At 66.2% G+C, this 94,115-nt stretch carries 84 protein-coding genes, 1 other RNA gene and 1 pseudogene (1 of these 86 cut by a window edge); 37 read left to right on the top strand and 49 right to left on the bottom strand.

What is annotated here, in order from left to right:
• Positions 1 to 895: 895 nt before the first annotated feature.
• The 20 genes and pseudogenes from LVJ94_47580 to ffs form a co-directional block, all read right to left on the bottom strand.
• On the bottom strand, positions 896 to 1,588 hold the full coding sequence (locus LVJ94_47580; GenBank protein WXB04549.1) for a hypothetical protein: 693 nt from the start codon (positions 1,586 to 1,588) through the stop codon (positions 896 to 898).
• Between the two features lie 7 nt (positions 1,589 to 1,595).
• A complete protein-coding gene (locus tag LVJ94_47575) occupies positions 1,596 to 1,772 on the bottom strand; it encodes a hypothetical protein (protein ID WXB04548.1) in 177 nt (58 codons plus the stop codon).
• Positions 1,773 to 1,799: 27 nt separating this feature from the next.
• Positions 1,800 to 2,525: a hypothetical protein gene (locus tag LVJ94_47570; protein WXB04547.1), complete on the bottom strand. Its 726-nt coding sequence runs from the start codon at positions 2,523 to 2,525 to the stop codon at positions 1,800 to 1,802.
• A gap of 10 nt (positions 2,526 to 2,535) precedes the next feature.
• Entirely contained in the window at positions 2,536 to 3,408 is an 873-nt protein-coding gene (gene ttcA, locus LVJ94_47565) for a tRNA 2-thiocytidine(32) synthetase TtcA (GenBank protein ID WXB04546.1), read from the bottom strand.
• A gap of 24 nt (positions 3,409 to 3,432) precedes the next feature.
• On the bottom strand, positions 3,433 to 4,929 hold the full coding sequence (locus LVJ94_47560; protein WXB04545.1) for a leucyl aminopeptidase: 1,497 nt from the start codon (positions 4,927 to 4,929) through the stop codon (positions 3,433 to 3,435).
• A gap of 73 nt (positions 4,930 to 5,002) precedes the next feature.
• Positions 5,003 to 6,310 carry a SidA/IucD/PvdA family monooxygenase gene (locus tag LVJ94_47555; protein ID WXB04544.1) on the bottom strand — a complete coding sequence of 436 codons (1,308 nt, stop codon included), beginning with the start codon at positions 6,308 to 6,310 and terminating at the stop codon, positions 5,003 to 5,005.
• On the bottom strand, positions 6,297 to 6,914 hold the full coding sequence (locus tag LVJ94_47550) for an acetyltransferase (GenBank protein ID WXB04543.1): 618 nt from the start codon (positions 6,912 to 6,914) through the stop codon (positions 6,297 to 6,299). The genes LVJ94_47555 and LVJ94_47550 overlap by 14 nt, the downstream gene beginning before the upstream one ends.
• Positions 6,914 to 8,497: an aminotransferase class V-fold PLP-dependent enzyme gene (locus LVJ94_47545; protein ID WXB04542.1), complete on the bottom strand. Its 1,584-nt coding sequence runs from the start codon at positions 8,495 to 8,497 to the stop codon at positions 6,914 to 6,916. The genes LVJ94_47550 and LVJ94_47545 overlap by 1 nt, the downstream gene beginning before the upstream one ends.
• 96 nt (positions 8,498 to 8,593) lie before the next feature.
• Entirely contained in the window at positions 8,594 to 9,793 is a 1,200-nt protein-coding gene (locus tag LVJ94_47540; protein ID WXB04541.1) for a hypothetical protein, read from the bottom strand.
• 25 nt (positions 9,794 to 9,818) lie between these two features.
• Positions 9,819 to 12,317, bottom strand: a complete 2,499-nt coding sequence (mxcH, locus tag LVJ94_47535) for a TonB-dependent siderophore myxochelin receptor MxcH (GenBank protein ID WXB04540.1) — start codon at positions 12,315 to 12,317, stop codon at positions 9,819 to 9,821.
• Between the two features lie 3 nt (positions 12,318 to 12,320).
• Complete coding sequence (locus LVJ94_47530; protein ID WXB04539.1) at positions 12,321 to 12,497, bottom strand: hypothetical protein; 177 nt, start codon at positions 12,495 to 12,497, stop codon at positions 12,321 to 12,323.
• Positions 12,494 to 13,636 carry a PepSY domain-containing protein gene (locus LVJ94_47525; GenBank protein WXB04538.1) on the bottom strand — a complete coding sequence of 381 codons (1,143 nt, stop codon included), beginning with the start codon at positions 13,634 to 13,636 and terminating at the stop codon, positions 12,494 to 12,496. The genes LVJ94_47530 and LVJ94_47525 overlap by 4 nt, the downstream gene beginning before the upstream one ends.
• Before the next feature lie 18 nt (positions 13,637 to 13,654).
• Positions 13,655 to 15,460: an IucA/IucC family siderophore biosynthesis protein gene (locus tag LVJ94_47520; GenBank protein ID WXB10814.1), complete on the bottom strand. Its 1,806-nt coding sequence runs from the start codon at positions 15,458 to 15,460 to the stop codon at positions 13,655 to 13,657.
• A gap of 153 nt (positions 15,461 to 15,613) precedes the next feature.
• A pseudogene (locus tag LVJ94_47515) lies at positions 15,614 to 15,973 on the bottom strand (acetyltransferase).
• A gap of 71 nt (positions 15,974 to 16,044) precedes the next feature.
• A complete protein-coding gene (locus tag LVJ94_47510; GenBank protein WXB04537.1) occupies positions 16,045 to 17,202 on the bottom strand; it encodes a hypothetical protein in 1,158 nt (385 codons plus the stop codon).
• Positions 17,203 to 17,343: 141 nt separating this feature from the next.
• Positions 17,344 to 18,657 (bottom strand): cation:proton antiporter, encoded by a 1,314-nt coding sequence (locus LVJ94_47505; protein ID WXB04536.1) that lies wholly within the window; start codon positions 18,655 to 18,657, stop codon positions 17,344 to 17,346.
• Positions 18,654 to 20,024 (bottom strand): hypothetical protein, encoded by a 1,371-nt coding sequence (locus LVJ94_47500; protein ID WXB04535.1) that lies wholly within the window; start codon positions 20,022 to 20,024, stop codon positions 18,654 to 18,656. The genes LVJ94_47505 and LVJ94_47500 overlap by 4 nt, the downstream gene beginning before the upstream one ends.
• A 41-nt stretch (positions 20,025 to 20,065) precedes the next feature.
• Entirely contained in the window at positions 20,066 to 21,154 is a 1,089-nt protein-coding gene (locus LVJ94_47495; protein WXB04534.1) for an ABC transporter ATP-binding protein, read from the bottom strand.
• Positions 21,154 to 21,993 carry an ABC transporter permease gene (locus tag LVJ94_47490; protein WXB04533.1) on the bottom strand — a complete coding sequence of 280 codons (840 nt, stop codon included), beginning with the start codon at positions 21,991 to 21,993 and terminating at the stop codon, positions 21,154 to 21,156. Before LVJ94_47490 ends, LVJ94_47495 begins: the two co-directional genes overlap by 1 nt.
• Before the next feature lie 47 nt (positions 21,994 to 22,040).
• Positions 22,041 to 22,127, bottom strand: an RNA gene (ffs, locus tag LVJ94_47485) — signal recognition particle sRNA small type.
• A gap of 416 nt (positions 22,128 to 22,543) precedes the next feature.
• On the opposite strand from ffs, the gene LVJ94_47480 reads away from it, so the two are divergent.
• The 5 genes from LVJ94_47480 to LVJ94_47460 all read left to right on the top strand — a co-directional run bounded on the left by LVJ94_47480 (position 22,544) and on the right by LVJ94_47460 (position 28,404).
• On the top strand, positions 22,544 to 24,955 hold the full coding sequence (locus tag LVJ94_47480; GenBank protein ID WXB04532.1) for an Rne/Rng family ribonuclease: 2,412 nt from the start codon (positions 22,544 to 22,546) through the stop codon (positions 24,953 to 24,955).
• A 1-nt stretch (position 24,956) separates the two neighbouring features.
• On the top strand, positions 24,957 to 25,277 hold the full coding sequence (locus LVJ94_47475; GenBank protein ID WXB04531.1) for a PilZ domain-containing protein: 321 nt from the start codon (positions 24,957 to 24,959) through the stop codon (positions 25,275 to 25,277).
• Positions 25,278 to 25,422: 145 nt separating this feature from the next.
• Positions 25,423 to 26,334: a hypothetical protein gene (locus LVJ94_47470; GenBank protein ID WXB04530.1), complete on the top strand. Its 912-nt coding sequence runs from the start codon at positions 25,423 to 25,425 to the stop codon at positions 26,332 to 26,334.
• 419 nt (positions 26,335 to 26,753) lie between these two features.
• Positions 26,754 to 27,578 carry a hypothetical protein gene (locus LVJ94_47465; GenBank protein WXB04529.1) on the top strand — a complete coding sequence of 275 codons (825 nt, stop codon included), beginning with the start codon at positions 26,754 to 26,756 and terminating at the stop codon, positions 27,576 to 27,578.
• A 229-nt stretch (positions 27,579 to 27,807) separates the two neighbouring features.
• Positions 27,808 to 28,404, top strand: coding sequence for a Fe-Mn family superoxide dismutase (locus LVJ94_47460; GenBank protein WXB04528.1), 597 nt, complete (start codon positions 27,808 to 27,810; stop codon positions 28,402 to 28,404).
• A gap of 93 nt (positions 28,405 to 28,497) precedes the next feature.
• Here the strand turns inward: LVJ94_47460 and LVJ94_47455 are convergent, their stop codons facing one another.
• Complete coding sequence (locus LVJ94_47455; GenBank protein ID WXB04527.1) at positions 28,498 to 29,154, bottom strand: TetR/AcrR family transcriptional regulator; 657 nt, start codon at positions 29,152 to 29,154, stop codon at positions 28,498 to 28,500.
• Between the two features lie 78 nt (positions 29,155 to 29,232).
• On the opposite strand from LVJ94_47455, the gene LVJ94_47450 reads away from it, so the two are divergent.
• On the top strand, positions 29,233 to 30,657 hold the full coding sequence (locus LVJ94_47450; GenBank protein WXB04526.1) for a cytochrome P450: 1,425 nt from the start codon (positions 29,233 to 29,235) through the stop codon (positions 30,655 to 30,657).
• Here the strand turns inward: LVJ94_47450 and LVJ94_47445 are convergent.
• The 3 genes from LVJ94_47445 to LVJ94_47435 are packed head-to-tail and all read right to left on the bottom strand — an operon-like array spanning position 30,588 to position 33,629.
• Positions 30,588 to 32,030 carry a hypothetical protein gene (locus LVJ94_47445; protein ID WXB04525.1) on the bottom strand — a complete coding sequence of 481 codons (1,443 nt, stop codon included), beginning with the start codon at positions 32,028 to 32,030 and terminating at the stop codon, positions 30,588 to 30,590. The genes LVJ94_47450 and LVJ94_47445 overlap by 70 nt on opposite strands.
• A 35-nt stretch (positions 32,031 to 32,065) precedes the next feature.
• On the bottom strand, positions 32,066 to 32,704 hold the full coding sequence (locus tag LVJ94_47440; GenBank protein ID WXB04524.1) for an NUDIX hydrolase: 639 nt from the start codon (positions 32,702 to 32,704) through the stop codon (positions 32,066 to 32,068).
• Positions 32,705 to 32,711: 7 nt separating this feature from the next.
• Entirely contained in the window at positions 32,712 to 33,629 is a 918-nt protein-coding gene (locus LVJ94_47435) for an ArsA family ATPase (protein ID WXB04523.1), read from the bottom strand.
• Between the two features lie 79 nt (positions 33,630 to 33,708).
• Here LVJ94_47435 and LVJ94_47430 point away from each other — a divergent pair, with 79 nt between their 5' ends.
• Together LVJ94_47430 and LVJ94_47425 are read left to right on the top strand one after the other, a co-directional pair.
• Positions 33,709 to 35,370, top strand: a complete 1,662-nt coding sequence (locus LVJ94_47430) for a ribonuclease J (protein ID WXB04522.1) — start codon at positions 33,709 to 33,711, stop codon at positions 35,368 to 35,370.
• Positions 35,367 to 36,287 carry a CHAD domain-containing protein gene (locus LVJ94_47425; GenBank protein WXB04521.1) on the top strand — a complete coding sequence of 307 codons (921 nt, stop codon included), beginning with the start codon at positions 35,367 to 35,369 and terminating at the stop codon, positions 36,285 to 36,287. Before LVJ94_47430 ends, LVJ94_47425 begins: the two co-directional genes overlap by 4 nt.
• 4 nt (positions 36,288 to 36,291) lie before the next feature.
• Here LVJ94_47425 and LVJ94_47420 read toward each other — a convergent pair whose 3' ends face one another.
• A complete protein-coding gene (locus LVJ94_47420) occupies positions 36,292 to 36,876 on the bottom strand; it encodes a peptidylprolyl isomerase (GenBank protein ID WXB04520.1) in 585 nt (194 codons plus the stop codon).
• A gap of 104 nt (positions 36,877 to 36,980) precedes the next feature.
• On the opposite strand from LVJ94_47420, the gene LVJ94_47415 reads away from it, so the two are divergent.
• From LVJ94_47415 to LVJ94_47405, 3 genes are all read left to right on the top strand, one after another.
• Positions 36,981 to 38,087 carry an FHA domain-containing protein gene (locus LVJ94_47415; GenBank protein ID WXB04519.1) on the top strand — a complete coding sequence of 369 codons (1,107 nt, stop codon included), beginning with the start codon at positions 36,981 to 36,983 and terminating at the stop codon, positions 38,085 to 38,087.
• Positions 38,088 to 38,097: 10 nt separating this feature from the next.
• The gene (locus LVJ94_47410) at positions 38,098 to 38,499 is read left to right on the top strand and encodes a (deoxy)nucleoside triphosphate pyrophosphohydrolase (protein ID WXB04518.1); all 402 of its coding nucleotides are present in this window, start codon (positions 38,098 to 38,100) and stop codon (positions 38,497 to 38,499) included.
• 209 nt (positions 38,500 to 38,708) lie between these two features.
• Positions 38,709 to 39,200: a hypothetical protein gene (locus tag LVJ94_47405; protein ID WXB04517.1), complete on the top strand. Its 492-nt coding sequence runs from the start codon at positions 38,709 to 38,711 to the stop codon at positions 39,198 to 39,200.
• A 2-nt stretch (positions 39,201 to 39,202) separates the two neighbouring features.
• Here the strand turns inward: LVJ94_47405 and LVJ94_47400 are convergent, their stop codons facing one another.
• On the bottom strand, positions 39,203 to 39,856 hold the full coding sequence (locus tag LVJ94_47400) for a hypothetical protein (protein WXB04516.1): 654 nt from the start codon (positions 39,854 to 39,856) through the stop codon (positions 39,203 to 39,205).
• Positions 39,857 to 39,890: 34 nt separating this feature from the next.
• Positions 39,891 to 41,609, bottom strand: a complete 1,719-nt coding sequence (gene sppA, locus LVJ94_47395; GenBank protein WXB04515.1) for a signal peptide peptidase SppA — start codon at positions 41,607 to 41,609, stop codon at positions 39,891 to 39,893.
• A 40-nt stretch (positions 41,610 to 41,649) separates the two neighbouring features.
• Here sppA and LVJ94_47390 point away from each other — a divergent pair, with 40 nt between their 5' ends.
• Complete coding sequence (locus tag LVJ94_47390; GenBank protein WXB04514.1) at positions 41,650 to 42,120, top strand: DUF4920 domain-containing protein; 471 nt, start codon at positions 41,650 to 41,652, stop codon at positions 42,118 to 42,120.
• A gap of 12 nt (positions 42,121 to 42,132) precedes the next feature.
• Here the strand turns inward: LVJ94_47390 and LVJ94_47385 are convergent, their stop codons facing one another.
• The 3 genes from LVJ94_47385 to LVJ94_47375 are packed head-to-tail and all read right to left on the bottom strand — an operon-like array spanning position 42,133 to position 44,238.
• Positions 42,133 to 43,047, bottom strand: a complete 915-nt coding sequence (locus tag LVJ94_47385; protein ID WXB04513.1) for a tetratricopeptide repeat protein — start codon at positions 43,045 to 43,047, stop codon at positions 42,133 to 42,135.
• 10 nt (positions 43,048 to 43,057) lie between these two features.
• On the bottom strand, positions 43,058 to 43,666 hold the full coding sequence (locus LVJ94_47380; protein ID WXB04512.1) for a hypothetical protein: 609 nt from the start codon (positions 43,664 to 43,666) through the stop codon (positions 43,058 to 43,060).
• A 26-nt stretch (positions 43,667 to 43,692) separates the two neighbouring features.
• Positions 43,693 to 44,238 (bottom strand): cytochrome c maturation protein CcmE, encoded by a 546-nt coding sequence (locus tag LVJ94_47375; protein ID WXB04511.1) that lies wholly within the window; start codon positions 44,236 to 44,238, stop codon positions 43,693 to 43,695.
• Between the two features lie 83 nt (positions 44,239 to 44,321).
• On the opposite strand from LVJ94_47375, the gene LVJ94_47370 reads away from it, so the two are divergent.
• Complete coding sequence (locus LVJ94_47370; GenBank protein ID WXB10813.1) at positions 44,322 to 44,897, top strand: HNH endonuclease; 576 nt, start codon at positions 44,322 to 44,324, stop codon at positions 44,895 to 44,897.
• Here LVJ94_47370 and LVJ94_47365 read toward each other — a convergent pair.
• Together LVJ94_47365 and LVJ94_47360 are read right to left on the bottom strand one after the other, a co-directional pair.
• Complete coding sequence (locus LVJ94_47365) at positions 44,884 to 45,390, bottom strand: hypothetical protein (GenBank protein WXB04510.1); 507 nt, start codon at positions 45,388 to 45,390, stop codon at positions 44,884 to 44,886. The two genes, LVJ94_47370 and LVJ94_47365, sit on opposite strands and share 14 nt — an antisense overlap.
• Positions 45,387 to 46,901 (bottom strand): serine/threonine protein kinase, encoded by a 1,515-nt coding sequence (locus LVJ94_47360; GenBank protein ID WXB04509.1) that lies wholly within the window; start codon positions 46,899 to 46,901, stop codon positions 45,387 to 45,389. Before LVJ94_47360 ends, LVJ94_47365 begins: the two co-directional genes overlap by 4 nt.
• A gap of 182 nt (positions 46,902 to 47,083) precedes the next feature.
• Between LVJ94_47360 and LVJ94_47355 the strand changes: the two genes are divergently transcribed.
• Positions 47,084 to 47,689: an AgmX/PglI C-terminal domain-containing protein gene (locus tag LVJ94_47355; GenBank protein WXB04508.1), complete on the top strand. Its 606-nt coding sequence runs from the start codon at positions 47,084 to 47,086 to the stop codon at positions 47,687 to 47,689.
• Positions 47,690 to 47,716: 27 nt separating this feature from the next.
• Here the strand turns inward: LVJ94_47355 and LVJ94_47350 are convergent, their stop codons facing one another.
• The 3 genes from LVJ94_47350 to LVJ94_47340 are packed head-to-tail and all read right to left on the bottom strand — an operon-like array spanning position 47,717 to position 49,684.
• Positions 47,717 to 48,511 (bottom strand): DNA-binding domain-containing protein, encoded by a 795-nt coding sequence (locus LVJ94_47350; protein ID WXB04507.1) that lies wholly within the window; start codon positions 48,509 to 48,511, stop codon positions 47,717 to 47,719.
• Positions 48,508 to 49,362 carry a DUF692 domain-containing protein gene (locus LVJ94_47345; protein ID WXB04506.1) on the bottom strand — a complete coding sequence of 285 codons (855 nt, stop codon included), beginning with the start codon at positions 49,360 to 49,362 and terminating at the stop codon, positions 48,508 to 48,510. Before LVJ94_47345 ends, LVJ94_47350 begins: the two co-directional genes overlap by 4 nt.
• Before the next feature lie 13 nt (positions 49,363 to 49,375).
• Positions 49,376 to 49,684 carry a hypothetical protein gene (locus tag LVJ94_47340; GenBank protein WXB04505.1) on the bottom strand — a complete coding sequence of 103 codons (309 nt, stop codon included), beginning with the start codon at positions 49,682 to 49,684 and terminating at the stop codon, positions 49,376 to 49,378.
• A 235-nt stretch (positions 49,685 to 49,919) separates the two neighbouring features.
• Here LVJ94_47340 and LVJ94_47335 point away from each other — a divergent pair, with 235 nt between their 5' ends.
• Positions 49,920 to 51,530, top strand: a complete 1,611-nt coding sequence (locus LVJ94_47335) for a hypothetical protein (protein ID WXB04504.1) — start codon at positions 49,920 to 49,922, stop codon at positions 51,528 to 51,530.
• A gap of 163 nt (positions 51,531 to 51,693) precedes the next feature.
• Here the strand turns inward: LVJ94_47335 and LVJ94_47330 are convergent, their stop codons facing one another.
• On the bottom strand, positions 51,694 to 52,062 hold the full coding sequence (locus LVJ94_47330) for a hypothetical protein (GenBank protein WXB04503.1): 369 nt from the start codon (positions 52,060 to 52,062) through the stop codon (positions 51,694 to 51,696).
• 459 nt (positions 52,063 to 52,521) lie between these two features.
• Between LVJ94_47330 and LVJ94_47325 the strand changes: the two genes are divergently transcribed.
• The 3 genes from LVJ94_47325 to LVJ94_47315 all read left to right on the top strand — a co-directional run bounded on the left by LVJ94_47325 (position 52,522) and on the right by LVJ94_47315 (position 55,380).
• Positions 52,522 to 53,370 carry an OmpA family protein gene (locus tag LVJ94_47325; protein ID WXB10812.1) on the top strand — a complete coding sequence of 283 codons (849 nt, stop codon included), beginning with the start codon at positions 52,522 to 52,524 and terminating at the stop codon, positions 53,368 to 53,370.
• Between the two features lie 67 nt (positions 53,371 to 53,437).
• On the top strand, positions 53,438 to 54,409 hold the full coding sequence (locus LVJ94_47320; protein WXB04502.1) for a Ppx/GppA family phosphatase: 972 nt from the start codon (positions 53,438 to 53,440) through the stop codon (positions 54,407 to 54,409).
• 464 nt (positions 54,410 to 54,873) lie between these two features.
• Positions 54,874 to 55,380 (top strand): CarD family transcriptional regulator, encoded by a 507-nt coding sequence (locus LVJ94_47315; protein ID WXB04501.1) that lies wholly within the window; start codon positions 54,874 to 54,876, stop codon positions 55,378 to 55,380.
• Positions 55,381 to 55,393: 13 nt separating this feature from the next.
• Here LVJ94_47315 and LVJ94_47310 read toward each other — a convergent pair whose 3' ends face one another.
• Positions 55,394 to 55,660: a hypothetical protein gene (locus tag LVJ94_47310; GenBank protein WXB04500.1), complete on the bottom strand. Its 267-nt coding sequence runs from the start codon at positions 55,658 to 55,660 to the stop codon at positions 55,394 to 55,396.
• A gap of 305 nt (positions 55,661 to 55,965) precedes the next feature.
• Between LVJ94_47310 and LVJ94_47305 the strand changes: the two genes are divergently transcribed.
• On the top strand, positions 55,966 to 56,274 hold the full coding sequence (locus tag LVJ94_47305; protein ID WXB04499.1) for a hypothetical protein: 309 nt from the start codon (positions 55,966 to 55,968) through the stop codon (positions 56,272 to 56,274).
• Complete coding sequence (locus tag LVJ94_47300; protein WXB04498.1) at positions 56,271 to 56,573, top strand: hypothetical protein; 303 nt, start codon at positions 56,271 to 56,273, stop codon at positions 56,571 to 56,573. The genes LVJ94_47305 and LVJ94_47300 overlap by 4 nt, the downstream gene beginning before the upstream one ends.
• Positions 56,574 to 56,579: 6 nt before the next feature.
• On the opposite strand, the gene LVJ94_47295 is transcribed toward LVJ94_47300, so the two are convergent.
• Together LVJ94_47295 and LVJ94_47290 are read right to left on the bottom strand one after the other, a co-directional pair.
• A complete protein-coding gene (locus LVJ94_47295) occupies positions 56,580 to 57,077 on the bottom strand; it encodes a cyclic nucleotide-binding domain-containing protein (protein ID WXB04497.1) in 498 nt (165 codons plus the stop codon).
• Complete coding sequence (locus LVJ94_47290) at positions 57,070 to 57,606, bottom strand: GNAT family N-acetyltransferase (protein WXB04496.1); 537 nt, start codon at positions 57,604 to 57,606, stop codon at positions 57,070 to 57,072. The genes LVJ94_47295 and LVJ94_47290 overlap by 8 nt, the downstream gene beginning before the upstream one ends.
• A gap of 63 nt (positions 57,607 to 57,669) precedes the next feature.
• Here LVJ94_47290 and rpe point away from each other — a divergent pair, with 63 nt between their 5' ends.
• From rpe to LVJ94_47275, 3 genes are all read left to right on the top strand, one after another.
• Positions 57,670 to 58,353: a ribulose-phosphate 3-epimerase gene (gene rpe / locus LVJ94_47285; protein WXB04495.1), complete on the top strand. Its 684-nt coding sequence runs from the start codon at positions 57,670 to 57,672 to the stop codon at positions 58,351 to 58,353.
• A 16-nt stretch (positions 58,354 to 58,369) separates the two neighbouring features.
• Positions 58,370 to 59,815 (top strand): hypothetical protein, encoded by a 1,446-nt coding sequence (locus LVJ94_47280; GenBank protein WXB04494.1) that lies wholly within the window; start codon positions 58,370 to 58,372, stop codon positions 59,813 to 59,815.
• Between the two features lie 62 nt (positions 59,816 to 59,877).
• Entirely contained in the window at positions 59,878 to 61,845 is a 1,968-nt protein-coding gene (locus LVJ94_47275; GenBank protein WXB04493.1) for a hypothetical protein, read from the top strand.
• On the opposite strand, the gene LVJ94_47270 is transcribed toward LVJ94_47275, so the two are convergent.
• From LVJ94_47270 to LVJ94_47260, 3 genes are read right to left on the bottom strand one after another with little or no spacing between them, the layout of a single operon-like run.
• The gene (locus LVJ94_47270; protein WXB04492.1) at positions 61,832 to 63,070 is read right to left on the bottom strand and encodes a competence/damage-inducible protein A; all 1,239 of its coding nucleotides are present in this window, start codon (positions 63,068 to 63,070) and stop codon (positions 61,832 to 61,834) included. The two genes, LVJ94_47275 and LVJ94_47270, sit on opposite strands and share 14 nt — an antisense overlap.
• Complete coding sequence (locus tag LVJ94_47265) at positions 63,067 to 63,936, bottom strand: formylglycine-generating enzyme family protein (protein ID WXB04491.1); 870 nt, start codon at positions 63,934 to 63,936, stop codon at positions 63,067 to 63,069. Before LVJ94_47265 ends, LVJ94_47270 begins: the two co-directional genes overlap by 4 nt.
• An 11-nt stretch (positions 63,937 to 63,947) precedes the next feature.
• Positions 63,948 to 64,739 (bottom strand): fumarylacetoacetate hydrolase family protein, encoded by a 792-nt coding sequence (locus tag LVJ94_47260; GenBank protein WXB04490.1) that lies wholly within the window; start codon positions 64,737 to 64,739, stop codon positions 63,948 to 63,950.
• 26 nt (positions 64,740 to 64,765) lie between these two features.
• On the opposite strand from LVJ94_47260, the gene LVJ94_47255 reads away from it, so the two are divergent.
• Together LVJ94_47255 and LVJ94_47250 are read left to right on the top strand one after the other, a co-directional pair.
• The gene (locus tag LVJ94_47255) at positions 64,766 to 65,617 is read left to right on the top strand and encodes a hypothetical protein (GenBank protein ID WXB04489.1); all 852 of its coding nucleotides are present in this window, start codon (positions 64,766 to 64,768) and stop codon (positions 65,615 to 65,617) included.
• A 33-nt stretch (positions 65,618 to 65,650) separates the two neighbouring features.
• Positions 65,651 to 66,442 carry a metallophosphoesterase gene (locus LVJ94_47250; protein ID WXB04488.1) on the top strand — a complete coding sequence of 264 codons (792 nt, stop codon included), beginning with the start codon at positions 65,651 to 65,653 and terminating at the stop codon, positions 66,440 to 66,442.
• 5 nt (positions 66,443 to 66,447) lie between these two features.
• Here the strand turns inward: LVJ94_47250 and LVJ94_47245 are convergent, their stop codons facing one another.
• From LVJ94_47245 to LVJ94_47235, 3 genes are read right to left on the bottom strand one after another with little or no spacing between them, the layout of a single operon-like run.
• Complete coding sequence (locus tag LVJ94_47245; protein ID WXB04487.1) at positions 66,448 to 67,821, bottom strand: glycoside hydrolase family 76 protein; 1,374 nt, start codon at positions 67,819 to 67,821, stop codon at positions 66,448 to 66,450.
• A 33-nt stretch (positions 67,822 to 67,854) separates the two neighbouring features.
• Entirely contained in the window at positions 67,855 to 69,894 is a 2,040-nt protein-coding gene (locus LVJ94_47240) for a prolyl oligopeptidase family serine peptidase (GenBank protein ID WXB04486.1), read from the bottom strand.
• A gap of 30 nt (positions 69,895 to 69,924) precedes the next feature.
• The gene (locus LVJ94_47235) at positions 69,925 to 71,076 is read right to left on the bottom strand and encodes a hypothetical protein (protein WXB04485.1); all 1,152 of its coding nucleotides are present in this window, start codon (positions 71,074 to 71,076) and stop codon (positions 69,925 to 69,927) included.
• A 120-nt stretch (positions 71,077 to 71,196) separates the two neighbouring features.
• Between LVJ94_47235 and LVJ94_47230 the strand changes: the two genes are divergently transcribed.
• A complete protein-coding gene (locus LVJ94_47230) occupies positions 71,197 to 72,078 on the top strand; it encodes a helical backbone metal receptor (protein WXB04484.1) in 882 nt (293 codons plus the stop codon).
• Between the two features lie 235 nt (positions 72,079 to 72,313).
• Here LVJ94_47230 and LVJ94_47225 read toward each other — a convergent pair whose 3' ends face one another.
• Positions 72,314 to 73,753, bottom strand: coding sequence for a hypothetical protein (locus tag LVJ94_47225; protein ID WXB04483.1), 1,440 nt, complete (start codon positions 73,751 to 73,753; stop codon positions 72,314 to 72,316).
• 145 nt (positions 73,754 to 73,898) lie between these two features.
• On the bottom strand, positions 73,899 to 74,705 hold the full coding sequence (locus LVJ94_47220) for a rhomboid family intramembrane serine protease (protein WXB04482.1): 807 nt from the start codon (positions 74,703 to 74,705) through the stop codon (positions 73,899 to 73,901).
• A gap of 22 nt (positions 74,706 to 74,727) precedes the next feature.
• Between LVJ94_47220 and LVJ94_47215 the strand changes: the two genes are divergently transcribed.
• Both LVJ94_47215 and LVJ94_47210 read left to right on the top strand, forming a co-directional pair.
• Entirely contained in the window at positions 74,728 to 75,513 is a 786-nt protein-coding gene (locus LVJ94_47215; protein ID WXB04481.1) for a TlyA family RNA methyltransferase, read from the top strand.
• 19 nt (positions 75,514 to 75,532) lie between these two features.
• Positions 75,533 to 76,780 carry an MFS transporter gene (locus tag LVJ94_47210; protein ID WXB04480.1) on the top strand — a complete coding sequence of 416 codons (1,248 nt, stop codon included), beginning with the start codon at positions 75,533 to 75,535 and terminating at the stop codon, positions 76,778 to 76,780.
• Here LVJ94_47210 and LVJ94_47205 read toward each other — a convergent pair.
• Together LVJ94_47205 and LVJ94_47200 are read right to left on the bottom strand one after the other, a co-directional pair.
• Positions 76,753 to 77,520, bottom strand: a complete 768-nt coding sequence (locus LVJ94_47205) for a CPBP family glutamic-type intramembrane protease (GenBank protein ID WXB04479.1) — start codon at positions 77,518 to 77,520, stop codon at positions 76,753 to 76,755. The genes LVJ94_47210 and LVJ94_47205 overlap by 28 nt on opposite strands.
• 3 nt (positions 77,521 to 77,523) lie before the next feature.
• Positions 77,524 to 78,444, bottom strand: coding sequence for a UbiA prenyltransferase family protein (locus LVJ94_47200; GenBank protein ID WXB04478.1), 921 nt, complete (start codon positions 78,442 to 78,444; stop codon positions 77,524 to 77,526).
• A gap of 63 nt (positions 78,445 to 78,507) precedes the next feature.
• On the opposite strand from LVJ94_47200, the gene LVJ94_47195 reads away from it, so the two are divergent.
• The 9 genes in view from LVJ94_47195 to LVJ94_47155 are tightly spaced (at most 54 nt apart) and all read left to right on the top strand, a layout consistent with a single transcriptional unit that may run on beyond the window.
• Entirely contained in the window at positions 78,508 to 82,254 is a 3,747-nt protein-coding gene (locus LVJ94_47195) for a DUF3857 domain-containing protein (protein ID WXB04477.1), read from the top strand.
• A 17-nt stretch (positions 82,255 to 82,271) separates the two neighbouring features.
• Positions 82,272 to 86,054, top strand: coding sequence for a tetratricopeptide repeat protein (locus LVJ94_47190; GenBank protein ID WXB04476.1), 3,783 nt, complete (start codon positions 82,272 to 82,274; stop codon positions 86,052 to 86,054).
• A complete protein-coding gene (locus tag LVJ94_47185) occupies positions 86,051 to 87,112 on the top strand; it encodes a FliM/FliN family flagellar motor switch protein (GenBank protein ID WXB04475.1) in 1,062 nt (353 codons plus the stop codon). The genes LVJ94_47190 and LVJ94_47185 overlap by 4 nt, the downstream gene beginning before the upstream one ends.
• Positions 87,112 to 87,642, top strand: a complete 531-nt coding sequence (locus LVJ94_47180) for a hypothetical protein (GenBank protein WXB04474.1) — start codon at positions 87,112 to 87,114, stop codon at positions 87,640 to 87,642. Before LVJ94_47185 ends, LVJ94_47180 begins: the two co-directional genes overlap by 1 nt.
• A gap of 5 nt (positions 87,643 to 87,647) precedes the next feature.
• A complete protein-coding gene (locus LVJ94_47175) occupies positions 87,648 to 88,727 on the top strand; it encodes a pyridoxal phosphate-dependent aminotransferase (protein ID WXB04473.1) in 1,080 nt (359 codons plus the stop codon).
• 51 nt (positions 88,728 to 88,778) lie between these two features.
• A complete protein-coding gene (ccsA, locus tag LVJ94_47170; protein ID WXB04472.1) occupies positions 88,779 to 91,625 on the top strand; it encodes a cytochrome c biogenesis protein CcsA in 2,847 nt (948 codons plus the stop codon).
• Positions 91,618 to 92,376 carry a zinc ribbon domain-containing protein gene (locus LVJ94_47165; protein ID WXB04471.1) on the top strand — a complete coding sequence of 253 codons (759 nt, stop codon included), beginning with the start codon at positions 91,618 to 91,620 and terminating at the stop codon, positions 92,374 to 92,376. The genes ccsA and LVJ94_47165 overlap by 8 nt, the downstream gene beginning before the upstream one ends.
• Positions 92,363 to 93,766: a hypothetical protein gene (locus tag LVJ94_47160; GenBank protein ID WXB04470.1), complete on the top strand. Its 1,404-nt coding sequence runs from the start codon at positions 92,363 to 92,365 to the stop codon at positions 93,764 to 93,766. Before LVJ94_47165 ends, LVJ94_47160 begins: the two co-directional genes overlap by 14 nt.
• Positions 93,767 to 93,820: 54 nt before the next feature.
• Positions 93,821 to 94,115, top strand: the start of a protein-coding gene (locus LVJ94_47155; protein WXB04469.1) for a hypothetical protein. 629 nt of this gene lie beyond the right edge of the window; 295 of the gene's 924 nt are visible here — the first part of the coding sequence; the start codon lies at positions 93,821 to 93,823; its stop codon lies beyond the right edge, outside the window.

Genomic DNA, 94,115 nt, shown 5'->3' with positions numbered 1-94,115 from the left:
GATCTGACTTTTGGTCAGAAACGAACCCGGTTTTACCCGGATTCTGAGAGTCACTTCGGTCGACGGTGCATCGAGATGATGCGAACCGGACCTCGTGCTCTCGGGAGCCCGCTTTCTTTATTCAAAAGCGAGCGTACGATTCAGTTTTCAAGGACCGAGGGAGCACTGCTGCTCCGACACTTTGGGGCTGCGAACCTTAGTTTCAGCGTTTCGGTTCGTCAACCAAAATCTTTTCGTCTGCTCTCTTTTCGAGGAGCTCTCGGACGTTACGGTGTCCGAAGAACTCGAGAGCCAACCGACCCGCAGTAGCGTCACCGAAGTGACTTTCCGGAGTCGATTCGAGGAGGCGGCCTTTTAGTTCAGCCGTTTCTCCTTGTCGAGGACTTTTTGCTTCGGGACCGAGAAGCTTTTCTCGGTGGCGAGGCTGCTTCTCCTCGAGAGAAGCGGGACGGTCACTCTACCTCAGGGCTTTTTTCCGTCAAGATTCTTTCGAAACTTTTTGGAAACTCTTTGTCGGCTCGACCAACCGAACTTCAGAGATGCACCTCCGTGGAAGTGCGTCGCCTGTGGCATTGACCCCTCAACGGGTTTGGCACCCGAAACCGGCGGACCGGCAGGTGAACCGTTGGGGAGGCGCTCTTCTAGGACCCTTCGTGGGGAACCGCAAGCATTTCGTTTGCGATTTCTTTTCCACAGATTGTCCCAATGATCTCCGCAGCCTACTGCACAAACGCTGCGGAGTTTCTTCAGGGGGAACGCCACCGGAAGGACGGCGGAATCTACTCAGCCGGACTTTGAAGTCACGAGGAATCTTTTACGGGTGCGTCGATTCTTCGCAATTCCGGGAAATGTGGGCCGATTTTCGAGAAGTAGGCCGATCTCGTGGCAAACGCGGTCAGCCGAACCGCTCTTCTGCGTACCAGTGGCCCGTCGCCTCACGGACCACGGTGATTTCCGGGCCGGACGCCAGGCGGATGCGAAAGCCCCGCTCGCGGCGCGTGAGTCGCGACTGGGTTCCCGAGAGGATCCCGAGCACTTCCACGGGTTCGGCCAAGCCGCCGTAGACGATGCGGATGGGCCGGTTGCGCGTGTCGCAGTCGACGGTGACGGGAAACCAAGGGGCGATTTCGCTGGTGAGTTGCCAGCCGGCTTCATTCGCCAAGGCGTACGCGCAGGCCGAAAATGCGCGCGCGGTCCCCGCGAGTCCGACCCGGGGACGCATGAGCACGACGAGGGCGTACCCGTCGGGCAGCGCATAGAGCGAAATCGTCTGCGAGGTGGTCCGAATGGAGATGAAGCCCGCCTTGCCGATGCCGCGGACCGCTTCGAGATGCGCCAGCGTGATGCGCCATGACGCGGCGGCGATTTTGATGTCGAACGGCGGGATGCTGCCGGCGTAGTCGACCGACTCCCCTTCCTGGTCGACGAGGGCGGCCGCGTACGCACCGTGGATGCGCTCGATGAGCTCCTCCAAAATGATGGAGAAGGGGCTCTTCTCCTGATCGCGCCTGGGGCGCGGCGGCGGTGGGTTGGCGCTCGGCGCTCGGCCGGGACGCACGTAGATGATGCGAACCTCGTCGGACATCATGGCTGCATCATCCGCGCACGCCCGAGCGCGCGATCTGGACCGAGGCGCGCATGGTGGTGAGGCCCGCGACCATCCAGTACAGCGCGGTGAGATCTTCGGCGCGCGCGAGGGCCGTACCGCCTAGGACGAAGGCGATGGCGCCGAGCACCAGGAGCACGACCGCGAGGACGTCGTAAAGATGCATCCTCGCGCAGAATACAACGGGGCGCCGCTACCGTGTGAGGCGATAGACGAAGCCGACCACGGCAAAGAGGAAGATCGCCAAAACCCACGGGATGACGATGCGCAACCGGTGGCGCGACGCGGCCTTCATGCGCGTCTGGTGCCGGGCCAGCGCAATTTGCGTTGCGGACCCGATGAGTCCCAAACCGAGGGCCAAGCATGCGAGTCGGACCAGGACGCCGCGCTCCGGGGAAGACGTGGTCTGCCATCCGATGAATTGCAGCGCGGTCGCCAGCACGGTGCCGATGACGATGAAGACGCTCCCGCCGCGCGGAACACGGCCGCGCGGTTTCAGGGGGGCGGCATTTTCGACCCCGGACGGCGTGCTGCGGATCACCGCGGGGGCGGCGGATGCGTAGGCAAACAGGCCCCAGCCGATCATGCCGGTGATGCCGCGCGCGGTGTCGAACCGCACGGAGCCAAAGGTTCCCAGTGCCGTGGGGCACAAAGCCCAGACGATGACGCTGGTGGAGGCGAGTCCCCAGACCGAGGCGATGCGCGCGCCCCTCGGCCAGCGCGGTTCGAGCACCGCGGGGACGATGAGAAACACGAGACCGGCGAGGGCGAACACTTTCGCCAGGGGGGGTGCGCCGCGCGACCAGGCCGTCGGCGCGACGGTGACGAACCACGCGTAAATTCCGGGGACGCTGGCCTGCGCGACGGACCCGAGCTCGAACAACCGCGGCCGCTTTTGATCCCCCGTGAGCATGCGCACCCTGCCCGAGCTAGCCGGTGTTCCGCACGAGGCGCGTCGGGGCAATCACGCCGGAGGACTCCCCGCCGCCCATACCGCCCATGCCAGAAGAAGCGCCGGCCTCGGGCAGATCGCGCGCGGCTTCGAGCCCCAGTTTGGCCCAGAGTTCTTTGTCGAGGAGCTGGCTGGGGCGCACGTTTTGAAGCGCCGCGAGAAAGCTCGCCTTCATGCCGGGGCGCTCGCGCTCCATCTGGTCGATCATGCGGCCCACGACCTTGCGCTGCAGGTTGTCTTGCGAGCCGCAGAGATCGCACGGCAAAATGGGAAACTGCTTGGCCTCGGCGAAGGCCGCGATGTCGTCTTCGGCGCAGTACAAAAGGGGGCGCAGCACGATGTGGCCGGAGCTGGCGACCAGCTTGGGCGGCATCGCGGCGAGCTGGCCGGCGAACATCAGGTTGAGAAAGAAGGTCTGGATGACGTCGTCGCGGTGGTGGCCCAGCGCGATCTTGTTGCAGCGAAGTTCGGTGGCGACCCGGTAAAGGATGCCGCGCCGCAACCGCGAACAGAGCGAGCAGAACGTCTTGTTGGCGGGGATCTTCTCGGTGACGATCGAGTAGGTGTCCTCCTCGATCATGGTGAAGCGGTAGTTTTCCCGCTTCATGTAGTCGTGCAGGACATCGGCCGGGTAGCCGGGGTGGCCCTGATCGATGTTCACCACCTCGAGCTCGAAGTTCACCGGCGCCTTCTCCGCCAACTGACGGAGAAGGTGCAGCATCGTGTAGCTGTCTTTGCCGCCGCTGACGGCCACCAGGATGCGATCGCCCTCGGCGATCATGTTGAAATCGCCCACGGCGCGCCCCACGGCGCGCGAGAGCTTCTTTTCCAATGTGACGACGTCGACCACGGCTACTCCAATACTACGGAAAGACTACTTCGCCGCGTGCTCGATGAGGGACACGAAGGTGAGAACGCCGTGGCCGGTCGCCCCCTTGGGGTTCCAGCCGCTGGCGCGATCCGAGGTGGCCGGGCCTGCGATGTCGGCGTGGACCCAGTTCTTCGTCTTGCCGATGAACTCGCGAAGGAAGAGCGCCGCGGTGATGGAGCCGCCCGAGCGATCGCCCATGTGCTTCAGATCGGCGCTGTCGCTCTTCAATTGATCGCGCAGGTCCTCGATGAGGGGCATGCGCCACATTTGCTCGCCGGAAGCCTTGAGCGCCCCAGAGAATTCATGCGCGGCGTCCTCGCTGTTGGCGAACCAGCCCGAGTAGGTGTTGCCGAGCGCCACGATGCACGCACCGGTGAGGGTGGCATTGTCGACGAGCAGATCGGGCTCGAGCTTGGCGGCATAGGCGAGGGCGTCGGCAAGAACGAGGCGGCCTTCGGCGTCGGTGTTGATGATCTCGACGCTCTTGCCGTCGAGGGAGGGCCACACGTCGCCGGGGCGGTAGGCATTGCCGTCGGGCATGTTTTCCGCGCAGGCCAGCAGGGCGTGGACTTCCACGTTCGGCTTGATGGCCGCGACGGCCGCCATGAGGCCCACCATGTTGGCGGCTCCGGACATGTCGTGCTTCATCTCGCCCATGCCCGCGGCGGGTTTGATGCTGATGCCGCCGGTGTCGAAGGTGATGCCCTTGCCGACGAAGACGAGCTTCTTCTTCGCCTTCTTGCTGGGCGTGTACGAGATGTGCACGAAACGCGGTTCGTTGGCGCTGCCGCGGCCGACAGCGTCGAGCAGGTGCATGCCGCGCTTCTGGATTTCCTTGTAGTCGAACACCTCGATCTTGAGGCCGTTCGCCTTGGCCACCTTTTGCGCCTCGGCGGCGAGGGCGGCGGGGGTGAGGATGTTCGAAGGCTCGTTGCTCAGGTCGCGCGTGAGGTTGACGGCCTGGCCGATCTTCTGACCGAGCGCGATTTCCTTCTTGGCGTCGGCCGGGGCTTTTTTGCCCGCGACGAAGGTGACGGTCTCCAGGGATTCCTTGGGCCGGCGGTCGCCGGTCAGGTACTTGGTGAATCGGTAGGTGCCGAGCTCGATGCCCTCGCCCACGGCGCGGAGGTATTTCTCGAGGCCGTCGGGGAGGACGACCACGAGGGACTTCGCCTTGTCGGCCACCGCTGCGCGGCCCGCCTTGGCGGCAAAGGTCCGGGTGGCGGGATCTTTGACGTTGGCGCGCTCGCCGAGCCCGAGAAAGACGATGCGACCCGTGGGAACCCGGCCCAAGGCGGGCACGGACAGGCTTTGGTCCGGCTTGCCTGAGAATTCCTCCTTCTTGAGGAGTGCCAGGAGCCCCCCACCCAGGGCTTCGTCGACATCCTTGATGGCGTCGGGGAGTTTTTTGGACGGATCAAACGCCCAAACACCGAAAACGGTGAGGTCCGTCTCCAGTTCCAAAGGTTGCGCCGAGCGGATCGATAGGGACAGGGGCATGGCTTTCCCAAATACAGCGCTTTGCCTTGGTAGCAAAAGCGTTTCGCCGTTCGGGGCTCCCCTGCCCCCTTCGTTAAGGCTCGAAGGTCGTGTACGCGGTATGCTTCGGAAGGCGGTACAGGGGACGACCTGCGATCGCGTTCAGGATGGTGGCGTTTCGATAGGCCCCGATGCCCAAATCCGGGGCGGCCGCGCCATGGCTGTGCAGATCGGCGTTGGCTACGAAAATGCGGCCAGTAACGGACGGGGCCAGCTCCACCGCGTGATCGAGCCCGACGATGTAACGCTTCTTCGCATCGCGCCGGATCACGGATTCGAGGGGCTCGAGGAAGGCGGGGCGGCGGGGCGTGTAGCCGGTGGCCGCGACCACCATATCGGTGCGGTGCTCGAAGAGGCGGTCCGTATCGCGCTGGCGGCAGGTCAGGACGACTTGGCCATCGTCGGCCACGGAGGAAGCCTCGATGGAAATGCCGCAGCGGAGCTCCACATCGGCCAGGCCGGTCTCGAATTCGCGACGGTAGAGGGCATCGTGAATGAGCTCCAAGGTGGCGGTGGAGATGCCTTTGTAATGGCGCCACTGCTCGGCGAGGAGCTCGTCGCGTTTGGCCTGCGGGAGGCTATGGAAGTAGCCCACGTACGCGGGCGTGGTCATTTCCAGGACGAGCTTCGTGTAGTCGAGCGGGGCAAAGGAAATGGTGCGCGTGAGCCAGCTGACGGCGGGGCCGCCGGTGAGGTTCTTGCGCAGCAGATCGAGCGCCGCCTCCGCCCCCGACTGGCCCGAGCCCACCACGGTCACGCGTTTGGCGCGTGCCATGTCCGCCTCGCGGCGGAGGAAATCGGCTGTGTGCAGGAGCTTGTCCTTCGGCAGATGCCGCAGCGACGGCGGAAGCGACGGCTCCGTGCCGACGCCGAGCACCAGGTGGCGCGTGCGAAAGACCACGCGCTCGCCCCCCTCGCGCACAGCGTGCACGACGAAGCGTTCGCTCTCGGGATCCCATGCCGCCTTGTCGACGTGGTGGGAGAAGCGAATCGACGACAGCTTCGCCGCCGCCCAGCGGAGGTAGTGCTCGTATTCCTTGCGGGTCGAGTGAAACTGCTGCCGAATGTAGAAGGGGTAGAGCCGGTCCGTGTCCCGCAGGTGCGCCAAGAAGGAGAGCGGGTGCGAGGGCTCCACGAGGGTCACCAGGTCGGCCATGAAATTGACCTGGAGCATGGCGTCGTCGAACATCATGCCCGAGTGCCAGCGCAGATCGGCCTGCGCCTCGAGCACGGTGAGCTTCACGCCGTCGACGGTGGACGCGAGGGCGGCGAGGCCCAAGTTGAAGGGGCCGCAGCCGATGGCGATGACGTCGAAATCGTTTTCGGGGTTATTCGGGTTCACGGGACACGTCTTCCTGACGTCGCGAAATCGTGAGCAGCAACGCCGTTTTGTTGGGCAAAGTGATTTCGCCGCGCGGCGAAAAGCCGCTGGCCATGAAGGTGCGGATCGCGGCGGCGTTGCCGACGTCCGGCTCGACGAGGATGCACGTGCACCGCGGATCGGCGCGCCAGAGGGCCTCGATGATCCGCGGAAGCACGGCGCGCGCGATCCCCATGCCGATCAGCGAGCGGTCGCCGATGGCGAGGTGCAAGCCGAGATCGTGCGGGCGCGCCGGGTAGCAGGCGGCCACGGGATCGTGCGCCGCACGGTAGATCTCGAGGTACATGATGGGCTGCGTGTCGCGACGGAGCAGGCACGGGAGCTCGTGCGCACCCTGCAACTGGCGCGTGAGCTCCTCGCGCCACTGATCGCGCGACCACGGCTGGCGCAGGAACTTGGCGACGTGCTCGGCGCGCATCCACGCGTGCACCAAGTCCAAGTCGGCGCCCCGTGGATCGACGGGGCGCAGGTTCCACGGAGGATCGAGCCGCGGCACCGGCGGCGGCGGAACCGCTTCGACGGTGCGCAGGCCCGGCAAGGTGGGCGACGATCCTCCGAGATCCATCACGCGCCCCCGATCTCCCCGCGGATGCGAAACGCGGTTTCACGCTGCTGGCCGCAGGCGACGACGGCGTCGATGAGGCCATCGATGTCCGCGGGGGTGCTGTTCGGGTTGAGCAAGGTGAACTTGAGGCACGTGCTCGATGCGGCGTCGCGCCCCTCGAGGCACACGCTGGTGCGGCCGATGAGCGCCGTGCCGGAGGTGAGCAGGGTGCGGCGCAGGTCGGCGTTCAGATCGTCGAGCGCCCACGGGGCGGTGTTGCCTCGGTAGCGGAAGACGACGGTGGTGAGGTTCGCCGGCGAGACCAGCTCGAGCTGCGGGTGCGAGGCGATGCTCTGCTCCGCGTAGCGCGCGAGATCGTGGCACGCATCCACCATGGCGCCCAAGCCTTGGCGGCCGTATGCGAGCAAGGTGGTGGCGACCTTCACGGCGTCCGCGCGCCGCGTGGTCTGCAGCGAACGGCCGAGCAGCCCGTCGTAGCCGGCCCTCGCGTCGTCGGGCGGATTGAGGTAGTCGACGGAGCGCTCCAGCGGGAGAAACAGGTTGGCGTCGCGCACGAGAAGCATGCTCGCGGCCGCGGGTTGCCAGCCGATCTTGTGCATGTCCACGGTGATGGAGTGCGCGAGCTCGATGCCCGCGAGCTTGCCCGCGAGACGCTCGGAGAAGAGGGCGCCGAAGCCGTAGGCGGCATCGACGTGGAACCATGCGCCGTGCCGGTGCGCGATTTTGGCGAGCACCGGGAGCGGGTCGATGCTGCCGAAGTCCGTGGTGCCCGCGGTGGCGAAGATGCACACCGGCGTGGCACTGGGACCGAGCTCGCGCAAAATCGGGGCGAGCGCGTCGGGGTGCATGCGGTGCTGTTCGTCGGCGGGCACCCCGATGACCGAGGCTTCGCCGAGGCCAAGGGTGGCGCACGCGCGATGCACCGAGAAGTGCGCGAGCTCCGAGCAGAGGATCACCGGCCGCGGGAGGCCGGCGACGCCGTCCTTGCGCACATTGATGCCGTGTTTCGCGGCCGCGGCATCGCGTGCGAGGAGCAGCGCCATCATGTTGGAGAGCGAGCCGCCAGGGGTGAAGACGCCGGTGGCGTGCTCGCCCAAGCCAGCCAACTTGGCGAGGGCCGAGACGACCCAGCGCTCGACGGCGATGCCGGCGGGGCCGGAGTCGTAGGTGTCCTGCGAGCCGTTTTCGGCGCTGACCAAGACGTCGGCCGCAACCGCAACGGCAAGGGGCGGCGGCTGCAAGTGCGCCGCCGCGTGGGGGTGTGCGAGATGGATGCCATGCTCGAGAAGCAACTGCGCCACGTGCTGAAGTGCGGCGTCAGTGCCGATGCCGTGCTCGCGCAGGGTCGCGGGACCGAGCATCTCCGCGGCCTTGGCCAGCACGTCGGCCGGTGCTCCAATGGGGAGCGGACCACGCACGCCGCGTGCGGCGAGCGCCCCACCAATGGTCCGCGAGAGGACGCCTGCCGCGTCAACGAGGCCATCGCCGGTACCGGCGAGCGGAAAGGCGCTTCGGGACTGTCGCGATTGAGAGACTCGAAGCGCCTTGGACGATCCCGCCGGCGACTCGTTGACGGTGCTCATGACGAACCCTCCTCTGGTTTGCCACTGAAATAGAAAGTGATTTTCATTTTCAGTACGTGTTTAGCTACACGCGCCAATGCAATGTGTCAAGGCGCGCTACCGAACCTTGAAGAGGCGCATATTGTATCCCGTGACGTCGAAGAGCCGTGTGGCCTTGTCGGTGCTGGGAATTCCAAGATTGTAAACCGTGCTCGACGTATATCCGGTGGCCGGCATGAGCGCGAGGTCGACACCGTCGATTTTGAACCAGTACGCCGCGCCGCTGTTCCAATCGACGCTTTGCATTTCGGTCGCCGTCTTCGTCTGCGGGTCGTAGTTCCAGACATGCCAATTCAGACCGCCAATGATGCCGAAGGGCTCTTTGGCATTCGCGAGATCGACCTTTTCGTGGTGAAAGGCCGTGAACACGAATTTGCCATTTCCGACATAGTGGAAGTCGGAGCCCTCACGGCCACCGGCCACGTCGGCGAATTTGAACGCGACGGTGGCGGTCGCCGTGGCCGTGTCCACGTCGACGACGCACGTGGGGGCGGTGTGGAGAACGAGGGCCGTACCCGCGCCGCCGGTCCACGGGCTGAAATAGATATGGCCGGAATCGTCTTTGGTGCCAACGTCGAGGCCCGGGCAGGGCGCTGCGATATTTTGGACGAACTTGTCGGCGTTCACGTCGAAGACGAGCACGAGGGAATCATCCGTACGGTGCGCCCATTGCTCGTCGTACCAGGCCACCGTTTGGTAAAGGCGCCCATCGTGGACGATGGTGGAGCGATCGGCGGAGCCCGCACGCGGGATCAACCCATTGCGGTTTTCGATTTTGGGTAGATCGACCGTGTTGGTGATTTCCATCGTGGTGGGGTTCCACACGATGTACTGGGCAAGGCCATTGAGCATGTAGGCCTTGGTCGCGCTGATGAACGTGTTGTTCCAGAACGCCGCATCGGTAAGGCCGCGCGCGGAGAAGTTGAGCACCTTCGGGTCGACGAGCTTTCCGTCGTCGGTGAGGGTGAACTTGGTGACGGTCGGCGTTTCGCCGCCGGAGACATAGACGGAGCCTTCGTAAACCCAGATATCCGAGGGACCCGAGAACTCGCGCGCAGAGGAGAGACCCACGGTGGGTCGCTGTACGAGCGAGTCGAGGATGGTGACGTAACCATCCTGCCCATCGGGAGAGGTGACGATGCTGTGCACGGCATATCGAGACGTCCCCGTGAGCCCCGAGGAGCTGCCACCGTTGGAATCGTCGCTTCCGCAACCCGCAACGGTCACCAGGGCCGCCAAGAGTGTAAGCCTTCTCATGGGATATTCTCCTTCTTTTGGGAAATCAGAAATCGAGCGTCGTTTTGAAATAGAAAGCGCGACCCGGCCTTTGAACGCCGAAGAAGTCGTAGGCGCGCTCGTCGGTGAGGTTTTGCAATTCACCGGTGAAGGACATCGCCACCGGATCGCCGTGCACGAGGTAGGTCAATGCCACCGAGTGAATGAGTTGGGAGTCGACCGTGGGCTTGTACTCGCGAACGCCGGCGCTTTCCCAACTGCGATAGAACTCGTGCACGTACCGCGTGAACCACGTGAGCGAGAGCTCATCGTCGGGGCGGCGCACCCGCCGGAATTGAAGACGCGCCGAGGCGTTGGCAAAGAGATACGGCCGATTGGGAATACGATCTCCTTCGAAGGTGCCAAATGAGCCGTCGGACGAGACGTTACGAAAGTCTTGATAGGTGACGTTGCCGTCGAGAACGACATATTCGCCGGGCGAAGTCCAGCCGGCGGCTGCCTCGACGCCAACGGAGCGGGCTGAAAAGACGTTCTGGTAGCTGAAATATTTGTCATTACTGAGCAGCGTGATGAGCTGATCCGCTGCACGGAGGAATCCATTGATGTCGGCACGAACGGCACCGACGGGAGTGGTGCGCAGGTCGACGGTCAGCCCAAGATTGACGTTATGGCTCGTCTCGGGCTGAAGATTCAAGTTGGGGAGAACGAGTATACCGTTGCCATAGAGTTCGTCCGGGCTTGGAAGACGCGTGGCCCATTCGTAGGAGGCCTTGGCGTACAACCCCTCGACGAAGCGATAGCGCAGGGCATCTCCCACGCCAAAACGGTGGGTGCTGCGATCGCGATCGACGCGGGCCCCGCCTACGAGTTGGTCCTCCGAGCGCTGGGATTGAAAATAGCTCTTTACGAAAAAGATATTCTCGAGGCGACGTCCGAATAAGTCGGCTTGGTATTCGAGACCGCTCACCGTGGTCAAAAGGTCGCGTTTCGCGCCCAGTGGATCGGGAAGCACATCGCTTTGCCGCTGGCGTTCTTCGCCGCTGCGGGTGGAGTATGTCGGTGAAAGCGATAGTCGAAGAGCGTGACCCGAACGGATTTGCCAGCTGGCGTTCGCCCGGGCAAAGCCACTATGCACTCGAACGACTTGGTTAAATGGGCCGTGGCTGGAGTCGATTTCGCCCACGACGCGATCGGTGCAGTTACGTTCACCGTTCCACAAATAGGTACACTTCGAAACGTCTCGAAGGAAAGTACGACCGTACGTGTAGCCGCCAAGCACATCGACGGAGACGCGACCGGCTCGTGTGGCAAAGGCATTCTCGTAGCGAACCGTGGCGCCGGTGGTGAATTTGCCGAATTCGGCCTCACCGTACGGCACGGTCATCACGACGTTGTTCTGGAGCTCCTTGCTGTGATCCGCAGCGAAGACGCGTAGGCGAAGATTCTTGGCCCAGGAGCGATCGATGAAGCCGGTTTCCAAATTGGCGCCGCCGGCTCGATACCCGTCGTGAAATCGGGTGGCGCGAATGAGCGTCTGTTGACCTGCTAGATTGGCCAACCCAACGTCGTCGACGGTGTAATCGTTCTTCGCGTAGTCGAAAAAGCCGGACGCGCGCGCGAAGAAGCCACTGTCCACGTCGAGGTGGCGAAGGGCCAAGGTCGCGCGATGCGTCTCGAAGGAGCCCACTTGGTACGACGCCGAACCGTGCGTTCCCGGGGTGATCTTCTCCGTGACGAGATTGACCGCACCGCCGAGGGCATCGGCGCCGAATCGGACGGGGACGACGCCGCGGTACACTTCGGCGCGTTCGACGAGGTTCACCGGCACGTTGGCCAGGCCGAATGGGTAGCCCGCGAGGTCGAGGGGAACGCCGTCGAGGAAGAAGCGGATTTGGTCGTCGGTGAGACCATTGAGCGAAAAGCGCGTCCCCGAGCCGAGACCGCCCTCGCGGCGCACGCTCACGCCTTGCGTTCGCGCCATGACCTCGCCGAAGTCCGCGGTCTGCCGCTTCGCCTGCTCCGTCTCGATGACCGTCACGGCCTGCGCCGATTCGCGCAATCGATCCGCCTCGGATTTTCCGCGAACGGTCACGTCGGCCGGAGCTGGACTCCCCCTCCCCGGCCCTCCCGCCACTCCTGTCCCTCCCGCCCCGGGAGCCGTAACGTCCGTACCTCGTGCTGCGGTGGTTTCGGCCGGCAAACGGAACTCGTACGGATACAAGACCCGCGCACGCACCGCCGTGCCCCCGCGCTGCGCCGGCGAAAACCGGAATTGCAACGCCGCCGCGCGCGCCGATTCGTCGAAGCCGTGCCCCGCCGATTCCACCACGTCGGCCGCACTCACGCGGCCATCCGCCTCGATCGTCAGACGCAACACCACGCGTCCCTCGAGGCGCGCCGCCTTGGCCTCCGCCGGATAATCGGCCGGCACCTCTTGCACCACCGCCGGCGGCGTCACCGCCTCTTGGGCGCGAGCGCTACCGCCTCGAATGCACATCCCCTCGGCCGCCAAAACGGCGGCGATCATCCATCGTCGTAAACGCACGACCTAACTCCGCCGGCCCCAATACCAAATCGAGACGACCACCGGCACACCCAACGCCACCCACGAAGCAGCATCCCCAATGCCGTCCGCGAGCAATGCCGCAAGCAGCCCCACGAGGCTCAGCGCCCCCAGCGCAATGGGCGCTCCCCATATTTGCGTTTTGGTCAGCGGAGCGCTCATGCAGCCACCTCTTTGTCTCCCTGCATCGAGCGCAGCCACGCTTCGAACGAGACATTGCGCCGGCGCGCCCAGAGATACACACCGCTTCCCAGCACCACGATGGCCAGTGCGTCCAGCAAGCCCCAAAGCACCTTGAGCGGCATTCCCCCGTAGTCGCCAAAGTGCAGCGGCTGCGAAACGAGCAGCGTGCTCACGTACCAAGGCAGATCCCGGGAGTCGGTCACCATCAAGGTTTGCGCATCGACCAATACGGGCTTGAGCAACTTCGATGTCCAGGGCGTCGTACCCTTCATGAAAATGGCGTAATGGTGCGGGCTCGCGAAATCGTTGCCCGGAAAGGCCATGAAGCCGAGCTCCATCCCCGGTGCCGCAGCGTGCGCGGCGTCGAGCGCCTTTTGCACCGAGCCCATTTCCGTGAGGGGCGGCTTGCCGCGGTACGGAGCGGTCATCTCCGCAAGCTGCGTCGCCTGCCACTGACCGAACACCGGAACGGCCAACGTGTTCACCACGCCCGTGAAGCCGACGACGAGAAACCACACCAACGTGGCGATCCCGAGCAGATTGTGCAAATCGAGCCACTTGAGGCGAGGCGATCGATCCCGTCGCACCGTGCCGAAATTCAGCTTCTGCATGTATGGCCCATAGAGCACCGTGCCGGATACCAGCGAGGCCACCAGCAGGAGGCCCATCAGGCCCAGAAAGAGCGTCCCCGGCAACCCCGCGAACATGTCGACGTGAAGCCTCAAGAGGAAGTTCGTCACGCCTTTGTTCAGCGGATATTCGTTGAGATATGCCCCGGTGCGGCCGTCGTACGTATAAAAGGCCGACGCATCTTCCGAGTTGGCCTTTTCGCCGAGCCGCACCAGCCAGAGGCGCGGATCTTCGGCATCCCTGAACACGAATTGCATGGCGTCGCCGGGGCGGCGTGCTTTCGCCGCCGCGACGATGTCATCCAAGTTCGCGCGCGGTGCGGGCTCGGGCATGTCGGGCGCCTCGGCGCTGTAGCCCAATGCATGATCGATCTCCTCGTGGAAGATGAGCGGGAGACCCGTCACGCAGAGCAACAGCAGGAACAACGTGCTGATCAAACTCGTCCACTTGTGCACGAGGTACCAAGACTTCACCGAGGCGGACTTCACGGATCGACTCCTAGTACGTCAGGCTTTGAAGGCAGCGATCGGATTTTTCAACGTCCCGGCGAATTTGAGATTCTTCGCCGGATCGGCCAAATCGATCATCTGTTGGTTGTTGCCGAGCTGCAATCGATTCAGGCACGACCGGGTGAACTCGGGTGCGAAGAGGTCATACCGCTCGAACTTCTCGGTCAAATCCGGCCGTGCGCGATGGTAGTCGTGGACGCATTCGGCCACCAACTTCCAGAAGCGCTCTTCCGGAATGCCGTGCTCCACCAAAACGTGCCCCACGTAACGGAAGATGCAATCGAAGACGTCGGTGAAGATCGATAGGACCTTCAACTCCTCGGGCACCGACACGGCCAGGCGTTTCACCTTCTCCGGAAGAACCGCGTCCTTGTTCATGACCGCCACCTCCTCGGCCACGTCCTTCATCAGCGCGCGCACCGGCACGTTGTTCTGCAGCACGAGAATGAGATTCTCCCCGTGCGGCATGAAGACCATGTCGTACGCGTAGAAGCAGTGCAGCAGCGGGCTCAAATACGCCTTCAAGTAGCTCCGGAGCCACGTGTCCGCCCCCACGCCCGACGACGCGATGAGCTCCATGAGAACCGAGCCGCCCTCGCGATCGCGGTGGAGCAGCGAAGCCATGGTCATCAAGCGCTGGCCCTCGGTCAGCGGCGGAATGGGGCTTTCGCGCCAGAGCGCCGCCAGCATCTTCTTGTACGGGCTGTCGCCCGGGATGGCCGCCTCGTAATACGTATTGCGGTAGCCGACCGTGGCCACCTCGCGCAAAATGCTGAATCCATTTTCGCGAAGGTAGGCATCCTTGCCGATGGTCTCGTGAACCCATTGGTTGATGGCCGGCGTGCCGATCATGTAGTACGGCGAAAGCCCGCGCATGAACCCCATGTTCAAGATGGAGAGCGAGGTCTTCACGTAGCGCTTGTGCGGGTTCGTCGTATTGAAGAACGTGCGAATGCTCTGCTGCGCGAAATACCGATCTTCGCTGCTCCCCAGGTACACGAGGCGGTGCGCGGCAATGTCCGGCGCGAAGATGCTGGCCAATTTGTTGAACCACTGCCACGGGTGCACCGGCATGAACAGGTACGACTCGGGGTTCAGCCCCTTGCCGCGCAGGATGCCGTGGAACGAGTCGAGCACGGTGGTGCCCAGCTCTTCGTGGATCATGTCGCCGTACGTCAGGCCGTCGATCGATGAAAACGCCGCGCGGCTCTCGTGGACGGCAATCCAGATCAGCGACACCGGCGACGCCGCCTCGGGCGCATAGGCGCGGTAGTCGAGGGCGTCGAATCCGATGCGCCCGTTGTTGGCCACGAACGAGGGGTGCCCCTCGGTCATCGACGTCTCCACCTCTTGGAACGACGCGCGCGTGAGCTCCGCCGCGGTCAACCGCTGGGTTTCGTATTTGTACGCCGCGCCATAGAGCGTACTCGTGATTTCCTCCATGTACGTGGGAAGCATCGCGGGGGCGATGCCCAACGTCGTGTGGAGCTCGAGGATCAGCGCGAGCGAATCCAGGGGCGTGCGTGCGCCGTCGACGAACCGCTCGATGGATTCGGTGTCGATGTGCCAATGATCGAGCTGGAGAATGCGCGCGCGAAAGCGGTATTCCACGTTGGCCTGATCGGTCGCGAGCCGGTAATGGCCCCAGCCGTCGACCGTACCTTCGAGCTCGGGGGTGACGAGCAACTCGTGGGCGAACTCGCCGATGATCTTGCGAACGTGCTGCCGATTGACGATGGCCCAGGTGCGCGGATCGAGGTGCGCGACGGCCGCGCCGGGGGAGGACGAAATGGAAGTCTTCATGGGTGCGGTTCTCACGGTGGACGCTGCCGCGTATTGCTGACGCGTGCAGAAGGACAACAGGGCTTTCTTGGCCGGCTGCACGGAGGTTGCCGGCAGATCGACGGTGCGCACGACTTCGAACCCCGCGCGGCGATTCAGCGCGTGGATCTTCTCGTTGCGGGCGTCCGGCTCCACGACGACGCGTGTCACCGTCTGGTCACTGAACAGGAAGTCCATGATGACGGCGAACACGTGCCAGGTGAAATCGGGAATGCGCTTTTCCGCCGGGGCGACCAGGACGTGCATCCCGCGATCGCTCGGCAGCGCATCGTAATAGCGGCCGATGGCGTCGTGCATCGAGTGGTAGCACTCGACGAGGAACGCCGGTTTTCCGTCGTGAAGTCCGATGTACGCGTGGACGTGCTCGGGGCTTACGATGTCGCGGTACGCCGCCGCGACCTCGTCGACGGATTTACCCTGCAGACCCCAATATTTGGCGTACTCCTGGGTCACCCACCCGTGCACGAGGGGCATATCCTCGGGAATGCGCAGCGGGCGCAATGCGAAGATGCCCGCCTGGGGCACGTACTTCTCGAAGCAGGTACTCATGATATGGCCATGGCTCCCTTGTCGGCCGTCTTCGGCTTCTCCGAAGTCAGCAGGCGGCCGTACGAGACGAGGGTGAGAACGAATCCAACGGCCGCCGCGAAAAAGGGAATGCGCTGGCCGTGCGACACGACGAGCGTGCCGGCGGTGAAGGAAGAGACCAGCACGCCGAGCTGCTGGCAGATGTTGATCTTGCCGAAGTCGGTCGCGTACGACTCGGGGGTGCTCAGCTCGAAGAGCAAGACATCCAATTTGACGATGCCGTGGAACAAGGCCCAGCCAAAGACGCAGCGCCCGACGAGCACGACGACCCCAAACGGCGCAGCCTGAAGCAACAGGCCCACGGTTCCCAGCGCGAGGGCCAAGGGGATCGGCGTGTTGCCCTTGCGCAGCCAAAGTGCCACCAGGGCCACCCATCCGGGGATGGCAAAGACGAACCCCGATACGACGGGGCTACGCACCGACGATATCGATTCCCAATAGGTCGCGAAGAACGGGCGCACCAAAAAGGCGCTGAAATAAAAGACGAACATCACGAGCCCGAGGCGATGGACCATGCCTTTGCGGGCCGAGGCGGGCGCGGCGTCGGGGGCGTCGTTCGTCGATGCCGCGGCCGCGCTGCCAGACGAAAAGAGGCAGACGCCCATTTGGATGAAGTCGCCGGCGGCCATGACGATGAAGGCGTGGCGCGGCTCGAAGGCTTGCAGGACCGCGCCCCCGAGAAGCGCACCGGCAATCCCGCCGAGGTGCACGATCACGGAGAGCAGTCCGATGGTGGCCCCGTGATTCGCCTTGTCCTCCAGGCTCATCACGTACGGGTAGATGAGCAGGTAGCTCGCTTTGAACACCAGCATGGCGAGCGATACGAGCCAGAACGCGACGACGTTCGTGCACGCGTAGCACCCAATGCTCAAAAGCCCCGCGGCGAGCTGTGTGAAGAGCAGGACCCTCAGCGTGGGGACCTTCTTGGCCAAACGTGCCCAACCCGGGAAGGCGAGCATGACGGTGAAGCACGTCGCGGCGAGGTAGATGCCAATGTGCCGCGGATCCGTTACGCCAAAGGCGTCGGCGAAAAACTTCGGATAAAACGGAATCAACATGGAATCCGAGACCACCGCGATGGCGGTCGTCGAGACCAAGAAGGATTTCAGTTTCATCCCAGAACGCCTTTCCCGACCTCCCCCCCGTCAAGAAAACAAAAGTGATATTCACTTTCAACAACGCCTCGTACGGGACTTTGGACGCCGCGTCAAGAGGCGCCATGTACCGTCACGAAATGCTTACACTCCGAGCCGAACTCAGTGGGCGCCAGCGACCGCTTGGCGACGGCCGGCCTCGCCACTCCTCATGAGCGCATTGCGGAACAACACGGGCCCGATCAACTCGTTGATCATCACAGCCCCGAGCAGACAGGTCGCGGCCTGCTCGCCCCAACCTGCAAAGTGCTTCGCAAGGAGGATGCAGAGGCCGATGGCCACGCCGGACTGTGAGATCGTCCCGTATGGAATGATTTTGCGGTGAAACGCGGGCACCTTGCCGAGGGCCATGCCGATGTGCGACCCCACGACGAGCGCGATGGCGCGCACGACGGCCAGGATGACCGCGACCACGAGCACGCGCTTCAGGATATCCCAGTGCAATCCCGCACCGGCGACGGCGAAGAAGACCGCAAAGACCGGCATCGATGCGGACTCGATGTCGTGTACGAGCTTCGCGCCCTCGATGGATGTGGCGTTCTCTAGGAATAGACCGGCCACGAGGCACATGAGAAGCGGATCGAGATGCAACCGCGTGCCGGCTTCGGCGCAGAGAAAACAGATACCAAAGACGAAGAGCGCGACGCGCTGGGCGATCTTCTTCAAGTAAAACGCGAGGACCAAACCGAGCACGGAGCCCACGCCGATGGACCCGAAGATGTGGATCATCAGCTCGACGAATCCGCCTCCCGAGCCGCCGCCGACGGCCCCGAAGACCGCGTTGGCGAGCGCGTTCGCCCCGGCGAAGGTGAAGACGATGGCCAGGTCGGCCATGATCACGATGCCGAGGATGGTTTCGCTGATCGGACCCGAGGAGCCGGTCTCCGCGACGATGGCCAAGGTGACCGCGGGCGAGAGCGCCGAGAGGACGACCCCCATGGTCAGCGACACCACGAAGCGGTGGAAGGTGCTCATGCCGTCCATGAAGGGCAGTCGGCTGCTCAGCAGGAAGCACGCGCTCGAGATGCACAGGATCGCGATGACGATGGACACCGCGCCCACGGACAGAATGGCGCGGAAGCGCGGACGCAACCGGCGAAAGCTCAGCTCCCCGCCGGCCGACAGCGCGATGAGGCCAATGGCCACGCCGTTCACCAGCTTGAGATCGTGCACCATGCCCTCGGTGACGAAGTTGAAGCAGCTCGGGCCGGCGATGAAGCCGCACATCAAGTAACCGGTGAGGCGCGGCAGCCGCAGCGACGCGAAAATGGTGCCCGATTGCAGGGCCGCCAACAGCACGAAGCCAAACGCGAGCGCCGCACCCGAGCCCACGAGCGAGGTCTCCTGCGGCAGGAACGACCGGGCCGCGGCGATGAGGATCACCACGATGGCCAGGAGCATGATGGCGCGGATCACGAGTGCTCTCCTTCTTCTCCCTGCGTCAACGCGGGGGGCGGAATGGTCACCAGCGACGGGCTGCGGAAATCGATGCGCAGTCCGCCGCGCATCCGCACCGTGGCCTGCACGATGAGCTCCGTGAGGACCGCGCCCGCGATGCAGGCGGTCATGAGCCATCCGAGCGACGCCGACTCCGTCGCGTGCGGTTTGTACACCGTGGCGTAGCTCACGATGGTCGCAATGGCTGCGGGCGATTGCGGCGCCAGCGCCAAGCCCAAGGTCGTCGCATCGGGCAGCCCCTCGGGGCCGGTGACCTTGGCCACGTGCGCGCCGATCAACTTGCCCCCGACGCGCGATGCGACGAACACCGGCGCGAGCAGCCACCCTTGCCATGCGGTCACGTCCCACATCGCGCCGGCCACGAGGAGGAAGATGAGGTACAGCGGCCGCTCGACCTGGAGCATCGTCTCTTTGAGCTGGTCGAAGTTCTTGTGCGGCAGGTTCGTGAGCAGCGCCCCGGCAATGGCGCACGTGACCAGCGGCGAGATGGCCAAATAGCCGCTCATGCCCGCGGAGAGCGCAATCGCCCCCAGCAGGTAGGCGAATTCCTCGTTCGAATTCTTCGCGCTGCGCAAGAGCGCGTACGTCAGAATGCCGAACACGCCGCCCATGCCCAAGGTGACGAAGATCCACGCAATGTGCGGAAGCTTCCACGCCGCCACGGCGTCCGTCGGGCGGAAGGCCGCGCAAATGAGCCCCAGCACGAGCACGCCCGCCACGTCATCGAGCTGCGTGACATAGGACAAGAGCTTCGCCGCCACCGATCCCGAGCCGCGCGCAATCGCCACCGCGGCCACCGGCGCCGCCTGCGCCGCGCACGCGCCCAGGGCCAGCGCATCACGCAGCGGCGCATGGTGCACCGCCGCGCGCAAGGTCGCTCGCCACGTACTATGGTCGGACAGCGACCACGCCGGATCGAGCGTGGCCAAGAAGATGGCGCACGCAAGCGCCGTCAGAATGAACGGGATCACCGTCTCCGCGACCACGACGGCGCCGGTCTTGGGCGGCACCAAATCGAGATCGCGAACGTCGAACTGCATGCCCACGACGAAGCCGAGCCACCCGATGCCGAACTCCAGGGCCGGACGCAGATCGGCCACCACCTCGTTCGTGAGGATGCCCACGCTGGGCAGACGGAAGATGACCCCCATCGCAATGAAGGGGATGCCGCTCGACAAGAGCACGGTGAGCCCCAGCCGACGCTCGATGCGGCGCACCAGCGGATGCGCCGCGACGATGGCGAGCCCGAAGGCCAGCGCAAGGCCTAGAACGACGCGCAAGAGCTCGGTCTGGTGCGCCGGCGGCGCGGGCGGAGCTCCTGTCATTCGGATCGAGTGTACCCGAAGTACCCGAAGCGCCGGGAGCCTCAGTCTTCTTCGTCGGTGAGATCCATCACGCGCCGTTCGAGGCCGCGGCCCTTGATCACACCACTGATGCGCACTTGCTCCTGCAAGAGCGCCCACAGAACGTGGCCAATCACCATCTCGGCATCGACCTCGCCGCTGCGTTCGAAGTACACGACGAGTTCACTTTTCTCGTCATCGTATTCCACGCGTTTGACCACGGGCAGATCGCGCACGCGCTGGATGCCGCGGGAGACGATGCTGTCGGCCGATGTGGCGCGGTAGGCAGACGCGTCCATTCCGCGCGGCGGCCGCCCGATCTTGACGTGCACCTCCTCGGACGCGCCGGTCAACTGCGCGATGGTGCCGGAGGCGACCAACTTGCCGCGATCGAGGATCGCCGCGCCGTCGCAGATTTCCTCGAGCTCCTGCAGATTGTGGCTCGAGACGATGAGCGTGCAGCGCCCTTTGCGCCCTTTGATGAGTTGGCGCACCTCGTAGGCGCTGCGCGGATCGAGACCACCGGTGGGCTCGTCGAGCAACACCACGTCGGGCTCGCCCAAGAGCGCCTGCGCGAGCTGCACGCGCTTGGCCATACCGTGCGACAGGCTCGCGCAGCGCTGGTTCCACCAGTCGCGCCCCTCCACCTCGTCGAGCACCGCACGGGCCATGGACTCGGCCCGATCGCGCGAGGTGCCCTGAAGGCGGGCCATGTGCATGAGAAACTCGCCCACCTTGTCGAGCGGCGGCAAAATCGCGTCTTGTGGGAGCACGCCCACGCGCGACTTCAACTCGGAGACTTGGTGCGGGCTGAAGCCCAGCACCTCGATGCTGCCGTCCGTCGGTTGAAGGTAGCCGGCCAGCATCGAGAACGTCGTGGTCTTGCCCGCACCGTTCGGCCCAATGAGGCCGTACACGCGGCCCGCCCGAATTTCGAGCGACAAATCGTCGACGGCGAGCTTCGAACCGAAGCGCTTCGTCACGTGCTTCATGCGCACGGCGGCTTCGGCCACCTTCTTCTTTTTGGGCTTTTCCTGGGCGGTCGTGGTCGTGCTTGCGGTCGCGTCGTCGATCTTCTCTTGCTCGCGCGCCAATGACGTTTCCGGCGACATCAGACGTCCCTCCGCACGAACACGATCGTGCCCACTGCCGTGGCCAGCGCGCAAATGCCGAAGCAGATGGCCGCCCCCAACGCCACCTTGTTCAAATGCGGCGACAGAAGAAGCCCGTCGTACGAATTGGGGTACAGGTACGTGAGCGGTTTGACCTGCGCCACGCGGCCGATGATGTTGACGATCCAAAGGCCGCCGAACGCCGCGCTGATCACGAAAAGGGTGAAAATCGGATTACGGAATTGCGCGGAAATCAGGATCACCAATCCGCACCATGCCGCGCTGATCGGAAGTGTCACCAGGTAAAACTGGAAGCCCCATCCCACGGTGGCCGAGACGGGCGCCGTCCCCGCCCCGCCCACGATGAGGGTCACGACCCAAATGAAGACGTGCATCACCAGGGTGAGCGCCGCGACCACGCCCCAGAGACCCAGCACTTTGCCGGCGAAGTACGAGGCCCGCCGCGCGCGCACGGTCCAATACCGCACCGTGCGGTGTTGAAGTTCGCCCGACACCGCGTCGAAGCCGAGAACGCCCGCAATCAGCGGGCTGAGCCAAATGGTGATGGCCAGCAGCGCCAAGAGCACCGCAGGCGCCTCCGCGAGGTACTTGCCCATCTGCGGATCGTCGTAGGCCTGGGAGAGCACCATCTCCTGCCCGGCCCGCAGTTCCTCGGCCCCGAAGCGCCCCTCCTGCAGCTTGTGCCCCTTATTAATGAGAAACGCGACGGCGATCGCCCCGAGCAGGGACAGGATGACCAGCGCGAGTCCTTTCAGGCTCCGCAGATTCTTCCGCATCTCACGGGACGCGATGAGGCCAACTTCGTTCAGTGCGGTCACTCCGTGCTCCTCCGTTTGGGCGAACGCGGGGGATGCTAGCCCAAAATGGTAAAGGCCCCACCACACTCTTCCGCGCTACCGTTGCTCCCTCTCGGGCCTGGCGGGGTTCACGCTTCCAAGTCGGTGAGGCCACAATCGGCCAACCGGCACGGATTGAAACTGCCCCGCGTCTCTAGCAGGTCTTTTTTTGGAACGCGAGAGTCTTTCTTCCAGACGGAGCTCGACCGGTCCTTTCGGTAGCGGGCTCGGGGACGATACGATCGAGAAATCTGTGGCCCCGAACGGGAAGCTCTGGTACTGCCCCTCTTAGGGGTCACGTGATTTTCACTCCCCGCAGGTTTTAGTTTACGCGCCGCGCAGTACGAACCACGAACCACCAAAAAATGTTCACGTTCGGTGCGCCAGCAAAAATGCGCTCAGAGCTTTATTTCCGCGACGACGAGGACCGAGTACGCCACCCCCATCCCCACCTTACGGGGCTAGGGCCGTGGCACGGCGGGCTCGTGCGCGGGCGGAGACGAGGCGGGAGCGGGAAAGTCTTCAGCGCTTCATGTCGAAGAACATCCTTGTTATCAGCGTCGATATTCGAGAAACACGCGTAGCCCTCATCGAGGGGGGCATCATCGCCGAGCTGCACATCGAGCGGCGCGGCAAGAGTGCCTACACCGTAGGGAATGTGTACCTGGGGAAGGTCACCCGCGTGTTGCCGGGCCTCCAGGCCGCCTTCGTCGACATCGGGCAGGAGCGCGCCGCGTTCCTCCACGTCGAAGACCTCATCCGACCGGACGATTTCGAGACCTACCTCGCTGGTGGCGCCAAGCGCGTCAAAGAGGGCACCGCCCTGCCCGAGGTGACCGGCGACGAGGAGCTCGACGCCGAGGCGGAAGAAATCCTGGAGACCGCCCCGCCGCCGACGGCCAAGTCGGTGGAAAATGTCGCGGCCAGCCTGGAGCCGGAGGCCGACCCGGCCCACCAGAATGGCGCTGCGCTCGATCACGACGTCGTCCAAATCGATGACAGGATCGAGGACTCGCGCGTCAGCCTGCCCGCGTTGGCGGTGGCCATCGACGATGAAGACGACGACGAGCCCGAGGAGCAGGACGAGCAAGACGAAGAAGAAGAGGGCCCGTCGAGCGAAGACTCCATCGACGAGGACGAACCTTCCCGACTCGATCTCGCCGACGAGGCTTCCCGACTCGATCTCACCGATGAAGAACCGTCGCGCGTCGACCTCGCTGACGAGGCGGCCCCGTCGCTCGATTCCATCGACGACGAGGACGACGACGAAGAGGGCACCCGCCCGACGAACCCGGAAATCGAGGCCGCCGCACCGGTGGCTTCGTCCCCGGAGCTGCCCGTCGCCGCCGCGGAGGCCGAAGATGCCCCCGCGCTCGAAGCCCGCGACGACGCGGAAGACGCCGCCTGGGACGCGCCGCCGGATTTCCCTGCGGCTCCCCGCGCGACGTTGGAGCCGCTTCCCGATTTCCCGGGGATGCCTGGCTTCACCATCACCGATCCCAACGCGCCCGTTCCCCGCGCACCGAGCCCGCCGCGCGCCAACAACGAGCGCAACGCCCGCGGGACGCGCGGCCAATCGAACAAGCGATCGCGCCATCGTCGTGGACGCGATCGCGATCAGGATCGCGAGCGACGTGGAGGACGGGGCGACAACCGGGATCGCGACGGGCGCGAGGGACGCGACGGGCGTTCACGCGGCGATCGCAGCAGCATGCCCAATCGCATCTCCAAGACGACCCCGATTCGAGACGTCGTGCGCGAGGGGCAGGAGATCATCGTCCAGGTCACCAAAGACCCGATTGGCACCAAGGGCGCGCGTTGTTCGAGCCACGTCTCGTTGCCTGGCCGTTACGTCGTGTACCTGCCGACGGTCGAACATATCGGCATTTCCAAGCGAATCGGCTCGGAGAAAGAGCGTCACCGCCTGCGCGAAGCCATCGAGACGGTGAAGCCCCCGAGCGGCGGTCTCATCGTGCGCACCGTCGCCGAAGGCCTCACGAAGAAGCAATTGAAGCAAGACGTCGGTTATCTCGTTCGATTGTGGGGCGAGATTGCCAAAAAGAAGGAAGAGGGTGCCAGGTCGCCGGCGGTCCTCATGAGCGAGCTCGATCTCGTACTCAAGACGGCGCGCGATCTCTTCACCGACGAAGTGCACCAGATCGTCATCGACGATCGCCATCAATACGAGCGTCTTTGCCGCTTCGTGGAGATGTTTGCTCCGGATCGTCTGAAGGACATCGTCTACTACTCGGGAGACGAACCCATCTTCGATGCCTATGGAATCGAAGACGAAATCGGCCGAGCGCTTTCGCGCAAAGTGCCGCTCCCGTCAGGTGGATATCTCATTATCGATCAGGCCGAGGCCCTCACCGCCATCGACGTGAACACCGGTCGATTCGTGGGCAAAGGCTCCAAGGACATGGAGGAAACCATCCTCAAGACCAACTTGGAGGCCGTGCACGAGATCGCCTATCAGCTCCGATTCCGCAACATCGGCGGCCTCATCATCCTCGACCTGATTGACATGGAGCGGCACCAAAATCGCGAGAAAGTGCGCCGCTCGCTCGAGGAGCTCCTTCAAAAGGACAAGGCGAAGACCACGCTCAATCGCATATCCGATCTCGGCCTCATCGAGATGACCCGGAAACGCACTCGAGAGAGCCTCGGTCGTTTGCTCCACGAGCCCTGCTTTTATTGCGATGGCACCGGGCAGCTCCAATCGAAGGAGACCATCGCGTACGAAATTCTGCGCGAAATCCGCCGGAAACGCGGGGATCTACCGGGCTACACCGTGCTCGTGAATGCCCACCCCGCCGTGGCCGACGTGCTTGCCAACAAGGAAAAGGAAGCGGTCGCCGACGCGGAGAACCGCTACATGCGCAAGATCACCGTCATTCCGCGCAAAGAGTACCACCTCGAACAATTCGACCTTCAGGGGAAGTGACATGGACGAAGGCAAGAAGCGCATTGCCGAACGCGTCACGATCAACAAGGAATTCGAGTCGTTCGACGCGTTCATTCAAGAGTACGTGACCAACATTTCGGCGAGCGGCGTCTTCATCAAATCGACGAGCGTGCTTCCCGTGGGCACCCGCGTGAATCTCCGATTCACCGTGATCATGGACGACATCGAGACGATCGAGGGCATTGGCGAGGTGGTGCGCGTGGAGAAGGATCCGCCCGGTATGGGCGTGGTTTTCCGCGAATTGTCCGCCTACTCGAAGGACTTGATCGAGAAGCTATTGACCCATCGATCGACGCTCTGATCGCTCTGATTGGTTAGAGCCGTCGACAAACGCATTTCCTAGTTCGGAGTCTGAAACCGGACCGTAAGTGCGGCGCATCCTATCCCGTAGACGCGGCGCCAACGTAATCGAACGTAGGAGCCGCGTGTAGTGGGGGGATTACATCATGATCAGTTCGAGGGGGTTCAAGACCGGCCTGTTGGGAATCGTGTTCACAGCGGTCGGTATGGTCGGGTGCGCCTCGGGGGATTCCACGGGGCAGCAAGACGGAAATTTGACGGGTGATGCCGTGCAGCCGGCTTGCCCGGGAGCCATGGCGCCTCAGGGAAGCGCGAAGACGTATTCGGCTCGCGGCGTCGTCGTCGCCGTTCGTGTGGATCTCAAGAATCCGTCGACCACGGCATGGGATGGCATCGCCAACGTGACGGATACGAAGGCACTGCCCGCGTCGGGGGGCAACATCATCAAGAGCGCGGCGACGGCCAATGCGGGCGCCGTGGCGCAGGCCGCGACAACGAGTTCCCAGGCGAAGGGATCGGGCGGCACCGCCGAGGCCATCACGGCAGCCACGAATGCTTCGTTGTTCCACACCGCGCCGGACGGCTTCCTCAAAGACGTCCTCGGTGAGGACGGAAGCGGGGGCACCGTCGCGATCAACTTGCAGAAGGTGCTCGAGGACCTCGGCATCAACGACGATCTCCTCGCCGTGATCTTCACCGGCCCGCTCAAGGGCGGCATTCAGGCGGACGTCGTTCAGGAAAGCGCGAAGTCCTACTGCGACGCCGGGGGCAAGGCACACTCGGAGGCCACCGGCAAAGTGGTGGGCCTCGTGATCGGCGGCACGCCGGTCGATATCACGCTGGGACCGAACCAGAAGATTCTCGATCTGCCCGGGTTGGTGACCATCACCATCAACGAGCAGATCACCACGTCCGAAGACCCGACCAAGAGCAGCATGGATGCCACGGGCCTCCACGTGAATCTGCTCGACGGACGAATCGATGTGAAAGTTGCGCGCGCACAGGCTGGCGTCGAGTGCGCGGGTTCCGACGGGGGCGGCGGCTGCGGCGCCCACTGATCCACTGAGAGACGGCTCGCCTCGGCGGCGCTCGCTTCTTCTCAGGGATGAACTGATGAGGTGAGTGACGCCGAGGCGAGCACGGCGTACAGACGAAACCCCGACGAATCTGGATTCTGCTCGCGAAAATCTCGCAGCAAATCCAGTTTCGTCGTTTGTAGACCCAGGCCCACGTGCGGGCCGTTCTCATAGAAGAAGGAAGTACCTACCGGACCCAAGAATCTGAGCGGAGCGAGCTCGGCCTACCTATCCCAAATTTCCCTACCTCGATGTGCATTGTGCGCAGCCCCTTTGTCGCACCTCGCATCAGAATGCCCAAGGACGGGCGCTTACGAGGATGTAGGCGGTCGTCGGGGGGGGAAACAATGATTACATCGAAACTCGCACGTTTGGGTATCGTCGGATTTTTTGCTGCGTCCATGGGCGTACTCGGATGCGCTTCCGGGGACTCCGGCACTTCGTCCAGCGATCAACTGATGGGCGATCCGGCTGCCCAGCAGCCGCAGGGTGGCAAGCCGAAGGCCATCTCGGGCCGCGCGGTCGCGGTCAGGGTCAACACCGGCAAGCCGTTCGGCCCGGACAGCTTCGCCAACATCCTGCCGGACAAGGTTTCTTCGGACACGGGTGATCTCGGTGCAGACGGCGCTCTTCGGGCGCGCACCGTGGCACGCGTGAACGCGGGCAACCTGACCCGTGACGCTGCAGCCAATGCGTCGACGCAGGGCACGTCGAGCGGTGCGAAGTCGGCCGCCTCGGTTGCCGCCGGCACCGTTCTCAACGCACCGGCCGAAGGCGTCCTCGCGGACGTCCTCAGCGACGACGCAGAAGTGGGCGTGATCGACCTCGACCTGCGCAAGCTCCTCGAGAACCTCGGCGTGTCGGATCTCTTGGACGGTCTCTTCGGGGACGACGGGGCGCTCAAGCTGGGCATCTCGTACAGTGCGGCCGACGCATCCGCGAGCGCCTCGTGCGACAAGAGCGGCAAGGCGTCGACGGAAGCTTCCAGCAACATCGCGGAAGTGAAGATCAACGGCAAGCCGATCACCGTTGCGTTTGGCCCGAACGCCACCATCGACCTGACTGACGTGGCCGGCCTCAACGTGGGCAAGGTCATCATCAACTACCAGTCGAGCGACGGCGGGAGCATCAACGCGGCGGCTCTGTACGTCGAACTGTTGAACAGCATCGAAGTCGAGATCGCGCAAGTTCACGCGGACGTCACCTGCGGCCGCGGCGACCACTGAGATCTCGTCACTCGTTCCCAATCATCATCTGATGGCGGAGAAGCTACGGCGTGACCTGAAGGGAGGCCACGCCGTAGGGTAAGCAGTAGCCTTTCGGGCTGCGTGAGAGCGTCCTCGTTCGCGAGGGCGCTCTTTTTTTGTCCCGGCCCTGCCTCTTTTCACATCGCCAGCCGGTGCCTAGACTCCCGGTTCCCGAGAAAAACGGAACCGTTCGACCCAAGGAGGAGCCATGGCGATCGACGCGAAGAATTTCCCGCTGGAAGGCAAAGTGGAGGGCTTTCTCTCCAACAAAGCCCTGACCGAGCACCGCGACGTGCTCTACAAGGGATACGTCACGCAGTACAACAACATCCAGGCTGCGCTGGAGAAGGCCGACGTCACGAAGGCCAACCCGCACTTCTCGGAGTGGGGTGAGTTGAAGCGCCGCGAGACGTGGGCGCACAACGGCGTCATCCTGCACGAGTGGTACTTCGAGAACATCGGCGGCAAGGGCACCTCACCCGGCAAGAAGACGGTGGAGCTCATCAACCGCGACTTCGGCAGCCTCGATAACTTCAAGGCGCAGCTGCTCGGTGGCGGCAAGGTCGCGCCGGTGGGCTGGGCCGTCTGGGCGCATTCGCTGCTCGACAACAAGACCCACGTCTACGTGGTGGAGCAGCACCAGAACCACACGCCGTGGGGCGCCATCCCGCTGCTCATCCTCGACGAGTTCGAGCACGCGTACTTCCTCGATTATCAAACCAAGCGTCCCGACTATTTGAATAAGTTCTGGGAAAGCATCCATTGGGATGTCGTGGAAACGCGCGCCAACCAGTGGATTAAATAGAACTCTCTCCCCGTAAACGTGCCCGTGCCCTTTGCCCGTTCCCGTTCTTCGCCACCGGGCAGGGGCACGGGCACGGGCACGTTTGCGGGACCGCTACGTGCGGCTCTTTTTCTTGCTCTTCTTGCCTTCGGGCGCGCCGAGGTACGGCTGCAAATAACGGCGTAAGAGAACTTTGGTTTCCTCGAGCACGGCCTCGCCCAACGCGTCGTTGCGGCGCACGTTGACGATCATCATCGCGGAGATGTGCTCGACGACCATCGTGGCGATGACCAGCAGCTTGTCCGCGGAAAGATCTTTGGCCCGATCGGCGAAGAGATCCACCGCACGGCGCGCGAATTCGCGGTTCAGCGCTTCGCCGGCGAGCAGAAACTCGGGCGAGAGCGCCAAATTGAGCCACACCGCGCGAATGACCACGCTGGACCTGTCGAAGGCCGCGAAGGCATCGATGGCGCGATCGAGCATCTCGTCCCATCGCTCGATGGCGGCGAAGCTCGCGAACAGCTGCTCGAACTGCTCGCGCGAAAGCTCGATGTAGCGCTGCGCCATGGCGTCGAAAATGGCGCGCTTGTTCGGGAAGAATTGATACACGGAGCCGATCGACGTCTGCGCACGCTCGGCGATGTTTTCCATCGTCGTCGACTCGTAGCCGCGCTCGACGAAAAGAGATGCCGCCCTCTCGAGTATGCGCTCGAGCCGCTCGCGGCTGCGTTGCTGCAAGGGGATACGTCGCGCTCCCGACGCCTGGGTCACTTGACAATTTTGAGGACAAGCGCACAGTTCTGTCAAACGTGAGGCTTTCCTCACGTTTCAAGGAGGGAGCCGGTGCCCATGAAACGTGAGACGAACGCGCAGCCCCCGAGCCCGTCCGGGGGCTTGCCCTATTTCGGGCACACCTTCGAAGCGGGGCGCGATCCGCTCGGCTTCTTCGGCAAGGCCGCGCGCGATCACGGCGACATCGTCCAGTTCGACTTCGGCCCGTACCGCTACGTGCTGGCGAACGAGCCCGAATCCATCAAGCGCGTGCTCGTCGACAACGCGAAGAACTACATCAAGGGCTACAGCTACCGCGGGCTCCGGTTGATCCTGGGCCAGGGCCTCGTGACGAGCGAGGGCGACTTCTGGCGGCGCCAGCGCAAATTGGCCCAGCCCGCATTTCACCGCGAAAAGCTCGCCGATCTCGCACAGCGCATGACCGACGCGGCGAGCGACATGCTCGCGCGCTGGTACCGGCATCCCTCGGGAACCACGCTGGACGTGCACGCGGAGATGATGCGGGTCACGCTCGACGTCGTCGGGCGCACCTTGCTCAGCCAGAGCCTGGACGAGCGGGCCGAAGGGATCGGCGACGCCATGGCGGTCACCGTGCGCATCGCATCGGACTACGCCGCAACGCCTTTTCCGCTGCCCATGTGGGTGCCGACGCCGAAAAATCTCCGCTTCAAACGCGCCAAGCGCACCTTGGACGCGCTGGTGCTGGACATCATCGCCGAGCGGCGGAAAACCTCCGACGTGGGGCGGCGCGATCTCTTGTCGATGCTGATGGCCGCGCGCGACGAAGAGACCAACGAGGCGATGACCGATCAGCAGCTGAAAGACGAGGTGATGACCATCGTCACCGCGGGGCACGAAACGACGGCCAACGCGATGTCCTGGACGCTGTACCTGCTCTCGCGCCACCCCGACGTGGCGCGTCGGGTCGAGGCGGAGGCCGATGCCGTCCTCGGCACGCGGCTGCCCGCGCTGGAGGATCTACCCCGCATGCCGTACGCGCGGGCGGTCATCGAGGAGTCGATGCGGCTCTATCCGCCGGTATGGGCCGTCGAGCGCGAGGCGCTCGCGGACGACGTGCTCGGCGGCTACCACATCCCCAAAGGAACGATGGTGGCCATTCTGCCGTACGTGCTGCACCGTCACCCGGCGTATTGGGACAACCCCGAGGGGTTCGACCCCGACCGATTCACCGCCGGCACCGAGCGCCCGCGCTACGCGTACCTGCCCTTCGGCGGCGGGCCGCGCATCTGCATCGGCAACGCCTTCGCGATGATGGAGGCGCAGATCCTCCTCGCGATGATCGCGACGCGCTACCGCCTGCAGCTTCCCGCCGGGGCGCGCGTCGAGCTGGAGCCGGTCGTCACGTTGCGGCCGCTGCACGGCATGCCCATGACCCTGGTGTGGCGGACCCCTCAGCCGGAGCCGCGGCCGAGCATCTCTTGCTTGATGGCCGCGAGCGCAGGCGTCGTTCCAACGGGGTAGAGCGCAGGACCGCGCAGCCTTCGGTAGCGCTCGGGCAGCGCGACCAGGCTGCGCGTGGTGCGATCGCGCAAGGCGCGGGCGGCCTCGGGCGAGGAGACGCGCTTGCCTGCGCGCATCACGTTGGTGAGCAGGGGCGCGCCGGAAGCGGCGGACAAGCGCGCCGGAAAGCCGGTGGCGCGATCGACGAATTCCACGTCGCGTGCATTTTGCACGCGTTCGTTCGTGGCATGCGCCACGTCGGCGAGCCATTGGCCCTCGGCATCGGCGTAGCGCACGACGACCTTGCGCCCGGGATCGCCGCTGTCGGCGACGGTGGCGCCACGCCGCATGCGCGGCGACCATTGGCCGTGCGACTCGATGGCCGTCAAATCGTAGCGCGCCGGCCACGTGCCATCGTCCACGTCGAACGACGGCACGATGTATGCGGAAATGGGCGCCTCGCGCAGCCGCAGGGTCGCGATGGCATGCTCGTCGAGATCCCCCGACGCGACGATGACCGGCTCGCCGAGGCGCGCCTTGTCGAAGGCGGCGATGAGCATTTGCGCGGCCTCGGCGTGATCGCCGCCGGCGATTTCCACGGCGATGTCGCCCTGGTGCCAGGACGGCTGCGACGCGCGGCTCCTCACCGCCTCGACGATGCCCGGGATGGCCGTCTCGGCCTCGCTCGCCTCGAAGCGCAGGATGGCTTTGTCCTGCGAGGCGCGCAGCCACGACTCGAACATCTGGCGCGGGTTCGCATCGCCCAGCGCAAACTGCCGCGGGAGCGATGCGCGCACCGGCAGCCGGTAGCGACGCGCCGCCAGGGCACACGTGGTCGCGCTGGCGCCACCGATGTACGCGGCGCGCGCGCCCAAAGGATTGCCGCCGAGGCGGTGCGCGGTGGTGGCGCTTCCCTCGATGACCTCCGCACCATCGGCGGCCAGGTAACAACGGGCCGCACGCGTCGCCGTCAACGTCGACGACGTGAGGCCACCGCGCACGAGCGCGCTCACGAGCTGCGCCTGCCAAAAGGGCCCTTCGACGGTGAGCACCGGCTCGCCCGGAAAGACGACCGTGCCCTCGAGCGCCGCATCGACGTCGCACGAGAAGCGCATGTCCACGAGCTTTCGCCGCGCGGCCTCGTCGATCGCACCGAGGCCTTCGAGCCAGGTCAGCTCGTCGTTCTTCAGTTTGAACCGCTCGAGCGCATCGAGCAGCGGCTCGAGGCCGGCCAGAACGAGAAAGCCCGCATCGCGCAGCGGCGGCAGGACGCACTCGAAGGTGGTGCGCGCTTCGGCGAAGCCGGCGTGGATCGACGCGGTGACGGCCACGTACGCTTCGAGCTCGACGGAGAGCGCACTGACGGGGAGGAACGCGGGAGGAGCAGGCGGCATGGACCGGTGGGACGGTAGCCTAAGGCATGTCGGGCTCAGGCCCAGCGGTAGAGTTGGTGGCGTCCAGTCTTGCGTGCGTCAAGTGCGACAACCGCCTTCGACTGGAGGAGACGTGCGCGGAAGTTCCGCGCATCGAGTGTGCGGCCGAAAACGGCCTCGTACACGCGCTGAAGTTGGGTGAGCGTGAAATGTTGGGGCACGAGCCGAAATGCCGTGCCCAATGTCGGCGTATGCAGCTTCTCCTGAAGCCGCACGCGCGCAGCTGCAATGATGCGCCCATGGTCGAACGCGAGCGGCAGCTTGCGCAGGGAACGAAGCCCGTGCCACGCAGCGTCGGCCGCATCGTCGCCGGCCGAGGGGCGCGTCTCCGACAGGACGAAAGTGTAGTAGACCGCGCTGACCGTATGCCCGCGCGGATCGCGACCCGGATCGCCGAAGGCCCCGAGCTGCTCGAGGCTCACGCCGGAGATCCCCGTCTCCTCGTGGAGCTCGCGCCGGGCGGCCACTTCGAGCGGTTCGTTCTCGTCGACGAAGCCACCGGGTAGCGCCCACGCATCTTGAAAGGGAGCCTTCTTGCGGCGGATCAAGAGCACCGCGAGATCGGTCGCACGAAGCGCGAAGACGACGGTGTCGACGGTGAGGGACGGGCGCGGGTAGGGGTACGTGAACGGCACGGTGCGATCAGACGCGTTTGGCGAGCTCGTGGATCGCATGGGGGGTCGAGGCATTGTCGAACAGGAGCGGGAGGAAGGCGGGCTTCACCGGCAGCTCGCGCGAAAGGCGCGCGAGGCTCTCGGCCTGCACGCGCTCGCGGATGGCCCGATCGCGCCCGGCGGCGAGGGCACCGTCGCCGGCATTGCGAATTTCCGGCAGGGAGAAGGCCTCCAGCGTGGCACGCTCGTCGCGAGAAAACAGCGGCGGCAGGACGCCATTGACCACGATCTGCCCGATGGGCATGGCCAGCTCGCCGGTGAGCGCCGCGGCCAGCTCGATGGTCTCGCTGGTGGGCATTTCCTCGGGCAACGTGACGAGAATGACAGCGCAAAACTTCGGATCGCGGAAAAGCTGGATGGCGCGCTCGGCATCACGCCGCAGGAGCCCCGGCGGCGTCACGTCGACGATGACCTTGGGCACACGCAGCATGTCGAGCCCGTGGCCGGTGGCAGGCGCGTCCAAGATGACCACGTCGAAGCGCGGCGAACCGTCCGCCCGGACCTCGGTCGTGTGCCACCAGGCTTTGCCGAGCATGGACCATTCGCTCATGCCGGGAACCGCACGAAAAAAGCTACGGGCGTACTTATTGTCGAAGAGCAGATTGTAGAGCACCCTCGACTTGAGGGTCATCAGGCCGTATTCCTCGAGGGCTCGCTCGGGGTTCATGTTGACGGCCCAAATGTTTTTCGCGACTTCCGAAACGTCCTCGCCAATGAGGTCCGACCCGAGCATGGCCGACAGGCGCTCTTTGGCGTTGCACATCGCCACGAGCACGCGCTTGCCTTTCGCCGCCAAGGAAACGGCGGTGGCCGCGGCGACGGTCGTTTTTCCAACGCCGCCTTTGCCCGTCACGATGAGAAACCGTTTGTCTTCGAGAGCCGACACCTCCCAACTTCTACCCTACTCGGCGAGAACACGTAACCAGCCGCAGGCAAGAACGGCCGGGCCTGGGGCGAGGGCCTAGATGCTGCGCGTCTTTCCGCTTGGCGGGCTCGGCGAAATTGGCATGAATTGCCTGGCCTTGGAGCAACGGGGCCAGGTGTTGCTCATCGACTGCGGCATCACCTTCGACGACCGCGGCCTCGGCATCGACGTGGTGCACCCCGACTTCACGGCCCTCGATGCGTACCGCGATCGCATTGCCGGCGTGTTCATCACCCACGGCCACGAAGATCACATCGGCGCCCTGCCCTACCTGCTCAAGCGCTACGACGTGCCCGTGTGGGGTCCCCGCTACGCGCTGGGGCTGGTGCGCGAACGGCTCGGCGAGCACGAGGTGCTTGCGCACGCGCGGCTCATCGAAACGAAGGCGCGCACGCGCGTGACGGTGGGCTCGTTCGAGGTGGAGCCGGTGCGGGTCACGCACTCCATCGCGGATGCCACGGCGCTGGCCATCCGCACCGATGCCGGCTTGGTCGTGCACACCGGCGATTTCAAGTTCGACGAGAACCCGCCCGATGGAGAAGCCTTCGACGAGGAGCGCCTGCGCGAGCTCGGCGACGAGGGCACCGCGCTGCTCTTTTCCGATTCGACCAACGTCGACTCCGAGGGAGGCTCGGGGAGCGAGCAAACCGTGGGCGACGCGCTGGAGACCATCGTGGCGCAGGCCTCGAGCGCGGTGGTGGTGGCGCTGTTTGCCTCGAACGTGCACCGCCTGCGCATGCTGGGCGACATTGCCCGGCGCACCGGCCGGCGCATCGTGCCGCTCGGGCGAAGCATCCTCACGCACACGCGGGTGGCCCACGACACGGGCTATCTGGCCTGGCCGAGCGATCTGCTGTTCCCGCAAGAGCGGGTGAACGAGCTGCCGCGCAACACGATTTTGGGCTTGGCCACGGGCACGCAAGCCGAGGGGCGCGCGGCGCTGGCGCGGCTGGCCCGCGGCGAGCACCCGTATTTGAAGCTGGAGCCCGGCGACGTGGTGGCGCTCTCGAGCCGCATCATCCCGGGCAACGAGCCGGAGGTGTACGCCGTGATGGGCGACCTGCTCCGGCGCGGTGTGGTGGTGCGCACGCGCGGCACGGATCGGAACATCCACGTGAGCGGGCATGCCCACCGCGGCGAGCAGCGACGCATGCTCGAACTGGTGCGCCCGAAGACGTTCATCCCCGTGCACGGGACGATTCATCACTTGATGCGCCACGGGGAGCTGGCCCGCGAATGCGGCGTGCCCGACGTGTGCGTCATCGAAAACGGGGACGTGGTGGAGCTCGCGCGGGACGCGGATCGCCCGTACCTGACCCGACGCGAGCGCGTGCCGGTGGGCCGTGTGGCCACGTTCGCCGGGCGCCCGCTGGCCGCACAGGCCCTCCGCGAGCGGGCATGGCTCGCCGAGTCGGGTTGCGCCTTCGTGGTGGTGTCGCTCACCGCCCGTGGCACCTTGCGCGCGGTGAAGATCCTGACCCGCGGCGTGGTGGACGAGGCGCTCGACCGCAACGTGATCGTGCGGGCCGAGCGCGATGCCGCGGCCGCCGTGGACGAGGAGCTGGCGCGCCTGGCCAAGCTGGGCGGCGCCGACGACAACGCCATCCTCGAGGCCGCGCGCCTCGGCACCCGAAAAAGCTTCTACAAGGCCCTGGGCTTCAAACCCCTCACCACCGTATCCGTCCACCGCGAGTCGCCGTGAATTTCGTCTCCGTACCTGCCATCCACCCCGCCTCCGCGCACGTCGGCGCCAAGTTCCGCACGCTCGACGAGGAGATCCGGCAAGGCGCCACCCGCATCGTCGCTGGAAACGACGCCGAGGCGGTCCACGACTTCCGCGTGAGCATCCGCCAGCTGCGCACCCTGCTCAAGCTTTCGCGGCCGCTCTACGGGCGCTTCCACGCCGATGCCGTGCGCGGCTCGTTCACGGCCATGCATCGCGCCACCGGCGAACTGCGCGACGAAGAGGCCCTCGAGGAAACGGTGGCCGCGCTCTCCATCCAACATGGGGCCTTCGAGGCGTGGCAAAGGCGCCGCGCGGCGCGGGCGCGGGGCCTACGGCGGGCGGTGGCGGCACGCGTATCGTCGAGCGATCTGGCGCACGCCCACGACATGCTGCAGGCCATCCTGATCCTGCCCGTGCACCCCAAACGCGAACGCGATCTCATGGCGTTCGCCCAGCGCCAGGTGGAGACCGCCCTGGCCGAGGCCGAGCGCCTCTCGCGGCGGCAGACCGACGACTCCGAGGAGCTGCACCAGCTGCGCATCGCCTGCAAGCAACTGCGCTACACCGTGGAGTTCTTCGAGGACGTGCTCCCCGAACACCTGCGCGCCTTGCGCAAGCCCGCGGTGAAGCTTCAAAAGGTCCTGGGCGACGTGCACGACCTGGACGTGGCGCACGTGGTCATGCAGCGCCAGCACGGTCTTCCGCTGACGCTGCGCAACCGCATCGCGCGCGCGATTTTCGCCCGCCGCGCGGAAAAATTGGCCACGTTCGAGAGCCTGCGAGCCCCCGAACCCGCCCCCGGCCCCCCCCCAGGGGGGGCAAGCGACGAGAACGCTGCCAAGCGCGTGGGGGGGAGCTCCCAAGGAAGCTCCCAGGTTTCCGCCAGGCCGTAGTCCGCTACGCCGTAGGCTCGGTCTCGCTGCGGAAGATCTCGACCTTCTGAACGACGATGTCCGTATTCGGACGGTCGTTCCTTCCGCGCGGGCTGTTGGTGATCTTCTTGACCAACTCCAAGCCAGCCACCGTGTGGCCAAACACCGAGTGCCGTCCATTGAGGTGCGGCGTCGGCCCCTCGGTAATGAAGAACTGCGAGCCGTTGGTGCCGGGGCCTGCGTTGGCCATCGAGAGAACGCCCGGGCGGTCATGTTTGAGCTCGGGGTGGAACTCGTCGGCGAAATCGTAGCCGGGACCGCCGGTGCCCTCTCCCTTGGGATCGCCGCCCTGGATCATGAAGCCCGGGATCACACGGTGGAAAATGGTGCCATCGTAGAGCGGCACGCCCTTGCGGACGGCGCCTTTGGCTTCACGGCGCGGATCCGTCCATTCCTGGGTGCCGGTGGCGAGACCGACGAAGTTTTTCACCGTATTCGGGGCCTTGGTCTCGGCCAGCTCGAGGACGATGTTGCCCACGCTGGTAACGAAACGAGCGTAGAGCTTTCCGGTTCCGGGGACCGCGATATCGGGAAATTGGGCTTTGGGCATGCCCCGGGTGCTATCACGGGGCTCCCAGGACCGAAAGTCGTCACGCGCTTGACCGCCTTCGCCCGGCCGCGGGATACTCAATGACAGCATAACCGGAGGCCCTTGTGATCGTTTGCCCGAAATGCAGCAAGGAGAATCAGGACCACTACAAGTTCTGTCTCGGCTGCGGCGCGGAACTTCCCCGCGAAGCGGCACCCCGCGCGTTCTCGGCGTCGACGCCTCCGCACGGCGTGAAGGCCGCTTCGGCCGCGCGCGTGCCCGCCGCAAGCGAGGCCCCGCCTCCCGGGTACACGCCCGGCGATCTGGCCGCGGTGGCGCCGTCGATGCCATCGCATCAGCCAACGCAGGCGCCGCCGCAGGTCGTGCCCAGCGTTCCGCAGGTGCCGGCGGCGAGCCCAGTTCCATCGGGGGCCACCCCGTCGGCTGCGCCCGTCACCGCGGCCCCGCCGCCCGGCGGGATGAACTGCCCGCAGTGCGGCCACATGAACGCGGCCAACAACGTGTTCTGCGGCTCGTGCGGATTTCGCCTCGGCGCGGCCCCGGCCGCGCGTTCCGTGGCCCCACCGGCCGCCGCAGCCTCGGGCACCATCGTCCTCACGGCGCTTCGCGCGGATGGGAGCGAGGCGGGGAACTACACCCTGCCCTCGACGACCATGACGGTGGGCCGGGACACGGGCGGCATCTTCGCCGGAGACAGCTACCTGTCCCCACGCCACGCCACCTTCCGCCAGGCAAACGCGCGCCTGCACGTAAAGGACGAGGGCTCGCTCAACGGCGTCTACCGCAAGCTCTTCCGTGATTCACCGGTCGAACTTCAGGCGAACGACATCTTCCGCATCGGCCAGGAGATCATTCGGTTCGAGCCCCTGGCACCGCTGCCGGCCTCGCCGGACGGTGTCGAGCGCCTCGGTGCCCCCTCCAAAGGCTACGTGGGTCGAATCGCCCTGATCATTGGACGAGACACGACCGGCAACGCGTTTCCCGTACCGGAAGCGGGCGTGCACCTCGGGCGCGAGCGCGGGGACATTCTCTTTCCGGAAGACGGCTACGTTTCCGGGTTACATTGCCATCTGGCTTACGCGGGGGGAAAGTTGACGCTCACGGATCTCGGTAGCTCGAACGGCACCTTCCTCCGCCTACGCGAGGAGGTCGAAGTGCAAAACGGCGACGTACTCCTGATGGGTCAACAGCTTTTCCGGATCACCATGTGAGAGTAGCCCCATGACCGTGCAGCGCACCATTCGGGTCGTGGCCGCCGTGCTCGAGCAAGATGGCCGATACCTCATCACGCAACGGCGCGCGACGGCAGTTCTTCCCCTGATGTGGGAGTTTCCCGGCGGCCGTGTCGAACCCGGCGAGACCGACGCGCAAGCTCTCCGCCGCGAGGTGATGCACCGCCTCGGGGCCGAGATCGAATGTGGCAAGCTCATCTCCTTCGTGAGCCACCCGTACGAGCACTACGTGGTGGATCTTTTTCTCTACGAGTGTGCACTGCTGTCGAACTCGCTCGAGGCACGCGCGGTGAACGGCTTCAAATGGGTGCTGAGCGCCGAGTTCGATCAGTACCCGTTCACGCCCGCCGACGAAGCCTCGATGGATGCGCTGCTCGGCGTCACGCCGTAAAACGACGCCTGCGACGATAAACCGCAAAACATTGTCGGCATGCGGACCGAAAGTCTCTGCGTGGAGGCACGCGTGTCGTCGAGGATCGTACCGGGTGTACCGGCCAGCTCCGGTGCGGTGGACCAGCTTTGGTACACCCCGCTACCATCCGGGGTAAGCAGTGTCCGTCATTTCTGCAACTTCGCGCCACGCCCCTGGAAACGGGGCCGATGGCATTCGACATGCTGAGGGGCGAGCGAAAGATCATGTGCGACGCCGCTGCCCCGCCGAGCCAAATCGTCACCATGGCCGCCCCCGCTTCGTCGAAGCGGCCCGTCTCACGCGCGCTCGCGACGTTTCCTGAGCCGATGCATGCGTCGGTCATGGTGCTCTACGAATACTCGCGCATGCCGTGGGAATGGGTGAAACGCGCCGGCGAGCTCGCCTGGCCCGAGACCACCGCGCGCTGCATCGCGCGCAAAGTCGGCGGCGATCATGGCGTGCGCGCCATGGCCATCTTTGCCCTGGCCGCCTCTCGCTGGGACGACCAGCGCGAAACCCAGACCGACGACGTGATGGCCCGCCTCCTCGAGGGGCTCGCTTGCCTCGACGGTGTGACGCCCCTCTCGCGGGAGGTGCTTCACGAGCTGGCCGACTACTATGCGCCCCTGCCCCTCACCGCCCCGCTGGAGCAGCGCGCCGGTGGCTATCCGTTGGCCTGAAGCTAGCCCAGCATCCGCATCGCCAAGGGCGCGCCCCAGCTCGCGCCGACCACCAGCGAGATCACGCCGGTCACGGCCAGCATGATCGGCATGCCGAGCGGCGAGCGCACGATGCGCGCGAGCGGGACGCCGGCGATTCCGGCGAGAAGGGCCATGCCAAGCATGGCGCCAAATCCGTAGAGGGCCATGAAGCCGAGGCCCGCCACCGGCGAGCCAATCTGGCCGAGCACCAAGGCGGTCAGCGCGCCGCTTCCCGCGAGGCCGTGCATCAAGCCGACGATCAGGGGACGGCCGACGTGGGTGTGCGCCGGCAGGCCATCGTGCCGGTGGTGATGGTGGAGCAACTGGCCGCGGTACGCTCGGACGGCGTGGAGCAGACCGCGCACGCCGAGCCCCACGAGCATGAAGGAGACGCCGAGCTCGAAGATGTCGGCCAGGGCCGGCGGCATCTCACGGCCGAGGAGCATCAGCGCGCCGCCCACGAGGAGCAGCATGATCGCGTGCCCGAAGCCCCATGCCGCGGCAAACGTGACCGTGGCGCGCGGCGTGCGTTGTTCGGCGACGAACGTCGACACGGCGGCCAGGTGGTCCGGCTCCATGGCATGACGCAATCCGCTGGCAATCCCAAGGATGGCGCCGGTCACCGCGACCCACATGGCCTCGACCGTAGCACGAACTTCTACGATCGTGTTACTCGATTTGGGAGAAGCGCTCGCCCAGTTCGGACCAGAGAAACAGGCGCTCCTTGCGCGCCGACCCGAAGAGCAACGCACTGGGCCCGAGCCCCAGCAGCGCGAGCAAGCGCAGCGCGGCCACGCGGGCCACGCGCTTTTCGCGGTGCTCGGGCGAGAGCGGCGGCAGCGGAGAGCGCGGCGGACGCAAAACCTTGGGTGCGAGCTTCCTCCCCTGGCTCTCGTCTCGTGCTCCGCCCCGCTCACGCGCCAGCCGAAGCGCCGTCGCGAAGCCACCGAGTTCGTCCACCAACCCCCGCGCACGGGCATCGCGCCCGACCCACACGCGCCCCTGCGCCACGGCGTGCACCTCGTCGTAGCTCTTTTTTCGGCCATCGGAGACGACCTGGACGAAGCCGCGGTAGACGCCGTCGAGCTCTTTCTCGATCGCACCTCGCTCGCCGTCGCTGAGGGGGCCGGCGGGATTGAGCAACCCCGCGTGTTCCCCACGGCGCAGGCTGCTCGTGGTGATGCCGAGCCGCGAAAGCAGCGGCTCCGGCGTGAAACGCGCCGCGACCACGCCGATGGAGCCGGTCACCGTGGTGGGCTCGGCCACGATGACGTGCGCCGGCGCCGCGACGTAATAGCCACCGCTTGCCGCCACGTTGGCCATGCACGCGATGAGCGGCTTCTCGGCGGCAAGGCGAACCAGCTCGTGGTGGATGCGGTCCGACGCGAGCGCACTGCCGCCGGGTGAGTCGATGTGGAGGATCACCGCGCGCACCTTCGGATCCCGCCGGGCGCGGCGCACGACCTGGATGAGCGGCTCGTCCGTCGCAAAGGGAAGGTGCATCGCGTTGTCCGTCGCAATCGGACCGTGGACGCGCACCACGCCGATGAAGGGCTCCGGCCGCAGCGGCCCGATGCGTCCGCCGGCACGCGCGGCCAGGTACGCCGCCGCGGGAACGAGCTTCGCGTCCTCCAGCTTGTGCGCGACCTCGTCGTCGTAGGCTTCGCCGTCGGCCATGCCGGCGGTCACCGCATCGGCCGCGCGGTACGGCGCCGCATCGATGCGCGCCCGTGCCGTTTCCACGTCGAGGTGCCGGCCCTCGGCCACGGCGTCGACCAGCTCGTCGTAAAAGGTCGCGAGCAGCGCTTCCATCTGTTCGCGCTGGGCGTCGCTCATCGAATCGCGCACCAGGGTCTCCCCGGCGCTCTTGTACGTACCGCGCGCGAACACCTCGGGGGTGAGCCCCGCCTTTTCCAACGCCCCGCGCAGGTAGCGCGCATTCACGGCGAACCCGAGCGGCGCCACCGTCGTCTGCGGCCCCACGAAGATGCGCGCCGCGGCCGTGGCCACGTAGTACTCGCGCGTGTCGCCGCCCAGCGGGAGAAAGACCACCACGTCCCGCCCCGCATCCCGAAGCCGCGAAAGCTGCGCGCGCAGCGACGTGGCGGTGGCCATGCCGGCGTGGAGCGACTTGAGCGTGACCAACAGGCCGCGGGGCTTGGGGTCGTCGAGGATCGCATCCACGAGCTCCGCGATGCCGTGCACGGTGACCGCGCGCTTGCGCACCCACGCATCCCACGGCCGCGCCGGCGCCGCGACGTCGGTCACGGCTCCGTCGATTTCGAGGTGCACGTACGCCCCATCCGGCGCCGCCTTGGCCCGCCGCAACCGGGACAAAGGCCAGAGGAGCAAACGGAAAAATTGCAGCACCAATCGAAGGACGAGCATGTAGGTCTCTCTCTTTTTGCGCCGTGCTACAAACGTAGCCATGCGATTCCACTCGTGGCTCGTGATTTTTCTGACCCTCGCCGCCGGCTGCAAGATGAGCGATCCCGCCGCGGAAGATCCCTCAAAGGCAACCGCGGCTCCGGCATCGCAGCCCGCGCAGCAGGCCAAGGCCGACCCCATCAAGCTGGGCGAGCCCGTCACCGCGGACCGCGTGGCCCTGGCCGATGTGGCGAAGAATCCGTCGGCCTTCAAGGGCAAGACCATCGCCACGACGGGCACCGTGCGCGCCGTCTGCCAAGAGCGCGGCTGTTGGATGGAAATCGTGGACACCGAGAGCCACGCCAACGTGCGCATGCACGGCCACGCCTTTTTCGTTCCCAAGTCGTCGAGCGGCAAGCAGGCAAAGGTTCAGGGCACCGTCGTCCTCGTGAAGGACGGCAAGGAGTGCGACGAGATGTCCGCCACCGGCGCTCAGCTCGAGTTCGACGCCACCGGCGTCGAGCTGCTCTAGCTGGTTTCGCCGCTAGAACGCGCCACCCAGCGACAACCCCGCATAGCCCGGGCCGACGTCCGGGCGCGCGTGCACCTTGCGCGACCGCGCCAGCGATGGCTCGACGAAGTGCCAGACGAGCCCGCCCGCAATCGCGGCCGCGCCCACGCCCACGAGAACCACGCCCAGGGTCTTCTTCGTGGTGCCGCTGTCGTTCTTGTCCTGGAACGGCTTCACGTTGACCCCATCCGGGCAGCTCGTCCCGCTGCATCCGGCGGCGGACGCGTCGTCCTTCGATTGACTCACTTGGCCATTGCCAATGGCCCAAAGCGAGACGCCCACGATGGCGACCACGGCACCGCCACCCGCGACGATCCACGGATAGATCGTGTGCACCGGCGCGGGCCGGTCACCTTCGTGCGGCGCGGGCGCCGTCGTGGTGGTGGTCGACGAGGTGGTGGACGGCGTCACCTGCGAAGGTGCGGACCCGGAACCACCCGCCGGCGGCGGCGCCATTTGGGCTTTCAGCGCGGCGATGCGGCGCTGCACATCGGCATTTCCCGGGTTGGTGGCGGGTGCGCGGCGCAAGTAGGTCTCGAGCGCGTGGATCGCCTCGGGCGGCTCGCCTTTGGCCTCGAAGGCGCGGGCGAGGGCATTGAGCAATTCGTACTTCGTGCAATCGCGCCGGTAGGCGTCTTTGAAATACGTGATGGCCGTCGTGTAGTCGGCCTCGTCGAACGAACCTTTGCCGGCGAGGTAGGCGCCGTGGGCCGCTTCGCTCTCGGCCTCCGTCGGCATCGTTTTGCATTCAGGATAGACGGTCAACCCGGACGATGGCGCCTCGGCAGGCTTGGAAGCCGGTGCCGACGGTGATTGAGCAAAGGCCGGCGCCGCGACGAGACTCGTAAGGAAGATCGTCAACGCCATCGGGTGACGCAAGACGGACATGGGGCGTAGCTTACCCCGACGCGCGGTGCTTCGTCGCCTTCTCACCGAAAAGTTCGAGCGAGCGCACCAACCAGGAGAGCCCCTGAACATCGGGTGTCAAGGCAACGGGCACGAGGACGAATCCGCCTTTTCGCAATTCGAAGTGCAATGGAATGCGCCACCCCAACACGAGTTTGCGCAGACTCGGGGTAATAGCCCGCGCGAGGCTCTCCGGCGTGGGCGAAAAAGCGGCAAAAACGGCGTCGAATGCCGAATCGCCGGTGCGGCGTCGCGGCATGGTGACCAAATCCAGCGTCTCGGAGAACGTGCGCCCCGGATCGCTCGTAGCCGCCGCGACGGCATCGATGCGCACATCTTGCACAATCGCAATCCACGTCCCCGATTCACGGCTATGGCGAACACCGGCGACCTCGTAATCGAAGGACATGACCATGCGGGCCACGGTCAACGATCCCGTTTCGCCGGTCGCCTGCAGCGCGTGCTCGTAACGGTAGGGAACCTTCAGCGTCGCGTAAGGCTCCCACGCGCGCAGCCACCGCTCGTCGGCGTCGGGCTCGTAGCGAAGTCCCTGTCGTGCGGCATAGTCGACCATCCAGCCGACGGGCACGGTATGGGTCACGGTGGCGGCTTCCGTCCGAATCTCGTTTAGGTCCCGTCGACCTGCGCGTGCGGCATTTGCTCGCCCTTCGTGGCGCGCTCCTTCATCTCGTATTTGCTCGGGCACTTGGCCAGCACGTTGGTGGCCTCGAAGCTGTTGTCGGCGCGAAGCTCGCCCTCGACGGTGACGCCGACGTCCATCCCCGCGACGTCGCGGAACGTGTCGGGCACCACACATTGTGCGAAGCGCACGGGCACGTCGACACCGTTCTTGGTGATGGTGAAGCGGTATTCGCAGGGCTGGTCGCGCTTCACCAAGGTGCCGTGGACCAGGTTTCCCTCGGCGCGCACCGGCCGCCCTGCAAATTTGGTCTTTTGGGCGACAAGCTCATCCACGGGCTTCGAATAGACGGCGCTGTCCTTCATCTGCGTGAGGAAGACACCCGCCAAAAGCCCGCCGAGCCCGACCATGCCCACGACGATCAAAACACCGCGTTTGCGGGCCTGTTCGTCCTGTTTTGCGGGGCCGCGCCGCCGGATGGGCACCGCGATGCCGTCGTCCTTCTCCCCTTCGACCACTTCGTCTTGTGCCATCGTTCCGCGAATTCTTAGCTGCCCGTGTGCGCCCGTCAACGGGCGGCCCGCGCCAACGGTGCTACATTGAGCATCACTTGGATATGGGCGACGTGCTCACGATTCCGGTACTGGTGTTAAACCGACATTTCGAGGCTGTTCAGCTCACCACGGCACGCCGCGCGTTCGTTCTCCTTTACGGGGGTGCGGCGCAGGCCCTGGACGATGACGGTGAGCCCCATGCCTTCGAAACGTGGCGTTATCTGCCCGTGCGCGACCAGGACGATGCGGTGGCCATCGTGGGCGGGCATTTGCGTGTCCCGCGAATCTTGCACCTACATCGGTACGATCGGACACCCCGCCTCACGGTGCGATTGACCCGTCGCAACCTGATGTTTCGCGATGCGCACCAATGCCAATACTGCGGCAAGCGCCCGCCCCTTCGGGAGCTGAACATCGATCACGTGCTTCCGCGTTCGCGCGGCGGGGTCGATTCTTGGGAAAATCTGGTGACCGCCTGCCGGGTGTGCAATCTGCGCAAGGGCTGGAAGACGCCGGACGAAGCGAACATGCGGCTGGCCCGACGCCCCTTCCGGCCCAAGTGGTCCACCTGCGCGCAGCTGCTGCTCGGTGCCAGCTCGCGTTACAAAGAGTGGGACCCGTTCCTCAAGGCGAGCTGAGCCCGGATTTTGAGAGCGACCCCCAAAGCGGGGCCTGGGGCGGGCACGTCCCCCAAAATTCCCACCCGCGGTTGCGGCAAACGAACAGGTCCTCGCAGCCACAGCATCCGTTCGGGCAGGACGCGGCCAAGCCCAGGGGGCAATCGGGCGGTTCGAGGTCGGCGCAACCGGGACCGCCGTTGGAACCTGGGACGTCGAGCCAACTGGCGTCGCTGGGCGGGGCGGCGTCCGCATCGTCGTTGCCCGCGTCGAAACGCGGGCCCGCCTCGCGCGTGGGGCACGTGGCGATGCGGGTCCATGCGCCCTCGGTGCACGTGTAGACCGCGTCGCAGGTGACGTCGGCGCACGTGTCGCCGCGCCGCGGGCAGCCACCGGCGGGGATCTCGCCGCAGGGCGCGAGGGTGATGAGCGAGTCTTCGCACCCGGCGGCCACCGCGGCCAACGTGAGCAGCGCGGCGCCGGCGCCAAGAAGCAGGGCCCAGCGAAATCTCATTTCAGCTTGGTAAACCCATTTCGGGTCGTGCCCACATCCGATTCGTGCGGCGCCCGCGATTTTCCGGCGTCGCGCATGGAGGGTTTCGCCTCCGTCGGCGGGGGCGAGGCTTGCGGGACGAGCTCCGCGTGCGAGGGCTCCTCGGCGCTCGGCGTCCCATACCAAGCCGCACCCATGGTTTTGCGCGGATCGACCGACGGTGGGCTCTCCGCGGATTCGCTGGACGTGGCCGGGCGCGCCGGCTCGAGAGGCGCCGCAGGATGCGCGGGTGCGGCACCGTACACCGCGGAGAAGAGCATGAGGGCCGCCGTGCCGCCCAGAAGGCCGCCCGCCGCGATGGCCGCGACCGTCCTCCACCGGCCCGAGAGCCCGCGCGACGGGATGAGATCGCGCACGTTGCCGTAGGCGTAACGCTCGCTCGGGGCGGGAGGCGCCACCGCCGCGTAGAGCGCGGGCGTCGACAGCGGCATGTTCGGCGTGGGCGGTGGACGCGGCGTGATGCCCGTCGCCTTGAGCAGGTGCTCCGCGGCCTCTTCGCCCACCGCGCTGCGGACCTCTTGATGCCGATGGCGAAGGCTCGCCCCGAACACGGCGGCAATGACCCGCGCCACATCGGCGGCGGTGCCGACGTTGGCTGGGCCTGCCCCCCGCTCGATGGCTTGCCCGAACTCGGCCGCGCTCGCATAGCGCACGGACAAATCGCGCGAGAGGCCGCGCGCCACCGCCTCGTCGAGCGCCGCCGGAATGTCCGCGCCGAGCTGGCGAAGGCGCGGGATGGGGGCCTCCATCACCTCGTGCAACGTGTCGAGGGCCTCGTCCCCGCGAAAGAGGCGCCGGCCGGCGAGGCACTCCCAGAGCACGACGGCCATGGAGAAAATGTCGCTCTGCTTGGTGCAGATGCGCCGCTTGTCGATGCGCTCGGGCGCGAGGTAGGCGAGCTTGCCTTTCACCTCGTGGGTGCGCGTCTCCTGCATGCGATCCTCGGCCTTGGCGATGCCGAAGTCCGTGAGGCGCACCCGCCCGTCGGAGCCGATGAGAACGTTGTGCGGCGACACATCGCGGTGAATGATCCCGAGCGAGCGGCCCTTGTCGTCGGTGAGATCGTGCGCGGCGTGCAAGCCGGCCAGCGCATCGAGCACCACGCGCACGGCCACGCGGGTATCGACGGCCCTCTCGGCCGCCGCCAGCTCCTTGCGAAGCTCGGAGAGCGATGCGCCCTCGACGTAGTCGAGCACGATGAAGGGCTCCGCTTGCTCGAAGCCCAGCTCACGCACCTTGACCACGTTGGGGTGGTCGATGGCCGAAGCGAGGCGCGCCTCATCGAGCAGCATCGAGAGGAACGCTTTATCTTTCGCCAGGTGGCGGTGCGGCCTCTTGATGGCCACGAGCGGCGCATCGCCCTCATCGTCATCGTGCGAGCGCGCCAGGTAAACGGTGGCCATGCCGCCACTCGCCAGCTCGAGCAAAAGGTCGTAGGTGCCCGCGCGCGCCACCTCCGTTGGACGTACCACGGGTGGCGTGGATGGAGGTGGGCCTGCCGCGTGAAGCGGCGGAGGATGCGAGTGACCGCCAGCGGGCGGAATGGAAGGAATCTTTCGCACCGTCCCGACACGTTGGATGATGCGGCAGCGCGCCCGTGGCGTCTAGCATCGTGATAACATTGTACCCGTCTGACATTGTCGGAGGTTTTCCCATGCGCGCTCCGCTTTTTGCCACCGTGGCAGTGGTCACTTCCCTTCTTGGCGTTGCCGCATGCGGCGGATCCGGAGGCTCGTCCGAGCCGCCGAAGACGCCCGAGCCTGCGTCGGCGGAAACGACGAGCCCTCCGCCCGCACAGGCGGTCGATGCCGGCCCGCCCACCACGACGACCTCCACCCTGAGCGGCAACGGCGATCTGCAAGGCGCCAAGCTCACGACGTCGTCGACGACCACCGTGGAGACGAAGGGCCAAGGCGGTCCGCGCCCGAGCGGAGATGGGGAAATCGGGCGCCGACGCGAGGACGTGCAGACCATCGTCGGCTCGCGCCGCGACGAAGCGCGCAAGTGCTACGACGACGCGGTGAAGCGCAATCCAAGCCTCGAAGGCGACATCGACATCAAGTGGACGATCGACCCCAAGGGCATCGTGACCGACATCGCCGTGGACGACTCGAAGAGCCAGATCCACGACGAGGGCCTGGGCAAGTGCATCATCGCGATCATCAAGAACGTCAAGTTCGCCGAGAGCCCCAAGGGCTTCGAGTCGCGCATGCACTACCCGTTCAACTTCCACCCGCGCGGCAACCAGCGGGGCAAGTAGAGAAGGGGGGCGGGGCGAAGTAGCCGTCTATACGCGCACGTCGGCGAGCCAGCCCAAGGCCACCCAGTTCTGGAACCATGCCCCGATGCTCGACTCCACGGAGTCGTCCATCGCCGCGATCTCCTCGCCCGCGGGGCCAAGTGGCATCCCGCGCGCGAGGCGTTCGAGCAGGGCGAACGCCATCGGCTCGACGACCTCGACGCGGAGGACGTCGTTGGCGCGGTACACGACGAGGTGCGTTCGCTGCGGGGCGGGACGCTCCGGCGTTTCGCCGCGGCGAATGGCTTCGCGGAAGGTTTGCGCGGGGTGGGCGAGCGAAAGAACCTGCAAGGACGGGTGAAAGAGGATGACCGCTCGCTCCCACGCGTCCTCCTCGGTGGTGGCCAGCACCGAGGCATCGAACGGCGGCGCATCGGCTGCGTCGAACGCTTCGATGAAGGCCCACTCGACCTGCGCACAGTCGGCCAGCAGCCCATCGTCGCGGTAGGGGTCCGTGTGCGCGAGAAAGCTCGGCATCTTGGCGGCGAGATCGCGCAAGGAAGGGCAGTCCGGCGGGTGCACCTCCAGGTAACGGCGGCAGAGGGCATCGAACCCCTCGTCGCCCAGCAAATGCTGCAACGTCTGGTAGTCCTCCAGAAGCGAGCCCCGGTGGCGCAGCCAGAACTGCTCGCGGTAGATGTCCACCTGCTCGGCGGGCGAAAGGCGCGCGCTGCCGGTGGCCACGAGCTCCGCCTCGGCGGCCAGCGGCGCATCCTCCGGGATGGGCCGTGGGCACGTGGCCGCCCGCGCGAGGAACGCTTGCAACTCGGCCAGGCTCGTCACGAGGCCACCTCTTCGCGGATGCGGCGGGCACGCTCGGCCTCGGCCACCAACACGTCGAACGTGGGCAGGTCGTCGTCCCACTCGATGAGCGTCGAGATGGGCCCGATGCGCCGAAGGGTGCGGCGGTAGAGCTCCCACACGGCATCCACCACCGGCGCCGAGTGCGTGTCGAGCAAGTACGAGCCCTTGTCGGTGTAGCCGGCGAGGTGGATCTGCACCACGCGGTCGGCGGGAATGGCGTCGATGTACACGTTCGGGTCGAAGCCGTGGTTGTGCGCGCTGACGAACACGTTGTTGCAGTCGAGCAGAATGCCGCAATCAGCGCGCTCGGCGACCTCGGCCAAAAATTCCCACTCGGGCATCGTGCTCGCGCGGTACGTCATGTAGCTGGACACGTTCTCGAGGGCGAACGGCAGCTCGAGGAAATCCTGCACCTGACGCACCCGTTCGACGACGTGCGACAGGGCCTCACGCGTGTACGGCAACGGAAGAAGGTCGTGCAGATCCGCGCCCGGCACACCGGACCAACAGAGGTGATCCGAGGCCCACGGCGGGCGAAGCTTGGCCACGACCCCTTTCAGCCCGCGCAGGTATTCTTGGTCCAGCGCATGGCTCGCCCCGATGGAGAGGGACACGCCGTGGGGCACGACCGGGCGAAGGGCACGCAGACGCTGCAGGTTCTTCTGCGGTGGCCCGCCGGGACAGAAAAAGTTGTCGCTGATGATCTCGAACCAGTCGATCTTCGACACCGGCGCATCGGGCGCCTCGTCGAAAATCGCGGGGTAATGCCTCACGCGCGCGCCAACGCCCACGCCGAGATCCGGGAGGCCGTGCCGCGCGCGGAAGCTCATGTCGTCGACTCCGTTACTTCTTCGGGGGCGTCGTGGTCGCACCACTGCCGCCGCCGCAGCTGCCCTTGCCACCGCCGCAGCTCTTCTTCTCTCCCGACGGGGCCGCCGAACCGGCCGGCGCCGTCGCCGAGCTTGCACCGGCCGCACCGCCGGCGCCGCCGCAACCGCTCTTGCCATCCGCACCGCAGCTCTTCTTCTCGCCGGAGGTGGTGGCGGGGTCGGCCGCAGGCGCCGCGGCTGCCTTGTCGCCGCCACACCCGGCGACGACGCCCATCAGAATGCCCGAAACCGCAGACACCGCGAGAACCTTACCCATCTTCATGATGATCTCTCCTCCAATTGCCCGCGATGTCGCGGGGGCCATTTTTCCTGGCGATTGCGCTCGCCCGAATCGATTCGGGTCGAGTCGTCCCAGGGATACGCGCCAAGGCTAGCGAGGTATCCCGGCCGCGAACCAATTTTTTCCAGGATCGCACTTTTTCTTACGCGCGCCGAAACGTCGCCCCCCAGCTCGGTGCGCACCGGGGCGGTGCTCTGGTGTATCCTCCGTCTCTTCCGTGGCCCACACCACCTCGCTCGTCCCGCCGCGCACCGCCGTTCCTGGGGAACGCGACGCCTACGCCGATCTCCTCCGCGACACGCGCGGGCTGCGGCGGGAGCACGCCCAAGCACGCGAGGCATGGTTTTCCATGCTCGGTGCCGAGCGCAAGGAAGAGCACCTTTTCGAGCTGGAGATTCTGCTCAAGGGCCTCGCGTGCTTCGCCAACCCGCGCAACCACCCCGGGCAGCCTCGGCGCACCCCCGTGGTCGCGCAGGACTTCCGCGAACCGGTGGCGCTCGCACGGGAGGCGATCGGCCGCATCATCTCCCTTTGCCGCACCTTGCTCATGGAGCGGGAGCGCTCGTTCGTGTTTCAGCGCTACCTCGAGACGGTGCTGCCCGACGACGGTGCGCGCTCGCGGCTGGTCAGCGAGAACCTGACGCAGGACACGCCCGCCGGCTCGCTCTTCGTCATGCGCCACGCGATGACGAACATGGTCGAAGTGGCCAGCGGCATCTCGCGGCTGCCCCGCGTGCCCTTCCGCACCTTCTACGCGATGCTCGGCGTCGCGCAGCGGGAGGTGGCCCAGTCGGTGTACTTCAATTCGCTCTCGGCCCTGGAGTTCCGCCCGGAGTTCGACCGCATCACCAACCAGCGCATCTTGGAGCTGACCCGCTCCGTCACGCAGGAGCATGCGCGGCGGCTGGTGGCGCTGACGTTCCTCTCGCTCTTTCGCATGCTGCGTTACCTGGGGCTGCTCGAGGCGACCACGCGCGACAGCCGCGAGCCGCGGCGCACGTCCGGGATCATCTACCTGGTGCTCAGCGTCCTTCGCTCCGATGCGCGCGCGCTCACGAGCCATTTGCGGCACCGCGCGGGGCGTCTTCTGGCCGAGGGCTACGAGCGCGATCTGTTCAACGTGCCCGCGAGCCACATCGCACAGCGTTACGAATCGCTCCTCGCCGATGGGCATCGCTTGCTCGACATCAAGGCCTCGCTCGAGGGGCTCGCGGCCAACCTCCGCCTCGAGCTGCGTCGCGCGTTCGAGCACGAGTTTCCCGCGCCCGAGTACGCACCGAGCTCCGACGAGGTGCGCCGCGCAACCTTGCAGGTCATTGGGACCCTGCGGCCGGCACTGCAGAACGGGATTCTCTTTCTCTGCGCAACCTTGGGCGCCCGCCTCGAGGCGCAGGGCGTCTTCGACGACCAGGCGGCGCGACGCAACTTGTCCGAGCGTCTGCGACGCGACGTGTGGATGTTCGCCCAAATCGTGCGCGCCTTTGCGCAAAAGGCGCGCGCCGTTCCCGCGGGCGAGGTGCGCTGGAGCGGCGCTTCACCGCTCGAGTTCGTGCGCGAGTTCCTCGTGTACTTCCGCGCCATGGGCTACCCGCTCCTCCGAACCGCGGACTATCCGCGTGTGGATGCGTTCGTCAGCGCCATGACCGCCCTGGAAGAGACGGATCTGCTCGAGCCCGCTCGACTCCACCGGGCCATTGTCGAGGCCGATCAGTTCCAGGACTTCCTGGTCGACCTGTTCGAGCAGATCGGCAAACGCGATGAGCTCGCCTCGGTGCCGTTCGACCGGCGCGCCGCCGCGGAAGCGTTGAAGCTCTACTTGGGCGCCTGACGCCGCGGGCTCCTCTTCATAGTAGAGAGGGCCACTGCGCGCGTGGCGCGAAGCGCTGTACTTGGCGCCTTAAATACGAAGGGCGTCGACCGCACAATGCGATTTCGACGCCCTTCGCTTAACCCACCCGATATCGGGCGCTACCGTGAGGTAGCGGTTGGGTCTACTCCTCGCCGTCGTCGAGGCCTTGGCTGGAGGTGGGGGCGCCACCCAGCATGGACGGTACACCTGCAGGAGGTGCGGCTTTGGCCGCCTTAGCGCCAGAAGCCTTGCCGCGGCCGCCAGATGAGCGCTTTGCTGCCGCCCGGCCACGGGACTTCCCCGCCTTTGCCGCCTTCGCCGCCTTTGGGGCGGCTTTTTTAGCCGGTTTTTTGGCAGCCTTCTTGGCTCCTCCCTTTTTGGTGGCGGCTTTCTTAGCGGCCTTCCGCTTCGCCGGCTTCTTGACCGTCTTTCCCGCGGCCTTCTTCGGGGTCTTGGTCGTCTTCGTCGTCTTCTTTGCAGCGGTCTTCTTTGCAGCCTTCTTAGCAGCCATTCCCTATCCCTCCTAGAAGGTGATTTACATGACGTATATGGTCACCTACGTCAGTTGTCAAACGAAAAAGTTGATTTGTCTGACATCGATGCATTTCCCAGCTTGACTCGTTCCGTTTTCATTATTTCCCGCTCATCGCGGTGACACGGCTCGGAAAGGCTAGGAATCCTCGAGCAATCACCTTCGAATGTGTGCTTTCGGTTGGTTCCGATGCCATGTCGCCGAGCCCGGCTTCGAAGCGCCTCGTTTTTTTTCCACAGGCCACGCGATCGCGTGTCGCGATCCCGCATGGACGCCGCCTCCGCGCGCCCTCGACGCCCGACTTGACGCGCGAAACGGGCCAAAGCTAGGGTCGGCGCGCGGAATCGGATGCATTCCCAATCAATGACTTTGACCGCGTTTTCGCGTCGGTTTTCCAAGAGCTCCGGCAAGGCGCCGGCTACAGGAGGTGCGGTGGTGATGGCAAGAGAGAGTTTTAGATGGAGCATGCTCGCCACGATGGCGGCATTGCTGCTCACGCTCGTGGGCTGCGGCCACACGGACGAGGAGATGGCCGGCAAACAGCGCGAGATCGACAAGCTCTCCGCCGATTTGAAGACGGCCCAGAGCCAGTTGGCCGAGGACCAGGCCAAGTACGGCAAGGCGCAGGGCGAGATCGAAGATCTCCGCGGGCAACTCAAGCAAGCGGGCATCGACTCCGACAAGCTTCGCCAAGCCGTCTCGGAGTACAAGCAGCGCTCCGAGCAGCTCGCGGCGATCGAGCAGCGCTTTCGTGACCTGAAGAACCGCCTCGACAAGCTCACGCAGGTGGGTCTCAAGGTGGTCGTGCGCAACAACCGCATGGTCATCCAGCTGCCCGGCGACGTGCTCTTCGACTCAGGCAAGGACGAGCTCAAAGCAGGAGGCAAGGACGTCCTCGCGCAGGTCGCGCAGGTCATTGGCAGCGATGCGACGCTGTCGCAACGCATCTTCCAAGTTGCGGGGCACACCGATAATGAACCGTACGGCGGAGGACCCTTCAAAGACAACTGGGGACTGTCGCTTAATCGCGCGCGCTCAACGCTTCTGTACTTGGTGACGCCGCGGGCCGATGCGCCGGCGAAGCCGGGTGCGAAGGCCGCACCGGCGGGCAAGGGCGGCGGCGGTCTGAACCCGAAGAACTGGTCGGCGGCCGGCTACGGCGAGACCGATCCGCTCGCGGGCACCGTCGAGAATCAGTCGAAGGACGACCGCAACAAGAACCGCCGCGTCGAGCTGGTCCTCCAGCCGAACGTGGAGGAAATGCTCAATCTGAACAACATCAAGTAGTTCGCTTTTTGCGCACGGCGCAAAAAAGGGTCGATCCGGAGAGGGTCGGCCCTTTAGTTTTTTGTTCATGACCGAAGGCCGCATCGCCACCATCGACATTGGAACCAACACCGTGCTCCTGCTCGTTGCCGAGCGCACCGGCAACGGCTCGCTGCGCGCCGTGGAGGAGCACGCGACCATCACGCGCCTCGGCCAGGGTGTCGACAAGTCGCGCACCCTGCACCCCGACGCCATCGCCCGCACGTGCGCCTGCTTGGACGTTTACGGGGCGATCGTGAAGCGCCTGGGGGTCACCCACGTGGCGGTGGTCGGAACGAGCGCCATGCGCGATGCGCGCGGCAGCGAGGTCATTGCAGAGCACATCGGGAAGACCTTCGGTGTCGAGCTGCGCGTCATTGGCGGTGACGAGGAGGCGGAGCTCACCTTCGCCGGAGCGCTCGTCGGTCTCACCGAGGCGGTGCCGGGGCGCGACCTCGTCGTGTTCGACATCGGCGGCGGCAGTACCGAGGTGGTGCGCGGCACGCTCGACGACGCCGGTGCGGTGCGAAGCATCGGTTACAAGAAAAGCTTCGACGTGGGCAGCGTGAGGCTCACCGAGCGCCATGTGCGGAGCGACCCTCCGTCGGCGGGCGAGCTCGATGCGATCCGCGCGGACCTCGATGCAACGTTCTCGAGCCTGGGACGTGACCTGGGCGTGACGGGCGCACACGCGATGGTGCCCATCGGCATCGCGGGCACGGTGACGACGTTGGCGGCCGTCGCGATGACGATGGAGACCTACGATGCGACGCGCGTGCACGGACACCACCTCACCACGCGCGTGTTGCGCAGCGTGGTGGAGCACCTCGCGTCGCTCCCTCTTGCACTGCGTCGTGAAGTCCCTGGCCTGGAACCCAAACGTGCCGACGTCATCGTGGCCGGAGGACTCGTCGTGCTGGCCCTGCTCGAGCACTTGGCCGCGGAATCGTTGGTGATTTCGGACCGAGGTGTGCGGTGGGGCCTGGCGGTTGCGCTCTCTCGATCGGCTGCTACATTGTGATCCCGCAGCGACCGAATAAGTTTGACAAACCTATGGCGGGGGAACTAGAGTGCGCTCGCCTCGCTTCATATCCACCGGTCGCCAGGAGCGAAAGCATTTTCACACGTTTCACACCTAAACGCGTGAAAAGCTAAGTCGGCATCAAGCCTGTAGCCTTCACACAAGTAAGGCCGACCGTTAGGCCTCAGCCTCCAAATCGGCTGGGCCGCATGCACTCATATGTGCACCGCGCACCCGCGCATTCCCCGATAGCACCCATCTCGATTCCGTTGCCTGGACCATTTCGAACGCTCGGTCCAAGGCGTTTCATTTCGTTGCGTCCTGGCTGCCGCGCCTCTTTTGGTCTGGCGCCGGGAGAAAGTGCGTTTACGAACCGGGCCGCCTTTCACGAGCGCCCGGTCGGCCGGGGTGTACCACCTCTGTGTGGACGCCACTACCGTGAATCACTCGTACAAGGAGATACCATGCAAGCTGGGACGGACGTCAAATTCAATGTTGGTGACAAGGCTGTTTATCCCGCCCAAGGGGTCGCCGAAGTCATCAAGATCGAGGAAAAAGACATCGCCGGGAGCCGTCAGCGTTTTTACGTGCTCCGCATCCTCGATACGGACCGCAAAATTATGGTCCCGGTGACGAACGCCAGCGCGGTAGGCCTCCGGCAAGTCATCAACGAGCAGGAGATCCGCGAGATCTTCGACATCCTGAAGGAGCGCACGATCGCGTTCGACAACCAAACGTGGAATCGGCGCTACCGCGGCTTCATGGATAAGATCAAGACCGGCTCGATTTACGACGTGGCCGAGGTGCTTCGCGATCTGTACCGCCTCAAGACCGACAAGCAGCTTTCGTTCGGCGAGCGCCGCATGCTCGAGACCGCCCGCGGCTTGATCGTCAAAGAGATCGCGGTGGCCCGCGCGCAGACCGAAGACGACGTGAAGACGGAAATCGAAGCCCTCTTCGTCGCCAACTGATTTCGTCGAAATTCTACGGGGCCGGCGGCTCCGTCGAGCGCGTGTCGTCGTCATCGAGCAGGCCGAAATCCCAGATTTCGCCTGGCTCGCGCAGGGCGGCGACCGCGTCTTCCACCCGCCGCAAAAGCTCGGCCGGGGCGGCCGCACGACCGGCACGAACGCCGAGCGCGATGCGATCGCCCCACTGCCAGACGCGGGCCGAAGCCACGCCCTCCAGCGCGTAGACCAACTCGAGGGCACGGCGGAGCTTCGGTGGCAGCGGGGTGGCCGGAGAGGTCATGGCGTTCGCGCGAGTAGCACGCTGTCGATTTCCCTTAGCAAAACGTAGGGCTGGACGCCGTGCTCCGTGGTGGATTTCGATTCCGCAGCCCACCGATGCGTCGTGTGCCAGGTTGCGCCGAAACGGCACGCCTGTCAGCCGAGGACGATCCCTGAGGCGCCGATTTTCCGCGATATTCGAGATGGCACCCTCGATGCTATGGAAGCGTTTGGCGAGCGATCGGCCAGCGAAAGGCAGTGGGATCGAGGGGTATCACCTTATCGGCGATGGATCCGCGAGCGGCACAGTCCAAGGGGAATGTGCCCATGCCGCGAGGCATGGGTTTGGGTGCCCGTCTGCGCCTGGTCCTTGCCGTCGGGATCGCCGCCTGGATGGGCGCGTGCAACCTCAATCCGCAGCCGATTCCGCCTGGCGCCGAGACCGATAGCGGGTCCCCCACGGGGATGGGCGGCGGCGACGGAAACGGCAGCGGAAACCCGAAGGACGATGCGAGCGTTCCCGACGCCCGAAGCGTGGAAGACGCGACCGCAGGGACCGACGCCGGCGACGCCGGCGAAGATGCAGGCGACGCCGGGGATGCGGGCGACGCCGGCGATGCAGGGGATGCCGGATGAAGGCGCGCGATCGCTTCGCGGTGTGGATGCTCTTGGCGCTGGTTTTCCCGGCGATGCTTTGGATGGCGTGCACGCTCAACCCGCAGCCAATCCCGCCCGGTGCCGATCCGGATGGCTCGCTGAACGCCGGCGGCGAGGGCAAGGGTGATGCAGCCTCCGGCGACTGGCGCGATGCCGGCGCGCCGCCCATGCCCGCCGACGCAGGGGACGCGGACGCGGGCGCGGCCGATGTCGACGCGGGCGATGCAGGGCCCGATGCCGACGCGGGCGATGCAGGGCCCGATGCCGACGCGGGCTAGAGCCGTCTACTTGCGATCGCCGATGACGTATTCGTCGAGAACGCTGGCGGCGAAGTCCGCCAGGATGCCGTCGGCGACGCGAAGTCGGCGGGACAGATCGCGCGCGATGTTCAACGTGATGATCGCGTACGACTTCAGATCGTGGCGGTAAAGCCAGTCGAGGTCTTCGCTGCTCATGCGCAGCAGGCGCGTGTGGGCGACGGCGCGGACTGTGGCGGAGCGCGCCTGCACGTCGATGAGGGACATCTCGCCGAAGGTGTCGTTCGGGCCGAGGATGGCCACGCGCAAATCGCGGCCGCGGCGACTTCGCTTGAGCACCTCGATTTCCCCGTCGAGCACGACGTACATCTCGCGGGCCGGATCGCCCTCGCGGAAGATGGTTTCGCCGGGCGGAACCTTGTGCGGCTTGAGCGCGACGGCCAGGTGGGCGATCACCTCGTCGGAGAGCGCGCCGAAGAGGCCGATTTCGCGCAGGCGGGCCGGCGTGACCTCGGACTCACTCATGGCCGTTCTCCGACCCCGATCCAGCTTGCGGCGCCGCCGGGACGTCCTGCGTGAGATCCCTCGTGAACACCAGGCGCTTTCGCTTGTAGCCGGCGTAGTGATCCATCTCGGTGGCCTGCCAGCCAAGGGCAACGTGAAAGCGGATCGACCCCTCATTGCCGGTGGTGGTGATGGCCTTCATGCGCGTGCAGCCGGCGGCGATGCACTCCTTGACGAAGTCTTTGTACAGAAGCCGGCCCACACCGCGGCGCCGGTACTCCGGGTGGATGCCAACGAGGTGGACATAGCCCGTCCTCACCCCGAGGCCGGCACCGGGGCTCGCCGGGAACGCTCGGTCGACCTCGGCCCGGGCGACGAACCCGAGCAGAAACCCGATGATGAGGCCCCCTTCTTCCACGATGAGGGCGTGATCGCCGAGCTCGTAAAAGAACATTGGGTGGACCTGCGCGTGGATGGGCCCTCCCCACCAGCGGTCAATCACTTCGACGATGTGATCGAAGTCGGCTTTGGTAATGCGGCGGGTTTCCATGGGACGCGTAGGTTCTCGGTAGTAGATAGAGTCTTCCCGAATTCGTTTTCGAGCAAGGAAATCATGAAGCCCGACAAGGATCGCATCATCATCGCCCCCTCGATATTGTCCGCCGATTTCGGCCGCCTTGCGGAGGAGGTTCGCACCGTCGAGGCCGCGGGTGCGGACTGGATCCACGTGGACGTCATGGACGGTCGGTTCGTCCCGAACATCACCATTGGCCCGCCGGTGGTGAAGGCGGTGCGCAAGGTCACCAAGCTGAGGCTCGATACCCACCTGATGATCGTCGAGCCGGAAAAATACATCGATGCCTTCGCCGAGGCCGGGGCCGATGGTCTGACGGTGCACGTGGAGGCTTGCACGCACTTGCATCGCACGCTGGAGCGCATTCGACATCTCGGGCTGCGCGCCGGGGTGGTCCTCAACCCGTCCACCAGCGAAGAGACCCTTCGCTACGTGATGGACCTGGTCGACCTGGTGCTGGTGATGAGCGTCAACCCGGGATTCGGAGGGCAGTCGTTCATCGAATCGACGCTGCCCAAACTGACGGCCATCCGCAAGATGATCGACCAAAGCGGGCGGGCGATCGATTTGGAGATCGACGGCGGGATTTCGCCCGAAACGGCGGAGCGTGCCGTGCGCGCGGGGGCCCGGGCGTTGGTCGCCGGAAACGCTATTTTCACGCATCCGCCCTACGAACGCGCCATTTCGGCTATTTTGACCGAAGCTCAAAAAGGGCTCGTTTGATCCAAAGGTGATCCGAGTGATGACACGCTCCATGCGCGGCCGAACGTTCTTGTCCGTCTTCTTGTTTTCGTCGTTGGGGGCCGCGGGCGTGGGGGGGCTTGCGGGGTGCGGCAGCTCCAAACCCGCACCGCAACCCGTGGCGGTGGTCCCGGTGTCCACGGCGCCGGCGGCACCGACCGCCGCACCCGCACCGGGGAACGATGTGTCACCGGAGGAAGCCGCCAAGCAGCAACGGCTCATTGCGCGCATGCTGAAGAAGGTGAGCGGGGTGCGCGGGATCGAGGCGAAGAAGGAGGTGCCGGGGCGCACCTTGGCCCGCGAAAAGCTGCTGGCCCGGGTGAAGGAGCACGTGGCGCGCGAAATCCCGCCGGCGGCCATCCGGGACGAGGGGCTGGTGCTGCAGCTTTTGGGGTTCATCCCCATGGCCTTCGATTACGAGGCGGAGACGTTCGGCCTGCTGGAGGCGCAGCTGGCGGGCTACTACGAGCCGGCGGATCGGACGATGTACATGGCGGCCGATCTCGACGAGGAGAATGCGCAGGCCACGCTCGCGCATGAGTTGGTGCACGCGCTGCAGGATCAAAACTGGGACCTGGGCACGCGCAGCAAGTACAAGCCGGGCCACGGCGACGAATCGGCCGCGCGCTCCGCACTGGCCGAGGGCGACGCGACCAGCGCGATGCTGGACGTGATCATCTCGGAGACGGGGCGGACGGCGCTGGACATGCCGGAAGAGCTGTTCTCGGCGACGATCGCGCAGAGCATGGACAAGGGGCCGGGGTCGTCGGCGCCGCATGTGATGCGCGCGTCGCTGATTGCGCCGTACCTGGATGGGACCCTGTTCGTGCATGCGCTGCGGCGCAAGGGTGGCTGGGAGGCGGTCAACCGCGCCTGGGAAAAGCCGCCGCTGACCAGCGAGCAGATTCTGCACCTGGACAAGTACGAGTCGCACGAGCCGGCCATCGACGTCGGGGTGCCGACGCGCAATGCGCTGGGCGCCGGGTGGACCGAAAAAGAGAACGACGTGTACGGCGAGCTGGGGATCCGCATCACCTTCGCCGAATGGATGGAGCCGGAAAAGGCCGCGGTGGTGGCGGCCCATTGGGGCGGCGACAAGGGCGTGCTCTTGCAAAAGGGGAACAACGAGTTCGCCTTCGGGTGGCGCATTCGCTACGACCGCGGGCCGGGGAAGAACCCCGCCGCCTACGCGGAGCGCGCGTACACCGCGTTGCTTCCGCCGATCGAAGCGAAGGTGGGACCCGCGAAGAAGGGGCCCGGTCAAACGGCGTGCATCGCGCGCAAGGGGCTCGGCCCGCTGGGACTGGCGCGCAAGGGACGCGACCTCCTCGTGGTGGTGGGCCCCACGGAGACCACGCAGGCCGGTGCGTCCAAGGAGACGTCCGACTGCGCCGTGGTCCAAAAGTGGCTCACGGAGTTGAGCGCCTCGACACCTGCACCGTAGTAGCGCTCGTCCTTCATTTGAGCGACTGCCGGTGACGGGCGGGCGTGGGCATCGTTTCGTTCATGCGAAGGGCCAGTTGCATTGGGTTGAGCGTCGTGGGCGCGGCGGCATGGTTGGCGGCGTGTTCGTCGGCGCCCACCACCGTGGACGAGACGGTGGGCAGCACGGAGCAGGCGATCGATCCCCTCGATCCGAACGACCCGGAGGCGGAGTGCGATGTCGGCCGTCACGATACGCTGGAGGAATTCTCCAAGAAATGCGACACGGCCATCGGCGCCACCGTCCCCGACTTCGATTGCGACGATGGCTCCGAAGTGCCCGAGACGCACCTGAGCGGCGGCAGCTACCCCGATCAGGATTGCGACCGTCCCAATGTGCTCAACCACGAATGCGATCCCGGCAGTCGCTTTCAAGTATTGAAGAACGACGGGACGCACATGGTCGTGGCCCACTGCCGCAAGAAAGGGCTCGGAGCGGATTACGGCGATATCGCGGTCATTCAGTACAACAAGCAAAATGGTAATACCTGCTTCTATCAGGCGCTGGGAGATCTGCCGGCCAAGGTGACCGCGCCCAAGAAAGGAAATGGGGGCGAGAACTTCCCTTGGAAGACGCCCGCGGGAACGGCGAGCGACAACTGCGTGCGTTGCCACGACAATGGGCCTTTCATTCGCTCGCCGTACATTTCACAGCTCATCGACATTCCGGATGCGGTCAACAAAGGCAACGTGCTCCCGGGATCGCACGACCTGGGTTGGAACAAGACCAATCCATACAACTTCGTCGGCGCCGATTTCCAATCGTGGAAGGTGTACGAGATCAAGTCTACGGGTGCCGGGGCCGGGTGCACGGGCGTGTGCCATCGCATGGGCCTCTCCGCCCTCGACGGCGCCTTCTCCACGACGCGGGGCACGTCCATCGCGCTCGGACCGATTGCGACGGCGGCCACGCAGACGCACAAGAATGCGCACTCCGCCGATTCCCCCATTTGGATGAAGCCCGGCCAAACCACGTACAACGCGTCCGTGGAGGGTGAAGCCCTCGACGTGGCGGAGTGTGCCCAGGCGATTGCGGAATATGGAAACAACCCGCGGGCCCCGCAGCCTCCTTCGAAGTGCAAGATTGCCCAATATGGGCAGGGTGATACCTGCCGCGGGGGGCCGAAGCGGGTCATCATCAATGGCGCCACGCAATCCGATCCGCACGACGGACGCGTGGACGAGGAAGAGACTGTTTCCGAGTGCTCGACGCCGGGCGAGTGTCCGCTGGCCTTTTGCTATTGGCGCACGATGCACGGGCCGTTCTGGCAAAAGAGCGACAACTCGATTCCCATTGGCGGCACCGATTACCGCGGAAGCTTTTTGCGCGTGTACGCCGCCGACGGTGCGTGGAAGACGCGGTACTTCTCCGACAACTCGCCGGCACCGGGCAAGGCGGCACCGGGCGGTACGTTGGAGTGCTCGCGCTTCAACGAGATTCAGGCGATTCCCAATCCCGATGCTTGCTCGATGCAGACGTCGAAGCTCAATGATTCCGATGGAACGCATTACACGCAGAGCGCGACGATTGCGCCGGCCGGACAATACCTCAACATCTTGTCCGGGTTCATCGGCAACGTCGCCCAGACGAACATCGCGACGACGGTGAAACCGGATTTCCTTCGCGTCTACGAATCGGGCACCAACGCACTCTTGGCGCAGGAGCACGTGCAGCCGATGGCACCGCTCGTCCAGGGACCGCTCACCGGTGAGGCCTATTCGACGACCTGCAACGCGTGGAGTCCGGCGTACTTGGCCAAAGACGTGTATACGACGTCGGATACGCAATTGCTGTCGGCGGCCAATTCCAAGAAAGGGCGTTGCTACATCACCGGCATCACCGGCGCATGGTCGAGCACGCGCAATGGCGGCACGGTGCAGCCGTATGCCGAGATCTACGTGGGACCGGGCAAGGACGTGCGGCTGCGGGTGGCGCCCACCGATGGCTCGGATCGCGTGGGCGCCTATGCGTCGTGCGTTAAGTTGAAGTGACGCACGCTTGGCGGATGAGGTTCAATCCCACGTACGCCGCCAAGGTTTGGATCATGTGGCGATCGCCCGGGAAATGCCGTTCGACGACTTTGACGCCGCCGGGGCCGGCCACGGCGATGAAGACCGTGCCGACCGGCTTTTCCGGCGACCCGCCGCTGGGGCCCGCGATGCCGGTGAGCGAAAGGGCAACGTCGGCGCCGGAGACGCGCTTCACGCCCTCGGCCATCGCGCAGGCGACCTCGCTGCTCACGGCGCCGTGGCCGCGAATGACTTCTTCGTCGATGCCGAGCAACCGCGTTTTGGCGCTGTTGGCGTAGGTGACCACGTCGACCAGGAGGAAATCGCTCGCCCCAGGCTCGCGCGTGAGCAGGTGGCCCACGAGGCCGCCGGTGCACGATTCGGCGACCGCGAGGGTGTATTCCTTTTTGCGAAGGAGGCGGCCGGTGACGCCGGCGAAGGTGTCGTCGGCCTCGCCGTAGATGACGTCGGCGAGGCGCTGCTTCACCTCGAGAGTGGCGCGCTCGCAGAGTTCGCGCGCGGCGGCCGTGGAGAGGCCGCGGGCGAGGACTTTGACCTCGATCTCCGGGAAGGTCGCGCGGTAGCCGAGAATCACGCCGGGGAAGGCTTCTTCGACACCGGCGAGGCGCTCGCCGACGGTGCTCTCGGGGAGGCCGAAGGTGCGCAGGCGGATCTGGTAGCTGTCGTTCGGCGCGAGCGCACGCACACGCGGTACGATTTGCTCCTCGTAGATCTGCTTCATCTCGCGGGGAACGCCCGGCATGAAGAAGGCGAGCGCGTTGCCGATGCGCACGGAGAAGCCGGGGGCCGTGCCGATGGGGTTGGGCAGAATGTCTGCACCCTCGGGGAAGTCGGCCTGCTTGGAGTTGGTCTCGCTGACGGTGCGGCCGAACTTCGCCAGGCGACGGCGAATGTGCTCGAGCGAGGCTTCGTCCCGCACGAGCGGCACGCCGAGCAAGGTGGCCACGGCCTGGGTGGTGATGTCGTCCGTCGTCGGGCCGAGGCCTCCGGTGCAGACGATGACCCGCGCGAAGGACGCGAGGCGCTCGAGCTCTTGGACGATGCGCTTCAAATCGTCGTCGACGGTGGCGCCGAGGGGCACGTCGAAGCCGAGGTCCGTGAGGCTCGCGGAGAGCCAGGCGGCGTTCGAGTTGACGAGTTCACCGCGAGTTAGTTCGGTCCCGATGGAGAGAACGGCGCACGTCATGGGGATCGACGAGGGTAACCCGGATTCGCCTCGCCGGATGCGCCTTCGTAGGCACATCGCACGCCCACGTCGGGATTTCGGGAACCGGGCGGAATTTCCATGCGGCTCCAGGTGCGGAGCTCGGTAGCTAGCGCGGTGCGGTAACTTCCGCCGCGGGCGACGGCCAGGCCGCTGTTGGCGCTGGCGCCGGAAGCCGGTGTGGGCATCACGGGCTGCACCCATTCCGCGACGTTGCCGGCGAGATCGTGGATGCCCGAGGGCGTGTCGCCGTCGGGATGGGCGCCCACGGTGTCCGGTCCGAGGGCACCGTGCGCGCAGGGGCCGCGTTCGAGTCCCCAGGCGGCGCGGCGGCACACGGCTCCGGTGTCGCCCCAGGGGTAGCGGCGCAGGGTGCTCGCGTTCGCGGCGGCCGCGGCCATCCACTCGTCCTCGGTGGGGAGGCGCCCTCCGCGGGCGGCGCAGTACGCCGCGGCTTCGTCGCGGGTCAGGTTGGCGGCCGCGCGGGCTCCGTCGGGGGAGGCGCGATGCTCCACCTTGGCGACGGTGGCCTCGAAGGCGTCGATGGCGAAGGCTGCGACCTCGACGGTGCGCGGGGCGACGCGGCCTTCCGCCTCCCAGTCCGAGGGCCCGAGAAGAAGCGTGGTGGCCGGCACGGCGATGCGCACGTCGGGCGCATCGCAGCCGCTGCTGCCGTTGCCCGCTCGCGCGACCAAGGGCGGCGGGCAGCCGAGGCAGCGGGGTGCTTTCGCGAGAAAGCCGGGGCCGCACTCGATGTGCACGTCGCTCTTGCGGAGCACGACGGCGAGGACGCTCACGATGACGATGCCGGCGCCCAGCGCGATGTGCATCCAGGAGCGGCCGGGCATGCGCGCCCGCGTTACTTCCGCACCGCGCACGCGAGGGTGCCGACACCCTCGACGGAGATCTCGAGGCGATCGCCGTGGACGAGCGGGCCGACGCCCTCCGGGGTACCGGTGACGAGGAGATCGCCGGGCTCGAGGGTCATCATGCGGCTCGTGTACGCGAGCAGCTCGTCGATGGGGAAGATCATTTGCGAGGTGCGCCCATCTTGGCGGGTGGCGCCGTTCACCGTGCAGGAGATGCGCAGATCGGCGAGTTTGGCGTCGAGATCGGTCTCGATCCAGGGGCCGGCGGGGCAGAACGAGTCGAAGCCCTTGGCGCGAGCCCACTGACCGTCGGCGCGCTGCAGATCGCGCGCGGTGATGTCGCCGACGCAGGTGACGCCGAAGATGTGCTCGCGCGCTTGCTCGCGGGAGATGCCTTTGCAGCGGCGGCCGATGACGATGCCCACCTCGGCCTCGTGCTCGACGCGTTCGCTCTCGGGCGGGAGCACGATGGTGCCGCCGTGGCCAATGAGCGCGGACGGCGGCTTGAAAAAGAGGAGCGGCGCCTTGGGCACCTCGTTGCCGAGTTCCTTGGCATGGGCCGCGTAGTTGCGCCCGACGCATACGATCTTCGACGGCACCACCGGTGCGAGCAGCGGCAGTGCGTCCGTATGCGGGACGGTTTCGCCGGTCGGCGTGCCGCCCTCCCACGGTGCCTTGGAGAGCAAGCGCAACGTGGATCCGTCGAGGATGGCGAAGACCGGCAAAGCCAGGAGCGGCGCAGCCGGCGCAGCGGACGGCGGGATGATACGAACGATTCGCATGGTGTGGTACGCATGATAGGGCGACCATGCCCATCCGACTCGCCTTTTCTCCGGACAGTGACGACGTGTTCATGTTCTGGGCCCTGCTCGCGGGCCGCATCGATGGCGAAGGGCTCACCTTCGTTGCCGAGCGCGAGGATACCGAGTCACTGAACCAACGCGCCGAGCGCGGCGACGTCGACGTGCTCGCCGTGTCCATCGCGCGCTACGCCACCATTGCGCGCGATTGGCTCCTGCTCCCGCACGGGGCCTCGGTGGGACGCGGGTACGGGCCCGTGGTGGTGGCGCGCGAGCCTCGGAGCATCGAGAGCCTCGCGGGCAAGCGCATTGGCGTCCCCGGACTGCGCACCACGGCCTACCTCACGCTGCGACTGGTGGGGCCCGCGTTCGAGCCGGTGGTGGTGCCCATCGCGCCGTACGCGAAGGCCTTCGAGGCCCTGCGCTCCGGGGACGTCGACGCCGTGCTTCTGATCCACGAGGGCCGTCTCACCTACGAGCGCGAGGGCTTCCACCGCGTTCTCGAGCTGGGCGAGGCCTGGGCGGCGGCCACCGGGGGTCTGCCCTTGCCGCTGGGCGGCAATGCCATCCGCCGCGGGCTGGGCGAGGAAACCATCGCCAAGGTTTCGCGCCTTTGCCGCGCCTCCATCGCATGGGCCCTCGAGCACCGCGAGGAGATGATCGCGTCCTTGCTCAGCGCCGAAAAGCGCACCGATCTTCCCCTGGACCGGGCGCTGCTCGACCGGTACCTCGCGATGTATGCCAACGAGGACACGCGCGAGATGAAGCCCGACGTGGTGAACGCCATCCGCGAGCTCTATCGCCGCGGCGTGGCCGCGGGCCTTTTGCCGGAGACAGCGCGGCTCGAGCTGGCGCCGTGACGGATTGCGGCGCGAGGCTACAATCATGGGAACATGAACCCCGCGTCGCACCCCGAGATGCCTTCCCTGCGGCCTCGCTCCGCCGCCTATTTCGAGATCACGCACACCGTCCTGCCGCTGCACGGGCTGCACCCGGCGCATGACGGGGTGCGGATCGCGCAGTTGTCCGATCTGCACATCGGCACGGCGACGCCGCGGGCACGCGTGGCGGGTGCCCTGGAGGCCGTGCGCCGGGCGCAGCCCGATCTCGTCTTTCTGACGGGCGACTTCGTAACCCACTCGCGCTATCCGCTGCCGCGCATCGCCAAGGAGCTTGCCGGCGTGGCCAAGCCGGCGTTCGCGGTGCTGGGCAATCACGACCACTTCGTCGACGCGCGCGCGGTGCGCACCGCGCTCGAGGAGATCGGCTGCACGGTGTTGGTCAACGAGTCGCGGTCGGTGCTCGTGCGGGGCGAGCCGCTCGTTCTCGTGGGCATCGACGATGCCGTGACCCGACACGACGACGTGCGGCGCGCGTTCGAGCATGCGCCAGCGGAAAAGCCGGCGCTGGTGCTCGCGCATTCGCCCAGCACCGCCGACGATCTCCCGGAGGCGCGAAATCTCGCGTGCTTCTCGGGGCACACCCACGGGGGCCATCTGCACTTTGGCGCCATGACGCAGTGGATCGCGGGCAAGTTGGGCCAGCCATACCTGCGCGGCCTGTACGAGGTGCGCGGCAACTGGCTCTATGTGAGCCGCGGGCTCGGGTTCGGCCGCGGGAGCCTCGTCCCGCGCGTGGCCTCCGAGCCCGAGGTGGCCTTCTTCGAGCTGCGCATGGCGACCTAGCGAGATTAGTACGCGGCCACGTGGGCCTCGAGGCCGCTGTGTTGCCGGGCCGCGTCCACGTGATCGAACGGCCCGTTCCAATGCAACCCATACTGATCCAGCGTGGTGCGGTTGCGCGCAAACGCGGCATCGGCTTGCCGCTGCAAATACACACGGTAGGGCCGGCCCGCGAGAGCGCGATCGAGCTCGCCCAGGTTGCGCACGTAGATGCCTTTGAACGATGGCCCGTCCGCGCCACAATCGCCGCCTTCACATGGCTCGCGCAAAATGCCGCTGGGGTTGAGCGCGGTGCTCGCACTCGATGCATCGGCGAGCTGCCTGGCCTTCGTCAACAACGACGCGTCCCCCGTGGCGTCGTGCAATTGCACGAGGGCGCCGAGGATGACCCCCTGGTTGTACGTCCACGTCGTCTGCCCGTTGTTGCGGCACGTCGCGGAATCGAGGCCGTCGTTGACGAGGTTGTTCGCATTGATCATGCCGCTCGCTTGGAACCATTGCCACGTCTCGCGGGCGCGCTGCAGGTACATGGTGTCGCCCGCGATGCGGTTGTGCAGCGCGGCGGTGAGCTTGATGAACAGTTCGTTGGTGATGGCATTCTTGTACGATTTGTCCGTGCGCCACCAGACGCCGCCCCCGCAGGTACCATCGCGGTACGTGTTCATGTACTCGGCGGTCTTCTTGGCCATGTCGAGGTAACGCGGTTCGCCGGTGAGGTCGTACGCGCGCACCCAGGCCAGGCCCCACCAGCCGGTGTCGTCGAGGTATTCGTTGGTAAAATCGTTGCCTCGGTTCTTGTCGAAGGTGTTCGCGATGGCATAGCGATAGGAGGCCTTGCCGGTGCGCGTCCAATAGTCGAGCATCGCGGTCAACGCATTGGCGGAGTTCCACCAGCCCGTGGTCTTCCAGAGGCCCGTGCCGTTGTCGTACAGCTGCATGAGGGCCGTGGCCGCCGCCTCGACGCGCGTGCTCGCCGCCGTGCGAAACCACGGTGTGCATGCAATCTCGGGCCGATTGCCCGCCTTGCCGCACGCGCGCAGCGCACCAATGCCCCGCGCGGCCGGATCGTCCACGTTGTACATGAGCGTGCGCCATCCACGCCGCCCCGACGGGATCGTCGTGGCCCCGAGCTTGCTGCCCCCGGGCTCCCACGTGCGCCCGCCGTCGAAGGATCGATCGAGCCACGCTTCGTCGCCAGGATCGCCGTTGTCGATGCTGGCCCACCCCATGGCATCCGCATCGGAGAGGTGCAGCGCGATCGTGCGCGACCACACCGTGGCCGCCGCCGCCGCGCGATCGGCACCCGCCACCGCAGGGTCGCGAGGCTCGCAATGCACATTGCAAATCGTCGCCGCCAACGCCGCCACCAGAGGAGCGATCATGGCGACGAGGCTAACGCGCGATTACCCGGGGGGCTACTGCTTCTCGAGCTTCAGCGCGTCTTCCAAAAAGCGCGTGCTCCGCGCGAGAAAGGACGTGATGGTCTCTTTGCGGTCGAGCGAGTGGCCTTCGTTCTCGGCAACCATGTACTCTACAGGCACTTTCCGCGTGCGCAGCGAGCGGACGATCTGATCCGACTCCGCGCGCACCACGCGCGGATCGTTGGCGCCGGCGTAGACGAAGAGCGGAACGGCAATGGAATCGACCCGGCTGGACGGTGAAATCGACGCCAGGAAGGCGCTGTCGGTTTCCGGGCCGATTTCCTTCTGGAAAACCGCCCGAATTTCACCGCTGGTGGTGCGCATGAGCGTCCGCCAATCGTAGACGCCCACGAGATCGACGCCCGCCTTCCACAACGTCGGATGGTGCGCGAGGCCCATCAAGGTCATGTAGCCGCCGTAGCTACCGCCGAGGAGCACGAGACGGGCCGGATCGGCCCATGGGTTGGACACCACCCATTTGCCCACCGCCTCGATGTCTTTCACGGCATCCATGCGCTTCGGTCCATCATCGGCCTGTTCGTACGCGCGGCCGAAACCCGTCGAGCCGCGGATGTTCGGCTCCACGACGATGAATCCGTGCGACGTGTAGAACCGCACCTGGTTGGACCACCGCACCGGGGAAGACTCCGAGGGGCCACCGTGCACGCTGACCAACACCGGATACTTCTTGGAACCGGCGGCGAGCCCTTTCGGCTTGTAGACATTGAGCGGAAGAGGGGTGCCGTCGAACGATGGAATCGTTTGCACGGTCGCCTCGAGCTCTCCGAGCCCTGCCAGGGTGGGGCGCGCTTCCTTCGGTGCCGTTCGCGCTTCACCCGTCCGAGCCTGGACGACGAAGATGTCCGCCGGCTGGTTCGGGGTCGACCAATGCAGGGCAAAGCTCTTTCCGTCCTGGCCCGCGACCAACCCCGCCCCGCTCCCGAGGGGAAGCTTGGCGTCGGCCACGGGCTTCAGCGTTTTCGCATCGAGGATGCGGACCACCGAGCGATTTCCAGCATTGAGCCGAATGGCCAGGCGATCGCCTTTGCGCGGAACCGCGAGCTCGTCGATCGCCGCGGTCTTGAGGCTTGCATCGACGAAACGGCCGCGTTCCGCCAAGGATGCGGCATCGAGGGCGAGGAGGGTGCCGACCTCCGATCCGGCATCGGTGGCGACGAACAGGGTCTTTCCATCGCCGGAGAACGCCGCGGCCCAAATGACCGCCGATTTTCCCTCGGCGGGATAAATCGTCTTGGCCTTTCCCGTCACCAAATCGACGAGGCCAAGCGTCGTCTGCGAACTGGAAACGTAGCGGTTGAGCAGCGCGCGCTTCGCGGTCCGATCCACGGCCAAGAGCTCGCCGGGAAGGCTGTCCGTATAGACCGACTTGGGCGGTGCCCCGCCCTTTATGGATTGGACGTAGACACGAACCGTCGGCTCTTCGTTCTTGCGGGCGCTGTACACGAGGGTGTCCGGTGCCCCGTCCGAAACGAAGGGCGCATCCCGGTGGAGCGACTCACCGGGGGTGAGTTCCGTGAGCCCGCTGCCATCGACCCCGATGCGAAAGATGGAGAAGTTCTCGTCGGCGCCGCGATCGGAGAGGAAGATCACGCTCTTGCCGTCGGCCGAGAAGGTCCCTCGGACGGTGCGCTCCGTGGTTTTCGTCAATCGAACGGCGGGGGCCTCCGGCTTTGCAGGGTCGCCCAGATAGAGCTGGGGCAGCCCGTCGCGGTTCGAGCGAAAGACGACCTTCTTTCCGTCGGGGGATAGGCTTGGCTGACCGTTGGTGAACGCGGCGACGATGCGCTCCGCATCGGAGACGAGCACGCCATCGCGCTGCGCGGACGCCCCGGAAGGGACATCCGCGGCCACCGGTCCCGAGGTGGGTTCACTCCGGGCGGGCGGCGCCAGCGAAGGCGCGGACGCCGGCGGGGTCGAGGCGCTCGTGGTCGTCTTGGCGGGTTCCGGCGGCGAGCCCCCGCAGGACGCGAGAAGCACGGATGACCAAACGAAGAGCAGCGCACGCTCGTTCATGAAGACCCCCTTTCAAGGAGGCCCGTGAGTCTACCCCTCGCTGGAGTTCGCGTAGCGGCGGATTTCGCGCAAGGTGCGCGCCGCGAGCGTGCGCAGCTCGGACACCTCGTCGCCTTCGACGATGGCCTCCATGGCCAGCGCAAGCATATCCCACTTGAGGAAATTGGCCGCCGTCACGGCGGCGTCGCGCAACTCCGGCTCGGGTGCACCCATCGTGTCGGCGAGGAAGGCGAGCACGTCGGGCTCGGGCGTGCGGTTCTCGCGCACCAGCACACCGCGCGGTGTGGCCGAAAGGCCCATCTTCAAGATGTGCAACCGGCGGGTGGCCGGATCCGCCTCCGCGCGGGCCAGGGCCACGAGCTCGGAGGGCTGAAACACGTCGAGATCGCGCAGGCGCTCGTACACGACCGCGGCATCCCGCCCGGTGGCGTAGACGTACCGCGCCTTGATGATGGCGCTTTCGCAGTAGCGAATCGTGGTCGCCTCGTCGAGCGGCGTCCAGGTGAACTCGCCCGGGCGGCTGTCGTGCTTCGGCGTCACCGAGTTGAAGTGCCACGATTCTTCCCACGCCATGGAGATGAGGGAGGTAAGGCGGAACGACGGCTTGAGCGCCCAGTGGCGGTGCTCGGCGAAGATGGGCTCGTGCTCGTCGATGGAGCCGTCCTTGGGGCGCGGCTTGCCGTAAAACGCTTCGACCCGGGCACCGAGGGCCTGGGCAAACTCGGATTGAAGGAAGACGTCGATCGACGTTTCGCCGGCGTCACGCCCGCGGGTGAGCAGATGGTGCGTGGCCCAGCGGCGCGAGAGGATCTTTTCGCGCCGGTTGAACTCGTCCTCGTTTCCTTCGGGCGCGGACGGTGGGTAGAGGCCACCGCCGCCCGCCTCGCCGGTGAAGGCCTGACGCCAGGTGATGCGCGCCTCGGCGTGGGGGCTCGAGATGAGCTCGAGCAGCGCAACGCTTTGCGCAACGACGTCCTCCCGCTCGCGCGGCTTGAGTTGCAGGGCGCGCAGAAGCACACGCAATTCGGCGCGGTACGCGGGGTTTGCGTAGAACGTCGGCGGCCAGTTCAGCCCTTGGACATACCGGCGTATCGCGTTCGCAAAGCAGCCCTCCGGAGCTTTGGTTTCGCTCCGAATGACGTCGATGACGAGCGAGATCTCTTCGAATTCGTGCGGGGTCAACGGTTCGAAATCATAGAGCGAGCGGTTGCCATTGACAAAATTCCCGGATCAGCGGCGATGGGCAAGTTCCTTTCACGCTTTGTGCCCGTTTCCGTCCTCTCCTTCTGGAGCCATGGCCCGATGCCTCGTTTCGTTGCCGGTTGGTTGCTGCTGCTGGTGTTGGCGCTGGGATGCTCGCGGCGCCCGTCGGGTACGTCCAGTGCGTCGGGCGGTGAGGCTGGCGTGCGCATCGCCAAACGGGTCGTATCACTGTCGCCGTCGACGACCGAGTCGCTCTTTGCGATCGGCGCCAAGGACGTCGTGGTGGGACGCTCGCGCTATTGCGATTTTCCGGCGGAGGCTCTGAGCTTGCCGCAGGTCGGAGGCTTCGCGGATCCAAACTTCGAGGCCATCTTGGCGCTGAAGCCCGATCTGGTCGTCGGTGGGCGGGGGCCGGCGGGGCCGCAGCTTCTGGATCGGCTGGCGGCGTTCGGCACCGAGGGCTATTTTCCGGAGAACGAGTCGTTCGCGCAGATTGACGCGTTGCTGCTCGGGCTGGGCGCGCGCACGGGGCATGCGGCGGAGGCGGGCGCGGTGGTGACGAAGTTGCACGCGCGCGAAGCTGAAGTGCAGGCCGCGGTGGCCGGGCGACCGCGGTGGCGCGTGCTCCTCGTCTTCGGGCTCGAGCCGGTGGTGGTGGCCGGGCCGCATAGCTTTGCCAACGAGATGATCGAGCGCGCGGGTGGCACCAACGCGGTGCGCGAGGGCAGCCTGTACCCCACCGTGGGGATGGAGCAGATCTTCGCGCTCGACCCCGACGTCGTGGTGAACGCCGCCATCGCCGAAGCGCACGGCGCGCAGCGGATCCACCGCGAGGCGCCGGGGTGGCGGGAACTCCGCGCGGTGAAGTCGGGGCGCGTGGTGGCCATCGCCGACGAAAGCGTGCTCCGGCCCGGGCCGCGCATCGCGGAGGCGCTCGCCGTCTTCGCCCGCGGGCTGCACCCTGAGGCGGCGATCCCTTAGCGCAAAAGTCGATGGATGGTGGCGGACTCGCGGATCGTTTTCAGGCGCGCCGCGGCAGCGGGACAATCTCGGCGAGGCCGGCGCCTTAGTCCGTCCCCAACGGCAGGGTCGCCAGAGATATGGCGATCCTGCCTTTCTGGACCAGGCATCGCGCCGGTCCCGCCGGTTTCGTTCCGCTGCCGCGGTTCACGCATTGGGTCATTGGATACCTGGCACGTTCAGTCAACCCGTTACCTTAGGGACGGGCGGGCTTGCGGCGGCCGAGGCGGCGCAGGGGGAGCACGAGCATCGCGAGGGCAAGAACGCCGCGTGAGAGCGGGCTGCGGCCTTTCCACGTGCGCCGCTTCGCGCCCGAGGTGCTGCACTGATCCTCCTCGCTGTCCGAGGTGCTGCCGTCGTCGTCGGCTCCACAGCCTTCGCCGTCGTCGCTGCGGGAGTCATCGTCCGAGCCACCCGAGTCGGTGGTGTCGCTGCTGCAGGACTCGGAGTCCTCCTCGCGCGAGCTGCTCGAGTCGGTGGTGTCGCGGCTGCAGCTTTCCGAACTGCCGCTGGACGAATTGGACGGACGCGAGGAGCTCCCCGTGCTCGATCCGCTGCAGCCCGCGCTCTCGTACGAGTCGTTCCCGCTCGGCGTGGGGGACGAGCCGCCACCGGGCGAGCTGCTGCACGTCGCCTGCGCCAGGACGACCTGATCCGGCGCCGGGGAACTCAACGCCGTGACGCTCAGGTCCGGCGAGGCGCCGTGGGCCGGGATGCGCCCCTCGAGCCGCGTGATGCGCAGCGACTCCGGCGCGCGCTGCGCGAGCGCGAGCTCCAAGTCGTCGGCCCTGCCGCCGTAGCGCGCGGCCAGCTCGAGGTACGCCACCGTCGCGGAGGGGACGACGTTCGTTCCCGCCCGGCGCTCGCGCACGAAGCCGCCCTCGGGCGACGATTCGACGACAAAGGCCCCGGCCGCGGCACCGGCAAGCGCAGCGTCGCGCTTCAACAGGTAATCCGAGCGATCGCCGAACCAGTGAATCGACGAGGGCCATCCGATCCTCGTTCCAAGCATCGACGGCGTCTGCGCCACGACGAACGCCGTCACCTCGACGTTGCGCGGCGAGCGGAGAAGCGACAGGGGAATGGGCATGCCCGCTTCCGCGTCGACGACGCGAATCACCGGCGTATGCGGCCCGTTCGTGCGCACCACGACGAGGTCTTGCGTCGCCAGGCGCGCCACGAGATCGCTCCGCACGTCGTCGGGCAAATCCGGCTGGCCGAGCTTCGTGTCCAGCTCCGCGGGCGATGTCATCCTATCCATCTGGGGCGCGAACGGGCTCGGTCCGACCTGCACACTCCGATGCGTCTCCACGGCGGTGCCTCCGCACGACGACATCACCCGCACCGCGGAGGCGTCGTCCAGCGCTTCGAGCCATGCGTGGGAGACCGCGTCGACCGCCGCAGTTTTCCCGGTGGGAATGACCCACACCAGCGGCGGCGTTTGCGCCGTCGAGAGGGAGTACCACCGCACCGTGCCCGCGGCCGTGGGCGCAACGGCGATGCGCACCTGCGTGACTTCGGTTGCCTGGGCAACGTCGCCGTGAAGCACCAGACCGACGGCACCCGCCGACCGCGGCACGATGAAGAAGCAAAGCAAGACAAGCGTAAGCCAGAGAGCCCGCACGCCGAGGTGCATCGCAAGGGTTACGCCACGTTGCGTATCCCCGTTTGCACCGCGCGAGCGACGCAAAAATGAGCCGCCCTGCGTGCGTCTTTCACTGACTCAAATTCGCTTCTGTGAAGCGGCTACAACACCGGTCGACCGTTGGTCGACTTTTGCGTCAGTCGTCGCGTTTCGTGCCACGCAGCAGGTCCTGAACGCGCTTCTCCAACTCGGGCGACATGGGCGGCGGATCGTCGTCATCGTGTGGTTCGACCACGCGCAAGTACGAGACGCCCTTGGCGGAACGCTTCTTCGCTGGAACCGGCTTCGGGCGCGCCGCCGGACGACGCGCTTTGGCCCAGCGCGCGCTCAACGTGCGGCGGTAGATCCACGCCAGCATCGACCCTTCGGCGAGCAGCTCCGGAAGGTAGCGCTCCCAGCCCGCGTAAATCGCATACACCACGGTCAAGCCCACGGTGAGCCAGGCGAGCCAGAGGCCCCGAATGGGAAGAATGAAGTAGATGCGGACGACCCGATCGGGAAACCAAAGGCCCCAAGCGACGATCATCGCGCAGCTGCAGGCCCAGCTTCCCAGGTAGTGCTGCGGCAGAACCGACGCATCGATTTGCGCCAAGAGGCACGTGAACACCGCCGCGGAGACGGCAATCCCGCCAAGCACGGTGAGGAACCGCGCCGAGCCCCACTCCCCCGCGAGATCCGATCCGAACCAGTAGATGCCCAGGCACGTGAAGAGCAACGACAGCGGGTTGGGCTCGATGAACGCCCACGTGAGGAGGCGCCAGACCTCCCCGCGCCAGACGGCCGCCGGCACGAGCGAGGCGAGCTCGAACAGAGGCCCGGTGTGGCGGCTGCCGAAGGCGACCGCAAGCGAACAGACCACCGTGAGCGAAAGAAGCAGCCCCACGCCCCAGGGCAGCCGCCCGCCGAACGAAAACCGATCCTGCCAGCGCCCCTGCCCTGCCATCTCCTTCTTATAGTTAAGCGAGATGGACCCGAAACGCGAGGCCCGCGACAATGCGTCCATGCCTGCCAAGTCCCGCGTCCGCATCGATCAACTGCTCGTGACCCAGGGCCTTGCGCCCTCCCGGGCCCGCGCGCAGGCCATGGTGCTCGCCGGCGTGGTCTACGTGGGCGACGAGCGGGTCGACAAGGCCGGAACCACGGTGGCCGCGGATGCGGCCGTGACCGTGCGCGGGGCCGATCATCCTTATGTGTCGCGCGGCGGGGTGAAGCTCGAGGGCGCGCTGGACGCGTTTGGCGTCAATCCGACGGATTGGCGCTGCCTGGATCTCGGGGCCTCCACCGGGGGCTTCACCGATTGCCTGCTGCAGCGCGGCGCCAAAACGGTCATCGCGGTGGACGTCGGCTACGGGCAGCTCGCGCACAAGCTTCGCGTCGATCCGCGGGTGGTCGTCATGGAGCGAACCAATGCGCGCACGCTGACGGCCGAGACCGTGGGAGGCGAAGTCGACCTCACCGTGGTGGACGCGTCGTTCATCGGCATCGACCGGCTGACCGAGGCCATCGCCCGGGTGACCCGGCCCGGAGGCGAGCTCGTGGCCCTGGTCAAACCGCAGTTCGAGGTGGGTCGGGAGGAAGCGACACGAAGCAAGGGCGTGGTGCGGGACGAGGCGGTGCGCGAACAAGCCATCGCCGGAGCCGCCGCCGCCATCGAGGCGGCAGGATTCACGATTCTCGCGCAATGCGACTCGGTCCTGCCCGGCCCGAAAGGAAATCGCGAAGCTTTCGTACACGCCCGCCGAAGTCCGTGACAAAGTCCCGCCCGTCTTCATGCAGCAATCCTCGTCCCGCACCCGGCGGCCCTCCCTCGGGGCCATCTTTCTGACGGTTTTTCTCGATCTTCTCGGCTTCGGGCTGGTCATCCCGTTCTTGGCGGAAGAAGCGCGCGACAACTTTCAAACCACGGCCCTGGTCGGAACCCTCCTCAGCGCGGTGTATTCGCTGATGCAGTTCCTCTTCGTGCCGGTGTGGGGCCGGCTCTCGGACCGCATCGGCCGACGCCCCGTGCTGGTTTGGTCCGTGGCCGCCAATGCGCTCACCATGCTGGGGCTCGGGCTGGGGATCGCGTACGGGTCGCACGTGGGCTGGCTCTTTGCCGCGCGCATCTTCGGCGGCATCGCCACCGCCAACCTGGGCACGGCCAGCGCGTACATCGCGGACGTCACCAAGCCCGAGGACCGGGCGCGCGGCATGGGACTCATCGGCATGGCCTTCGGCCTCGGCTTCGTCCTCGGCCCCGGCTTCGGCGGCGCGCTGGCGAAGATCACCATCAATGGCCACACCGGCGCGGTCGCCTGCTTCGCCGCCGCGGCGCTGGGCGTGGTGAATTTCGTCTGGGTGGCCCTGGGACTCGTGGAGTCGCTCCCCAAGGAAAACCGCGCGCAGAAGCCGGTGCGTTCGCTCTCGCCGCTCAACCTCGATGCTGCCCGCCGCGCCTTTGCCGACAACGGCATCCTCGCGGGCATCGTGGTCAATTTCATGATCGTGTTCTCGTTCACGAACATGGAGCAGACGTTCCGCTACTTCAACAAGGACGTCTTCAAGATGGACCAGGTGGAGAGCGGCCTGCTCCTCGCGGCCGTGGGCGTCACCGCGGCCATCGTGCAGGGCGCGTTCATGCGGCCGCTCACCAAGCGCTACTCGGAGCCCACGCTCATTCCGGTGGGCGTCTTCGTGCAGGCCATCGCCTTCTTCGGGCTGGTGTTCGCGCCCACCGTGGGCCGCGGGATGCTCTACGCCTCGAGCCTCGCCCTCGCCGTGGGCAACGGCATCACGCAGCCGACGGTCTCGTCGTACGTGTCGCGGCGAGCCTCGGCCACCGAGCAGGGCGCCATCATGGGCACGAACCAATCGGCGGCGAGCCTGGCACGCGTGCTCGGGCCGGCGTTCGGCGGCTTCGTGTACGGCGCGTTCAGCCCGCGTTCGCCTTACGTGGCGGCGACCATCGGCATGCTGCTCGCGCTCACCTGTACCTTGGCGCTCGCGCGCAATCAGAACACGAGCACCCAGATGTCGTAGAGCGCGTGGGCCCACACCGCGGTGGAGAAGCCGCGTGTGAGGTAGATGATCGTGAGCACCACGCCGATCACCATGCGGTAGATGAACGACGCCATCTGGAACTTGTCGCCCAGCGCGCCGATGTAGTGCATCCCGCTGAAGAGCGCTGCGGCCGCGAACATCCACACGAACATGATGATGAACGCCTTGAACGAGGACGTTCCCGCGACCACGCGCTGGTTCATCACCTGCACGTTCTGCTTGGCAAAGAGGCTCACCAGCACCTTCGCCCCGAGCCCGAAGAGCACGACGCGGAAGGCCAGCTCCTCGTAAAAGCCCGCGCCCATCGAGGTGATCATCCCGACGAAGCGCTTGTCCTCGAAAAGCGGCCCGAAAAGGCTCGCCTGCGGGGCAAACATGTTGCTCACCACGTACGAGCCCGCAACGCGCATCATGATGGCGTAGAGCGCACCTTCGACGATGACCTGGGCGAACTTGCTCGTGCGAAAGGCCTGCCCGCGGCCGAGCCACGCGAAAATGCCGGCGAACACCACGCCGATGGAGGCCGTCATGAGGAGGTACACCCCCCGGTTGCCCTCGGCGAGCTGCACCAGGGTGGGGGTGACCACGTCGGTCGCGTTCTGAATCTTCAGGAAGACGACGCCCGCGTGGTACGCGAGGAAAAGCGGCAGGGTGAGCGCGAGGTCAATCCACGCGCCCGGCTTCTCGACAAATGCCTGGGGGGAGCCGTCGCGTGACATGTGTCAGCCGAGTGAAGGACGAAGCCGATAAACGATGGCAACCACCATGGCGACCCAGAGGAACAAATTCAGCACGAAGGGGACGTCGCGCAACATCTCTTGGGTCGGACTTTCGCTCTTGAGCCCGCGCCCCGCTCGGCCAGAAACCAGGAATAAAAACCGGAAGATGCCAAAAATGGTGAACGGCGCGGTCATCCAGAGCGACTTCGTGTTGAAGAACGCGCACGTCACCGGATCGATCGTGTACGCGATGTACGTGACCACGGTGGCGCCGCCGGTGAGGGCCAGAAGGACGTTGAGGCCCATCGGGGAATAGGCCTTGAGGGCTGCGCGCTGCTTGCTCGCATTTTCACCGGAAAGCTCGTGCCGCCGCTTCCCGAAGCCCAAAAAGAGGGCCAGAAGCGCGGTGCATGCGATCATGTACGTGCTGACCTGCGTATCCGTGGCAAAACCGCCGGCCAGCACGCGCAGCACGAAGCCGAACGAGATGAAGCCCACGTCCAGCACCGCGATGGACTTCAGCTTGAAGGTGTAGGCGATGTTTTGGCAGAGGTAGATGACGGCGCAGATGAAGAATTTCCAATGGAGCAAGAAGCCAATGCCCAGCGAGAGCACCACCAGCAAGACGGCCATGAGCCACGCAAGAGCCTCGGGCACCTCGCGGCTGGCGATGGGGCGGTAGCGCTTGACCGGGTGAATGCGGTCGGCCTCCACGTCGGCCAGGTCGTTGATCGTGTAGACCGCGCCGGCCAAAAGGCAGAAAACCCCGGTCGCGGCCAAGGCCCGCCCGGTGACCAACAAGTTCAGCGCGGGGCCCGCAGGGGTAGAGAGAAAGACGTCTTTGTGGAAGAACATCGGCGCCAGCACGAACAGGTTTTTCACCCATTGGTGAGGGCGGATGGTCTTGATCAGGCCGGCCAACATAGGATCGCTCTTTAGTACTGACGTCCTTTCGATAGTACAACGGCTGTTCAACCCGGAGTTTTCGTGACTGCCACCACCCTTCCACGCCCCCATCGCCCCCACGGCCGGGCGATCTTTTCGCGCCTCACCGTGTTTTTGCCTGCTCTCGCCGCGCTGATCGCGTTTCTCGTGTGCGCGGTGCCCGGCGACGCGTCGGCGGACTCGAGCGAGCGCTTCTCGAAACTGACCCGCCTGCACCAAGAGGTGCGCTCGGCGCGCGGGCCGCACGCGTACGTGGCGCTGCGCAAGCTCTGGCAAGAGTGGAACGCGGGCGATCCGGGCGAGATCGAGGAGTTGCTGCGCGCTGTGGCCCAAGACGCCTCCATCGCGCCGCCCACGCGCGCGTACGCCGGGCTTCTCGAGGCCTACGCCCGCCGGCGACGGGGCGATCTCGAAGGGTCGCGCACCCGGATCGCGAAGCTGGGGTACGTGTCGCGCTTCCTCGTGGCGGGCGCCTTCGACAATGAGGGCAAGGCCGGTCTCGATCGCGACTTCGGCGTCGAACCGCCGGAAAAGAAGCCGGACACCCCGGATCTGGGGCGCACCTTCGACGGCAAGGAGCGGCCGGTCCGCTGGCGCGTTTCGCCGGCGACCGCACCCTACGGTTGGCTCGATTTCGGCGGGCTCATCGAGCCGACGCAGAACGTGTGCGCGTACGCCTTCACCTACGCGCGGGACGAAAAATTGGCCGCGGGCGCCTCGCGACCCATCTCGATCTGGGCGGGCAGTGCGGGGGCGATGCGCGTGTGGTGGAACGGCGAGGAAGTGCTGCGCGACGAGAAGTACCGCTCGATCGATGCCGACCGCTTCGCCGCCAACGTGACCATGACGAGCGGCTACAACCGGCTCCTGGTCAAGATTTGCGGCGACGACGACGCCCCGATGGTGACCATCCGCCTCGCCGGTGAGCGCGGCGAGCCCGATCCGCGCATCGTGACCGATGCCGATCCGGCCCACGCCAAAGAGGCCGCCACGTTGGGGAAGAAGCAGGCCTCGCGGGTGGAAGGTGCCATCCAAGGCTTCGAGCGGCTCATCAAGGGCAACGATCCCGCCGCGCTCGAAGGCTTCGCGCGGTACCTGCAGCTCACGATGTCCGACGATCCCTCGGAGCGCCGCGCACGGGATCTGGCGCGCAAGGCGGCCGAAAAGGCGCCTACGATTCGCCGGCTGCTGCTCGCCGGGGAGCTCGTGGAGAATCGCAACCAGAAGGCCATCTGGATCGAGAAGGCGGAAGCGCTGGCCAAGAAGGGCGGCGTTTCGACCGAGGACCAGATCGACGTGCTTTTGGCGCGGGCCCGGCACGCGCGGGCGGGCTCCAATTGGCGCGATTCCGTGCCCTATTTCGACCGGGCGCTGGCCTTGGATCCCGACGAGGTGGAGGCGATCCTCGGGCGCTACGAGCTGTACGAGGAGGCGAACCTCAAGGAGACGGCGTCGGCCTTCATCGAGCGGGCGCTCGCGCGGCAGCCGCGCAGCGTGGCCGTGGTGCATGCGGCCGTGGGCGCGCTGCGGCAGATGGAGCGCACCACGGAAGCGGGCGAGCTGGAAGAGCGCTACTCGCAGCTTCGCTTCGACGACATTTCCTTCGTGCGCGGGCGCATCGATCTGGCCATCGCCCAGCGCGACATCAAGGGCGCCGAGCGCTGGCTCGATCGCATGATGGCGCTGAACCCGGACAGCGCGCCGCTTTTGTCGGCGGCGGCCCAGAGCTACCTGCTCATGGGCAACCGCACGCGATCGATTGCATTGTACAAGAAAGCGCTGGATCTCTCGCCCGAGAACACCGACACGATGAGGGCGCTGGCCGAGGCACAGGGCCTGGCGGGGCACCCCGAGGAGCAGCAGAAGCTCCTGCGCCAGGTGCTCTTCTTGAAGCCGCAATCGAAGGAGGTGCGCGAATACCTGGCGCACCTCGAGCCGGCCAAACCGCGTCCCGACGAAGGCTACGCGCGCCCCACGAAGGAGTTCCTCGCGCTGCGCAAAGCGCCCTCGCGGGGGGAGAACCGGCGCACGTTGGTCGACCTGCAGGTGACCACGGTGTTCCCGAATGGCCTGTCGAGCCGCTTCCACCAGGTGGTCTTCCAGCCGCTCACCGAGCGTGCAGCGACCGATGCGCGCGAGTACGGATTCAGCTTCCAGGCCGACAGCGAGACGGTGCAGCTGCGCGGCGCGCACGTCTACCACGAGAACGGCCAGGTGGAGGACGCGACGGAGAACGGCGAAGGGCCGGTGAACGATCCGTCGATTAGCATGTACACGAGCTCGCGCGCGTTCTACGTGCGCTTCCCGCGCCTGTCGCCCGGCGACGTGGTGGAGCTGCAGTACCGCGTCGAGGACGTGGCCGCGCGCAACGAGTACGCCGACTACTTCGGCGAGGTGAAGTACATGCAGGCCGGCGAGAACATCGCCCACTCCGAGTACGTGCTCATCACGCCGACCTCGCGCACGTTCTACTTCAACAAGCCCAAGGTGCCGGGCATCCAGTCGACGAACAAAGTCGTGGGCGACACGCGCGTGTACCGCTTCACTGCGGAGAACGTGCCGGCCATCGATCCGGAGCCTTCGCAGCCGCCGTACTCCGAGCTGCTCGGCCACGTGCACGTCTCCACGTACAAGAACTGGGACGACATGGGCCGCTGGTATTGGGGCCTCGTCAAAGATCAATTCGTGGCCGACGAAGAGGTGCGCCGGCGCGTGGCCGAGGTCACCAAGGGCCTGAAGACGGACCGCGAGAAGGTGCGCGCGGTTTACGATTTCGTGGTGCAGAAGACGCGGTACGTGGCGCTCGAATTCGGGATCCACGGCTTCAAGCCGTACCGGTGCGCGCAGATTTTCGCGCGCGGCTTCGGCGACTGCAAAGACAAGGCGACCCTCATCGTGACCATGCTCAAGGAGCTGGGCATCCCATCGACCATCGTGGTGGTGCGCTCGGGCATGCGCGGCGACTTCGAGACCGATCCGGCGAGCTTGGCGCCGTTCGATCATGCCATCGCCTACGTGCCGTCGCTCGATTTGTACCTGGACGGGACGGCGGAATACACGGGCTCGATGGAGCTGCCGGCCATGGATCGCGGCTCGCTCGCCATCCAGATCAACGAGGGCAAGCCCAAGCTGGTGCACCTGCCCGATCCGCCGGCCAGCGAGAGCGTCGCGGTGCGCAAGATGGAGGCCACGGTGAACGTGGATGGCACGGCGCAGATCGATTGGCGCGCCGAGGTGACCGGTGTGTCGGCGCCGACGTGGCGGCAGCGCTACTGGGCCGAGGCCACGCGCAAGCAACGCGTGCAAGAGGACCTGTCGGGCGAGTTCGCGGGGCTCGAGCTCTCATCGCTCGAGGCGGCGAACTTCGAGGACATCGAGGGCAAGGTCTGGGTCCACGCCAAGGCGAAGGTGCCGCAGTTCGGACGCAAGGAGGGTGACCGATTGAGCCTGCCCGTGGGGCCGAACGATCACGCCGTGCGCGACTACGCGTCGCTGTCGCAGCGGCGGCTCGACGTGCGCATGCGCGCGCAATCGACGGACGAGTCGGATTGGACCCTGCGCATTCCGGCGGGTGCGAAGATCGTCAACGCACCGGTGAAGGCGGAGGGCTCGAGCCCCTTCGGGAGCTTCCGCGTGGACGTCGACATGTCGGGGTCGACGGCGCACGTGAAGACGACGGTCACCATGACCAAGACGCGCATCAAGGCCAGCGAATATCCGGCGTTCCGCGCCTTCTGCGAGTCGATGGACCGCGCATTGGGGCAACGTCTCGTGTTGGGCGTGAAATGAAGGGTTCTCGATTGTCCATGTTCGATTTCGGTAGGCGGGTACAGGGGCTGGGCGTCGTCGTGGCTTTGGCGCTGGCCAGTGCGGTCGGCTGCGGGGGAGCAGCGCCCACGGTGCGCAGTCCCACGTCGCTCGGCGATGCGCGGGACAAAGGCCGCGCCTCGGGCGATGCGGAAACGGTGGGGCGCTGGGCGCTCATGGAGATGGTGGCGCCGGGAGGCGATGCCGGACAGGCGAAGAACGCCATCGGCAAGCTGCGGCCCATGAAGCACGAGGGCCTGTACGGCAACCTCGCGCTGGCGCTCTACGACGAGACGCACGGCGATCCGCGGACGGCGGCCGACGCGTACGCCGCGAGCCTGGTGGCGGCGAGCAAGAGCGACGATCCCGACGTGCAGCTCGTCGCGTGGTTCGCGACGAACCACCTGCATGCCCTGCGCGGCCCGGTGGCCGAGCTATACACCCGGCACAAGAAGACGCTGGAGGACCTGATCGCGCGACCGGGCAAGCTCGGATGGCGCTCGGTGGCCGAGCTCACCGATTGGTCCAACGCGGAGGCGTTCGACAAGGCCGTGGTCATCGACGACGCGTACGACGCGCAGTACACCGCGCGCGCCGGATGCGCGCGCAAGGTGCGCCTGGCGGGCCCATTTGGGCGCGGCACCTCGGTGGATCGGCGCCGCTCGTTCCCCGCGGAGGAATCGCGGCCGTGGCCGCCGTCGTGGGAGCCGGATCCGCAGCGCGGCATCCGGCCGCACATCCTCAAGGTCGAGCAGCACCGATGCTTGGTGGGCTCGCCCGAGCAGACCGGCAAAGGCGTCTTTTACGCCGAGGCGTTCTTCTCGACCGACCAGGAACGCGATTTGATCCTCGCCGTCGCGGGCGCGCTCAAAGTGTGGGTCGACGACGTGCCCGTGCTCGAGCGCGATCTGCGCGAGTGGGGCGTCTGGCAGCGCTTCGGCGCCAACGTGCACGTGGGGGCGGGCCGGCACCGGGTGCTGGCGCGCGTCCTCAACGACAACACGTCGATCCGGTTCTTCGGCGCCGATGGTCGACCCGCCGGCATCGCGACGGATCTCGATGCCACGCGGCCCTATGGCCTGACGAAGGCAACCGCGCTGCCCAGCGTCAACCCGGTCGATGGCATCGTGCGCGCACGCGCAGCCGCCTCCCCGCTGCAAGGCTTCTTCGCGGCGACCCTCGCCAGCGTCGACGGCTTGGACGACGTGGCCAGCGCGCTGATCGATCCCTACGTCGAACCGGAGGACGCCGCACCCGTGGCGCTACAGACCGCGGCGGCGTTCGCGCACGCCGATCCGATTTACCCCGAGGACAAGCGCCGCCAGAACGAGCGCCGCTACCGGACACGCGCCGTCGAAAAGGACCAGGGCCTCTGGTACTCGCGTGCGTGGCTCGCGCTCGATGCGGGCGAGCAAAAAGGGCTCGTCGAGGGCGTGGAACCTTTGCGCAAGCTGGTGGAGGAGTTCCCCAACGAACCGGAGGTCCTCGAAGGCCTCGGTCGCGTCTACGGCCGCCTCGAATGGCGCGCGGAACGGATGCGCGCCTTCGCCGATCTGAGCAAGCGCTTCCCCGACGACGCCGACGCCCTACGCGCTTACCTCGATGCGCTGGAGGACGACGGTCCGCTCGAACAGGCCGACGCGGTGGCGGTGCGGATCAAGAAGCTCGATCCCGACGCGGAGGTCGATCTGGAGCGCGCGCTCGCCCGGCACGACTGGAAGGCGGCCATCGACGAGCTGCGGCGGCTGGCCAAGCGCCGGCCCGATCGCAAGGAGATCGCCACCCGCATCGCCGACGTGCTCGCGCGCGCTGGCAATCCCGGGGCGGCGGCGGCGGAACTCGACAAGGCGCTGGCGAAGAACCCGGAGGATGCGACGGTGCGTTTCCGTCTGGCCGATCGCGCCTTCGCCAAGGGCGAGCGCGGCGCATTGCGGCGGGCGCTCGCCGAGTCCATCCAAGCCGGGGCCTCGGTGTCGGAGCTTCGCGATGCCATCACGGTCATCGAAGGCGCTACGAACCTGGAGCCGTACCGCATCGACGGAAAACAAGTCATCCGCGACTTCGAGAAGTGGGAAAAGAGCGGCAAGAAGATGGCCGGCAACGCCGCGCGCGTCCTCGACTACTCCGCGCTGTGGGTGCACCCCGACGGTTCGAGCGAGATGCTCGAGCACGAGATCCAGCGGATGCAGTCGCAGGAAGCCATCGGCAAAGAGGCCGAACAACAGCCGCCGCAAGGCTTGGTGCTGCGCCTGCGCGTGATCAAGCCCGACGGCAGCGTGCTCGAGCCCGAGCCGGTGGAGGGCAAGCCGACGTTGACCTTGCCGCACCTCGAGATCGGCGACTACGTCGAGATGGAGCACGTCACCTCGTACCGGGGCGACGGCGAAAAGGGCAAGAGCTACAAGGGCCCGCAGTGGTTCTTCCGCGAGGCGGACAAGGGCTACTGGCGCAGCGAGTTCGTGGTCATGTCCCCGAAGGATCGCCCGCTGGAGGTCGAGACGCGCGGCAACGTGCCCAAACCGAAGGAGCGCGCGCTGGGGACCTTCGTCGAGCGCCGCTGGCGGGTCGACGAGAGCCCGCCCGCGCCCGAGGAGCCCGATGCCGTGCCGCCGACGGAGTTTCTCCCGAGCGTGCGCATTGGCTGGGGGCAGTCGCTGCAGGATTCGCTGGCCCGCCTGGTGGATCTCGCCTCCGACGAGACGCCGCTCGATCCGCGCCTCGGAAAATTGGCGCGCGAGATCGTGAAGGACGTGCCCAAGGATAGCCGCCTGGCGCGCGCGGAGAAGCTTTACCATTACGTGCTCGGCGCCGTGGAGGAGGGCAACGAGAGCGACGGGCGCCGTGCCCTGACGGGGCGAAGTGGGTCGCTGCAGTCGGCCTACGGGCACCTGTTGCGGCAGCTCGGGATCCCGCTGGAGCTCGCGGTGGTGAAGAACCGCCTCGCGCCGCCGCCGCTCGGGAAGCTGAGCGAGACGGAGTCGTTCGACTCGCTGGTGATGCGCCTCGACACGGAGGCCGGCATTCGCTGGCTCACCGTGCGCGACAAGTTCGCGCCCTTCGGCTACATCGCCGCGGGCCTGCGCGGGCAGCCGGCATACCGGCTGATCCCGGGCACGCCGCGGGACACGACGGCCGCGGGCGGCGATCTCGATGGCGTGAGCTTCGAGGGGCGGGCCACCTTGCGCGAGGACGGCTCCGCGAGCCTCGATCTTTCGCAAGCCTTCCGCGGCAAGGTTGGGGCGTCGGTCCGCGGGGTGTTCGACCGCATCGCCGCCGGCCAGGTGCGCGACTTCGTGGAGACGCGGCTCGTGGGGCGGAATTTTCCGGGTGCGCGCGTGCGTGACGTCCAAGTCGAGGGCAAGCAGACCTTGGATGCGCCGCTGGTGGTGCGCGTGAAGGCCGACGTGCCGCAACTCGCGCGCGCGGTGAACGGCGGCATGTCGCTCAAGCCGATGTTCCCCATGCGCCTGGCGCAGCTCGCGGCGCTGGCCGAGCGGCAGACGCCACAACTCATCAGCGGCTCGTCCCACGTCGAGGTGAAGTTCGAGGTGGTGGTGCCCGAGTCGATGCGCATGCCGTCGAGCCTCCCGGTGGGCGAGGTGCGCGATGGCGAGCGCGTGGTGCGGGTCGGCGACGCCGTGCACGGGCACGCGCTGTACTTGGATCGCGTGGTGGACATCCCCGCGGGCCGGGTGCAGCCGGGCGAGGAGTACGTGCGGTTCCAGCGGTTTTCGCAGCAGGCGGACCAACTCGTCGAACGGGAGATCTTGCTGGGACGATGAGCCGCACGGTACGGCGCTATCCGTGGGATGCCCTGGATGGCATGAGCGCGCGCTCGCTCGAGGCGATGCGCGCGCTCCGGCACTTGCTCACGGCCAGCGGTTCCATCGCCACGATGGAGCGCGCACTCGCGGAGATCCTCGACAGCCGCATCGAGGTGCGGCTGCGCCACGTGCGGGATGCTTCACGCGCGGGGCGCTCGGATCCGAGCGCGGTGACGTTCGCGCTCGAAGACGACACGGGAACGCCGCGCGTGTGGCTCGAGGTGGAGGGCGCGCTCGCGGCGCAGGTTGCGGCCCGCGCGCTTCGCCGTCCGCTGCTTCGCACCTCGTCGCTGGATCCCTTTTCGCCGCCGCCCGCGACGGTGTTCGGAGCGTTCGCCGCGGTGTTGGTGACGACCTTGCGGCGAGGTGCAGGTGCACTCCCGCTGCGGGTTCGGACGATGGATGCGGCAATGGAGGACGCGCTCTTCGCGAGCTTCACGGTGGTGCTCGGGGACGAGGCGTTTCTCGCACGCGTCGCTTTTTCGCCCGCCGATCCGCTGCTCTCGCCACGCACGGAGCCTCCGTGGGATCGGGCCGGGCTGGTGCGCCTGGGCGACATCCCGCTGAGCATGCCCATCGTGGCCTCGGTGGCGATGTCCACGGTGGCGGAGATGAAGACGCTGACACCGGGCGCGGTGTGGCTTCCCCCGCCGTGGAGCCTTTCAGGCCCCGTGACTCTTTGCGCGCCGCGCTCGGACCGGGGCGTGTCGGCAACGCTCGGCGCGGACGGCAAGCTCGTGGTAGGTGGCTCGGTGGAGGATCTCTCGATGGCTCGCGAAGACAATGCCCTGGTGGAGAACGCCGGCGACATCGCCGTCGTCGTCCGTGTCGAAGTCGGCTCCGCCGAAATGCGCGCCCGCGAATGGGCCAACGTCCGCCCGGGCGACGTCATCACGTTGGGCCGCCCCGTGGGCTCCTCCGTGCTGCTGCGCGTCGGCGGACAGGAGGTCGCCCGCGGCGAGCTGGTCGACATCGAAGGCGAACTCGGCGTCCGCATCCTGGAGAACCAGGGCTGATGCTGCGCAACGCCACGTTCCTCTTCGCCTTCGTGTTCGCGTGCAGCAAGCCCCCGGCTCCCGACAAGGCGGCACCCGACGCCGGCGCCGTTCCGGAAAAGAAAGCCGAACCCGCCGTCGCGGAAGCCAAACCGGCCGCGCAGCCGGTCCACTGGGCTGGCACCTACAAAACGACGCGCGGCACCTTCTACGTGCCCGCCGGCCCCGAATACAGCGGCGTAAAATGGCGCGGCGACGACGGCCCCGAGGGCCTCGGCGACGGCAAAATCGAACTCACCGTCGATCCGCAGACCGGCAAGGTCGACGGCACCCTCGAAGGCGTCCTCGGCCCGTCCGTCGTCTATGGCTCGCTCGCCGGCGAAACCCTCGCCGCCACCATCGCGCGCAAGGACATTGCCGATCGCGGTTTCAGCGGCACGCTTTACGGAAAGGTGACCGCCGCCGACGCCACCGGCACCATGAAACTCTCCCTTCCCGACGCCCACCTCGTTCGCGACGGGCAATTCACCCTCAAGCGCAAAGAGCACTAGCTGCCATGTACCCCCGCGTGAACTACCTCGAATGGGCCATCCAAAACGTCGGCCGCACCGCCTTCGATCTGGCCACCAGCGGCATGCCGGCCTTCTCCCTTTCGGAGCTCGGCCCGCCGCCCGATCTGGACGATAGCCGGGCGCGCCCTGCCCTCGTCGCGGCGATTGCGCACCACAATGGTGTCAGCCCCGAGGAGACGATCGCCACCATCGGCGCCGCACACGCCATTTGGATCGCGTACGCCAGCTTGCTGTCACCTGGCGATGAAATCCTCGTCGAGGAGCCGGCCTACGAACCGCTCCTCACCACCGCACGCGGCATCGGCGCCCACGTCACCCGCTTTCCGCGTCCCGCCACCTCGGACTACGCCGTCGATCCCGAGATCATCGCGTCGCGGATCACCGAGCGCACGCGCGCCGTTCTCATCACCAATTTGCACAACCCCACGGGCCGCCGCACGGACGACGACACGTTGCGCGAGGTGGCGCGCCTCATCGGGGAGCGCGGCGGCCATCTCATCGTCAACGAGATCTATTCGCCCTTCGACGACTTCGTCGACAAGGACGGCGTCTTCCGCGGGTGCGCGCGGCACTTGGCCGACAACATCGTCGTCGTCTCCAGCATGACCAAGTGCTACGGCCTGGGAACCCATCGCTTTGGATGGGTGCTCGGCCCGGTCGACGTCATCCGACGCGCCTACGCCACCATGATGAGCAGCGCCGGGTACCTGCCCCTCCCGCACGCGCAGCTTTTCATTCACGCACTGGGTCATATTCAAACGTTGGCCGCGCGTTCTCGGCGTCTTCTCGCGGACAAGCGTGCACGCGCCTCGGCCTGGTTGGCGCAAGAACAACCGCGGTTCGCGTGGAGCGGGCCACAATCCGGGCTCTTCGGTTTAGCCACCCTGCCCGGCGCCGGCGATCTCCGGCCAGCTCTGGAGAAGGGGGCGGCCGAGCATGGCGCCCTCGTCGTCCCCGGGTCCTTCTTCGAAGTCCCCAATGGATTTCGTCTCTCGTGGTCCATTGATGATCCACGTCTCGACGAAGGACTCGACCGTCTCGGTCGCATTCTGCGCGGCCTCTGACTAGACTTCATCGATTAGCTGCCGCGATCGCCGCAGCGCGAGGTCTTCGTCATGTGGCAAACATTTCCGCTCTTCGGTAGCACCCTCCTCCTGTGCGTGATGGTCGTGGCCGCGTACACGTTCGCGGTGTCACTCGCGGCCGGTACGACGGGCCGCCCGCGCACGCTGCAAGCTGCACGCTTCGGTGCGTACGGAACCGTCTTCCTCATCGCGTCGTGCGTGCTCTGCCTGGCCTACGCCTTCGTGAGCCACGACTTCCGACTGCGCTACGTCGCTCACTATTCGGATCGGTCGATGGACAAGGTCTTCCTCTTCACAGCGCTCTGGGGAGGACAGGACGGGTCGCTCTTGTGGTGGCTCTTCTTGCTTTCGCTGTACATCGGCACGTGCGTCTTCGTGCTCGGCAAGAAGCACCTCGCACTGCAGCCGTACATCATCGCGACGATGATGGCCGTCGTCCTCTTCTTCGGCGTGCTCATGGCCTTCGCGGCGAATCCGTTTTCGACCAGCGTCGGCGGCGCCCGCGGGGACGGTGAAGGGCTCAACGTCCTTCTGCAAGACTTCTACATGATCATCCACCCGCCGAGCCTCTACGTCGGGTTCGTCGGCTGCACGATCCCGTTCGCCTACGCCATCGCCGCCTTGGTCACGGGCCGGCTCGATACGGAGTGGATCACCGCCTCGCGCAAGTTCACCCTGTTCTCCTGGCTCTTTCTGGGCATCGGCAACACGCTGGGCATGCTCTGGGCGTACGTCGAGCTCGGGTGGGGCGGTTACTGGGCGTGGGATCCGGTGGAGAATGCGGCGTTCCTGCCCTTCCTGACGTCGAGCGCGTTCATCCACTCCGTCATGATTCAAGAGCGGCGCGGTCTCTTGAAGCTGTGGAACATCTTCCTGGTGTGCCTCACCTTCTTCATGACCATCTTCGGCACGTTCCTCACGCGCTCGGGCGCCATCGCCAGCGTGCACTCGTTCGCTCAGTCGTCGATTGGCACGTACTTCCTCTACTTCCTCGCGCTGGCCATCGGCGTGGTGCTCACGCTCATCCTGTACCGCTGGCCGGAGCTGCGGCACCTTCCGCCGTCGCCGCGTTTGCGCAAGGCCGCGGTCATCTCCGGTTGGACCATGGTGCTCCTGGCCGCGCCCGGCGGTTGGGCGCTCGCGCACTACCTCCCCTGGCCGGTGCTCACCATTCCGCTGCTCTTGGGCTTCACCGTCTACGCCGGCGTGGAAGTCGTCTTCCGCCGCATGACCGCAGGGATCGAAACGCACACGGAGCGCCCGGAGATCGAGTCGATCTTCTCGCGTGAGTTCACCTTCGTCATGAACAACTGGGCCCTTCTCGGGTTCATGGTGTTCGTGCTCGCGGCGACGACCTTCCCGATGATCAGCGAGGCCTTCTGGAACGAGAAGGTCACCGTCGGACCGCCCTATTACAATGCATGGGTGCAGCCCATTGGGCTGGTCATCTTCGCGCTCATGGGTTGCGGCTCGCTCCTCGGTTGGAAGAAGACGAGCCCCGATGCGCTCCGCCGCAACTTCATGGCGCCGGGCATCGCGTTCGTCGTCGCCATCGTGCTGCACTTCGCGGTGGGCAAGCGCCTTGGCTTCCCCGCCATCGCCTTCAGCGAGCCGATTTATCCGGGCACCCTGGGCCAGGTGCTGCGCGCCTTCAATGCGGTGACGCCGGTGATGGGCGTCTCGCTCTGCGCCTTCAACGCGGCGGTCATCGTGCAGGAGTTCGTGCTGCTCTTCCGCTCGCGCCGCAAGAGCGGGGCGTCGGCGGGCACCCCGGCGGCACTTTGGTACGCGGGGTTCTTCCCGGGCTTCCTCTACACGATGATGACCTTGCCGCCGACGTCGCGCCGCCGCTACGGCGGCTACATCGTGCACATGGGCATCGTGCTCATGGTGCTCGGCTTCACGGGCCACTCGTGGAACATCGACCGCGAGACGGCGATGATGCCGGGGCAGGTCTACCAGATCGACAACTACGCGCTCGAGTACATGGGCCCGCGCATGGAGCTCGACAACTCGAAGCGCATGGTCTTCGCCGACTTCCGCGTCACGAAGGACGGCAAATTCGCCGGCTACGTGAACCCGGCGAAGTTCATCTACAAGAAGAACGCCGAGCAGCCCACGACCGAGGTCGCGCTGCTGCACACGCTGCGCGACGACCTTTACGTGGTGGTCGGCGCCATCAATCCGCAGACGAAGCTGGCGACGTTGCAGTTCCACGTGAACCCGCTGGTGACGTGGATCTGGTTCGGCTGCATGATCCTCATCCTAGGCAGCATCGTGTGCATGTGGCCCGAGCTGCAGCCAGAAGAATCGCGCGTGTGGGCGGTGGCGCGCGGCACGGCGGGGGCTGTGGGCAGCATGACCCTGGGTCTGATCATCGCGCTCATGCCGGTGACCGCGCATGCGCAGTCGGTGGGTGCCGGTGCATCCAGCTTGCACGCAGGAACGGTGCACATCGAGTCGCCGGCCGAGAAGGAGGTCTTCAGCGCGCTCCGTTGCATGTGCGGCGGGTGCGCGCGCGATCTTCTCTCGACCTGCGCGTGCGGGACGGCCGACGAAGCGCGCGATGCGATTCGCGCGAAGATGCGCGCCGGCGAGACGAAGGATCAGATCGTGCTGGCGTACCAGAAGCAATATGGCTCGGAGGCCCTGGCCATTCCGCCCAACACGGGCGCCATGCGCAGCATCTATGCGGTGCCGCTTGCGGCCATCGCGGCAGGCGGCGTGGGGGTGATGGTTCTCTTTCGCCGATGGCGGGGGAATTCCAAGGGGCAGCAGCCTGCGCCGAAGAAGGACAAGGGCAAAGACGACGTGAAAACGAAGCGTGACGAATACGACGCTCGCCTGGACGAGGAGCTTCGCGATCTCGATGACTGAAACGTCGAAACGCAAACCCAAGGAACCCGCCGTGGCCGAGGCCACGCAAGCCGTGCAGGCCGACGAGGCGGAACGCCGCCTCGGTCGATCCATCGCCATCGGCCTGCCGGTGGCGACGGTGGTGGCGGCACTGGCGGTCGGGTTCATCGCGAGCGTCGGGCCGGCGCTGCTCGTGATCACGGGGGGTGTGCTGGTGGGGACCATCGCCCTCCTCTGGGCGAGCCTCCGCACCCTTGGGGGCGATGCACCGCTGCCGCAAGACATGGATCATCTGGCCGCGCGGGCCGATCGCGTGGGTGACGCGGAGGAGCGCAAACGCGCCGTGCTGCGCGCGCTGAAGGACTTGGAACACGAGCGAGACATCGGAAAGATGGACCCGGAGGATTACGCGGAGATCGCAGCGCACTACCGCGATCAGGCGAAAGAGATTTTGCGCGAGATCGACGCCGAGGTGGAGCCGTACCGCGCGAAGGCGGAGGAGCTTGCGCAGAAGCATTTGGCCAAGCGCGGGTTGGCAGAGAATCTCCCGCTCCCCCACCCCAACCCTCCCCCGGATGGGGAGGGAGCCGAGACGGCACTCGACGAAGCTCACGTCTCGGACAACGAGGAGGAGCAAGGCTCGAAGGAGGAGGCGCCCGGCGCGGTGTCGCGGGTGGCGTGTTCGAAGTGCGCGACCTCGAACGAGGGTGATGCTGCGTTTTGCAAGAAGTGCGGAAACGCGTTGCGCGGGGTGGCCAATGCGCAAGCTTAGGTACGCACTGGTCTTTCTCCTCGCCGGGGGCGTGGCCCACGCGCAGGCACCGAAGCCCGCGGCGCCGATCCTCCCGAAGCCCGCGGATGCCGGCGCCCCCGATGCGCGTTCCTCGAGCGATGCAGGCCGTCGCGACGCCGCGCCCGATCATCCGGGTCCCGTGCGCGGGGACGAGCAGCTGCCACCAGGTCACCCCGCCGCCCTGCCCGACGATGATGGGGACGCCGAGGGCGCGGCCGATCCGCACGATCACGGCGGCGAAGCCAATCCCCACCAGGGCCCGAACGGCATGTTCCGCGCCTCGCCAGACCTCGTCGACGACGACTCCTCGCTGCCGACAGGAACCATCGCGGTGCAGCTCCTCGATCCGGAGAACAAACCGCTCCCCAACATCGACGTCACCTTGGGCATCCTTCAGCAATCGGTGGCCAAAGGCGATGCGCGCAAGCACGTGAACCGGATCACCAACGCCGACGGCGCCGTGCGCTTCGACGGCTTGGAAACGGGTTCGGGTGTCGCCTACCGCGTGAGCGTCCCCCGCGAGAGCGCGGTCTTCGCGGCCAGCCCCTTTCAGCTGGCGCCGAGCAAGGCGGGGATGCGGGTCAAATTGCATATCTACCCGGTCACCTCGGATCTCGAGCAGGCCTTCGTGGTCATGCAGGCCAACCTCTACGCCGAGTTGAAGGACGACCGCATCCAGTTCGAAGAGGCCATCAACGTCTACAACTTCGGTCGCTTTGCTTGGGTTCCCGACAACCTGGTCATGTCCCTTCCGGCGGATTTCACCGCCCTCAACTCGCAGCAAAGCATGAGCGACCAAGGCGTCGACGCCGTCGAACAGCGCGGGGCGCGGGTTCGAGGCACCTTCGGGCCGGGCCAGCACTCGATCGTCTTCCGCTGGCAGCTTCCCTACGCGGGGGCATCCAACGTCGACATCCGCGTCGGCCTCCCGCCGCGCGTGGCAGCCTCGCGCGTTCTCGCGGCGGCGTCGCAGGACATGAAACTTCGCGTCGAGGGTTTTCCCGCGGCCGTGCCCAACGCGGACATGAATGGCGGGCGCCTGCTCGAGACGGCGAAGGAAATGCAGCGCGGCGAAGTCTTGCGCGAATTGAGCATCACCCTGAGCGACATCCCCACGCCGGGGCCGGCGCGCTTCATTGCCACGGGCCTCGCCGCGCTCGGTGTCATGTTTGGATTGGGCTACGCCTACCAGACGCGTGGCCGGCGCCGCGTGGTCCCCAAGGGCGACGCCAAGCGCACCCGCCAGCAGCTTCTTTTCGAACTGGAAGAACTCGAACGCGCCCACCGCGCCGGCGACGTGGGTCCCAAGACCTACGAGCGGGCACGCCGCGAAATCGTCGACGCCATCGCCCGCACGTTGGCGTCGTAAGCTGCAGCGATCCATTTTTTGATCGGCGCACCCACCTGAGGTGTCCAAGGCAGCATGAGTTGGGCACTGGTATTCGCCATGGCGGGCGCGGTTGAGGCCGCGCCGCCACCGACCCCGTCGTGGTGGGTCGACCCGGCATCGTGCCCGCTATGGACCACGCCCCTCTCACGCGAAATCGCACTGGCCTGTGAGGCCACGGGCCGCGGGTGCGATGTATCCACGTCGGACGACAAGGCGGCGCGCCGGCTCGTGCTGCAGTGCGCGGACCCGGATCACTGGACCCTCGAGGCCCACGATGCCGGCGGCACGGGCCTCTGGCACATCGAGGTGCGCGGCGACGACGATGAAC

This window comes from Sorangiineae bacterium MSr11367 (assembly GCA_037157805.1).
Classification (GTDB): Bacteria; Myxococcota_A; Polyangia; order Polyangiales; family Polyangiaceae; genus Pendulispora; species Pendulispora rubella.
This window is presented reverse-complemented; position numbering and strand designations above follow the sequence as displayed.

What these genes read in the sequence shown, in the direction of transcription:
- LVJ94_47210 (WXB04480.1), top strand. Translation starts at nt 75,533, where the DNA reads ATGCAGCAATCCTCGTCCCGCACCCGGCGGCCCTCCCTCGGGGCCATC.
- LVJ94_47465 (WXB04529.1), top strand. Translation starts at nt 26,754, where the DNA reads ATGGGCGTACTCGGATGCGCTTCCGGGGACTCCGGCACTTCGTCCAGC.
- LVJ94_47410 (WXB04518.1), top strand. Translation starts at nt 38,098, where the DNA reads ATGACCGTGCAGCGCACCATTCGGGTCGTGGCCGCCGTGCTCGAGCAA.
- LVJ94_47180 (WXB04474.1), top strand. Translation starts at nt 87,112, where the DNA reads ATGCTGCGCAACGCCACGTTCCTCTTCGCCTTCGTGTTCGCGTGCAGC.
- LVJ94_47495 (WXB04534.1), bottom strand. Translation starts at nt 21,154, where the DNA reads ATGTCGCCGGAAACGTCATTGGCGCGCGAGCAAGAGAAGATCGACGAC.
- LVJ94_47230 (WXB04484.1), top strand. Translation starts at nt 71,197, where the DNA reads ATGCCTCGTTTCGTTGCCGGTTGGTTGCTGCTGCTGGTGTTGGCGCTG.
- LVJ94_47550 (WXB04543.1), bottom strand. Translation starts at nt 6,914, where the DNA reads ATGGATCTCGGAGGATCGTCGCCCACCTTGCCGGGCCTGCGCACCGTC.
- LVJ94_47510 (WXB04537.1), bottom strand. Translation starts at nt 17,202, where the DNA reads ATGAAACTGAAATCCTTCTTGGTCTCGACGACCGCCATCGCGGTGGTC.
- LVJ94_47165 (WXB04471.1), top strand. Translation starts at nt 91,618, where the DNA reads ATGACTGAAACGTCGAAACGCAAACCCAAGGAACCCGCCGTGGCCGAG.
- LVJ94_47320 (WXB04502.1), top strand. Translation starts at nt 53,438, where the DNA reads ATGACCGAAGGCCGCATCGCCACCATCGACATTGGAACCAACACCGTG.
- LVJ94_47580 (WXB04549.1), bottom strand. Translation starts at nt 1,588, where the DNA reads ATGATGTCCGACGAGGTTCGCATCATCTACGTGCGTCCCGGCCGAGCG.
- LVJ94_47355 (WXB04508.1), top strand. Translation starts at nt 47,084, where the DNA reads ATGCGCGCTCCGCTTTTTGCCACCGTGGCAGTGGTCACTTCCCTTCTT.
- ccsA (WXB04472.1), top strand. Translation starts at nt 88,779, where the DNA reads ATGTGGCAAACATTTCCGCTCTTCGGTAGCACCCTCCTCCTGTGCGTG.
- LVJ94_47400 (WXB04516.1), bottom strand. Translation starts at nt 39,856, where the DNA reads ATGTGGGTCGCGGTGACCGGCGCCATCCTTGGGATTGCCAGCGGATTG.
- LVJ94_47575 (WXB04548.1), bottom strand. Translation starts at nt 1,772, where the DNA reads ATGCATCTTTACGACGTCCTCGCGGTCGTGCTCCTGGTGCTCGGCGCC.
- LVJ94_47545 (WXB04542.1), bottom strand. Translation starts at nt 8,497, where the DNA reads ATGAGCACCGTCAACGAGTCGCCGGCGGGATCGTCCAAGGCGCTTCGA.
- LVJ94_47185 (WXB04475.1), top strand. Translation starts at nt 86,051, where the DNA reads ATGAGCCGCACGGTACGGCGCTATCCGTGGGATGCCCTGGATGGCATG.
- LVJ94_47190 (WXB04476.1), top strand. Translation starts at nt 82,272, where the DNA reads ATGTTCGATTTCGGTAGGCGGGTACAGGGGCTGGGCGTCGTCGTGGCT.
- LVJ94_47290 (WXB04496.1), bottom strand. Translation starts at nt 57,606, where the DNA reads ATGGAAACCCGCCGCATTACCAAAGCCGACTTCGATCACATCGTCGAA.
- LVJ94_47175 (WXB04473.1), top strand. Translation starts at nt 87,648, where the DNA reads ATGTACCCCCGCGTGAACTACCTCGAATGGGCCATCCAAAACGTCGGC.
- LVJ94_47530 (WXB04539.1), bottom strand. Translation starts at nt 12,497, where the DNA reads ATGAGCGCTCCGCTGACCAAAACGCAAATATGGGGAGCGCCCATTGCG.
- LVJ94_47540 (WXB04541.1), bottom strand. Translation starts at nt 9,793, where the DNA reads ATGAGAAGGCTTACACTCTTGGCGGCCCTGGTGACCGTTGCGGGTTGC.
- LVJ94_47305 (WXB04499.1), top strand. Translation starts at nt 55,966, where the DNA reads ATGCCGCGAGGCATGGGTTTGGGTGCCCGTCTGCGCCTGGTCCTTGCC.
- LVJ94_47405 (WXB04517.1), top strand. Translation starts at nt 38,709, where the DNA reads ATGGCATTCGACATGCTGAGGGGCGAGCGAAAGATCATGTGCGACGCC.
- LVJ94_47200 (WXB04478.1), bottom strand. Translation starts at nt 78,444, where the DNA reads ATGTTGGCCGGCCTGATCAAGACCATCCGCCCTCACCAATGGGTGAAA.
- LVJ94_47390 (WXB04514.1), top strand. Translation starts at nt 41,650, where the DNA reads ATGCGATTCCACTCGTGGCTCGTGATTTTTCTGACCCTCGCCGCCGGC.
- LVJ94_47430 (WXB04522.1), top strand. Translation starts at nt 33,709, where the DNA reads ATGCTGCGCGTCTTTCCGCTTGGCGGGCTCGGCGAAATTGGCATGAAT.
- LVJ94_47460 (WXB04528.1), top strand. Translation starts at nt 27,808, where the DNA reads ATGGCGATCGACGCGAAGAATTTCCCGCTGGAAGGCAAAGTGGAGGGC.
- LVJ94_47295 (WXB04497.1), bottom strand. Translation starts at nt 57,077, where the DNA reads ATGAGTGAGTCCGAGGTCACGCCGGCCCGCCTGCGCGAAATCGGCCTC.
- LVJ94_47560 (WXB04545.1), bottom strand. Translation starts at nt 4,929, where the DNA reads ATGCCCCTGTCCCTATCGATCCGCTCGGCGCAACCTTTGGAACTGGAG.
- LVJ94_47310 (WXB04500.1), bottom strand. Translation starts at nt 55,660, where the DNA reads ATGACCTCTCCGGCCACCCCGCTGCCACCGAAGCTCCGCCGTGCCCTC.
- LVJ94_47250 (WXB04488.1), top strand. Translation starts at nt 65,651, where the DNA reads ATGAACCCCGCGTCGCACCCCGAGATGCCTTCCCTGCGGCCTCGCTCC.
- LVJ94_47330 (WXB04503.1), bottom strand. Translation starts at nt 52,062, where the DNA reads ATGGCTGCTAAGAAGGCTGCAAAGAAGACCGCTGCAAAGAAGACGACG.
- LVJ94_47445 (WXB04525.1), bottom strand. Translation starts at nt 32,030, where the DNA reads ATGCCGCCTGCTCCTCCCGCGTTCCTCCCCGTCAGTGCGCTCTCCGTC.
- LVJ94_47270 (WXB04492.1), bottom strand. Translation starts at nt 63,070, where the DNA reads ATGACGTGCGCCGTTCTCTCCATCGGGACCGAACTAACTCGCGGTGAA.
- LVJ94_47245 (WXB04487.1), bottom strand. Translation starts at nt 67,821, where the DNA reads ATGATCGCTCCTCTGGTGGCGGCGTTGGCGGCGACGATTTGCAATGTG.
- LVJ94_47240 (WXB04486.1), bottom strand. Translation starts at nt 69,894, where the DNA reads ATGAACGAGCGTGCGCTGCTCTTCGTTTGGTCATCCGTGCTTCTCGCG.
- LVJ94_47260 (WXB04490.1), bottom strand. Translation starts at nt 64,739, where the DNA reads ATGCGAATCGTTCGTATCATCCCGCCGTCCGCTGCGCCGGCTGCGCCG.
- LVJ94_47370 (WXB10813.1), top strand. Translation starts at nt 44,322, where the DNA reads ATGGGCGACGTGCTCACGATTCCGGTACTGGTGTTAAACCGACATTTC.
- LVJ94_47450 (WXB04526.1), top strand. Translation starts at nt 29,233, where the DNA reads ATGAAACGTGAGACGAACGCGCAGCCCCCGAGCCCGTCCGGGGGCTTG.
- LVJ94_47275 (WXB04493.1), top strand. Translation starts at nt 59,878, where the DNA reads ATGCGAAGGGCCAGTTGCATTGGGTTGAGCGTCGTGGGCGCGGCGGCA.
- LVJ94_47420 (WXB04520.1), bottom strand. Translation starts at nt 36,876, where the DNA reads ATGCCCAAAGCCCAATTTCCCGATATCGCGGTCCCCGGAACCGGAAAG.
- LVJ94_47215 (WXB04481.1), top strand. Translation starts at nt 74,728, where the DNA reads ATGGACCCGAAACGCGAGGCCCGCGACAATGCGTCCATGCCTGCCAAG.
- rpe (WXB04495.1), top strand. Translation starts at nt 57,670, where the DNA reads ATGAAGCCCGACAAGGATCGCATCATCATCGCCCCCTCGATATTGTCC.
- LVJ94_47255 (WXB04489.1), top strand. Translation starts at nt 64,766, where the DNA reads ATGCCCATCCGACTCGCCTTTTCTCCGGACAGTGACGACGTGTTCATG.
- LVJ94_47470 (WXB04530.1), top strand. Translation starts at nt 25,423, where the DNA reads ATGATCAGTTCGAGGGGGTTCAAGACCGGCCTGTTGGGAATCGTGTTC.
- LVJ94_47385 (WXB04513.1), bottom strand. Translation starts at nt 43,047, where the DNA reads ATGTCCGTCTTGCGTCACCCGATGGCGTTGACGATCTTCCTTACGAGT.
- LVJ94_47300 (WXB04498.1), top strand. Translation starts at nt 56,271, where the DNA reads ATGAAGGCGCGCGATCGCTTCGCGGTGTGGATGCTCTTGGCGCTGGTT.
- LVJ94_47325 (WXB10812.1), top strand. Translation starts at nt 52,522, where the DNA reads ATGGCAAGAGAGAGTTTTAGATGGAGCATGCTCGCCACGATGGCGGCA.
- LVJ94_47225 (WXB04483.1), bottom strand. Translation starts at nt 73,753, where the DNA reads ATGCACCTCGGCGTGCGGGCTCTCTGGCTTACGCTTGTCTTGCTTTGC.
- LVJ94_47500 (WXB04535.1), bottom strand. Translation starts at nt 20,024, where the DNA reads ATGACAGGAGCTCCGCCCGCGCCGCCGGCGCACCAGACCGAGCTCTTG.
- LVJ94_47315 (WXB04501.1), top strand. Translation starts at nt 54,874, where the DNA reads ATGCAAGCTGGGACGGACGTCAAATTCAATGTTGGTGACAAGGCTGTT.
- LVJ94_47205 (WXB04479.1), bottom strand. Translation starts at nt 77,520, where the DNA reads ATGTCACGCGACGGCTCCCCCCAGGCATTTGTCGAGAAGCCGGGCGCG.
- LVJ94_47475 (WXB04531.1), top strand. Translation starts at nt 24,957, where the DNA reads ATGGACGAAGGCAAGAAGCGCATTGCCGAACGCGTCACGATCAACAAG.
- sppA (WXB04515.1), bottom strand. Translation starts at nt 41,609, where the DNA reads ATGCTCGTCCTTCGATTGGTGCTGCAATTTTTCCGTTTGCTCCTCTGG.
- LVJ94_47480 (WXB04532.1), top strand. Translation starts at nt 22,544, where the DNA reads ATGTCGAAGAACATCCTTGTTATCAGCGTCGATATTCGAGAAACACGC.
- LVJ94_47340 (WXB04505.1), bottom strand. Translation starts at nt 49,684, where the DNA reads ATGAAGATGGGTAAGGTTCTCGCGGTGTCTGCGGTTTCGGGCATTCTG.
- LVJ94_47220 (WXB04482.1), bottom strand. Translation starts at nt 74,705, where the DNA reads ATGGCAGGGCAGGGGCGCTGGCAGGATCGGTTTTCGTTCGGCGGGCGG.
- LVJ94_47520 (WXB10814.1), bottom strand. Translation starts at nt 15,460, where the DNA reads ATGAAGACTTCCATTTCGTCCTCCCCCGGCGCGGCCGTCGCGCACCTC.
- LVJ94_47375 (WXB04511.1), bottom strand. Translation starts at nt 44,238, where the DNA reads ATGGCACAAGACGAAGTGGTCGAAGGGGAGAAGGACGACGGCATCGCG.
- LVJ94_47160 (WXB04470.1), top strand. Translation starts at nt 92,363, where the DNA reads ATGCGCAAGCTTAGGTACGCACTGGTCTTTCTCCTCGCCGGGGGCGTG.
- LVJ94_47365 (WXB04510.1), bottom strand. Translation starts at nt 45,390, where the DNA reads ATGAGATTTCGCTGGGCCCTGCTTCTTGGCGCCGGCGCCGCGCTGCTC.
- LVJ94_47265 (WXB04491.1), bottom strand. Translation starts at nt 63,936, where the DNA reads ATGCCCGGCCGCTCCTGGATGCACATCGCGCTGGGCGCCGGCATCGTC.
- LVJ94_47345 (WXB04506.1), bottom strand. Translation starts at nt 49,362, where the DNA reads ATGAGCTTCCGCGCGCGGCACGGCCTCCCGGATCTCGGCGTGGGCGTT.